Genomic DNA, 115,343 nt, shown 5'->3' with positions numbered 1-115,343 from the left:
GGACGCGCCCGCGGCGGCCCGCCGGCGAAGGGCCGCCCGTGCGGGGCTTCGGGGCTTGTTCCACGTTCTCCTCCAGAATGGGCCGATCGGTAGGTCTCGCTCGCGCCGCCGCTAGACGACGCCGAGCTTCTCCGCGTAGTGGCAGGAGGCTCCGTGGTCGCCCTCCAGCGGGCGTACGGCCGGCTCCTCCTCGACGCAGCGAACGCGCTGCGCGTCCGTGAGGACCTTGAACTTCGGGCACCGGGTGCGGAACCGGCAGCCGGAAGGGGGGTCGGCGGGGCTCGGGAGGTCGCCGTCGAGCAGGATGCGGCGGCGGCGCCGCTCCTTGTCGGGGTCGGGGATCGGCACGGCCGACAGCAGGGCCTGCGTGTACGGGTGCATCGGCGCCCCGTACACCTGGTCGGCCCCGCCGATCTCGGCGATCCTGCCGAGGTACATGACGGCCACGCGGTGGGCGATGTGGCGGACGACGGCGAGGTCGTGGGCCACGAAGAGGTAGGACAGCCCGAGCCGGTCGGCGAGGCCGGCGAGCAGGTTGATCACCCCGGCCTGGATCGACACGTCGAGCGCGGACACCGGCTCGTCCAGGACGATCAGCTTGGGCTCCAGGGCGAGCGCCCGCGCGACGGCGATGCGCTGGCGCTGGCCGCCCGAGAAGTCCTGCGGGTAGCGGGCGGCGTGGGCGGGTTCGAGCCCGACGAGCCTGAGCAGGCGGCGCACCCGGGGGCCGGTGTCGGTGTAGCCGTGGGTGACCAGGGGCTCGCCGACGATGTCGTGAACGGTCATGCGGGGGTCGAGCGAGGCCAGGGGGTCCTGGAAAACGACCTGGAGGTGGCGGCGCACGGCGAGGCGGTCGTGCGGGGTGAGCGCGGCGGTGTCGCGCCCGAACACCACGACCCGGCCCCGCTCGGGCCGGGCGAGCTCCAGGATCTCCATGAGCGCGGTGGTCTTCCCGCAGCCGGACTCCCCCACCAGGCCGAGCGTCTCGCCCTCGCGGATGTCGAAGGAGACGCCGTCGACGGCGTGCACGGTGCCGACGCGGCGCCGGAACACCGCGCCCTTCGTCAGCGGGTGGTGCTTGACCAGCCCGTCCACCTCCAGGACCACGGCGCGCCCCTCACGGGGACGCGGTGGGGGCACACCGGGGTAGGCACCGGCCGCGGCGGTGGGGACGTCCTCGGGCGGGACGGGCCGCGGCTCGCCGATCTCGCCGGAGCGGACGCAGGCGGCGCTGTGACCGGGGGCCACCTCGGCCAGCGGAGGCTCGGCCCGGGCGCACGCGGGGATCGCCATGGGGCAGCGAGGCTCGAAGGGACAGCCCGGCGGCAGCGCGGCGGCCGAGGGGGGGCTGCCGTCGATGGGGACGAGAGGGACGTCCCGGCCCGCGTCCAGGCGGGGCACCGAGCCGAGCAGGCCGATGGTGTAAGGCATGCGCGAGCGGTGGTAGACGTCGCGCACGGTGCCCGCCTCGACCCCGCGCCCGGCGTACATCACCAGCACGCGGTCGGCGATCCCGGCCACGACGCCGAGGTCATGGGTGATCAGGACGATGGCCGCTCCGGTCTCGCGCCGGGCGCTCTTCAGCACTTCCAGGACCTGGGCTTGGATCGTGACGTCGAGGGCGGTGGTCGGCTCGTCGCAGATGATGACGTCGGGGTCGTTGGCGATGGCCATGGCGATCATCGCGCGCTGCCGCATGCCCCCGGAGAACTCGTGCGGGAAGGCCCTGGCCCGCTGCCGCGGGTTCGGGATGCCGACCAGGTCGAGCAGCTCGACCGCGCGCTCGGCCGCGCGCTCCCTGCTCACCCGCTGGTGGACGCGCACGGCCTCCGCGAGCTGGTCGCCCACCCGGTAGACCGGCGTCAGCGCCGACAGCGGGTCCTGGAAGATCATGGACATCGTGTCGCCCCGGACGGCGGCGAGTTCCTTCTCGGGCGCGCCGAGCAGCTCTCTGCCGTGCAGCAGGACCGAGCCGCTGACCTTGGCGTGCCTCGGCAGCAGGCCCATGACGGCCAGCGAGGCGACCGACTTGCCCGCTCCGGACTCCCCGACGACGCCGAGCACCTCGCCCGGCTCGACGGTGTAGCCCACCCCGCGCACCACCGGGACGTCGCCGAAGCGGACCTCCAGGTCGCGGACCTCCAGCACGGGCGCCGTACCCGTCGCCGTGCCCGTCGCCGTGCCCGTCGTCATGCGCTCCCCCTGCCGCCGGGGTCGAGCGCGTCCCGCAGGGAGTCGCCGACGAGGTTGACCGCGAGGATGGTGACGACCAGCCCGCCGGCCGCGAACCAGAACGTCCAGGGCGCGTAGAGGGCCGTCCGGGAGCCGTCGGCGATCAGGCCGCCGAGCGAGACGTCGGGCGGTTGGATGCCGAACCCGAAGTACGACAGCGTCGTCTCGGTGAGGATGGCCGCGCTGACGTTCAGCGTGGCGTCCACGACCAGCAGCGAGGCGAGGTTGGGGATGACGTGCCGGTAGATGATCTTCGCGGGCGGCACGCCCATGAACCGCGCCGCCTTCACGTACTCGCGTTCCTTGATGGCCTTGGTCATACCCCGGACGATCTTGGAAGTGACCATCCACAGGAACAGCGCCAGCATGATCACGAACAGCAGCCACCGGCCGCCGGCAAGCAGCGGCGACATGATCGCGAGGATCAGGAACGCGGGAAGGACCAGCAGCAGGTCCGCCACCCACATGAGCGTGCGGTCCGTCCAGCCGAGGAAGTAGCCGGCGACCGAGCCGACGGCCGCCGCGACGCCGGTGGACACCACCGCCACCAGCAGGCCGACGATCAGCGACTTCTGCGCGCCGCGCATGGTGACGGCGAACACGTCCGAACCGGTCTGCAGCGTGCCGAACCAGTGGGCGGGCGAGGGCGGCTGCATGAACGCCGAGAAGTCCATCTCGGTGTAGGACCACGGGTAGAGCAGCGGCCCGGCGAACGCCAGCAGGAACATCAGCGCCAGCAGCGCGAAGCCGAGGCGTCCCTGGCCGGTGGCGAAGAACCGCCCGGCCACGACGCGCGTCCTCGACGGGACGCGGCCGTGCCCGACGTCGGCCGCGACCTCGGCGAACTCCTCCTCCGGGAGCGTCATCATCTAGCCCACCCTGACCCTCGGATCGAGGACGGCCTGGAGCACGTCGGAGGCCAGCGACGCGGTCAGCACGGCGAGCGCGGCGAAGCAGCTGATCGCCGCGACCATGTTGACGTCGTTGGAGCGGATCGAGGCGACGAGCTCCTCCCCCATGCCGTGCCAGCCGAAGACCGACTCGGTGATCGTGGCGCCCACCAGCAGCGAGCCGAACGTGAACGCGAAATAGGTGACCGCGGGGATCAGCGCGGTGCGCAGCGCGTGCTTGACCAGGGCGGTGCGCCGGCGCAGCCCTTTGGCCATCGCGGTGCGGACGAAGTCGGCGTCCATCACGTCGAGCATCATGTTGCGCTGGTAGCGGCTGTAGACGGCGATCTGCCCGACCGCGAGCGAGAGGGTGGGCAGGGCGAGGTGCTTGACGCGGTCGAGCACGTCCGCGCCGACCCCGCCCTCCAGACCCGGGGTCTCCTCGCCGCTGACCAGGAAGACCTGGACGCCGAGATGGTCGTTCAGCCAGACGGCGGCGATGATCAGCATGTTGGCCAGCACGACGGTGGGGATGGCGAGCACGAGGAACGCGGTGACGGTGGACAGCCGGTCGAACCAGCCGTACTGCCGCACGGCCGCCAGCGCGCCGATCAGCACCCCCGCCACGCCGCCGATGACGAGCCCGAGCAAGATGAGCCGCGCCGTGACCCCGAGGCGCCGACGCAGCTCGGCGTCCACGCGGTCCCCGTTCCACGTCCTGCCGAGGTCGCCGCGCGCGACGTCCCCGGCCCACCGGAGGTAGCGCTGGATCAGCGGCGTGTGGTCGTTGAGGTTGTACAGCGACAACTGGGCGTCGATCACCGCGGCCGGCGGGCGGGGGCTGCGCCCTTCGTAGTTGGAACGCGGGTCCAGGGCTAGGGCGGCCAGGATGTAGGCCAGGCTCGTGGCGACGGCGATCAGCACCGCGTAGTTGACCAACCGGCGGAGCAGGAAACCTGCCATCGCCCCCCTTCCGCCGATCACCGAGTCTGTCCGGATTCGCAACCGTCAGGGCCGCACCTCGCGACCCTGTGTGCCCATCCTGCTACATCTCGTAACCGTGCGGTGACAGGAATGTGGTCAACCGGGCCGGGTGTCGGCTCAGACCGCGTCGAGGACGACCCGCCGGAGCGGATCCGGAAAGCGATCCAGGGGGAAGCGGCGGCTCCTAGCGGTCGGCCAGCTCGTCCACGGCGGCGCGCACGTCGGCGCTGGTGATCGTGGTCAGCTCCTCGGCGCTGGCGTTCCCGCCGCGACCGGCCAGGCGGACATCGCGCCCGAGCGCCGCACGCTCGAACAGCGACCGCGCGAAGCGGCCGTTGCCCAGCTCGTCGATCAGGCCCTCGGCGCAGACCCACGCGAACACGTCGGCGAGGTCGCGCTCGGCGGAGGCGTCGAAGCGGTCTCCGGCGCCCCCGGCCAGCAGGCCCGCGATCTCGGTCAGCTCGGCGGGACTGTAGGACGGGAACGTCACGCGCTGGTTGAACCGGCTGGCGAGGCCGGGGTTGGTGGCGAGGAAGCGCTCCATCTCGGAGGCGTACCCGGCGAGGATGATGACCAGCCGGTCGCGGTCGTCCTCGGCGCGCTTGAGCAGCGTCTGGACGGCCTCGGTGCCGAAGGCGTCCCCGCCCTGGTAACCGCTGTTGACCAGGCTGTAGGCCTCGTCGACGAACAGCACCCCGCCGAGCGCGCGGTCGACCAGCTCGTTGGTCTTGATCGCGGTCGCGCCGAGGTGCTGGCCGACCAGGTCGGCGCGGGACGCTTCGACCACGTCGGGCCGCGAGAGCAGGCCGAGCGCGGCGAAGACGCGGCCGATCACCCGGGCCACGGTGGTCTTGCCCGTGCCGGGCGGGCCCACGAAGACGAAGTGCCGCATCTGCGGCGGCGCGGGCAGGCCCTGCTCCTGGCGCATCCGCGCGATGCGGAGCTGGGCCGCGATGGCGCGGACCTGGCGTTTGACCGGCTCCAGCCCGGCCATGCGGTCGAGGTCGGCCAGGGCCTCCTCCAGGCTCGGGGTGGCCTGGTAGCCGCGGAACCGCGCGGTGATCTCGTTGAACGCCTTGGTCAGGTCCGCCGTGGTGGTGGTGACCAGGTCCTCACGGCTCGGCGCGCCGCCCGCGCCCACCACGCGCACGTCCCTGGCCTGCGCCGCCGCCTCGATGAGGCTGCGCGCGAAGCGGGCGTTGCCGAGCTCGTCGATGAGCCCGCGCCGGTGGACGTCCTCGAACAGGCCGAGCAGGACGCCGGGGGCGTCCGGCGACAGCCGCTCGCCGCGCCGGACGGTCAGGAGCTGGACGATGCGCAGCAGCTCGGGCGGCGAGTACGTCGGGAACTTGATCCGGGTCGAGAAGCGGGACGACAGGCCGGGGTTGGAGGACAGGAAGCCCGCCATCTCCTTCTCGTAGCCGGCCAGGATGATGACGAGCCGGTCGCGGTCGTCCTCGGCGCGCTTGAGCAGGGTCTGCACGGCCTCGGCGCCGAAGCGGTCCGGCTGGCCGTCCCCGGAGTTGATCAGGCCGTACGCCTCGTCGACGAACAGCACGCCGCCGAGGGCCTGGTCGATCAGCTCGTTGGTCTTGATGGCCGTGGCGCCGAGGAACTCGCCGACCAGGTCAGCGCGCTGCGCCTCCACGACGTACGGGGTCTCCAGCAGGCCGAAGGCGTAGAAGATCTTGGCGACCGTGCGGGCGACGGAGGTCTTGCCGGTGCCGGGCGGCCCCACGAAGACGAAGTGGCGCATCGGCTGCTCGGTGGAGTAGCCCGCCTCGGCGCGCAGCCGGGACGCCTCGATGGACGCGGCGATCGAGCGCACCTGCTCTTTGACCGGCTCCAGCCCGATCATGCTCTCCAGCTCGCCGAGAGCCTCCTCGACGGAGATGGGCGGCGGCGTGACGGCCTCGGACGCGCCGGCGCGCTCGGGGGCGCCGTCGCGCGCGCGCTGCCTGACCTGCGCGGGGGCCTGCGCCTGCGCGGCGGCGGCCCGGCGGCGCACCTGGTTCGCCTGCACCAGCCGGTACGCCAGCACGGCCCCCGCCACGCCGTACGCCGCCCACAGCGCGATCCGGGGCGAGAACGTGGCCACGGCGAAGGTCACCATGGCGGCGGCGCCGAGGGCGGCCAGGGTGGTCACCCACGGCGTGACCCACCGGATCAGGTGGGCGAGCCCGCCGGTCAGCACGCCGAGAAGGATGAACAGCGTGGGCAGCGCGGAGTTCGGCTGCACGTAGCCGCCCATCACGACCATCACACACGACCACGCCACCACGACGAGGACGGTCGCGGCGGCGCGGGGAAAGCGCAGGGTCAGTTCGGCGTAGCCCAGGAGTAAGAGAACGGTGACGAACGTCGGGAACGACCAGCCGAGGAGGACCGTCAGGACGGCGGCGCCGATGAGGACGGCAGCGAAGATCGCCCGTCTCGTCCCACGGGAGAGCTGGAAGTAACGTATTCGGACGCGCTCGAACGCGTCACGGGCCGCGGCGCGCCCCGCCGGCCGGGCCCTGTCGGAGTCCCGCATTTTGCCTCCCCGGTCGCCTCCCGGTTATACCGCACCGGGGCCTTCGGCGCGCGTCCCGGGCGTTGTGCCCTTTACCGCGCGCCGCGCGACCATGCGCGCGAGCGGCGGCGGACCGGGAGGCGGGTGAGGCGGTCAGGATCGGCGGGGGGCGGCGCGGGCCTCGTGGCGGCCGGGGTACTCGCCGACCAGGACGTGCTTGGGGGTCACGCGCAGCACGTCCTCGGCGGGGTCGGCGAGGGCGATGCCGCGTATCTCGGCCCAGAACCTCCGTTCGAGGGGGTCGGCGACGAACACGGCCACCCGGGGGTCGCGCTCCGCCGCGGCCCAGGCCTCCTCCGCGGCGATCAGGCGCAGGTCGCCGGACGCGCTGACCGAGGTCACGGCGCCGACGGCGAGGGTGCGCGGCCCCGCGGCGTCGGCGTAGGACAGCACGACCCCGCGGGAATAGGTGAACGCGCGCCGCACCTCGGGGCTGAGACCCACCGACGGGCTGACCTCGCCCGGCAGACGGGGGCCACAGCCCTCGCACGGGATCAGCGAGGCGCGCCATGGTCCGGCGGACCCCCGCCACCAGGCACGCGCGGAGCGCACCGCGACGGCGAGGATCACGACCAGCAGCGCGATCGCCACCGACCACCAGGCCCGCTCGCCGGCCACCGGGTGCGCGCCCAGGGTCGGCGCGCCACCCGCCACCACGAGGGCGACCGAGGCCAGCAGCAGGAACGCCATGGCGGTCGCCAGCGGCCAGTCCGCGCCGAGGACCGCGCGCAGCCGCGTCCGCAGCCCGCCCCGCCTCCACACGTAGAGCATCGCGACGGGGACGAGCACCCCCGCCAGGGCGGCCCGCCGCTCGCCGAGCGCGGGCGGGACGACGGCGAGGGCGGCGACGAGGAACCACAGGCGCGCGGCGACGATCCACAGGGTGACGCCGGTGTCGCGCAGGCCGACCCGCTCGGGCGGGACCGCCGTGAACTCGGCGAGCGCCCGCACGGGCCTGCCCCGCCAGGCCTCGGCGAGCCCGCGGAACAGCAGCACGGCCACCCCGTTGAACAGGACCAGGCCGAAGAGCCCGGCCCAGAAGGCGCCGAGGACGTCGTCCCAGCGCACCAGGGGTGAGGCGGCGGAGACGAGCGGGACGACCTCGCCGGCGAGCGACCAGGCCGGCAGGGTGGCCAGCGCCGCGACGTAGGCGGCCGTCGCCAGCAGGGTGACCGACACGGCCACCGCCAGCCACAGATCGCGGGCGAGCATGCCCGCCACGTACCGCCACACCGTGATCTTCCTGGCCTGCCGCACGGTGACCGCCGCGGCGAGGACGAGCACGGCCGCGCCGGCGACGCGCGCCTCCGTCCGCAGGCCGTACCAGAAGGACAGGACGGCCACGACGGCGAGGGCGATCGCGAGCAGGGGGCGCACCTGGCGCGCCCACAGTTCCAGGGCGCGGCGGGCACGGCCGGTCTCGCGCGGGTCGACCTCCCAGGTCGGGTCGTGGTGGTCGCGGGGACGGTCCCAGCGCAGGAAGGTGAGGCCGAGGTTGATCCGCGCGCCGGGGTGGTCGTCGTCGCGCCGCAGCGCGGCGCGGTAGGCGGCGGCGGCCTGGTCGTGGTCGCCGCGGACCAGGGCGAGGTCGCCGATGAGGACGTGCGGGTCGGGCTGCTCGGGCGCGAAGCGTACGGCCTTCTGGGCCTGTGCCCACGCGTCCCTCCACCGGCCGGGGAGCCGGCGCAGGGCCGAGCCGAGCCTTAGCCGCGCGGCCCAGGAGCCGGGTGCGAGCCGGACGGCGTCCTGAGCCGCGACGACCGCCTCGGAGTCGCGGCCGAGGCGTTCTAGGGCGAGACTCATCAGCCGATGTCCCCATTCGCCGTCGGGATCACGTTCGACCGCCTCGCCGGCGGCCTCCAGTGCCCCCTCCGGCTGGTCGCGTGCCAGCCTTGCCACGGCCACCACACACCATGCCCGGGGATCGGAGCGGTCTCGCGGGGATGGCACCGGAGAGGGATCGGACTCACTGGTGTTCCCCACGCCGTCATGGTCTGTTGCGGATCACCGATTGCCTAGATGCCGGACATATACCTATAGCTCTCTAGAGAGGTCTGGATCGCCCCAGGTTGAACAGGGTTCCCAGGAGCCTCTTGAGACCGGGTGCGCGGCCGCGTCCGCTCCCCGTCCGGGCCGACACGCCAAGATCATCGAATGGGCCCGTTACGGCAACCCGCTGAACGATCGCCGACCGCCGCGACGCTGGTGTCCCGGCGGTCCTCCGCGCCGCCCCGCGAGCGTCTCCTCCGAGTGACGCCCCCGTGCCCTCTCCGTACGGGAAGAAGGGCTCCTCCAGGCATGAGGGGAGGCATACGGGGCAAGTGGCTGTGCAACACGGACAGACCCCTACAGAATGGCTACCGTGAGACGAGCCCTGCAGGATCTCGCTTCGCTGGCCGCCCGGCTGGGCGTCGGCGGGATCTTCTTCGCCAACGGCTGGCACAAGCTCGAGTTCGGGCTGACCGCGACGAGCGATCAGTTCGCGAAGATGGGCGCTCCCGGACCCGGCGTCTGGGCCGCCTCCACCATGCTCATCGAGCTCCTCGGCGGGGCGCTGCTGGTCGCGGGGCTCGCCGTCCCGGCGTGCGGGCTGGTCCTGTTCGCCGAGGCGCTCGCGGTGTTTGTCCTCGTCAGCGGGGACACCGGCCTGCCGCTGACCGGCGGGGACATCAACCTGATCGTCGCGCTCGGAGCGGCCTCGGTGCTGCTGGCGGTCGTCGGCGCCGGGCGCCTGTCCATCGACCACCTCGTCGTCATCCGGCGGCGCGAGGCCGAGGCCGCCGACGAGATGGCCGCCGACGCGGAGGCGGACGACGTCATCTCCTCCTGGCGCGAGCCTGACCGTCCCGCCACGACCGGCACCGGCGCCCGCACGGAGGACGCCGCCTCCCCCGGCACGGGCACGAAGGCCCCGGGGGCGGGCCCGGTGACGTTCCCCAAGGTCAAGGACAAGGTCGGCGACACCACGGCCGCCGGCGATACGACCGGAGCCGGAGGCACGGGAGGCACGACCGGAGGCACAGCCAGGCCGGTCGACTCGGCGCCCCCCGCCACCCCGGCCGACTCCGCCGAGGTCACCGCGCCACGCAAGCCGCCCAGGACCCGCCGTCCGTCCAAGCCCGCCGACACCCCGCGGGACGCGGTGCCCGAGCCGCCGGCGGACGCACCGTCCACGCCCACGACCAGGGGCGACCGTCTCGTCGCCGGTGGCCGCAAGCCAGGGCCGTCCGACACCGAATAGCGCGCATCCCCGGACCTCACCGGGTCACCCGCGCGCGACCGCGCCGACGTTTCTCGCGTCCACCTCGAAGCCGGGGCAGACGGCCACGGCGCGGTCGGCGGACCGCGGGAGGGGGCGAGGGGCGGCGGACCGGGCTTGGGGCACCACGCGAAACCGGCCCGGCGGGTGACCTGACCTCACCCGCCGGACCGGCATCCCTAACAATGTCCGCAACACCACCCATAAGGCAAGCGGCATGACCATAATTTCGCCGGACTGGAACCCGGGACGGCGCCGCGCCGAGAGCGCCGCGAAGTCGGCACGGGCGCCGGCGCAGCGTTCGATGCAGGGTTCGGTGCAGGGTTCGGTGCAGCGTCAGGCGCGAGGTCAGAAGGTCGCCGCGCCCACCCGGTCGACCAGTTCGGAGACACCCTGCTTGCGCGCGCAGTGGGCGCAGCAGTACCAGTGGCCGCTCGCCTCCACGCCATGACCGACGATGCGGACGCCGCAGTTCTCACACGTCGGAGCCATGCCCTGGATGGCGCACTCGAAGCTGTCGTAAGTGTGCACACCGCCCTTGGTGTGGACCTCGAAGCTCATGTCATAGTCGTTGCCGCATACTTCGCACTTCGCCATGATCCCCACCTCTTACTCGTCTCTAGCGAGTTACCCGCGATACACCCCGAATGACTCCGAGTCGGCGAACTCCGTACGCACAATTGGTGATCTAGAAACCAGATTTTGGGTGAACCGGGCGCGCGGGTCGCCGTCCCCCTACGTGCGGTGGCTTCGAGGACGGGGCAGGACGGGCAGACCGCCGAGCTTCACGACCCGGACGAAGGCTTTCCACGCGTCGGGGCTGAAGACCAGGGCCGGGCGGCGGAGGTTCTTGGAGTCGCGCACGGCGACGCTGCCGGACAGGACGAGGGCCACCTCGACACACTCGCCCCCGTCGCTGCCCGACCGGCTGGACTTCCGCCACCGCGCGCCGCTCAGGTCCACTTCTGCCTCACCACTTCTTCGATCATCGAGATGGACAGGTGCTGGGGGTAGGCGTCGGCGCGGATGGCGTCGTAGCCGTTGACCAGGTCGGCGATCATGCTTCTGTCGGAGACGGTGCGCCCCGAGGGCTGCGACTCGACCCGCACGACGTAAGGGTTGCCGCGCATCTCGGCGATGGCGTAGGCGCCGTTCAGCCCCGACAGCGCCTCGGCGCCGTAGGGGACGATCTGGATGGTGACCTTCGGATGGCGCGTCATCGCCAGCAGATGCCCGAGTTGCTCGCGCATGACGGCGGGGCCGCCGACGGGGCGGTGGAGCACCCCCTCGTCGATCAGCGCGGTCACCACAGGCGCGTCGTCGCGCGACAGAACGGCCTGGCGGCGCAGGCGCGCGGCCAGGCGCTGCTCGACCTCCTCCTCAAGCACCCCGGGCAGGCGCGCCAGCACCCGCCGCGCGTACGCCTCGGTCTGCACCATGCCGGGGACGAGCATCGGCGCCCAGAACCGTAACGCCGTCGCCCGCTGCTCCTCGATCGCCCACTCGCGGAAGTGGGCCGGGACGGGGGGCGGCGGCGGCCAGACCTCGGCGTACAGCCGCGTGACCACGCCGTCCAGGCCGAAGACCTCGTCGCACAGCTCGGCGAAACGCTCGGAGGGACGGAACTTCGAGGTCTCGACCATCGCGACGGCGCTGGTGGAGAAGCCGATCTTCCTGGCGAGCTGTTTCTGCGTGAGCCTGGCCGCGAGCCGATGCCGGCGCAGCTCGTAGGCGAAACGAGCGCGCGGCGACTCCGCCGGGTCGATGTCGATCATTCTGGTCATGAGGCTCCCTCGCACACACCTGGCCAGACCTGACTCATCGATGCCAGAACGACGCCGAGGTCATTCCAAAGTCACCCTGTAGTCAATGGAACACCAAGCGTAATGGTAAGACTCGGCGTGCCGGGAGGGAAATCACGATGATCGGGCGCGCCCCCCCGCGAGCCGTTAATGAGAAGACGGCGACCTCCGCGATGAATAGTCTGCTCAAGGACCGGTCACGGAAGGAGACGACGATGACGCGCATCAGGATCGCCCGGCCGCGTACGAGCCGCCGCACGAGCACTCCGGCGCTCCTCGACCTGCGATCTCCGTCGGGACGCCCTCTGCCGTACTGAGGGCGTCCACGATCTTTACAGTAGCCTTACGATCACATCTGTAGACAACTCGGTAACGAAGGCATCACGGCGGGGGGCTCTGATGAGAAGGCTGGCGGCGGTACCCGCTTACGTACCACGGCAAAAGGTGCGCGACATCCGCTCCGCACATCGCCGCAAGCCGTCGCCCGATCCCAAGGTCGTCCATCTGCAGGCGTACACCGGCCGCAACGTGATCCGCTTCCCGCGCACGGGCGGCTCGACGCCCGCCGCCTGACCACCTGAGCCGCGGGCCCGGGAGACTTCGAGGTGACCCGGCGGCAGCGGCCCGCGGCGTCGCTGCCGAGGGGGGTCAGCTTGATCAGGCCGGCCCGCCTGGCACCGGGATCCGGTACGCGCTCGACGTAGCCGCGCTGCTCCAAGTGGGCGACATGCCGGTGACGTGCGGGCTCTCGACCTGCAACTCGTCGGCGATGGCGCCGATCCGCCTCGGCTCCCCCGCCGCGGACCGCCGCCCGACTTCACGATCGGTCACGACCTGGCGGGCGGGGCGCCGGTCCGGCCGCCGCCCGCCGGAGCGCGTCGGAGGTGAACTCCGCCGGGTACGGCGAGCGGGCGAGCGCCTCGTCCGCCGCGATCTCGCCCCTGGTCACGGCCAGGCACAGCGCCGCCACCTGGGCGAGCTCGGCGCGCTGGCGGGCGACGAACGCCGCGTCCACCGGCTCGCCGTGCCCCGGGACCACCGTGCGCGCCCCGGAGGCGAGGATGCGGTCCAGGGCGGACGGCCACGCCCCGGGGAAGGCGTCGCCGAAGGAGGGAGGCGCGCCCTGCTCCACCAGGTCCCCGGCGAACAGCACGCCGCTGTCGGAGACGTCCACCATCAGGTCGTGGCCCGTGTGCCCGGGGCCGGGGTGCGCGAGCCGGACGACGCGGCCGCCGAGGTCGATCTCGGCGACGTCCTCGACCGGCCGGTCCGGCAGGACCACCCGCGCGGCCGCGAGGCGCGCGGCGGCCTCCGGCCTGCCCCGGGCGCGGTAGTACTCCGCCCAGTGCGACCGCTGGGTCTCGGCGTGCCCGGCGAGGTCGGCCCGGCAGCCGGGGTGCGCCCAGACGGGGCAGCCGCCGAACGCCGCCGTGCCGAAGCTGTGGTCGAAGTGCGCGTGCGTCAGCACGACCGACCAGGGAAGGTCGGTGAGCTCGCGCACGGCCGCCGCGAAGCCGGCGCCCTGGACCTCGTCGGCGCCGGTGTCGACGACCAGGCACGCGCGCTCGCCCGCCACCAGGCCGAGCGACAGGTCCAGTTCTTCGTGGCGGCGCACCCAGACGCGGTCCGCGACCTCGGCCCAGCGGCCCACCCGCCCACCTCCCCTGCCCGGCGTCCGCCTCAGTTTAGTGACGGGCCGGGTCCGTCCTTCCGGATCGGCGACGTCGGGAAGCCGGCCGCCGGCGGCCCCACGGCCGCCCCCGGCCTGGGATCAGGCGGCCTCCTCCGGGACGCACACCGTCAGCGCTCCGGGAATGACCTTCGCCTTCAGGCGGGTCGCCGGTTCGCGGTCACCGCCGTCCAGCTCGTACATCAGCGGCGCGCCGAACTCGGCCGTGACCTTCCTGGCCCGGGTGATCCGCACGAACGGCGAGTCCTCCGAACGGCCCGCGGTCATCCGCCCCATCACCCGCGCCCACTGGATCGGGCCCTGGGCGGTGGACACGCCGACCTCCAGCCAGCCGTCGTCGGGCCTGGCGTCGTCGAACGCCTGGATGCCCCCCGTTATCGTGCCGATGTTGCCGAGCAGCAGGCAGCTCCCCTTGCCCTCGAACCACGTCACGCCGTCGACCTTGACCGTCATCGGCACCAGCGGCCCGCCCACGTGGCGCACGGCGGCGCTCACGTACGCCAGCCTGCCCAGCCGCCCCTTGGCCCCGCCGTCGGCGTCGGCGATCATCTCGGCCTCGAAACCGGCCCCGGCCATCACCGCGAAGTGCTCGCCGTTGAGCCGTCCGAGGTCCAGCTTCCTGTGCCGGCCGTGGAAGCCGATGCGCACGGCCTCCTCCAGGTCGATGGGGATGCCCAGGTGGTGCGCGAACAGGTTCGCCGTCCCCGCGGGCAGGATCGCCATCGGCACCCCCGAGCCCGCCATCACGTCCGAGCAGCGCTGGACCATGCCGTCCCCGCCCCACACGAACACCAGCTCGGCGCCCGCCTTGAGTGCCTCGCGCACGCGCTTGGGCGCCTTCTTGCTCTTGGGCACCTCGTACCACAACAACTCGCCGACGTCCTGCTCGGTGACGAGCACGCGCAGCCGATCCAGGCCTGCACCCAAAATCTTCTTCTTGTGAGCGATGACCGCGACCTTAGGTGACATGACCCCCGACTACCCAGGAAATGCGGCTTCACCGTCTCACCGGCACCGCCTCGGGGAAGACCCGCCCGTGGGTCTTCGCCGAGGCATCCGCGCGCGACCACGGAGGCTCCTGAAAGCGGGGAGCCGGTCCATGACCGAACTCCCCGCCACGACTCGCCGCCGCGACGCCCACATGGCGCGCGCCATGGCGGCGTTCAGGACTAGCTGCAGCCGCTGGTGCTGCCGCAGCCCTCGCAGACGTAGCAACTGCCGGCGGGGCGCATCTTCGTGCCGCAGGTCAGGCACAGGGGGGCGTCGGCCGTGCGGCCCTGGTGGCTTTCCAGGGCGTGGGCGGCGCCGTTCTGGCGGGACGGGGCGTGCGTCTCGGGCGCGGCCGTGACGGCGGGCCGTTCTTCGGGCTTCTCCTCGATCGGGGCCGACTGCGCGAGGGCCGCCGTGTCGATGATGACCTCCTGGGGGGCGCCCGGGTCCTCGCCGCGCTGCTGCGCCGCGCGCTCGGCCGCCGAGAAGACCCCGAGGGCCGCACGCTCGCCGTACGGAAGGTGGTCGAGCGCCAGCCGCCGGAAGATGTAGTCGACCACCGAGGCGGCCATGCGGACGTCCGGGTCGTCGGTCATGCCGGCGGGCTCGAACCGCATGTTGACGAACTTGCTGACGAAGGTCTCCAGCGGGACGCCGTGCTGCAGGCCCACCGAGATGGCCACCGAGAAGGCGTCCATGACCCCGGCCAGCGTCGACCCCTGCTTGGACATCTTCAGGAAGACCTCGCCGAGGCCGTCGTCGGGGTACGACGACGCCGTCATGTAGCCCTTGGCGCCGCCCACCGTGAAGCGGGTGGTGGTGCTCGGACGCTGGTTCGGCAGCCGCCGGCGCTTCGGCCTCGGCACCTCGACCACCTGGACGACCGGCTCGGCGGCCTTCGCCTCGGTCTTCTCGTCGGTCTTCTTGGCGATCGACAGCGGCTGGCCGACCTTGCAGTTGTCGCGGTAGACCGCGAGCGCCTTCAGGCCGAGCTTCCAGCCTTCCAGGTAGACCTGCTCGATGTCCTCGATCGTGGCCGACTCGGGCAGGTTGACGGTCTTGGAGATCGCGCCCGAGAGGAACGGCTGGGTGGCCGCCATCATGCGGACGTGGCCCATCGGGGCGATCGCCCGCTCGCCCATGGCGCAGTCGAAGACCTCGTAGTGCTCGTGCTTGAGACCAGGCGCGTCCATGACGTGGCCGTGCTCGGCGATGTAGTGGACGATGGCCTCGACCTGCTCGGACTGGTAGCCGAGCTGCTTGAGGGCGCGCGGGATCGTCTGGTTGACGATCTGCATCGACCCGCCACCGACCAGCTTCTTGAACTTCACCAGCGCCAAATCTGGCTCAATGCCCGTAGTGTCACAATCCATCATCAAACCGATGGTTCCAGTCGGTGCGAGCAATGAGGCTTGTGCGTTTCTATATCCGTTCTTGTCCCCGAGGCGGAGGCACTCCTGCCACTGTTTGGTCGCCTCGGCCAGGATCGGCCGGTCGAGGGCGTCGACGGCGCGCAGGTCGTCGTTGGCGGCGGCGTGCTTGCGCATGACCCGCTTGTGCGGCTCGGCGTTGCGGGCGTAGCCGTCGTACGGGCCCACGATCGCGGCGAGCTCGGCGCTGCGGCGGTAGGACACGCCCGTCATCAGGCTGGTGATCGCCGCGGCCGCGGCACGGCCGCCGTCGGAGTCGTAGGCGTGGCCGGTGGCCATCAGCAGCGCGCCGAGGTTGGCGTAGCCGATGCCGAGCTGGCGGTACGCGCGCGTGGTCTCGGCGATCTTCTGGGTCGGGAAGTCGGCGAAGGTGATCGAGATGTCCATCGCCGTGATGATCAGCTCGGTCAGCTTGACGAAGCCCTCGACGTCGAAGGAGTCGTCCTCGCGCAGGAACTTGAGCAGGTTGATGCTGGCGAGGTTGCAGGAGGAGTTGTCCAGGTGGACGTACTCCGAGCAGGGGTTGGAGGCGGTGATGCGGCCCGTCTCCGGGCAGGTGTGCCAGTCGTTGATGGTGTCGTCGTACTGGATGCCGGGGTCCGCGCACTCCCAGGCGGCCTGGGCCATCTTGCGGAAGAGCGTCTTGGCGTCGACCTGCTCGATGACCTCGCCGCTCAGCCGGGCGCGCAGGCCGAAGCTCTCCCCCGCCTCCACGGCGTGCATGAACTCGTCCGACACCCGCACCGAGTTGTTGGCGTTCTGGTACTGGACGGAGACGATGTCCTTGCCACCGAGGTCCATGTCGAAGCCGGCGTCCCGCAGCGCGCGGACCTTGTCCTCCTCGCGCGCCTTGGTCTCGATGAACTCCTCGATGTCGGGGTGGTCCACGTCGAGGACGACCATCTTGGCAGCCCGGCGGGTGGCCCCGCCCGACTTGATGGTGCCGGCGGAGGCGTCGGCGCCTCGCATGAACGACACCGGCCCGCTGGCGGTGCCCCCGCTCGACAGCAGTTCCTTGCTGGAGCGGATGCGCGACAGGTTGACCCCGGAGCCGGAGCCTCCCTTGAAGATCACGCCCTCTTCCTTGTACCACTCGAGGATGGACTCCATCTGGTCGTCCACCGCGAGGATGAAGCACGCCGACACCTGCTGGGGTGAGGCGGTGCCCACGTTGAACCAGACCGGGGAGTTGAAGCTGAAGATCTGGTGGATCAGCGCGTGCTTCAGCTCGTGGTCGAAGATCTCGGCGTCCTCCTCGGACGCGAAGTAGCCGTTCTCGCGGCCGGTGCGGGTGTAGGCGCCCACCACGCGGTCGACGAGCTGCCTCAGGCTCGTCTCGCGCTGCGGGGTGCCGACCGCGCCGCGGAAGTACTTGGTGGTGACGATGTTGGCGGCGTTGACCGACCAGAAGTCGGGGAACTCGACGCCCCGCTGCTCGAAGTTGATCGAACCGTCCCGCCAGTTGGTCATGACGACGTCGCGGCGCTCCCAGCGCACCTGGTCGTACGGGTGCACGCCGGGTGTGGTGTGGATGCGCTTGGTCTTCAGGCCTTTGGGGGCCCGCTTACCCCCGCGCCCCACTGAGCCACTCACCGTCTCCGTCATGATCTACCCCTTCTTGGGCCCCGTGGAGCCCTAATGTCGGAACACATCCGCGCGCCGGTCGCATCCCCTGGCGCCGGGTCTCGGCGGGTTCCTGGTTTCCTGCGCCTGCGGACCCGCCGGGTGTGTTGGTCGTCTCTGAAGTGTTCAGTCTTGTTCCGCGCCTCGCGCGGCGCGCAGTTGCCCGATCTCTTCCTCGAAGTCGGCGAGCGTCTCGAAGCCCCGGTAGACGGAGGCGAACCGCAGGTAGGCCACCTCGTCCAGCTCACGCAGCGGGCCGAGGATCGCCAGCCCGACCTGGTGGGAGGCGATCTCGGCCGAGCCGGTGGCCCGGATGCTCTCTTCGACGCGCTGACCGAGCTGGGCCAGGGAGTCCTCGCCGACGGGGCGCCCCTGGCAGGCGCGGCGGACGCCCGCGATCACCTTGTCCCGCGAGAACGCCTCGGTCACGCCGCTGCGCTTGCTCACCATCAGCAACACCGTCTCCTGCGTGGTGAACCTGCGCCCGCATTCGGGACACGTGCGGCGCCGCCTGATCGCCGCGCCGTCCTCGGTGGACCGGCTGTCGATCACCCGGGTATCCGGATGGCGACAGAAAGGACAATGCACGTGTCGCCTCCCTTTTCTCGCGTTTCCCACTAGTTATGTGCCGGCGGACCCGCGAAAGAGGAGGCCCGAGGGTCTGCCTCGGGGAAACTCCACCCCAGGTTTCCGTATTCGCCCCACGCTCACGACCCCTTTCCGGATTAACCGGAATAGGCTCGCGCACGCACTGCGGATACCCTCAGTGCGTCGACGGAAACACAACCTATGGGTAACCGACAACGGTGTAACTACTAGATGTTGTGGTCCAACCTAGGAGCGACGCACCATGAACGCAAGTCGGCGGGGCCTCCGGCCGGAAACCGGCCGCCGATCAGGGCCAACGGCCGCGCCCCCGGCGTGTCGCGCCCCGGCTCCGGAGCCACCGGCCCCCGGGAGGCTCCGGACGGACCTCGGACGCCAGATCGCTCACCTGATCGACTTTCCGGCCCCGCGGGCATAAGATCACGAAAGTCGAACACGATATCGATCGAACTCCCGTACGATGTCATGCGTCGGCCGGCCGGGAAGTTCGGAATCTCTCGAACAGTTGTTTGATGACGATCTTCAACGGCGTTATTGTCGCTGTGTGCGACATCGGGAATACGGACGGGGAGCCGGCCGCGCGGGCATGGCGTGACGTGGCGGAGCGTCTCACGGGCGCCCGGCGAGGAGGAGTTGAACATGAGCGAGCAGGAAGAGACCGGCACGGTCGTCACCGACCTTGCGGTGCGCAGGCGTGACTCCCTGGGCCTCACCCCACGGCAACGCAAGATCCTTGAGGTGATCCGCGATTCCGTGCAGCAGCGGGGCTATCCGCCGTCGATGCGCGAGATCGGCGAGGCGGTCCAGCTCACCAGCACGTCCAGCGTGTCCCATCAGCTCACCGCCCTGCAGCGCAAGGGCTACCTCCGCCGTGACCCGCACCGGCCGCGGGCGCTGGAGGTCCGCCTGCCGGGTGAGCCCGCGCTGTGGGTCGACCCGGTGGGCCCCGGTGAGGAGGAGCCGCTGGTGAGCCGTCCCACGGCCGCGTTCGTGCCGCTGGTGGGCCGCATCGCCGCCGGTGGTCCCATCCTCGCCGAGGAGCGCATCGAGGACGTCTTCGCGCTGCCCAAGCAGCTCGTGGGCGAGGGCACGCTGTTCCTGCTCCAGGTCGCCGGTGACTCGATGATCGACGCCGCCATCGCCGACGGCGACTGGGTGGTCGTGCGCCAGCAGCCGGTGGCCGACAACGGCGACATCGTCGCCGCCATGATCGACGGCGAGGCCACCGTCAAGACGTTCAAGCGCAAGGACGGCCACGTCTGGCTGGTGCCCCACAACGCCAACTACGACCCGATCCCGGGCGACGAGGCCACCGTGCTCGGCAAGGTCACGGCGGTCCTTCGCAAGCTCTGACCTCCGCCTTCCGGCACGCTCTGGACCAGGGCCTTCGAGGAGCCGGGACACCGCCTGCCGCCGTGTCCCGGTCCCGGTCCCGGTGACCCGCGCGCTCCCCGGCCGCCGCGCCACGAGCCCGCCTGCGCCTCACCATCGGTGACCGCTCAGGCGGGTTTCGCGCGTTCGGGGGCGACTCCGCCCACCGGGACGCCCGGCCGACGTTCACCCGGCGGGACGTCCACCCGGCCGGGGATGTCCGTCCGGCTCAGGGGACGATGTTGACCAGCTTGGGCGCCCGCACGATGACCTTGCGGGGAGCGCCGGACAGATGGGCCCGCACCTTCTCGGAGCCCAGGGCCAGCTCCTCCAGCTCCTCCGCCGAGATCGAGGGCGAGACCTCCAGGCGGTCCCTCACCTTGCCCGCGACCTGTACGACGCAGGTGACCGACTCCTGCACCAGCAGCGCCGGGTCCGCCACAGGCCAGCCGCCGCGGGCCACCGTGGGGCCGTGCCCCAGGCGCTCCCAGCCCTCCTCGGCGGCGTACGGCGCGACCAGCGAGAGCATGACCGCCAGGGCCTCGGCGGCCTCGCGGACGGCCGGGTCGGCGGCGCCGGGGCCGGAGTCGATGGCCTTGCGCGTCGCGGAGGTCAGCTCCATCATGCGGGCCACGGCCACGTTGAAGCGGTGGGACTCGATCAGGCGGGTGACCTCGTCGATCGTCCTGTGCGTGACCTTGCGCAGCTCCAGGTCGCCGGTGGCGGCGTCCACGCCGGGCGCGGAGGCGGCGCCCGCCTCGGCCATGACGCGGAAGGCCCGGGCCAGGAACTTCTGCGAGGCGGCCGCCGACAGGTCGGCCCAGTCGATGTCGTCCTCCGGGGGGCCGGCGAACACCATGGTCAGGCGGACGGCGTCCACGCCGAAGGTGTCGATCTGCTCGCCCAGGTCTACGCCGTTGCCCAGGGACTTGGACATCGCCTTGCCCTGGTTGATCACCTGGCCCTGGTTCAGCAGGCGCAGGAACGGCTCGGAGAAGTCGACCATGCCCATGTCGTGCAGGACCTTGGTGAAGAACCGCGAGTACAGCAGGTGCAGCACGGCGTGCTCGACGCCGCCGACGTACTGGTCGATCGGCCCCCAGCGCCGCACCGCCTCGACGTCGAACGGGCCGTCCTCGAAGCCCGGCGAGCAGTACCGCAGGAAGTACCACGAGGAGTCGACGAAGGTGTCCATCGTGTCGGTGTCGCGCTGGGCGGGGCCCGCGCACTTGGGGCACTCGACGTTGACCCAGTCGGTCGCGCCGGCCAGGGGTGAGACGCCCTTGGGAGCCAGCGCCTCGCCGCGTAGGTCGGGCAGCGTGACCGGCAGCTGGTCGTCGGGGACGGGGACCTCGCCGCAGTCGGGGCAGTGGATGATCGGGATCGGGGTGCCCCAGAAGCGCTGGCGCGACAGCAGCCAGTCGCGCAGCCGGTAGTTGACGGCCGCGTCGCCGGTGTCGCGCTCGCGCAGGATCTCGATGATGCGGGCGATGGCCTCGGCCTTGGACAGCCCGTCCAGCGGGCCGGAGTTGACCAGGGTGCCCTCGCCGGGGGTCGCGACGCCGGTCTCGCCCGGGTCGGCCAGGCCGGTGTGGACGACGACCTGCACCGGCAGGTCGAACTTCAGCGCGAAGTCCAGGTCGCGCTGGTCGTGGGCGGGCACGGCCATGATCGCGCCGTGGCCGTAGTCGGACAGCACATAGTCGGCGGCCCAGACCGGGATGCGCTCGCCGTTGACCGGGTTGACGGCGTACCGCCCCAGGAAGACGCCGGTCTTCTCCTTGTCGGTGGCCAGGCGCTCGATGTCGCTCAGCTTGGCGACCTCGGCGCGGTAGGCCTCCAGGGCGGGCAGCTGCTCGGGCGCGCAGATCTCCTCGGCCAGCGGTGCGTCGGCGGCGACGACGAAGAACGTGGCGCCGTACAGCGTGTCGGGGCGCGTGGTGTAGACGGTGACGGGCTCGTCGCGGCCCTCGATGCGGAACCGGACGTCGGCGCCCTCGGAGCGGCCGATCCAGTTGCGCTGCATGGTCAGCACGCGCTCCGGCCAGCCGCCCTCCAGCCCGGCCATGTCGTCCAGCAGGCGGTCGGCGTAGTCGGTGATGCGGAAGTACCACTGGGTCAGCTCGCGGCGGACGACCTCGGTGCCGCAACGCTCGCAGCGCCCGGCGACGACCTGCTCGTTGGCCAGCACGGTCTGGTCCTTGGGGCACCAGTTGACCAGGCCGCCCTTGCGGTAGGCCAGGCCGCGCTCGTAGAAACGGATGAACAGCCACTGGTTCCAGCGGTAGTACTCGGGGTCACTGGTGTGCAGGCGGCGCGACCAGTCGAAGGAGATCGCGTACCGCTTGAAGGAGTTGGCCTGGGTCTCGATGTTGGCGTACGTCCACTCGGCGGGGTGGGCGTTGCGCTTGATCGCGGCGTTCTCCGCGGGCAGGCCGAAGGAGTCCCAGCCGATGGGGTGCAGGACGTTGTAGCCGCGCTGGAACCAGTAGCGGGCGACGACGTCGGCCAGGGCGAAGACCTCGCCGTGGCCCATGTGCAGGTCGCCCGAGGGGTAGGGGAACATGTCGAGCAGGTATTTGCGGGGACGCTCGTCGGCGGCGTCCTCACCTGCCCGGTAGGGGTCCAGTTCTTCCCACCGCGACTGCCACTTCGCCTGCAGCGCCTGCGGATCGTACTGCTCGTCACTCACGGCCCATGTCCCTCGGTTGACTCGGCGCGGATGGCTCGACCAATAAAAAACCCCCCGTGTCCACGAGGGGCAGCCGCGGCGACCGGTCTCAGCTCGGTCGCCGCGGCCCGCCAAGAAGCAAGGTCCCGCCACGCATAGCTCAAGGGTAGCGCAGCCGACAATCTGTCTTCCTACCGTTTGCGCGGCACCCCTGCCGGGGCAGGGGGAACCCCGCAGGAAACAGTCACACAGCGGCCTAATGGTGATAGATCCGTTGTGACCTCATATGTCCCTTTAGTTTACCCTTTTCGCCGTGGCGAACTCGTTCGAGCGGGAGCGCGGCCCGCAAATCAGCCAAGAGGGCCTGCCGATGCAGGATCCGCCGACCGATCCGACCGGGCTCCGGCTGCCGGAGGCTTTCTCGCATTCTGCTGCGAAGACCCCTGCTCCACATGAGATCATGCCCAGCACCCCCAATCCGGGCATGATGTCGGGAGGTTCGCCAGCGATGGCTCCTGAGCAGACCAGCCAGCCTACGCACCCCCCGGCGTGGCCCGAGAGCCCTCCCGCGTGGCCCGAGATGCCGCCTCCGCCGCCTCCGCCCGCCCGCTCGGTGTTCGACCCGCCGGGCCCCCGGCCGTACGAGTCCCGCCCGACCGGCCCCCAGGCGTACGAGTCCCGCACCACCGGACCGCAGACGTACGAGCCCCGGTCCGCCGGCCCGCAGGGCTACGAGTCCCGCCCGACCGGTCCGCAGGCGTACGAGTCCCGCTCCACCGGTCCGCAGGCGTACGAGCCGCGCCCGGCCGACCCCCAGGGATACGAGCCCCAGCCCACGGGGCCCCAGGCGTACGAGCCGCCCGGATCCCGGCCGCAGGCCTCGCCCTACGTGCCGCCCGGCACCGAGACCACCATGCACGTCCCGGGTCCGGCCGCGCGGCCGGGGTACGGCGGCCCGCAGGCCCCCGAGCACCCGGCGCCCGGACACCACGCCCCGCAGCAGCCCCCCGGCCGCCGGCCGCAGGGACAGCATCCTCAGGGGCAACACCCCCAAGCGCCGCATCCTCAGGCGCACCGGCAGCGGCCCCCGGCTCCCGCGCACGCGCCCGACGACCCGTACAAGCCGTTCGTCACCGCCGGGCAGATCAGCGGGCCGAAGACCCCGCCGCCCGAGCGCCAGCAGGAGCTGTGGAACACGGTCTTCGGCGACAACTACGACGCCATGGGAGAGGAGTCCGACGGCGGCGAGGGCGGCAGGCGCGTGTGGCTGCTCGCGCTGGTCGCCTCGGTGATCGTCGCCCTGGTCCTGGCCCTGGTGTGGGCGTTCCTCGCCGGCCCGCTCAGCTCGGCCTCCGGCGACGCCGACGCCGCGGCGAACCCGTCGGGGGACGCGGGCAGGACCACGGCCAAGCCGTCGCCCTCGCACGCGCAGGCGAGCACCAAGCCGCAGTCCATCGGCAGGCTTCCGAAGTACCCGGGCGAGGCGTCCCCCCGGGCCGGCGTCCTCACCGACGCGGAGTCGGCCATCACCGTGGCCAGGCTCGGCGGCCCCTGGCGGCTGGACTCGCGCTCCGAGCACATCCGCTCGGCCTACGGCTTCGCGACGCGCCAGTACGTCGCCGCCGGGGCCGACGAGTCGGGCACCCCGGCGTTCGCGCAGGTCATGACCGGCCCGCTGGCGAAGGGGCTTGCGGCCAAGTACTCGGCGTCCGACCCCTCGAACCTGACCCCGGTGATCAGCGCGGTGGCCTTCTCGGCGCGCAACAAGTTGTTCCCCGAGGGCAACAAGGTGGTGAAGACGGCCGAGCAGCGCCTGTCCGTCGGCGGCCGCCCGGCACGCCTGGTCGCCTACCAGGTGCTCGCGGGCGGGGCCAGGACCACGCTGGTGGTGGCCGCGGTGAGCACCGGCGCCGACCTGCCGGCGATCGTCTACATGTCCGTGCCGGACGCCAAGAAGGAACTGCTGCCGGACGTCAACACGGTGTTCTCGTCGATCCGCCCGGTGGCCGCCGACTCGTGAGGCCGGCGGGCGGTCAGCTCAGGCGGTAGCTCATGTGCTTGATGCCGTTGATGAAGTTGGAGAGCAGGTAGTCCGGCTCGCCCGTGGCGCGGATGCCGGGCACGCGCGTGAACAGCTCGCGGAACATCACCGTGACCTCGCGCCGCGCCAGGTGCGCGCCGAGGCAGTAGTGCGGGCCGGGGCCGCCGAACCCGACGTGGGGGTTCGGGCTCCGGGTGATGTCGAAGGCGTCCGGGTCGTCGAACACGGCCTCGTCGCGGTTGGCCGAGTTGTAGAACAGCAGGACCTTGTCCCCCTTGACGTACCGCTGCCCGTTCATCTCGTGGTCGCGGGTCACCGTGCGCCGGAACTGGATCACCGGCGTGGCGTGGCGGACGATCTCCTCGACCGCGCCGGGCAGGCGGGCGTCGAGGTCCCGGAGCAGTAGATCCCGCTGGTCGGGGTGGTCGGTGAACAGTTTCAGGCCGTGCGCGATGGCGTTGCGTGTGGTCTCGCTGCCCGCGACGACGAGCAGGATGAAGAACGAGCCGAGTTCCTGGGCGGTCAGGTGCTCCTCACCGTTGACGAGCATGCTGGTGAGGTCGCCGGTCGGGTGGGCGCGCCGCTCGCGGCCGAGGCCGCGGGCCAGGCTGTTGAGCGCGTGCCCCGAGCGCAGCAGACGGGCGAGTCCCCGGGCGACGTTCAGGCGGCTCATGTCGGGACGGATGCCGGTGTACTCGACGTCGGCGTTGCCGAGGACCACGTTGGTGTGCCGTAACACCATGTCGTGATATTTCGGCGGAATGCCCATCATGTCGCAGATGACCTGGACGGGCAGCCGGGCGGCCACCTGCGGGACGAAATCCCCCCCGCCCTCGGAGATCGCCTGGTCGACGATCTCGCGCGCGGCCCGGGCGACGTCCTCCTCCATCTTCTGGAGGATCCTCGGGGTGAACGCGCGCGAGACGATCCTGCGCAGGCGCGCGTGCCGGGGGTCGTCCATGTTGATCATCGACCCGAAGTACACCGCCAGCCATCTCGGCATGTCGGGGATGCTGTTGGACGTCGGCTCGCTGCTGAAGACGCCCGCGTTGCGGCTGGCCTCGGTCACGTCGGCGTGCCGCACGAGCGCGTAGTAGCCCTTGCCCCCGCCGATGAACGGGACGCGCTGCTCGGGCATGAAGACCGGCCCGTCCAGCTCGCGCAGGCGCCGGAAGGCGTCCTCGCGCTCCCGCCGCGGCCGTCCCCAGAAGGGGATGTCGGACAGGTCGATGTCGACCGCGCCACGCGTCATCGCCACACCTCCGGATCCATGCTTTGGCGCTCGTCCCCGCGCGTCAAGAGGACCGGATCAGATCGGCGGCCTTTTCGGCGATCATGACGGTCGGAGCCTGCGTGTGCCCCCGGTTGAGCGCCGGCATGACCGACACGTCGGCCACGCGCAGCCCCGGCACGCCGATGACCCGCAGCGAGGGGTCGACCACCGCGTCGTCGTCGATGCCCATCTTGCAGGTGCCCGCCGGGTGGTACAGCGTCTCGGCCGCCTCGCGCGCGTACCGGGCGAGCTCCTCGTCGGTCTGCTCGCCCCCGTAGGGCTTCATCGGCCTGCCCGCGTACGGCCGCATCGCCTCGGTCCCGAACAGCGCCCGCGCCCGTTTCAGGCCGGCGACCAGGCGCCGGAGGTCGGCCTCGCCGGTGAGGTAGCACGGGTCGATCACGACGCCTCCGCCGTCGCCCAGCGTGACCCGGCCCCGGCTCTCGGGCCGAAGCAGGATCACGCCGAGGGTGAGGCCGTGCCCGGGCGGCGGGGTGAGCCCGTGGTCCACGAACGGCACGGGCGCGAAGAGCAGCTCGATGTCGGGGGCGGGCTCCTGCGGCGAGGTCCTGAGGAAGGCGACGGCCTCGCCCACATTGGAGGTCAGCGGCCCGCGCCGCCCGAACAGGTAGCGCGCGAGGTTGCCGGGCGACTCGGCCGTGGCGAGGGTGACCGGCACCGGGCACTCCACGACCACGCCGGCGGCCAGGTGGTCCATCAGGTTGCGCCCCACGCCCGGCAGCTCGTGCCGGGGCTCCACCCCCGCCGCCCGCAGCTCGTCCGGATCGCCGATCCCCGAGAGCATCAGCAGCCTCGGCGACCCGATCGCGCCCGCCGTGACGATCACCTCCCGGGCGGCGGTCACGCGCCGGCCCTCGCCGTACTCGACCCCGGTCGCGCGGCCGGTCTCGTCCAGCAGGACGCGGCGGGCCTCGGCGGCGGTGAGCACGGTCAGGTTGGGACGGGACATGGCGGGCCTGAGGTAGGCGTCGGCGGCGCTCCACCTCCGGCCGCGGTCCTGGAGGACGGGCGTCTGGGAGAAGCCCTCGTTGGAGGCTCCGTTCAGCTCGTCCAGCCGGGTCATCCCGGCCTCCTCGCAGGCGCGCAGGAACGCGAGGGTCGTCTCGTTGGGGGCGCGCAGCTCGGAGACCAGCAGCGGCCCCCCGGTGCCGTACACCTCGCCGCGGTTGGAGCCCACGCGCCGCTCGGAGCGCCTGAAATACGGCAGCACCTCGTCGTACGACCAGCCGGGAAGGTTCCAGCCGTCGTAGTCGGCCCGGTGGCCGCGCACCCACATCTGGGCGTTGATGGACGACGACCCGCCGAGCGTCCTGCCCTGCGGCCAGTACAGCTCGCGGCCGAACATCTCCGCCTGCTTGGCGGTGGTGTAGTTCCAGTCGTAGCGGGTCCTGAACAGCTTGGAGAACGCGGCCGGCACCCGGATCTCCATCCGCCGGTCGGCGCCGCCCGCCTCCAGCAGGACCACCCGCACCGCGGGGTCGGCCGAGAGCCGGTTGGCGAGCACACAACCCGCCGCACCCGCGCCGACGATGACGTAGTCGTAGTCCATTGATGTCTCCGGGGATGTAGGGCGGCCTTTCCCGTACTTACGCCGGTTATCGCCCCACGTCCACGCTTGTTACCGATTAGTAGCGCTACTGGCGCCGGGGCTGCCAGGATGTCGCCAACCTCGTGCGGCGTGACCACCTCGGCGTGCCGCCATCCCCGGCGAGGTCACCACTCCACAAAGGGAGAAGCTCATGCTCAACCTGTCGGTCGTCTTGGAGGACAGCGCCCGGGAACGCCCGGACCATACGGCCGTGGTGTTCGGAGACCTGCGCATGCCGTACTCGCTGGTGAACACGCTCGCCAACCAGGTCGCCGCCCTGCTCGCCTCCCGGGGCATCGGCAAGGGCGACAAGGTGGCCCTGGCCTGCCCGAACCTTCCGTACTTCCCGATCGTCTACTTCGGCGTCCTGAAGGCCGGCGCGGCCGTGGTGCCGCTCAACGTACTGCTCCAGACCCAGGAGATCGCCTACCACCTGCGCGACTCGCAGGCCAAGGCACTGTTCTGCTTCGAGGGCGGCCCCGAGCTGCCGCTGGGCGAGCGCGGGCACGCCGCGTTCCGCGAGACCGTCCCGGACGGGCCGCACGCCGACGGCTTCTTCCTGCTGCCCGCCACCCCCCTCGCCACCGACTCGGGCATCGAGGGCGTCCAGACGCTGTGGGCCGCGCTGGACGGCCTGCCGGGCACGTTCGAGACCGTGGCCACCGCGCCGGACGACACGGCGGTGATCCTTTACACCAGCGGCACCACCGGACAGCCCAAGGGCGCCGAGCTGAGCCACCAGAACATGCTGATGAACGCGATCGTGTCCGACGAGATGTTCGAGGACACCGGCGAGGACGTACTGCTGGCGACGCTGCCGCTGTTCCACTCGTTCGGGCAGACCGTCATGATGAACGTCGGCTTCCGCCGGCGGGCCCGCCTGGTGCTGATGCCGCGCTTCGACCCGGCGGGGGCGCTGGCGCTGATGCGCGACGAGCGGGTCACGATGTTCGCCGGGGTCCCCACGATGTACTGGGCCATGCTGACCGCGATCCACGCGGCGGGCGCCGAGGTGCCGTCCACGTTGAGGACGGCGGTGTCGGGAGGGGCGTCGCTGCCGGTCGAGGTGCTCAAGGACTTCGAGAAGACGTTCGGCGTACCGGTCATGGAGGGGTACGGGCTGTCGGAGACCTCGCCGGTGGCGAGCTTCAACCAGCGGGGCAGGCCGACCAAGCCGGGGTCGGTCGGCACGCCAATCTGGGGCGTGGAGATGAGGCTGGTGGACTCCGGCTGGGAGACCGTCGAGGGCGAGGGGCCCGGCGAGATCGCGATCCGCGGCCACAACGTGATGAAGGGGTACCTGAACCGGCCCGAGGCCACCACCGAGGTCGTGCGGGACGGCTGGTTCCGCACCGGCGACATCGCCACCAGGGACGCCGACGGCTACTACTTCATCATCGACCGCGCCAAGGACATGATCATCCGGGGCGGTTTCAACGTGTACCCGCGCGAGCTCGAAGAGGTGCTCATGACGCACGAGGCGGTCTCGCTGGCGGCGGTCGTCGGCGTCCCGCACGCGTCGCTCGGTGAGGAGATCAAGGCGTATGTGATCCTCAAGCCGGGGGCAGTGCTCGCCGAGGAGGCTCTGGTCGAGTGGTGCAAGCAGACCATGGCGGCCTACAAGTACCCGCGGCTGGTGGAGTTCCGCGAGTCCTTCCCGATGACCGCCAGCGGCAAGATCCTCAAGCGCGAACTCCGCTGACCAGCTGGGGACAGCGACCGTCCATGCCGTCGAAGAACTCCCAAAAAGGGGCAAAACTATCGAGGAGCCTCGTCGGGCTCCGGTGCCCACCCAACTGGAGGCGATGGCATGGACGTTCGCGCGCAGATGCTCCGGATCCCGGACCTCGACAGGTTCCCGTCCGTGGACGAGACCCACGCCGAGCTGGACGAGCTCGCCGCGCGCCACCCCGGGCTCGTGAGCGTACGCCGCATCGGCACCTCCCGGCTGGGCGACCCCCTGCGCGTGCTGTCGGTCGGGGAAGGACCCCGTGACGCGGTCATCATCGGCGGCCCGCACCCTAACGAGCCGATCGGCGCGCTCACCGTGGGCCGGCTCGTCAGGCTGTTGTGCGAGGACGCGTCGCTGCGCCGCGAGCTCGGCTACCGCTGGCATCTGATCCCCTGCGCCGACCCGGACGGCGCCCGGCTGAACGAGGGCTGGTACTCCCACCCGGGCGACCGCCGCCGCTACGCCCGGCACTTCTACCGGCCCGCCTGGAAGGACCAGGTGGAGTGGACGTTCCCCATCAGCGGCGAGGAGTACTTCTTCGACCGCAGCATCCCCGAGACGGCCGCCGTGATGCGGCTGATGGACGAGGTGCGCCCGGCGTTCGTCTACTCGCTGCACAACGGCGAGTACACCGGTGCGTACTTCTACATCAACCGCCGCGACCCCGCCCTCGCCGCGCGGCTCGCCGAGCTGGCCGACTGGGAGGGCATCCCCCTGCACCACGGCGAGCCCGAGCTGCCGGGCTCGGTGATGGTCGCGCCCGCCGTCTACATGACGCCCGGAGGCGTGCGCCAGGCGCGGACCTTCGGCATGGGCGGCGGCAGCGCGGACTACGCGGCGAGGTTCGGCGCGCTGCACCTGATCACCGAGGTGCCGTACTGGGCCGACGCGCGCATCTGCGACGCGACGCCCACCGCCACGCCGTACGCGGAGGTCCTGAAGGCCGGGCTCGCCGCGCAGCGCGAGATGATCGACACGCTGGGCCGGGTGATGGAGGCGGTGCGGCGGGACCTGACCGTCCAGTCGCCGTTCCGCCGCTCGGCCGAGGACATGTTCGAGACCTACCGCATGTGCGCCGACGGCTGGGAGGGCCTGGCCGATGGCGACAGGCCCGCCACCGTCGCCGAGCGGTTCGGCAACCGGCAGACGCTGCACATGCGCCGGCTGCGCTTCACCGGCACGGTACGCCGCATGCTGGACGCCGAGGCGGCCGCGGGCAACCTCACCCCCGCCGTGCGCGAGCAGCGCGCCCGCGTCCGCGAGCTGTTCGAGTGCTGGTGCGACGAGGCGGACGCCGACTCCGGTGGCCACCCCATCCCGATCAGGAAGCTGGTCGCCGTCCAGGTCGCCGCCGCGCTGGTCGCCGCCGCGCACGCGCGCGACCTGCCGTCCCCCGGGCACACGCGTGACGCGCCGACCACGGGGGACCGTGCGGGAACGGGTGGGCGGCCGGCTGAGACCGGCCGCCCGTGACCGTCAGGGCCAGTCGAGGGACGGCCGCAGCGGGACGCCCGACTCGCCGTGCTCGCCCAGCTTGACGCCGAGCACCTGGTGGAGCTGTACCTTGTTGCGCTCGAAGCCGACGATGCAGCCGGCCATGTAGAGCCGCCAGACGCGGGCCGTCCCCTGGCCGACCTCCGCGACCGCCTCGTCCCAGTGGTCGTCGAGGTTCGCGCACCACTTCTCGAGGGTCTTGGCGTAGTGCTCCCGCAGGTTCTCCTCGTGCCGGATCTCGAACCCGAGGTCCTCCATCTGGCGGATGAGGTAGCCCACCGACTCCAGCTCGCCGTCGGGGAAGACGTAGCGGTTGATGAAGCCGCCCTTGTTGATCGTCCGCTCCGTACCGGTGGGCCGGGTGATGCAGTGGTTGAGCAGCCGCCCGCCGGGTTTGAGCTTCCCGTAAAGGAAGCCGAAGTAGCCCGGGAGCTGGTCCTTGCCGATGTGCTCGGTGAGCCCGATCGAGCTGACCGCGTCGAAGCCGGTCTCGGTCACGTCGCGGTAGTCCAGGTGGCGGACCTCCGCGAGCTCCGACAGCCCGGCCTCGGCGATGGCCTTCTGCGCCCACTCGGCCTGCTGGCGCGAGAGCGTGACGCCGAGGCCCTTGACGCCGTAGTGCTTGGCCGCGTGCATCACCATGCCGCCCCAGCCGCAGCCGACGTCCAGCAGGCGCATGCCCGGCTTGAGGTCGAGCTTCTTGGCGACCAGGTCGAACTTCGCGTACTGCGCCTCTTCGAGCGAGGAGTCCTGCTCGGGGAACACCGCGCAGGTGTAGGCCATGGACGGCCCGAGCACCCACTCGTAGAACCTGTTGGAGACGTCGTAGTGGTGATGGATCGCCTCGGCGTCGCGCTGCTTGGCGTGGCGGCTGCCGAGCCTGGCCAGCGCGCTGCGGCGCACCTCCTGCGGCGGCAGGGGGACCCGCATCAGCAGCGGCTTCATGCCGAGCGACCGCGCGACGGAGAGCTTCTCCTTCGTCGACATGTCGTTCAGCGTGATGGCCGCCATCTCCGACAGCAGGGTGTACATGTCCCCCTGCACGTCGAGGTGCCCGGCGATGTACGCCCGTGCGAGCCCCATCTCTCCGGGCGACTGCGCGAGGTAGGCCACCGCGATGGGCGACTTCACCTCGATGCGCACGGCGGCGTCCGGCCGCCCGGCCTTGCTGCCGTCGTACGCGGCGAACGCGACGTTCGCCTCAGGCCCGACGATCTTCTCGAAGATCTGGGCGAGTGTCATCGAACCAACCTCCTCAACGCCCCCGTACGCACTTGTCATAGAGGTCGAGCAGCCGTCCCTGCGGGTCATACGCCCGTTTCACCGGCCAGTAGGCGTCCCCGTTGTAGAGACGCCAGAACTCCTCACGGGGGTAGAAAGATGTCGAATACAGGGACTTGTGGCCGCCGAGCTCGTGCACCGAGTTCTCGATGAGCCGGTTGTGGTAACCGTCGAACTGCCCACGCGGCAGCGCCACCATGCCCCAGAACCCGAAGTTCACGTAGAGCTTTCCCGGCTCCAGCGGGTAGATCGGCCACTGGCGGGTCGCCTTGAGCGGGCACATCCAGACGGGCGTCATGCCCACCTTGTCCTGGAAGAACTCCAGGAAGTCCGCACCGCGCTCGACCGGCACCTCGACGTCCTGGATGACCGACTCGTGCACGGGGTTGTCGCGCCACCGGTCGATGCGCGCGGTCACGCCGTACTTCTGGTTCAGCCCGACGAGCTTGCGGTAGACGTCCGAGCGCAGCCAGCGGCGCGGCATCAGCGAGCGGACGAGCGGCTGCTGCACGCCGAACGCGCGCGAGCACCAGAACCAGTCGGTGTCCCAGCGCCAGAGGTAGTCGCGGACGGTCAGCCAGTCGCGGGTGCGGGTGCGGATCGACTGGTAGTAGATGCGCATCCCGGTGTAGTCCGAGGCGTACGGGGCGCGGTCGGCGAACTGCCCGACCGTGATGTACATCTCGCCGGGGTGGAAGTACGTGCCGTCGATGAAGTCGACCGTCTCGCCGTCGTGCTGCCCGCTGTCGCAGATCTCCTGCATGGCGAGCATGCACTTGTCGGCGTCAGAGAACGGGATGTGCGTCAGCCGCACGTAGGGCTTGACGGGCAGCAGCTTGATGCGCAGCCGCAGCGCGTAGCCGAGCGTTCCGTAGCTGTTGGGGAACGCCCGGAACAGGTCGGCGTGCTCGTTGTCCTCGCGGGCGACCACGACGCGGCCGTCGCCGGTGAGGATCTCCAGTTCCTCCACCGACTCGTGCGGCAGGCCGTGGCGGAAGCTGGAGGACTCGATGCCGAGGCCGGTCACCGCCCCGCCCAGGGTGATCGTCTTCAGCTGGGGGACGACGTAGGGCATCAGGCCGGACGGCAGCGTGGCGTCCACCAGGCGCTCGTAGGTCGTCATACCTTGGACCTCGGCGGTCCTGGTCTCGGGGTCTACCTGGATGACCTGGTCCAGGTCGCGTGCCGAGAGTTTCGCCGACGTCCTGCCCGACTCGCGGAAGCGGAACAGATTGGTGGTCGGCTTGGAGAGCCTCGGGGAGGCGCCCTCCGGGAGGGCGGTGAAAGACTCCCTGATCTGCTCCACGGCCCTGCGGTGGGCCGTCATCTGGGCGGTCGTCTTTACCGTGTCATCTGGCATGCCACCACCCCCTGGAAACTAAGTGTTGGAGATCGTCGCTAGCACGGTATCTCCTGAGATAACCACCGACCAGAGTAGACACGTTAAACACGCGCAAACTCAGGGCCCCCCTTCAAAGCGCGGTGGCACAGGGGTTAGCGTCGTCTTTCCAGGTGGACACCGTCCCGGACCGGACTGACTCCACCAAGCGTTCGCTTTTCTTCGCGAGGACGCCCCGGCGTCGCACCCCGAGGAGACGATCATGAGCCGCAACGGAGGCCACGAGGACCCGTCCGGGGAGGCCGGGGGCGGGTGCCCGGGCCCGCTGGCCGGGATCCGCGTGCTGGAACTCGCCGGGCTCGCCCCCGGGCCCTTCGCCGGCATGATGCTGGCCGACCACGGCGCCGAGGTGCTGAGGATCGACCGGGTCTCCGCGGTCGAGGCCGCCGGAGACCGTCCCCGCCCCGACGCGATGGACCGCGGCAAGCTGACGATCGGCCTGGACCTGAAGTCGCCCGGCGGCGTCGCCGCGTTCAGGCGGCTCGCCGCCGGCGCCGACGTCGTCATCGAGGTGTTCCGCCCCGGCGTCGCCGAACGGCTCGGCATCGGGCCGGACGACCTGCGCGCCGTCAACGAGCGGCTCGTCTACGGCCGCATGACCGGCTGGGGCCAGGACGGCCCGCTCGCGCGCACCGCCGGGCACGACATCGACTACATCGCCGTCGCCGGCGTCCTGTCCATGCTCGGCCGGGCCGGGGACAAGCCGACCCCGCCGATCAACATCCTCGGCGACTTCGCGGGCGGCGGCCTGATGCTGGCCTACGGCGTTCTGCTCGCCCTGTTCGAGCGCGAGCGCACCGGCCGCGGGACGGTGGTCGACGCGGCGATGGTGGACGGCGCGGCCCTGCTGTTCGCGATGTTCTCCCAGAGCGCCCAGGCCGGGCTCTGGGGGCCGCGCGGCACCAACCTGCTCGACACCGGCGCCCCCATGTACGACACCTACGCGACCGCGGACGGCGGGTATGTGGCCGTCGGCGCGCTGGAGCCGGCCTTCTACGAGGAACTGCTCGCGAAGACCGGCCTCACGGACCTGCCGAGCCGCGACGACCGCGCCAACTGGCCGCGGATCCGCGAACGGCTCGCGGCCGCGTTCGCCTCGAAGACCCGCGCCGAGTGGGAGCGGATCTTCGAGGGCTCCGACGCGTGCGTCTCCCCCGTCCTGGACGTCGGCGAGGCCGCCCGCCATCCGCACAACGCGGCGCGCGGCACGTACGTCGACGTGGGCGGCGTCGCGCAGCCCGCGCCCGCGCCGCGCCTGCTCGGCGGCGGGCACGACGAGCGCAGCGTCCCGGCCCCCGCCACGCGCCTGCGCGACCTGTCCGCCTGGGGTATCGCCGAGGAGGACGCCAAGGCGCTGCGCGAGGCGGGCGTGCTGGCCTGACCTGTGCCGGCCTGACCCGCCCGACCCGTGCCGACCTGGCCCGTACCGGCCTGACCTGTGCCGGCCTGACCTGTGCCGCCCCGTCGTCCGCTACGCCTGGACGCGGTCCCTGCCCTGCCCCGCCGGGGAGGGCAGGACGGCCAGGTACAGGTCGACCCCCGCCGCGTGGTGGACCTCCAGGTCGGTCGAGAACGCCCGCGCCGGGATCCCGCCGGACTCGGTGTGCCTCCAGACCTGCTGCCACGCCTCGATCAGCGCCTGCGGCATCGGCCCGTGCGCCTCGACCGTCAACGACTGGACGCCCGGCACCCGGACCGCGACCATCCCCTCCGGCAGCCTCGCCGCCGTGCGGATCGCCACCCCCACGATCTGTGTGAACGCGCCCTGGTGATCGCTCTCGTAGTCGGTCAAAACGGCGTACAGATTCTCGTCCACGCGCCCCGGCACGTGGGCGAAGGCCCCCGGCGCTCCCGCCCGCTGCCACAGGCCCGGCAGCAGCGCCCGCGATGGATCGGCCTCCGCCGCGTTGGTGGTGCGCACGGCGTAACCGACGACAAGTACCTCCGGTCGTTCAACGATGAACATAGAGCCTCCACTTTCCAGGGCCACCCCGCCCCCTCCCCTCACCCGATCGCGGTGAGCCGATCGCGCGGTCAATGTATCCGTAGCGGCCGATCGTCGTCTCGATCATCGCGCACAGAGGTGCCGGGAGCGGTCCACCGTCCGCGCATAGAAGGACATATCACGCAACTGAGCTGGGAAATCCCATTGTTTACCATGGATCGCATAGGCTGATCCAACGTGCGATTCCTCAACGATCAGGCTCCGATCTACGACCTGACCTACAGCGACGTTTTCATGGTCCCCTCACGGTCGGCGGTCGGCAGCCGGCTCGCCGTGGACCTGTCCACCGGAGACGGCACGGGCACCACCATCCCGATCGTGGTGGCCAACATGACCGCCGTGGCCGGACGCCGTATGGCCGAGACCATCGCCCGGCGCGGCGGCATCGCCGTCCTGCCCCAGGACATCCCCATCGACGTCGTCGCCGAGGTGATCGACTGGGTGAAGAAGCGCGACCTCGTGCACGACACCCCGATCACGCTCACCGCCCACGAGACCGTGGGCGAGGCCCTGAACCTGCTGCCCAAGCGCGCGCACGGCGCGGTCATCGTCGTCGACTGGGAGAACCGGCCCATCGGCGTCGTCACCGACGCCGACTGCCACGGCGTCGACATGTTCACCCAGCTCTCGCAGGTGATGTCCGGCTCGCCGTTCACCATCCCCACCGGCACCGACCCGCGCGCCGCGTTCGAGCTGCTGCACGACGGACGCCACCGGCTCGCCCCCGTGGTCGACGGCGACGGCCGCCTCGTCGGCGTCCTCACCCGCACCGGCGCCCTGCGCGCCACGCTGTACGAGCCCGCCGTGGACTCCGAGGGACGCCTGCGGATCGCCGCCGCCGTCGGCATCAACGGCGACGTCGCCGCCAAGGCCAAGGAACTGCTCGACGCGGGCGTCGACTGCCTCGTCGTCGACACCGCGCACGGCCACCAGGAGAAGATGCTCTCCGCCCTCGCCGCCGTGCGCGCCCTCGCCCCGGACGTCCCCATCGCCGCGGGCAACGTCGTCACCGCCGCCGGGGTGCGCGACCTCGCCGCGGCCGGCGCCGACATCGTCAAGGTCGGCGTCGGGCCCGGCGCCATGTGCACCACCCGCATGATGACCGGCGTCGGCAGGCCGCAGTTCTCCGCGGTGCTCGAATGCTCGGCCGAGGCCCGCAGGCTCGGCAGGCACGTGTGGGCCGACGGCGGCGTGCGCCACCCGCGCGACGTCGCCCTCGCCCTCGCCGCCGGGGCGTCCAACGTGATGATCGGCTCCTGGTTCGCCGGCACCTACGAGTCTCCCGGCGACACCCACACCGACGCCAACGGACGCCGGTACAAGGAGAACTTCGGCATGGCCTCCGCGCGGGCCGTGCGGCTGCGCACCGCCGAGGACACCCCCTTCGAGCGGGCGCGCAAGGCGCTGTTCGAGGAGGGCATCTCCACCTCGCGGATGTACCTGGACCCGCTGCGGCCGAGCGTCGAGGACCAGATCGACGCGATCGTCGCCGGACTGCGCTCGTCCCTGACCTACGCGGGCGCGACCACACTGGAGGAGTTCCACGAACGGGCCGTGATCGGTATCCAGAGCTCCTCCGGCTACTCCGAAGGCATGCCCCTCCACCAGAGCTGGTAGCCCCCATCCCCCGAGACTGTCATCGACCTCCACGACCTCCATGTCGGAGCGGGTTCCATCGGCGATCGAGGCGCGTTCGAGCGCCGAGGCCGCCTCGCGGGCCGGTGGAACCGGATGGAACAGGCGTCGCCGTTCGCCGGCAGACGGCATACCTCGCCTGGGGCGGGCCTGGACGGTGATCCATTCCTTCGGGAACGCCCGGTGATATCTCGCCTCCGGCGGGTAGCGGGGAACGGCAACGACCCCCTAGCCGCGGAGGCGACCGCTCGCCATGATCCAGACATCACCCGCGCCGACCCCGTCCGTCGCCGTCGACCGGCGACTGCTGGTCAGCTACGACAACTACCCGGCCGCGCAGCGCGCCGTGGACACCCTCTCCGACTCCGGGTACCCGGTACAGAACGTCGCCATCGTCGGCAGCGACCTGCGCCTGGAGGAGACCGTCACCGGACGGCTCACCAACCCGCGCGCGGCCCTGTCCGGCGCGATCAGCGGCGCCGTGTTCGGGCTCGTCGTGGGCCTGTTCCTCGGGCTGTTCACCTCGACGACCGCGTCCTTCTTCGCGCTCGCCCTGTGGGCGCTGCTGTGGGGCGCGGTGATGGGCGCGGCGTTCGGCTTCGCCGGCCACGCCTTCAAGGGCGGCACGCGGGACTTCACCTCGCGCAGCGTGATCGTCGCCGGACGGTACGACGTGCTGGTCCCGTCCGCGGCGCTCCAGGAGGCGCTCGCGGTGCTCGAAGGCGGCCTGCGCCCCGCGGACACGGTGGTCGTTCCCCGCCCTCCGTCCAACGGTCCTCTCCCCAGCCCCTCCGGCACGTCCGCCCCCTCTGCGGAGCCCGCGCCGTTCACCCCGTCCGCGTCATCGGCTCCTTCGACCCCCTCCCCCTCGTCCTCCGTCTCCCGCCCCGGCTCACCGGCGCCCTCGGGGGTCTCTCCCACTCCGCCTCCCACCGCGCCTCCGGCCGCACCCGCGTCGCAGCCGGCCGACCGGGCCGACCGGCCCGACCGCGCCGACCGCCTCGCCGCGGCTTCGTCCACCTCCGCCGACCCCGCATCCTCCGCACCCTCGGGCCCGGCGGCCGTGTCGGCGGCGGTGTCGGCGCCCACGGCCCCCGGCCAGACCATCCTCCCGCCCACCACCAGCCGCGCCGATGCCATGGAAGAGGCCACCGTCGCCCTTCCCATGTCCTCGGTACGCGCCGCGACGGCGTCCCCCTCCACCCCGCCCGACCACGGCCACCGCTCCGGCTCCGGCTCCGAAGGCATGGACGACGCGCCCGCGACTCCGTCCGCCTCGTCCGCTCCGGAGGCGACCCCGGCGGAGTCCTCCGCCACCGCCAGGTCCGAGTCCGCGAAGGTCGCCCCCGCGTTCTCCGCCGTCGATTCATCTGGGAAGGCCCGCGCGACCGGTGAAGACCACCCGGAGCCGGAAGCCGCCTCCACCACGCCCGAGCCGCCGCTGCCCGAGTCGTCCGATCACGCACGGGCGGGCAACGGCTCGCAGGCGTCCCCCAAGCCCTGACGCCGACGCCGCGCGGACCGGACGGGGAGGGGTGGCCCACGCGCCGACGATCACATAATGAGCCCTCGCCGCCCGTCCGGCCTCGTGACCCCGTAGAGTCGTCCGGTCAGCCGGAGACCCGGCCGACGCCCGGTCCGAGCGTGCCCCGGTAAGACTTCGGGGGCGCGCACTCTAATCAAGGAGAACACGTGGCACTCGAGAAGCCCGAGATCGATTTTCCGGAGGGCGACGCGCCGGCGGATCTCGAGATCGTAGACATCACCGTGGGCGACGGCGAGGAGGCCAAGCCCGGGCACATGGTGAACGTGCACTATGTCGGCGTGGCGTTCTCCACGGGCGAGGAGTTCGACGCCTCCTGGAACCGCGGCGACTCGTTCCAGTTCCCGCTCGGAGCCGGACGGGTCATCGCCGGGTGGGACCAGGGTGTCGCGGGGATGCGTGTGGGCGGCCGCCGCCGGCTGACGATCCCGCCCCACCTGGGCTACGGCAACCGTGGCGCGGGCAACGCCATCAAGCCGGGCGAGACGTTGATCTTCGTGGTCGACCTGCTCGGCGTGAGCTGACGGCCCGCTCGCCGCACAGGTGACCGTGGTGGCCCGGCGGCCTCGCGGCCTCCCGCCCCACGCGGGCACGACCTCGACGACCACCTCCCACCACAGGTCACCCCCGGCGGCGAACCCCTACCAGACGTGTGTTCGGCCTTCACCGGGCCGGGAGCTCAGCCAGTCGGCTCTGGTCAGGGCATATTCGACTTCGCCATGTTCCGAGCCTTCGATGGCCTCGGGCCAGTCCCCGTAGAACGTGCGCGCATAGGTCAGGCCGGACTTCTCCATCACCCGTCGGCTGCCGGTGTTGACGGCCATCGTCTGCGCCATCACGCGGCGCACGCCGAGCTCGGTGAAGGCCTTGTGGATCAGAGCACGGGCTCCCTCGGTCGCGAGGCCCCGGCCCCAGGCCCAGGAATGCAGCCGGTATCCCAGCTCGACCTCTCCCGGACCGTCCTGGTCCAGAGGCCGTAGCTCGAACCAGCCGATGAACCGCCCGGTGGACCTCTCCTCTGCCGCCCAGAAGGCGCGGCTCGGAGCCCATTCGTACGCGCGCAGCAACCTGGGCAGGGTCACGTCGCGGACCGTGTCGCGGGAGCACGGCTCGCCTCCGTTGATGAAGCGGGTGACGGCCGGGTCGTTGTCGAGTTCGAAGATAAGGTCCGCGTCGGCCTCGGTGAGCTCACGAAGCACGAGCCGCCCGGTCTCCAGGAAGATCCGCACCCGCCAATTGTTCCCAGGTGACCGCCGCGCCTCCAACCGAATTTCCGCCTCGGCCCCGCCGCGTGGACGCGAGCGACCGCCCCGACCCCCGGCGGCAGCCCCAAGGCCTGCCAGGGCGGCTGATTGTTCGTTCTTGACGGTTTAGGTGCTCTATATGAGTCATATGGGCACCTGCGACGCCATCCCTCGCCCTGAACTGGCACGATGAGGACTGTGCTGCTCATCGACCTCGCGCGCACCTCGTCCGCCGTCGCGGCGGACCCGGCGCGCCTCGCCAAGATCCGACACCTCGCCGAGTTGCTCAGCAGGGTCGGACCGGCCGAGGCCGAGATCGCGGTGGCCTACCTCTCAGGCGAGCTTCCCCAGCGCCAGATCGGCGTCGGATGGCGCAGCCTGCAGGATCTTCCCGAGCCGCGCCAGATCGCCAGCGCCTCCCTGACCGAGGTCGACGACCTGCTCAGCCGCATCAAGGCGCAGACCGGCCCGGGGTCTCAGGCGGCCAGGAAGGAACTGCTGGATCGGCTGTTCCGCTCGGTGACGGCCCAGGAGCAGTCCTTCCTGCTGCGCCTGCTGGGCGGTGAGATGCGCCAGGGCGCGCTCAACGGCGTAATGATCGAGGCGGTCGCCAAGGCGGCGGGAACGCCGTCGGCCGAGGTGCGTCGTGCGCTCACCCTGCGCGGCTGGCTCCCCGCGGTCGGCGCCGCCGCGCTGACGGGCGGCGTGGAGGCCCTGAGGGCGTTCCGTCTGGAGGTCGGGCGTCCCGTCTCTCCCATGCTCGCGCAGAGCGCGCCGAACGTGGCGGCCGCCCTGGCGAAGCTGGGAGGAGGTCCAGCGGCGCTGGAATGGAAGCTGGACGGTGTGCGCGTGCAGGCCCACCGCTCCGGCCGCGACGTCAAGGTGTTCACCCGTACCCTGGACGACATCACCGCGCAGGTTCCCGAACTGGTCGAGGCCGTGCTGGCGCTGCCGGTCGACGACATCGTGCTGGACGGCGAGGTGATCGCCCTTCGCCCGGACGGCCGCCCCGAGCCGTTCCAGGTGACGGCGAGCCGGGTGGCCAGCAGGACCGACACCGAGCGGCTGCGCGGCACCACCCCGCTGAGCGTGTTCTTCTTCGACGCGCTGCGTGTGGGCGGCGAGGACCTTCTCGACCTTCCCGACAGCGAGCGCCACGAGGCGCTGGCCGGTGCCGTCCCCGCCGAGCTGGTCACTCCGCGCCTGGTCACCTCCGATCCCGAGGAGGGCATGGCGTTCTTCGCCGAGGTCCTGCGGCAGGGACACGAGGGCCTCGTGGTGAAGGGGCCCTCCACCCCGTACGCGGCCGGTCGCCGCGGCGCGGGGTGGATCAAGGTGAAACCCCGCCACACCCTCGACCTGGTGGTGCTGGCCGCCGAGTGGGGGCACGGCCGGCGGCAGGGCAAGCTGTCCAACCTGCACCTCGGCGCCCGCGATCCCGAGACGGGCGGTTTCGTGATGCTCGGCAAGACGTTCAAGGGGCTGACCGACGAGCTTCTCGCCTGGCAGACCGAGCGGTTCCTGGCTCTGGCCGACGGGCCTGGCGACGAGTGGGTGGTGCGGCTGCGCCCCGAGATGGTGGTCGAGGTCGCGTTCGACGGTGTCCAGCGCTCACCGCGCTACCCCGGCGGCATGGCCCTGAGGTTCGCCCGCGTCCTGCGCTACCGCCCGGACAAGCGCCCCACCGACGCCGACACGGTCGACTCGGTCCGCCAACTCCTCCTCTGACCCCGGCCTCACCTGCCGCACTCCCCGGCGCCCACCCCTCGACCACTCCCCCCGGTCGCCTGACAGGGCGGGGCACGGCGACATCAGCGCATGATCACTCCTGGTGTGAGCTACGTCACTTTACGTTGGCATGACTTCCCTTTGCAGCAGGTTTATCCCATATGGTGCTCCTCATTACCTTATGGGCGGTTTACGCCCATTTGGTATCTGGGATGGCGGCACGCCCCCGCATCTGGCGTCCCCGCGCCGCTCCGTGCCGGCCGTCCCGCGTCCTTGCCCCCTATCCAGGACAGTGGTTTCCTTGGGTCAGCACCGCGCCCCGACACGTTGGCACGACAAGACACCCTCCGAGCTCGAAACCGGCACCAGGCGGCGCTGGACTTCCGTGGTCGCCGTCACCGCGGTGGTCGCCGCCGCCTCCGCTACCGCCTGGATCGTGGTGGCGCGCGACGGTACGGTCACCGCCGCGGCCGGGATCGGTGACTCCCGGCAGACGACCACGGCCTCCGTCGCCGGGGGCTCGGACGGCTCGCTGCCCGGCGCCTGGCCCTTCGCGGACGCCGCCGGAGAAACGCCGCAGGAAGACGGCGCCACGCCCCCATCGCCGCCGGCTCCGTGGCTTCCGGATCAGGCGGCCAGGCCGAAGCCCTCCCATGACGAGGCGGACGCGGCCCCGCACGCGACCCCGCGGCCCTCTTCGCACCCGGCCGCCACCAGAGACGCCTCGCCGCGGACAGGCGCCACCGGCTCGGCCGCCGCACCGGGCGAAGCCGCGCAGGCATCCTCGTCGGCGGACGCGGACCAGGGCGCGGACCAGCGACAGGCCGCGGACGGCTCCACCACCCAGAAGTCGAAGAAGAAGGCCAAGGAAGCGCAGGCCACCACAAAGGTGCTCGCCTCGGGAAGGTGTGGCGCGTCGTACTACGACGAAGGCCAGATGACCGCCAGCGGCGAGCGGTTCGACCCGGACGCGATGACGGCCGCCCACAAGACCCTGCCCATGGACAGCAGGGTGCGCGTGATCAACCCCCGGAGCGGTAAGTCCGTGACCGTCCGCATCAACGACCGCGGGCCGTACATCGGCGGCCGCTGCCTCGACCTGTCCCGCGCCGCCTTCGACGCCATCGGCAGCCTGAGCGCGGGCACGATGACCGTGAAGTACCAGGTCCTCGCCCGTTGACCCGAGCTCCCCAAGCTCGCAGCGCCCGAACCCGCAGCGCCCGAACCCGCAGCGCCCGAACCCGCAGCCCCGGAACCCACGGCGCCCCCCGAACCCCACGCCATCGGCGGCCTGAGACGCTGACCTGCCGCCGTGCGCTGGTCCGCCGGGGCGCACGGGATACACGGCATCACGAGCGGCCGGGGACGCGGCGGCCCGGGCTACTTGATGAGGCGGAGGGTGAGCGGGTAGGTGAAGCGGCCGTCGCCGAGGGCGGCGGAGCCTCCCACGAGGCCGAGGACGAAGGCCGCGATCCAGATGATCGGGACCAGCACGATGCCGATGACCGTGAACGGCAGCAGGATGGTGGCGCCGAGCACCGTCAGGTGGAAGTTGAGCGCCTCCAGCGCGTGCCGGCGGATGTACGGCGACCCCCGCCCGCCGGTCAGCAGCACGATCAGCGGGCCGACGAAGGAGAGCCCGCAGATCGGCAGAATGTGGGCGGCCGCCGCGCCGAGCCGCTCGCGGCCCGTCGGCGAGGCGGCGTACCCGTGCCCCGGCCAGGACTGCGGCCGGCCCGGCCAGGCCGACGGCATGGGCGGGGCCGACGTGGGCCGCCACGCGTTCAGGTCTCGGACGATCGGCTCGAGGTCGGCGTGGACGCGCGCCGTCATCGCCAGGTGCAGGCGCTCGTCGAACTCGTCCTTGCTGAGACGGCCTTCGGCGTAGGCCGCGGTGACCTGCTCGACCACCCCGTCGCGGTCGTGGTCGGTCACCCGGAGCCGCGGGTGCTGTGCGTCGTGAGGCTGAGACATCGGCCTCCAACCTCCGGGAGCGGGTGTCGCTGGTGGTGTCGCTGCCCCTGCCATTAGAGCCCCGTGTCTTCCGTCGGATCGGGTGGACTTTCTCATCTTTGGACCCGCGCGAACGCGCGTCCATCCGGAACATCCCCGACCCGACCCCGATGTGGCCCGGAGCCCCCCATTGGGCGCCCGCTCCAGGTATACAAGGGATATGAGATGGCGTGATCGCTATGGAATTCGTCGGCTCCGTGGCCGCAAGATCGCAAAGTTCGACCGTGAGGCCAATGACGCCGACATCGAGGCGCTCATCGCCTTCGCGAAGTCCCGGCGAGGGGTCGAGTTCTACGTCGAGCCGGAAACGTTCGCGACCGACACGACCGCGGTCGCCGTCGCGCATGACGGTGAATGGACCCGCCGCAGAGTGGGTTCTCCCGCCGTCATCATCAAGGTGGCCAGAAACCTCGCCCTTCCGGTCTACGACGTTAACCTCACCGGCTATCCCGGCAGAATGAGGGCTTACAACGAGCGCCGCCGGAATAGCACGGCGCAGGACTGACCCGTCCCTTTCCCGGGCACACCCTCTGATCCCGAGCCTTCGTTCATTCCCCTGGCTCACCTTTGCCCCCTCCCACCGTTGCCCCCCGTTCCCATAAGGGATCGCACTCCGCTCCCCCTTCACGTGCACGTACCGCGCTCACCGCTCATGGCGGCCCCCTCGGGCCAGACACCATCACGCCAGAGCAGCACTCCTCGACCGCCGGTTGATGTCAGCCGGTCCCGCCGCACAGATGGGCGCGGCCCTCCTGCCGTCCCGCGGTCCGGTCACCCGGTGCCGGCGACGTCAGGGACGCTCGGCCCCGTGGACGGGTCGGGCGGCGAGCTCGGGAGGGGGGACCTCGGCGCGGAGTTCCTCGTCGAGCAGGCGCAGCATCGGGTGCAGCCAGTCCATGTGGGGCGGCCCCATGCTCGCGTCGAGTTCCTCCGGGCTCGGCATGCGCTCGCGCAGGACTTCGGGGCCGACGAGTTGCCGCAGTCCCTGCGCGAGCAGGCCGGCCATCGAGTAGGACGGGTCGGCGGCCAGGGCGCGGTCGACCGCGATCCCCGCCAGCGCGCAGTCACCGCGCCGCCAGGCCGCCGCCCCGAGCAGCGACGCGACCGGCGGCAGGAAGCGCCTGCCGAGCCTGCGCGTGAGGTCGGCCCAGAGGGCGACGTGCACGTCCTGCGTCGCGTCGTCCATCAACGTCCACGCCTCGTCGCGCACCCGGACGACCGCGAGGTCGAAGCCGAGCCGCGCGGCCTCCAGGTCGGCCGGCGGCCCATGGCCGGGAAACCCGGCGAGGCACCGGCGCACGCGGTCGAGCGCCTCACCGACGAACGCGCGCGGAACCTCCGCGGGATCGCGGGCGGCGAGCAGCCGGGCGCGTATCTCGGCGGCGGTCGCCCGGGTCGCCTCGGCCATCGCCGCGCGGGCGGCTCCCCCGACGGGCGCGACCGCGCGCTCCAGGCTCTCGCGGCCGGGCAGCGCGACCAGCCCGCCCATGGTGGCCTGCGCCGCGACCGGCCCGGCCACCGGGTCGTACGCCCTTCCCTCGGGCGGGCAGCACGCCACCTGCGTGCAGACGTACGACCAGTAGCGCCGCTCGTGCGCGCGCAGGGCCTCGACGACCTCGATGCCGGCGCCTTGGAGCAGCCGCAGCGCCTCGTCCACGGCGGGGGTGACGAGGGCGCCCTCCCCGAACCCGGCCAGGATCGCGTGGGTGACCTGCTCACGGCGGAGAAGCGGCACGAGCCGGTCGAGCGTGCCGGGCGCCGCCGGGAGATCCCACCGGGTGGTGAGGCGGAGCCTGCCCCGGACGCCCCGGCCGGCGAAGGCGATGACGACGAGGCTGTCGGCGGGATGGAAGCCGAGCAGGTAGGGAACCGCGCCCAGGATGTCGTCAGGGGTGGTGAGGAGGATCGGTGTCAGCGTCATGGCGGACACTTTCACGTGCGGGCGCGCGCGCCATCGAGCCGAGCCTCGTTCTGTGGAAAACGAACTGAACCGCATTCGAGGACAAGGGCCGACGGCGGCCGCACAAACGCGCACGAACCGCCAGGCGGCAGGATGGGGCCATGCTGATGCGGATTCACGCCACTGACCTGCCCGGCCGCGTCTGCCCTGGTGACAGCGGCTTCCCGGGATACGACAACGTGCACGTCGGCGTGCAGCGCCGCGACCGCCGGGAGGACATCATGGGCCTTCACCCCGGCGACGCGCCGTCGGCCCTGTGGATAATCGAGTGCGAGGCGCGCGGCGGACCCGCCGGAGTGGACATCCGGGGGCCGCACATCCAGGGCCGCCCCGGAGCGCGGTTCGTCTACCTGGCCTGGGGCGCGGTGGACGGGATCGGCCACTTCACAGGGTTCAGGCGCGCCAAGCTGATGCTCGACGCCGTCGACCCCGAGATCGCCGAAGCCGCCCTGCGTTCCGGCACCCTGCGCGCACGGCTCGGGCTCACCGACGCCAAGGGCCACCCGCTCTGCGCCGCCGTGCGCCCTCCGGCCATCACCTGGTCCGCGGGCTGACCGCGCGGCTCAGGCGTGCGCCGGGCCCTCGACGGGCAGGTGCGGCGTGAGGCGTTCCCTGACCATGATCGTGGCCCCCGCGACGGCGGCGGGCATGGCGACGACCGCTCCGAACGGCACCAGGAAGACGAGGAACAGCAGCACGCCGAAGCCGAGCGCCGGGGCCTTGTCGGCGCGCAGCACGGCGAAGCGCTGACGGCGCGCGAGCCCCCGGCGCTCCATGGCGAGGGCGGTCAGCTCGACGGTGAGGAAGAAGCCCGACACGGCGGCGCCCAGCACCGGCACCACCGTCTGCCCGATCACCGGTACGAAGCCCAGGACGAACAGCGGGATCGTGAACATCAGCACGTATCCGAGGGTGATCACGCTGTCGCGCAGCGAGCGCAGCACCGACCGCCAGAGCGGCAGGTCCCCCACCACCTCGACCCCGCCGAGGTCCTCCTCCACCCGCTCCGACAGCTTCTCGTAGAACGGGTCGCCGATGGCCAGCGTCGCGGCCGTGAACGTGACGACCGACAGGACCAGGCCGAGCGCGAACACGACGAGCCCGAGCAGCACGCGCAGCGTGTCGCGCAGCCCGGGGCTCCATCCGTCGGCGAACGGCGTGGCCCAGGAGGCGAGGTCGCCCGCGTACGTGCCGAGGAGCACGAGCGCGACGACGTACAGGACGAGCGCGAGGAGCGCCGGGATGAGCCCGAAGAACCACTGGCCGGGGTTGCGGGCGACCCAGCCGAGACCTCGGAAGACGTATTTGACGCCGTCGGCGAAGCCGCCTACGCCGCGGCGGACGGGCCGGCCCATGCTGTTCATGCCCGGCAGGCTAGCGTTTTCCGCCCGGTTCGTCGCATGATCAGGAGAGAGATCCCTGTTTCCACAGGGACGTCACCGTGACCCCGAGCTCGGCGAGCAGGCGGCGGACCAGCGGCAAGGAGATGCCCAGCACGTTCCCGTGGTCGCCCTCGATGCCCTCGACGAACCAGCCGCCGAGACCGTCCAGCGTGAACGCGCCCGCCACGCGCAGCGGCTCCCCCGCGGCGACGTAGGCCGCGATCTCCTCGTCGGTCGGCGTGCCGAAGCGCACCACCGTCGAGCCGACCTCGGACGCCTCGGCGCCGCGCGCGACGTCGATCACGCAGTGACCGGTGAGCAGCCTGCCCGTGCGTCCGCGCATCGAGCGCCAGCGCGCGACGGCCTCCTCGGGCGAGCCCGGCTTGCCGTACGCGCGGCCGTCGAGCTCCAGGACCGAATCGCAGCCGATCACCAGGCCTGCCGTGAGGCGCTCGGCGACGACGGAGGCCTTCGCGCGGGCCAGGGCGAGGCACAGCGCGGCCGGGGAGTCGTACGAGGCGGACATCGCCTCCTCGTCGACGTTGCTGACGATCACTTTGGGATCGAGGCCGGCGCTGCGCAGCAACGCGAGCCGCGCGGGGGAGGCGGAGGCGAGGACGATCTCGGTCATGTCTTCCGAGCCTAGGGCACCCGTACCCCGGCGCGCGCCACCGGAGCGGGCGATCAGAGGATGCGCAGGCTGGACACGACGGTGTTGATGTCCGCCCACCGCTTCTTCTGTGCGTCGGGGATCGTGACGAACACCAGCGCGGGCTTGGAACCGGGCACGTCGACCAGCGCGACGGCGGCGGTGGAGACGTGCTTCTCGCCGTCCAGCTTGTACTGCACCCGGTAGCCGAGCAGCCAGCCGTCCCGCTTGCCCGCCTTGATCGGCTGGGACGCCGTCCACGAGATCGTGGACCCGGCGGGGTGGTAGTTGAGGGTCCACCGCGCGGCCAGGAAGGCGGTGTCCTTGAGGGTGTCCTGGATCGCGATCGGCACGGGGCAGGAGGCCAGCAGCGCCCGGTGCCCGGCGCCCTTCGCCGGCGGGAGCGTCCGGCGCGTGGCGAAGGGGGACGACCTGGCGAGCTTCCACTCCTTGGTGAAGCGGGCGAAGGTGATGCCGGACCGCTTGTCCTTCACCCGGCCCTTCGCCGGCGCGCCCCGGCCGGGGAAGTTGGCGAGCTTGCGGTTGGAGGGCAGTGCGGGCAGGCGGGGGTCGGCCTTGGCCGCGGCGAGGGGGCTCATGCCCGCGGTCGACGTGGGCACCGGCGTGGCGCCGTCCCCGGTGACCGAGGCCGATCCCGGCGCCGAACCGGACGCCGACGGCCCGGCCGAGGACGAGGCGGAGACGGACGCCGACACGGGCGCGGAGGACTGCGCCGGAGCCGCGACGGCCGTGACCCCCGCCGAGGCGGAACCCGACGGCTCCGCGGAGGGGGACGGCGTGCCCGGGGTCGAGGAGGACACGGAGGGCGCGGTGGACATGGGGGGCGCGGTCCCGGTACCGGGATCGGCCGGCGTGCCCGCGGCCTTCGCTCCGCCCGGCCCGGCCGCGGTCGGCGTCCCCTTGCCGAGGGTTCCGGTCATGAACAGCACCACGGCCGCGACGGCGACCGCGATCGCGCCGACGCCCGCCACGAGCGCGCGGTAGATGACCCGCATCGGCAGGTCGCCGAGCCGCGAGATCAGGGACCGCTTGGCGGGCGCCTTGGGGGCCGGCTGTGCCGGCGGGTCCTCGATCGTGATCTTCGGGAGGGGCGCGGTTTCCGCGTCCGCCGTCACGTACGTTGGGACGGCCTTGCCGTAGCTCCCACCTACCCCATTTGGCACGATCGGAGCGTACGGCATATAACGTCCGCGCGTTCGGCGTACCGATCACACTTCGGGAACGAGTGCCCCTCTCGAGGGCTTTGCATGCCCTCTGACCTTCGCTTTCACCCTCCGGTCAACGACGGTGGCGCGACTACGCGGAGGGATTGCGGAGCGGCCCCCACCCGGCCGGCCGGTGCCCCCCGGCGCGCAGCCACGGCGCGTCGGCGACGACCGTGCGTGAACCCGGCTCGATCTCCGTGTAACCCGCGTCCCGGACGACGGGCAGCCCGCTGTCGGCCAGCGCCGACCAGCGGCGCGGCCCCGCCGTGCGCACGGCGACCGGCAGGCCGTCCGCGCGCCACGCCTCGCGGGCGGGCTCGTCGGTGCCCCACCAGGCGAGCTGCGCCGCGTGGCCGGCCTGGGCCATGGCCTTGCCCGCCGACATCTCCAGGGAGGGGTTCATCCACAGCACCGCCGCGCCGGGCTCGGGCGGGTCCGGGGGCGCGGTGTCGGTCAGGTCGGTGCCCGAGACCTGCAGCCGCGACAGTTCCTTCGGCCAGCCGTCCAGAGGGACGGGCGGGTGCACGCGCACCTCGGCCGTGCGCACGGTGACGGTGAGGCCGGGCAGCTCCAGCACCCGGCGCCATTCGCCGCCCCTCGCCCGGCGGACGACCTTCCTGATGCCGATGGTCTCCCAGGCGCTCACCGCCTCCGCCCACTCGCCGCTCAGGGCCCGCTCGTCGTTGAGCAGGGTGAGCACGGCCAGCGCGGCGGCCTCCAGGGCGTCGGTGCGCTCGGGCGGGGCGGCGCGCTCGATTCTCACGACGAGGGGGAGGACCCTCTGGTCTGGCGGGTTCACGTCACCAAGGATCTCAGGCCCCCCTGCCACCTCGTCACGGCCGTCCGCTCCCCGGGACGCCCCTGGGTCAGGCTCCCCCGGCGTCCACGGTGGCCGGACGGACGGGCGTCCGGTCCGGCGGAGGCGAGGCGGCGCCGCGCGCGACCCGCAGCGACATGACGGCCGCGAACGCGCAGAGGATTCCGGCCCCGTACCAGGCGGCGTCGTAGTGCCCGAGGTGGTCGCGGGTCACCCCGGCGGCGACCGCGGCGATGGCGGCGCCGACCTGGTGGGAGGCGAACACCCAGCCGAACACCACCGCGCCGTCCGGCCCGTAGATCTTGCGGCACAGCGCGACGGTCGGCGGCACGGTGGCCACCCAGTCCAGCCCGTAGAAGATGATGAAGATCAGCATGCTCGGCTGGGCCGTGGCCGCGAACAGCGAGGGCAGGACCAGCAGGGACGCGCCGCGCAGCGCGTAGTAGGCGCCGAGCAGGACGCGCGAGTCGACCCGGTCGCTCAGCCAGCCCGAGAACACCGTCCCGGCGATGTCGAAGATGCCGATGAGGGCGAGCAGGCCGGCGGCGGTGGTCTCCTGCATGCCGTGGTCGTGGGCGGCGGGGATGAAGTGGGTGCCGACGAGGCCGTTGGTGCTGGCGCCGCAGATGGCGAAGCCGCCCACGAGGTACCAGAACGACCGGGTGCGCGCCGCGGACCTGAGCACGGTCAGCGCCCGCAGCGCCGAGGCCCCGCGCGGGGCGGCGAGGCGCACGGCGCCCGGCTCGGCGCCGAGCGCGGTCAGCCCGACGTCCTCGGGACGGTCGCGCAGCAGGAACCACACCAGCGGGACGACGGCCAGCGCCGCTCCCGACACGATCAGCGCGGCCGTCCGCCAGCCCGGCCCTTCGGCGAGCCAGGCCAGCACCGGCAGGAAGACGAGCTGCCCGGCGGCCCCTCCCGCGGTGAGCACGCCCGTGACCACGCCCCGGTGCCGGACGAACCACCGGTCGGTGACCGTCGCGACGAAGACGAGCGCCATGGAGCCGGTGCCGAGGCCGACCAGCACGCCCCAGCAGGCGACGAGCTGCCAGCTCGTGGTCATGAACACCGTCAGGCCGCTGCCGAGGGCGACGAGCGCGAGCGCGGACGCCACGACGCGGCGCATGCCGAGCCGGTCCATCAGGGCGGCCGCGAAGGGCGCGGTCAGTCCGTACAGGGTGAGGTTGACCGAGACGGCGAGCGAAATGGTCCCCCGCGTCCAGCCGAACTCGTCCTCCAGCGGGGTGATGAGCACACCGGGCGTGGCCCGGAAGCCGGCGGCCCCCACGATCGCGACGAAGGCGACGCCCGCCACGAGCCAGGCCCGGTGGAGTCGTCTCCGCTTCGCGTCCATCGTCAACGTCATGCGGACAATCATGGATTTTCATCCAGTGCCGGACGAGTGGCTTGAAAGCCAATATGTGCAAGAATCCGGCCATGTCTCATCGCATCGTGGTCGTCGCACTCGACGACTTCGCCACCCTCGACCTCGGCATCCCGGGGCAGGTGTTCCGCGTCGCCGAGCAGGACGGCCGGAATCTGTACGAGGTGGTCACCTGCACCCCGGGTGGACGGCCCGTTCGCGGCCCGGCCGGGTACAGCCTGGTCCCCGACCACGACCTGTCGGTCCTCGGCACGGCGGACACCGTCGTGGTGCCCGGCATCCACAGCGGTCCCCCGCTCGCCGACGGCACGATCGACCCCGAGCTGGGCGAGGCGCTGCGCCGGGCCGCCGCGAAGTCCCGCATGATGTCGATCTGCACGGGCGCGTTCGTGCTGGCCGCGGCCGGCCTGCTGGACGGCCGGCCCGCCACGACGCACTGGAGGAACACCACCGTGTTCCGGTCGCTGTTCCCGAAGGTGCGGCTCGACCAGGAGGTGCTGTTCGTCGACGACGGCGACCTGCTGACCTCGGCGGGCGTCGCCGCCGGCATCGACCTGTGCCTGCACGTCATCCGCCGTGACCACGGCAGCGAGGTCGCCAACCGGGCGGCCAGGCGCTGCGTGACGCCGCCCTGGCGCGAGGGGGGCCAGGCGCAGTTCATCGAGCGCCCGCTCCCCGACCCCGGCGGGACGACGACGGCGCCGACCCGTGCATGGATGCTGGAGCGCCTCGCCGAGCCGCTCGCCCTCGCCGCGCAGGCCCGGCACGCCCGTATGAGCGTGCGCACGTACACGCGACGGTTCCGGGAGGAGACGGGCCTCAGCCCGGCGCGATGGCTGGCCCGGCAGCGCGTCGACCACGCGCGCCACCTGCTGGAGACCACCAGCCTGCCGGTGGACCAGGTGGCCGCCCAGGCGGGCTTCGGCACCGCGGTCTCGCTGCGCCAGCACCTGCACGCCACCGTCGGCGTCGCCCCGCTGACCTACCGCCACACCTTCAAGAACTGAGAACGCGGAAGGGCGGCAAGATCGCTTGCCGCCCTTCCGACCCGCTTGTGGAGCTATGGGGATTCGAACCCCAGACCTCCTCCATGCCATGGAGGCGCGCTACCAGCTGCGCCATAGCCCCTCATCGCGCTGCGGGCGATATGCCCGCCCGGCGCCACGCCAGTGTATCGGACAACGGCGGGCGGGCCGAACCCGTTAGGGGGCTCATCCCCGCGCACGGCGGCCGAGCGGCGCCGGGCACGGCGGGCGGTCACGCAGGTGAAGCCGCTTGACTACGAGGAGTGGTCGGTCCGCTCCGGAAAGTACTGGCGTTTGTTAATTTTCCGTTATGAACTACATCTTCAGCAGGCCGCTCACGAGGGCGTGCTCGCGCATCGTCGCGGGACGCGAGCACGCGCTCGTCGGCATAAGCGCGCTCAACGGCTACTTCTCGCAGGCCACCATCACCGAGCTCCTGCGCTGGGCGGTGTCGAGCTTCGCCACTGTCGACGTGCTGCTGCCGGGCAGAGAGTTGGAGAACACCCTGCGCGGGCGCGGTCACGCCGCGGACCGGGTGCGGCGCAAGGCCCGGATGGCCGTCAACAACACGCGCAACCGCGTGTGCCGCGCCCTGGGCGACCTCGCGCCGCGCGTGCGCCCGGTCGGCGTCTTCACCTGGTCGGACCTGACCGCCAACCGCGCGTACATGGCGACGCGCAGGCGCGTGGAGGCGCTGTACGCGACCGACGCGCGCTTCCGCGACGCCTGCCTGGAGGCGGTGGTGCCGGTGATCGCCGGCGACTCGGGCGAGGAGGTGACCCGCGAGCGGGCGGAGATCGCGGTGCCGTTCCTGCTCGGGGAGCTGCCGCTCGTCGTGGACACCCCGGCGATCCTCGGCACCCGGTCGTCGGTCTTCTGCTACCCCCGGCCGATGCCGCTGGTCGCACACCTCTACGGGGGTCACCTGCCCATCTCCCGCGCGCCGGGCCAGGGTTTCCTGGTCACCCGGCTCTCACGCGTTGACACGCGCACTGACCGAACGTAACGATTGGTCACCCCACGTAATCGTGATGCGAGGAGCCGAGAATGCGTCCGAGCCCCCAGGAAGCCAACGCGGGATCCGCCTTCGACACCAGCGACGTCAACCAGGACGGCTTCATAGACAAGCAGGACATGTACCTCGTCGGGCTTCACCTGGCCGACCGCCTGGGGCTTCCCCCGGACGCCCCGGCGCGCGGCCGGCTCCAGGACGCCTACGCCCAGGTGTGGGAGAACGTCGTGGCCGCCGTCGGCACCGATGAGGAGGGGCGCATCTCCCGGGAGCGGTACGTCGAGTACGCCGTCTCGCCCCGTCTGGACAGGACGGCGTTCATCGTGGCGATCGTCTGGCCCATCACCGACGCCCTGTGGGACGCGCTGGACACCGACGGCGACCAGAAGCTCAGCATGCGCGAGTACCTGCACCTGTGGTCGGCCTACGACGTCGGGACCGCGGAGGCGCGGGAGGCGTTCATCCTGCTCGACACCGACGGTGACGGCCACCTGGGCAAGGACGAGTTCGCGCAGGCGATGTACGACTTCTACTTCAGCGAGGACCCCGAGAAGGCGGCGATCCCGATCCTCGGGCGGTCGTCGTGACGGCGGGACGGCGCCCTCCGCGAGCGCCGTCCCGCACATCCCCGTCGCGCCTGGCTCATCGCAGCGAGCCGGCGGTGCGGATCAGCTCGGCCAGCTCGGTCACCATCGGGTCCTCCGTCGCCGCCGCGAGCCGCGAGGCGTGCCCGGCGAGCGTGCCGAGGTCCTCCTCGAACACCCCGCCGTCCACGCGCCTGAGCCGGTCGGCGAACGCCGCCACGACCGCGTCGACCTGGAGCCGCGGCGATGGCCCCTCCCACAACGACCCGGACAGCTCCGAGACGTCCACGGCGCGGCTCGCCTCGGCGGGCTGGCGGCTGTCGGGGTCCTGCCATCGCACGGTCGCCACGGCGAGCTGACCCGACGTTCCCGGACGCAGCCGCACCTCGTACAGCGCGGTGACGGCGTGCCCGGGGCCGACCTCGCCGCCGTCCTTGGAGTCGTCGCGGAAGTCGCCCTCGGCCAGCGCCCGGTTCTCGTACCCCAGCAGCCGGTACGAGGCGACGGTGGCCGGGTTGAACGCGACCTGCGCCTTGGCGTCGCGCGCCCGCAGGTCCAGGGCGGCCGGCAGCCGGTCGACGAACACCTTGCGCGCGTCCTCCCGCGAGCTGACGTAAACGGCGGCGCCGTCCCCGTTGTCGGCGAGCTGCTCCATCAGGGTGTCGCCGTACTCGCGGCCGACGCCGACGCACAGCAGGGTGACCTGGCGCCCGGCGTAATCCTCGACGCGGTCCAGGATGCCCTTCCAGGTGGTGTCGCCGAGGTTGGCCAGCCCGTCGGAGAGCAGGATGACGCGGTTGGTGGCCACCGGCCGGAAGGCGCGGGCCGCCTCCTGGTAGCCGGTGACGAGCCCGGACTCCAGGTTGGTGGAACCTTCCGTCCGCAGGGTGTCGATCGCCTCGTGCAGCCTGCCGCGCTCGCCGGCGGCCGTCATCGGGATGCGCAGCCGCGCCTCGTCGCTGAAGGACACGATCGACACCGAGTCGCTCGGTCCGAGCTGGTCCACGAGTGTGTGCAGTGCGTCGCGGACGAGGTCGAGGCGGCCGGGGTCGGACATCGAGCCGGACACGTCGACGACGAAGGTGAGGTTGGCGGGCCTGCGGGAGGCCGCCTCGGCGGTCCGGGTCTGCAACCCGACCCTGAGCAGCGCCGTGGCGTCGCTCGCTTTGGCTCCGTCGATGTGGACGGCGAAGCCGTCGCCGGACGGCTCGGCGTAGTCCTGGCGGAAGGCGTTGACGAACTCCTCCGGCCGCACCTGGCCGGGGTCGGGCAGGCGTCCGTCCTTGAGCGCGGTGCGGGCGTAGCCGTACGACGCGGTGTCGACGTCGAGGGCGAAGGTGGACAGTTCCCCGGCGGGCCGCTCGGCCGGACGGGTCGCCGAGGCGCTCGGCAGGGGCTCGGCGGAGCCGCTGGGCACGTTGGGCGCGCGCGTGGCCGTCGGCACGGTGGGGAACGAGGTCTGGGCAGGCTGTGACACGCCGGTCGCGGGCGCGCCGGTGGGCGCGGAGCCTCCGCCGCACGCGGAGACGAGCAGGGCGAGCGCCACCAGGGCGCAGATGAGGAAACGTGACTTCATGAAAGCCTCCCTCGGCATCACCCCGTACGACGACCGCCCGGCGGCGCGGCGCCGGAGCCGTCACGCAAGCGAGGACGAACCGTTCCCAGGCTGTGACCCCCGATCCACCCGACGACACAGGACTTTCCGGACGTAACGCACGTAAGCCGCACACCCACTGGACAAGTCCCGGTTTTCCTACAAGATTGATGGGTTATCTGCCCGGTCCGACTCCGAAGGCGGTCACGTGCTCATCCAACCCGATCCCACGTTCTATCCCTCCGCCCGTGAGGCCATGCGCGCCCCGCGCGAGGGGCTGGCGTACGTCGCGCTCCTGGACACCGGGGGCGAGGGCCGGCCCGACGGGCTCGCGACGATCGACCTCGACCCGGAGTCGCCGGGTTACGGCACGGTCGCCGGCGTCCACGACATGCCCGTGCCCGGGGACGAGCTGCATCACTTCGGGTGGAACGTGTGCAGCGCGGCCCTGTGCCCGTACGCCCCGCACCCGCACGTCGAGCGGCGCTACCTGGTCGTCCCCGGCCTGCGCTCCTCGCGCGTCTACATCTTCGACGTCAAGGACGACCCCGCCCGTCCCAAGCTGGTGAAGACGATCGAACCCGAGACGATCTTCGAGCGCACCGGCTACAGCCGCCCCCACACCGTGCACTGCGGCACCGACGCGATCTACGTCAGCGCGCTCGGCGACGTGAACGGCGACGCGCCCGGCGGCGTCTTCATGCTCGACCACGACACCTTCGAGCCGCTCGGCCAGTGGGAGGCCGACCGGGGGCCGCAGCGCCTGCACTACGACTTCTGGTGGCATCTCGGGCACGACACGATGATCAGCAGCGAGTGGGGCACCCCCAACATGATCGAGGCGGGTCCGGACCTCGGCCTGCTGGTCGGCAGGAAGTACGGCCACAAGCTCCACGCCTGGGACCTGCGCAAGCGCACCCACCTGCAGGAGATCGACCTCGGCGACCAGCACCAGATGGCGCTGGAGCTGCGTCCCTCCCACGATCCGACCAAGACCTACGGCTTCGTCAACACGGTGATCAGCGTCGAGGACCTGTCGGCGAACATCTTCACGTGGTACCTGGAGGACGGCGCCTGGAAGGCGAAGAAGACGATCACGATCCCCGCCGAACCCGCCGACCCGGCGCTGCTGCCCGAGCCGCTCAAGCAGTTCGGCGCCGTGCCGCCGCTGGTCAGCGACATCTCCCTCACGCTGGACGATCGCATCCTGCTCGTCTCGGCCTGGGGCACCGGCGAGCTGCTCGCCTTCGACGTGTCCGACCCGCTGAACCCCCGGCAGACTGGCTCGGTGCGCGTCGGCGGCATCGCCGGTCGCGACGCCCACCCCGGCACGCCCGGCACGGCCAGGAACGGCGGGCCGCAGATGGTCGAGGTCAGCCGGGACGGCAGGCGCGCGTACTTCACCAACTCGCTGTACCGCTCCTGGGACGACGTGTTCTACCCCGACGGCATCGCGGGGTGGATGGCCAAGGCCGACATCGGCGAGGACGGCTCGCTCGCGCTGGACCCGGGCTTCCTCGTCGACTTCGCCGCGGACGGCCGCCGCCCCCATCAGGTCAGACTGCAGGGCGGCGACTCCTCCTCCGACTCCTTCTGCTACCCCTGACCGTCGCATGGACCTCACGCAGGTGCTCGTCCTGGCCGGGTTCGGCGCCTTCCACGGCCTGAACCCGGCCATGGGCTGGCTGTTCGCGGTCGCGCTCGGCCTCCAGGAGCGCTCGCGCCGCGCCGTTCTGGCGGCGCTGCCGCCCATCGTGCTCGGGCACGCGGGCTCGGTGCTGGTCACGCTGGCGCTGGTCGCCGCCGTGCGGACGTCCGCGCCGCCGAAGCCGGTGTCCTACGCCGTGGCCGCGCTGGTGTGCGGGTTCGGCGTGTGGAAGCTGCTGCGCAGGCGCCATCCCCGCTGGGTGGGCATGCGCGTGACCGGCCCGCAGCTCGCGGGGTGGTCGTTCCTGATGGCCACCGCGCACGGCGCGGGGCTGATGCTGCTGCCGGTCACGCTGACGGGCCACGATCGGGCCGCGCTCGCGCTGAGCGGCCAGACCCTCGCCTTCGCGGGGGTGCACACCCTGGCGATGCTGACGGTGACGGCCACGCTCGCCGTGGTCGTGTACGAGAAGCTGGGCGTCTCGGTGCTGCGCCGCGCGTGGTTCAACCTCGACCTGGCCTGGGCGGTGGCGCTCATCGGCGCCGGCGCCTTCGCCGCCCTGACCTGAGCGCCCGGCCCGACGCCGTCCGGCTTCGCCCCGGGCCCGGCTCAGCCCTCCAGCGAGGCGACGAACCGGGACATGCCCGCGAGCCAGCGGTCGGTGTCGTCGTACTTGCGGCGGACGTACTCGGCGACCTCGGGATGGGGCAGGATGTAGAAGCGCTCGGCGTCGAGGCCGTCGATCACCGTCCGAGCCACCTGCTCAGGGCTGAGGATCTCACCGGAGGCGACCACCCCGCGGTAGACCAGGCTGTTCTCCGCGCCCTCCCCGAGCAGGCCGGTGCGCACGCCCTGAGGCGCGAGCACGCTCACGCCGATCCCCTTGGCCCGGTAGTGGATGGAGATCCACTCGGCGAAGGCGATCGCGGCCGACTTCGTCACCGCGTACGGCGCGTCGCCGGGGCAGCTGATCAGCCCGGCGGCCGAGCAGGTGTTGAGCAGGTAGCCGCCGCCCCGCTCGACCATCCCCGGGACCACGGCGCGCGCGGCGTACACGTGGGCGAGAAGGTTGACGTCGATGGTCCTGGTCCAGTCCAGGTCGCCGGCGTCCAGGCCGTGGCCCGTGACGACGCCGGCGTTGGAGCAGAACAGGCCGACGGGCCCGAACGCCTCCTCAGCGGCGCGGACCAGCGCCTGGACCTCGGCCTCGACGGACACGTCGGTGCGCACGGCGACCGCACGGTCGCCGATCTCGCTCGCCGCGGCGGCGGCGCCCGCCTCGTCCAGGTCGGCGACGACCACCCCGGCGGCTCCCTCGTCGGCGAACCGCCGGGCCATGGCCCGTCCGATGCCTCCGGCCGCGCCGGTCACGACGACGACCCGGTCTCGTACCCGCATACGCGTTCTCCGTCCCAAACCGACCAGTCGGTATTCCGGACGGTAGGCGTCCGCGGCGTGACCCGTCAAACACGCGCGGCGGGCCGCCGCGAACGGGTCAGAACGTGTTCCTGCGGCAGTTCAGGAAGAGCTGCATCTCGAAGGGATCGGTGTCGCTGGCCGGCACATAGGCCAGGTCCATCTGCTCGCGGACGGAGAAGCCCGCCTCCTGGACGACGGCCCGCAGCGCCGCCCGGCCGTAGCCGGTCATGCGCATCGAGGTGCCGAGGACGCGGACCGGCGCGTCGTCCATGTCCATCTCGACCATGCCGAGGCCGAGCCAGCCTCCCGGCACGAGGATCTCGTGCAGGCGCAGCAGGGACGCCATGATCTCCTCGCGGCGGAGCATCGAGAGCGAGAAGTAGGCGGCCACCGCGTCGAACCGGCCCAGCGTCTCGTCCACTTCCATGACGTCGAGCTGGTGGAGCTCGGCCTCCGGCACGTTCTTGGCGGCGATCGAGAGCATGACGGGCGAGATGTCGATGCCCGTGACCTCGCAGCCGGCCTCGATGAACTGCCGCGCCGTCGGCACGCCCGTGCCGCAGCCGACGTCGAGCACCCGTGCGCCCGGGCGGAGCTTGCGCAGGATCCACTCCGCCGACGCGATCTGACCGCCCTTGTAAGGAAACGCCTCGTCGTACCGGTCGCCGATCCGGTCGAACGCATCGGCCTGCGCCGCCCGATGCGCCGGGCGCGAGCGTCCCACAGTCATTTCGTCCACCCAACGCCGAATGAATATCTGACTCTCCATTAAATAGGGGGATACCACATGGAAAGTCAAGGCAGGTCAGGATTGAGAGTTAACAGTGTAGACAAAGATATAGCGATCTTGCGCTATTTGCCCTGAATTGTCCGCATTTCGCGGTGGCCGCTACCCCCCAAAAAAGACAGGCGGTACGAGTCCGGGCGTCAGCGGCTCCCTGACGGCGACCCCCGGAATCTTACGCCCTTGACCACCTGATAACGTCCCCTCAAAAGCTGTTTGAACACGTTCAACCGGAGGCGGCATGGTCCCCCTGGTCAATGTGGTCATCATGGTGGGAATGCTGGTCGTGGTGCCCGCCGGGCTCCACCTGATCGGCGTCCCGCGGGCGGTCCGCGCCGCGTGGCTCGCGGGCGCCGTGCCGGGCGCGGTGTCGCTCTGGCTGCCCCGCGGGCCCGTCGCGGTCGCGCTCGCCGTCCTGTACGCCCTCGCCACGGCCGCGCCCGCCCTCCACGCGGCCGCGCGGCTGGCGCGGCGCCGTTGCCTCGCCCCCCGCGAGGTGGCGGTCCTGACCGCGCTCGTGACTCCGGCCGTCGCGGGCCTGTCCCTGGTGTGGGAGCGCGCGGGCCACCCGCTGCTGGGGTTCAAGCCCGCCATCCTGGCCCTGACCGTGGCGCACTTCCACTACGCGGGGTTCGCCGCCGCCCTGACGGCCGGTCTGGTGTGCCGGGCCACCGGCGACCGGGTCGCCTCCAAGGCCGCCGCGCTCGCCGTCCCGGGCGGCACCCTGCTGGTCCTCGCCGGTTACTTCATAGGGGACTGGGCAGAGTTGGCGGGAGCGGTAGCGCTGACGGCGGGCATGTGGCTGGTCGGCCTGCTGACATGGACGGACGTCCGGCGCCGTGCTCCGGACCCGCTGACCCGGGGGCTGCTCGCCGTCTCCGCCGCGGTGCTCGCCGCGACGATGGCGCTGGCGCTGAGCTGGGCCCTGGGCGAGGCCACCGGCCTCCCCCACCCGTCGATCGAATGGATGGCCGCCACCCACGGAGTGTGCAACGCCGCCGGATTCGCCCTCTGCGGGCTGGCCGCCTGGCGCAGGCTGCGGCCCCGGCCGCTGTGACCGAGACCTGTGACCGAGAAGAGGAGCTCATGGACCCGAAGCGCTATCTGAACGCCGAGCCCACCTACCCCGAGGTGGGGGCGACCCGCACGGGCGACCTGCCGCCGGGATACCACCACGTGCGGCGCCGCTACCCCGCGGGCGACGCCGCCGGGTTCACCCGCGCCGCCGACGCCCTGATGACCTGGCGTGTGCACGCCGCGCTCGGCCTTTCCCCTCGGGCCACCGCGCCTCGGGCGGCGCCGGGCGAGGTGGTGGTGAACCGCCTCGGCGTCGGCCCGATCGGCCTGCTCGCCCCCTGCCGCGTGATCTGGACGGTGGAGGAGGACCGCCGCGCCGGCTTCGCCTACGGAACGCTCCCCGGCCATCCCGAGAAGGGCGAGGAGTCGTTGCTGCTCGAAGTCGGCGACGACGGGGCGATGACGTTCGCGGTCACCGCCTTCGTCCGGCCCGGACGCTGGTACAGCCGCCTCGGGTGGCCGCTGACCGTTCTCGCCGTCGAGTTCTTCTGCGGGCGCTACGCCGCCGCCCTGCGCCGCTACGCCCGCTGATCGCCCGGCGAGAAGGAGATGGAGATGTAGTCGCTGAGGGGGCGGTAGCCGAGCGCCTGGTAGATGGAGTTCGACGTCGGGTTCGACAGGTCGGTGAACAGCAGGATGACCTCGCCTCCGGCCTCCTGCGCCGCGCGGGTGGCGGCGTGGGTGACCGCCGAGCCGTACCCGCGCCCGCGCAGCCCCGGCGGGGTGTACACCGGCCCGATACGGGACATGCCGCTGATCGGCCGCGAGAAGCCGGCCATCGCGACGGGCCGCCCGCCGTCCTCCCACAGCACGATCTCGCCCTGGTCGATCCGGTGCCTCATCTGGGGCAGCGGGTCGCTGCCGGAGCTGCCCGGCTCGGCCTCGGCGATGAAGGCGCGCATCCAGGCGGCGACCGGCTCGACGTCCGCCTCGCCGGCCGGGCGCGGCGCGCCGGTGGACGACGCCGGGCTCAGCGCTTGGAGCCGATAGAGGCGCTGCCGGGTGCGGTCGACCTCCGTGAGGCCGCTCACCTCGGCGAACACCTCGGCCTGCGGGCAGGGCCCGGACACGGCGGAGATCTCGCGCCCGCGCACGGCGTCGGCCAGCGCCGGCACCGAGTCGACGGGAATGTCGGCGAGCAGCAGCGGGTACGGCGGCGTGTGGACGACGGCCCCGCACACCTCGCCATCGGCGGTCAGCCAGCCGAGCGTGGCGCCGTCGGCCCACAGCCCGGCGCGCATGCGGCCGAGAACGGTCAGCGGGACGGTGTTGCGGGCGGGGTCGGTGCGCAGCCAGTGCTCGACACCATCGGGAAGGCCGTCAACGTGCCCGGTGAAGGTCCACAGCATGCGGGACAGTGTGCCAAGCTCGGTCCGCGCGGGCGAACCCATTTCCCGCGGGGCGCCCAGGGGCTAGAACTCGTCGGCGCCGGACACCTGGATGACGGGGAAGACATGGCGGGAGGCGGCGCAGACGGTCTCCAGGGTGTGGATCGGCGTGCCAGCGGTGTCGAAGCTCGTCCGGAGGATCTGGACGACCCACTCGCCCGGCGCGAGGTCCAGCGTCTCGGCCTCGTTCGCGGCGGGCGGGCGCGCGACCAGTTCCTCCTCGGCGCGGCCGAAGCGGTGGCCGAGCGCCTCGATGCCCGCCTGGAGGCTCGGCCGGACGAAGCCGGGCTCGCACAGCGGCGTGCCGCCGAACAGGTCGAGGCGGAAGTAGCTGGTGGCGACGCGCACGGGGACGTCGTCGGCCAGCAGCAGCTTGCGCCGCGCCAGCACGTCCGTGCCCGGCTCGACGCGCAGGGCGGCGGCTACGCGGTCACCGGCGGGCTCGGGGCCCACGTACAGCATGCGGCGGCTCGCGCGGACGCCCTGCCGCTCGGCCTCGGCCACGAACAGGGACGCGGACGCGCGCACGGCGGGCTCGGTGGGCAGAGAGCGGCGGACGAGCACGCGCGGGGTCCCGTTCCGCTCCACCTGCCGCCCGTGCCTTCCCTGTAAACGGCGATACCGCCCTGGAGGGGGCGGTATCGGGTTGTTCGCGAGGGTGGAGCTATGGGGATTCGAACCCCAGACCTCCTCCATGCCATGGAGGCGCGCTACCAGCTGCGCCATAGCCCCTTGCGATGCGGCCCCAGTCTATCGGAACCTGACCACCGCATGGGCCCGGAGATAGCCAACGCCTCCCCGCACGGGACCGGGCCGGCACGTGAGCCGTGCCGGCCCCTGACGAGGTGGTCGGCCGAGATCAGCCGAGGCGCTCGGGGCGCTCGGGCGCGAGCGGAGGCTCGTCGTCCCAGCGCGGCGTGCCCTGCGGCGAGACCGGCCCGCTGCCGGGCGCAGGAAGCGACGGCTCCGGCGGGTACTCGCGTCCCACCGGCTGCGGCGGCACCGGCTCGCCGTACCCGGCGCCGACGGGCTCCCGGGGGGCGGGCGCGGCGGTTCCCGTCCCGTGCAGCACGTCCCCACCGGGCGCCGTGCGCGCGGCCGCACTGTGGTCGTCGTCGAGGGGCGTGGGCACCTCGCCGCGCCAGCCGCCCGTCTCGTGTCCCTTGGACTCGATGAACATCTTGAAGCGTTCGAGGTCGCCGTGGACGCGCATGCGGACGAGCTGCAGCTTGTCGCCGACCTGCTCGACGATGCCCTCGGGGTCGAACTCCATCTGGAGCATGACCCGGGTGGTGTCGTCGGTGATCCGGTGGAAGGTCACCACACCGGCCTGGCGGGGTTCCTCCAGCGAGCGCCACGCCACCCGCTCGTCTGGGCGCTGCTCGGTGATCTCGGCCTCGAACTCGCGGTGGACGCCCGCGACCTGGACGCTCCACGCGAGGCGGGTGTCGTCGATCTGCTTGACCGACTCGACGCCTTCCATGAACTCGGGGAAGCTTTCGAACTGGGTCCACTGGTTGTAGGCCGTCCGTACGGGCACGGCCACGTCGACCGAGTGCTCGATGGTGCTCATCAGGCTTCCTCCCTTGTTGTGGTTACGGAAACCTGCCCTGCCCCTCATCGCCGCGCCTAATCGGGCCTTCGCGTCCGCACAAGCCAGAACAGGCCCACGAGCGGCAGCACCAGCGGGATGAATCCGTACCCGCTGCCGAAACCCGACCAGACGGTGGCGCGCGGGAAGGCGGCCGAGTCGGCGAGGCTCAGCGTGCCGACGACGAGCACCCCGGCCAGCTCGATCGCGCAGGCCGCGAGCGCCGTACGCCGGGCGCCGCGGGCGAGGGCGACGGTCAGCACGATGTAGACGGCGGCGGCGAACGCCGAGAGCACGTACGCCAGCGGGGCCTGGTCGTAGCGGGTGGCGATCTGCACGGCCGCGCGAGCCCCGGCCGCGAGCGCGAAGACGGCGTACACGGCGACCAGCAGGCGTCCCGGCCCGGTGTTGACCGGCGCGCCGGTCACGGGGCGGTCCCCTGCCAGATCTGCAGCAGCCGCCCGACCATGACCGGGATGGCGAAGCAGGCGACGGCGGCCACCGCCGGACCCCAGCGGGTGCGCTCGCCGAGCGCCCAGAACGCCGCGATCGGCGGGATCACGATGGTGCCCGCCAGATAGCCGATGAACGTGGCCGTCTCGGGCGGGCTCTGGCCGCCGATCACCTTGGCGACGCCGATGCCCGCCTGCGCGAGCAACCCGAGCTCCAGCAGGGCGAGGCCGGCGAGCAGGACGACCCCCATCGCCCGGTTCCTGATGGCGACGATCACGCACACCACCGCCAGCAGCAGCGAGCCGATGATCAGCGCGGTGGCCAGGCCGCCGATCATCGGGCGGCCGGGAGGGTCGGGGCCGCGGGCGCGGGGATCTTCCGGAGCATGGCAGGTAGGTTATCGGCCGCCCGCCTCGGTCTTCCGCGCGAGGAGCCCCCTCCACGGCGCGTCGCCGGGAGGGGGCCGTCGCGGACTCAGGAGCAGGTCACCAGCACGATGGACACCACCGTGCAGCGCACCGTGCCGGAGTCGTTGGCGCTCACCGGGTCCACCGGGGCGGACGCCGTGCGGGTGGCGGTGAAGGTGTAGGGGACGCCGATGGTGAGCAGCCCCACGGGGACGGAGAACGCCCTGGTCACCGAGGCACCCGGAGCCACCTCCCCCGTCGTGCAGGTCACGGTGCCCGAGGCGGTGGCGCAGTCGCCTGACGAGGCGCCGAACCCGGGAGGCAGCGGCGTCGTGACGGTCGCGCTCCGCACCGCGCCCGGCCCGTTGCCGGTGACCCGCACCCTGAACTCGATCTTCGGGACGAGCAGCGCCAGCTTGGGCGTCGCGGTGAGGGTCACGGCGGCGTCGGCCTCGGAGATGATCGTGAGCACCGGCCCGGCGATGATCTCGGTGGCGTAGTTCGACCCGCGCAGCTCGCCCTGGAGGGTCTGCGGGCCCGGGTCGACGCCCTGCGCGGTCGCCAGCGTGAAGGCGACGGTGGCCGAGGCCCCGCCGGAGAGGGCTCCGACCGGCGCCTGGAATCCGATCGGCGTACCGCCACCGTTGGTGACGGTGGTGCACGCGCCGACCGCCCCCGCGCATCCGGTGAGCGTCGCGTACGAGGGGAGCGCCGCGGGCGTGCTGTACACGCGGGCGGTCGCGTTGAGGACCGTGAAGGAGTGGATATTGGTGACCGTCACGGTGACCGTCACCTCGTCGCCCGCGTTGACCTGCGAGGACGATAAGGACAGCGCCACCTCGGGCGGGTCGGCGGATGCGGGGGCGGCAAGGAGCGGGGACATGAGGGTCGCGACGGCCAGTGCCACGACGGCGAGGGGGTGCCGGAGGGATCTCATCGCAGCCTTTCGAGCTCGGAGGACGAACCCTCCGACTATGACCGCTCATATCCCGCATCAGCGTCATATCGCGGTTATTTGGTCACGATTCGTAGTGGCCACATGTGGACACGGCTCCGTCGCCCTCCTCCGCTCGGGGCCGTCGCCTGACTACCGCGCCGGCAGCAGCGTGTAGCCGGGGAAGTTGCCCGGCAGGCGCTCGCCCTCGGGGCCGAGGGTCACGGCCCTGACCAGCAGCTCCCCGCCGACGAACGCACCCTGCCAGGACGCGCCGAGGCCGCCGAACAGCTCCTCGCGGTCGCCGCGCGAGCGGGGCCCGTTGATCCCCACCTTGAAGGCGCGGACGTCGGCGGCCAGCCGCCGGGCCGTCTCCTCCTCGTCGCAGGAGATCGTCGCGACCAGCGCGCCGTTGCTGGCGTTCATCGCGGCCAGGAACTCGGCCTCGGTGTCCACCAGCACCACGGTGTCGACCGGGCCGAACGGCTCGGCGTGGAACAGCGGAGAGGAGGCGGGCGGCGCGAGCAGCGCGACCGGCGCGAAGTACGCGGAGGTGTCCTGGCCGGGCAGGAACGCGCCGTCGTCCAGCGAGCCCCGGTACAGCGGCACGCCTCCCCGCGCGACGGCCTCGCCCACCTGGTCGGCGAGCTCCTTGGCCTTCGTGCCGTTGATCAGCGGCCCGAAGTCCAGCTCGGGCAGCGGGTCGCCCGGGTCTTCCACCGCGAGCGGGTGGCCGAAGCGCACCGCCCGGACGGCGTCCAGGTAGGCGGCCAGGAAGTCGTGGAACAGCGCGCGCTGGACGACGAACCGGGGGTAGGCCGTGCAGCGCTGCTTGCCGTAGTCGAACGTCCTGCGGAGCTGCGCCGACAGCGTCTCCCAGCCGCCGTACTGCCAGACGCCCCAGCAGTTCAGCCCCTCCTGCTCCAGCACGTGCCGCCGGTCCAGCCCGCGCAGCGAGGCGGCGACCTGCCCGCCCGCGCCCCTGCCGCCGACGAAGGACACGCACCCGAGGCCGGGGCCGCGCACGAGCGCCGGGGACAGCTCGCCTCCCCCGCCGCTGACCAGCGTGATCGGCAGGCCCTCGTGGGCGGCCAGCGCGCAGGCCAGCGTGAGACAGGCCAGCCCGCCGTCGGTGGGGGTCTTGGCGATGACCGCGTTGCCCGCCAGCGCCTGCACGAGCATCGCGTGCATGAGCACGCTCATCGGGTAGTTCCAGCTCGCGATGTTGCTCACCGGCCCGTCCAGCGGCGTGCGGCCGGCGATCATGCCGTCGATCTCCGTCACGTACCACCGGACGCCCTCCACGCAGCGGTCGACGTCCGCGCGGGCCGCCTTCCACGGCTTGCCGATCTCCCACACCAGCAGCAGCGCGAGCAGGTCGCGGTGGGCCTCCAGCGCGTCCAGCGCCGCGGTCACCCGGGCCGCGCGCTCCTGCTGCGGCATGTGCCGCCAGCGCCGGTGCTCCTCGACGCTCGCCCGCACCGCGCGGAACGCCGTGGACCGGTCGAGCCGGGGCGGGCCGGGCATGGCGGTGCCGTCGACCGGCGAGAAGGCGGGCGCGGGACGGCCGTCGCGGCGCCAGGCGCCTCCCCACAGGTTGAGCACGCGGTCGTCGTTGAACGCCTCGGGCGCCGCGGCGAGGCAGCGATCGTAGACGTCGGACCAGGCGGTGGCGGGTTTCAGCGCGAGCGGCATGAGCGGCCTCCTCGATCGGGCTCCGGACGGCGGGCTGAAGGGCGTGGTAGCCCGGCGAACTGAACGGGCTCTGACGTTGGCTCGGGGGGCGAACTCGGGAGGGACGGGTGAGCGGGGCGGGCCTGCCAGGGTGGGTGGGGCATGGCAGGCCCGCCGGCTCGGGGACTCCGGGGGACTCCGGCGTCTGGAAAGGGGAAGGGGAGGGGCTTGGACGCCCGGGGAGGCTCGGAGCCCGGGGAGGTCAGTCCGACCAGTCGACGGCGAGCGCCATCCGCGGCAGCGGCTCGAACTCCTTGATCGCGTCGAGCGCGGGGCCCATGGCCGCGTTGGCCTCCCGTTCGACCATGACCTCCACGAGCACGGGCAGCCGCCGCGTCTCGGCCTCGGCGCTCGCCCATTCCAGCGCGCCGCGCAGCTCGCCCGGCACCTCGACCTTGCGCGCCGGGCAGCCGAAGGCCTCCATGACCTTGACGTGGTCGATGCCGCCCTCTCCGTAGTGCAGGTCGACGGCGTAGTTCATGTCGTAGGGGATCTCCGCCTGGCGGATCAGCCCGAGGTACTCGTTGTTGATCATGATGATCACGAACGGGATGCGGTACTGCGCGGCGACCGCGATCTCCTCCATCAGGAACTGGAAGGAGTAGTCGCCGACGACGGCCACGACCTCGCGCTCGGGGTGGGCGCACTTGACGCCGATCGCCGCGGGCACCTCCCAGCCGAGCGGCCCCGCCTGCCCGCAGACGAGGTAACGGCGCGGCAGGTAGGTCTTCTGGAACTGCCCCGACCAGATCTGGTACAGCCCGATCGCGGTGACGAACGTGGTGTCCCTGCCGAAGAACTCGTTGATCTCCCTGAACACCCGGGGCGGCTTGATCGGCACGTCGTCGAAGTCGTCGCGCCGGGGGAGGCCGTCGCGCAGCTCGCCGACGCGCCGCGTCCAGGCCCCCGGCCCGCGGGCGGGGACGACGCGCCGCGCCTGCCCGGCCATCGCGGCGAGCGCGGGCCTGGCGTGGCCGACCACGCCGAGGTCCGGCTCGAAGACGCGGCCGATCTGCGTCGGCTCGATGTCGACGTGGACGAAGCGCCGCCCGCGCCGGTACACCTCCAGGTCGCCGGTGTGCCGGTCGCCGAACCGGGCGCCGACGGCCAGCACCAGGTCGCTCTCCAGGAAGACCGCGTTGCCCCAGCGCGTCTGCGTCTGGATGCCCGCCATGCCCGCGAACAGGGGATGGTCCTCGGGGAACGCGCCCTTGCCCATGAGCGTCACCTGCACCGGCACCTGGAGGTGCTCGGCGAGGGCGCGGAGCTCGCCGGCGGCGTCGGCGATGACGACCCCGCCGCCGGCGAGGATCAGCGGGCGCGCGGCGCCCGCCAGCATGTCGACCGCCGCGCGCACGGCGCCGACCGGCGGCGCGGGCACGTCCACGGGAAAGGGCTCGTCGAGCTCCCTGTCGTACAGGCACGTGCCGCGCTGCACGTCGACGGGAAGGTCGATGAGGACGGGCCCCGGACGTCCGGACCGGGCGATCCGGAACGCCTCGCGGAACACCCACGGGGCCTGGGCGGCCTCCTTGAGCTGGACGGCCCACTTGGTGACCGGCTTGGCGATCTCGACGATGTCCACGGCCTGGAACGACTCCTGGTGGAGCTTGTCCTTCGGCGCCTGCCCGGTGACGCAGACGATCGGGATGGAGTCGGCCATCGCGGTGTAGAGCCCGGTGATCATGTTGGTGCCGGCCGGGCCCGAGGTGCCGATGCTGACGCCGACGTTGCCGGTGACGCGCGCCCAGCCGTCGGCCGCGTGCGTCCCGCCCTCCTCGTGCCGGACGGTGATGTGGCGGATGGAGCTTTTGCGCAGCGCGGCGTACAGCGGCAGGATCGCCGCTCCGGGGATGCCGAAGACGGTGTCGACGCCCTCGGACTCCAGCACCGCGACGACGGCCTCCATGCAGGGGACGCGCTTCATCCGTTCAGCCTCTCGATCACCTTCAGCAGTGCGGAGTGGTCCAGCGATCCGTGCCCCTGGGCCTTGGCGGCCGCCATGAGCTGGGCGACGACGCCGGTGAGGGGCAGCGCGACGCCCGCGCGGCGCGCGGCGGCGATGGCGATCCCCATGTCCTTGTGGTGCAGGTCGATCCTGAAGCCCGGCGCGAACTCCCGCCTGACCATGGAGTGCCGCCGCAGTTCGAGGATGCGCGAGCCCCCGAGGCCGCCCGCGAGCACGTCCAGCCCGCCCGCCGGGTCGACGCCTGACGCCTCCAGCAGCACGATGGCCTCCGCGACCAGCCCGAAGATCCCGCCGACGACGAGCTGGTTGGCCGCCTTGACGGTCTGCCCCGCGCCGGACGGGCCGACGTGCCTGATCGTCGTGCCGAGGACGCTCAGCAGCGGGCGCATCTCGGTGAAGTCCTCCGCCGCACCGCCCGCCATGATGGAGAGCGTCCCGTCCACGGCGCCGCGCTCGCCGCCGCTCACCGGCGCGTCCAGCGGCCTGATGCCCTTGATCGTCGCCGCCTGCGCCACCCGTATGGACGTCTCGGGCTTGACGGTGCTCATGTCCACGTGGAACATGCCCGCCCTGCCGTGTTCGAGCAGCCCGTCGGCGCCGAAGGCGACCTCCTCGACCTGCGGCGAGTCGGGCAGCATGGTGATCACGACGTCCGCGCCCTTCACGGCCTCCGGCACGGACCCGGCCGCCTTGCCCCCGAGCGCGGCGAGCCGCTCCACGGGCCCCGGGCTCACGTCGTACCCGGTGACGTCGAATCCCGCGCGTACCAGGTTGGCCGCCATCGGGGACCCCATGATCCCCAGCCCGATGAACGTCGTCCTCACCGCGCACGCTCCGTCATCGTGTGGTTCTCCTTCAGCCAGGCGAAGTTGTCGATGGCCGGCCCGGCGGGCCGGAACTCCAGGCCGACGTGGCCCGCGTACCCGGAGGCGTCCAGGCGCCGGAAGATCTCGTCGTAGGGCATGACGCCCGAGCCGGGGGCTCCCCGGCCGGGGTCGTCGGCGATCTGCACGTGGCCGAACCGCCCGGCGGCGGAGTCGATCAGCGTGAGCACGTCCTCGCCCATGCGGTGCAGGTGGTAGAGGTCGGCGAGGAAGGCCACGTTGGGCGCGCCGGTCCGGTCGGCGAGCTCCAGCGCCGCCGCCGAGGAGGTGATCGGGTAGTCGGGGTTCTCGTAGGAGTTCAGCGCCTCGACCACGACGGTCGCGCCGGCCCGCGCCGCCGCCGCGGCGGCCACGGACAGGTTGGCCAGGGCCAGGTCACGCTGCGCCTCGTCGCCGAGGCCCGGCACGCGGTTGCCGTACAACGCGTTGAGCGCCCGGCAGCCGAGCGACCCGGCGAAGCCGGCCGCGACGTCCACGTTGGCCAGGAAGCGCGCCTCCCCGTCCGGCCGGGACACCAGGCCACGGTCACCCGCGGCCATGTCGCCCGCGTCGAAGTTCAGCGCGACCAGGCGCACCCCGGCGTCCTGGATGGCCCGGCGCAGCGCGTCCAGCTCGCCGTCGGAGGGGTCCGGGCGGTCGAAGGGCCACCACAGCTCGACGGCGTCGAACCCGGCGTCCGCCGCGGCGGCGGGCCGTGCGAGCAGCGGCAGCTCGGTGAACAGGATGGACAGGTTGACGTCGAACCGTGGCGCGCTCACGACGCGCTCCCGCCCCGCGCCGCCAGGACGTCGCGCATCAGGCGGGCGGTCTCGCTGGGAGTCTTTCCGACGCGCACGCCGACGCTCTCCAGCGCCTCCTTCTTGGCCTGCGCCGTGCCGGCGGACCCGGAGACGATCGCCCCGGCGTGGCCCATGGTCCTGCCCTCGGGCGCGGTGAACCCGGCCACGTAGGCCACCACCGGCTTGGTGACGTGCTCGGCGATGTACGCCGCCGCGCGTTCCTCGGCGTCGCCGCCGATCTCGCCGATGAGCACGATCGCCTCGGTCTCGGGGTCCTCCTCGAAGGCGGCGAGCGCGTCGATGTGCGTCGTGCCGACGACCGGGTCGCCGCCGATCCCCACCGCGGTCGAGAACCCGACGTCGCGCAGCTCGTACATGAGCTGGTAGGTGAGCGTCCCCGACTTGCTGACCAGGCCGATCGGGCCAGCGGCGGTGATGTCGGCGGGAATGATGCCGGCGCTGGACTGGCCGGGGCTGATGAGCCCCGGGCAGTTCGGGCCGACGATACGGGTGGTCGTGGCCTCGGCGCGGGCCACGAACCTGATGGTGTCGTGGACGGGGACGCCCTCGGTGATCACCACGCAGAGCTCGACGGCCGCGTCGATCGCCTCCCGCACCGCGCCGAGCGTGAACCTCGGCGGCACGAACACGACCGAGACGTCCGCTCCGGTCGCGGCCACGGCCTCGGCGACCCCGCCGAAGACCGGGATGCGCCGGTCTCCGAAGTCGACGGCCCTGCCGCCCTTGCCCGGGGTGACCCCGGCCACGATCTCGGTGCCGGCGGCGAGCATGCGCGCGGTGTGCCGGGTGCCCTCCGCGCCGGTCATGCCCTGGACCAGCACCTTGCTGTCCTTGGTCAGGAAGACGGCCATCGTCGCTGCTCCTCCCGGCCGCCCGCACGGCCTGTCCGCTGTGAATGGCACTGTGAATGGCACTGTGAATGGCACTGTGATCGCCGGCCCCCCGTACGGCGGCCGGTCCCGCCGTGCCCGCTCACCTCGCGGCCAGGTCCGCCGCGGCACGCGCGGCGTCGTCCATGGTCGGGACCATGCGCACCATCGGATGCCGCGCCGCGTCGAGGACGGCCCGCCCGGCCTCGGCGTTGTTGCCGTCCAGGCGCACCACGATCGGGTGGCCCACCTCGCCGAGCGTGCCGAGCGCGGTCACGATTCCCTCGGCGACCGCGTCGCAGGCGGTGATGCCGCCGAAGACGTTCACCAGCACCGAGCGCACGTCCGGATCGGACAGGACGATCTCCAGCGCGGCCGCCATGACCTGGGCCGAGGCCCCTCCCCCGATGTCGAGGAAGTTGGCGGGACGGCCCCCGCCCACCTCCGCCACGACGTCCAGCGTGCTCATGACGAGCCCCGCGCCGTTGCCGATGACGCCGACCGAGCCGTCCAGCTTGACGTAGTTCAGCCCGCGCGCCCGGGCCCTGGCCTCCAGCCCGGCCGCGCCCCGGTCCGGCGGCGGGTCGGCGAACGCCGCGTGGTCGTGCCGGAAGGCGGCGTTGTCGTCGAGGGTGACCTTGCCGTCGAGGGCGATCACGCGGCCGTCGGAGGTGCGGGCGAGGGGGTTGACCTCGACCAGCAGCGCGTCCTCCTCCACCATGACCCGCCACAGGCCGGTCAGCACGGCGGCGACCTGCTCGCGGGCGTCCTCGGGCAGCCCCGCCTGGTCGGTGAGCCGCCGGGCGGTCTCGGCGTCCACCCCGGCGGCGGGGTCGACGGGCATCCTGGCCAGGGACTGAGGCCGGGTCGCCGCGACCTCCTCGATGTCCATGCCGCCCTCGGTGGAGACCATGGCGAGGAACGTCCCGGCCGCGCGGTCGACGAGGTAGGCGGCGTAGTACTCCTCGAACGGCACCGTGGCCTTCTCGACCAGGACCGTCCTCGCCGTGTGTCCCTTGATGTCCATGCCGAGCACCCGGCGCGCTTCGGCCTCTGCGGAGGAGGGGCCGGGGGCGGGGCGGATGCCGCCGGCCTTGCCCCGGCCGCCGGTCTTGACCTGGGCCTTGATGACGGCAGGCGCCTTGAGCGCCCGCGCGGCCTGCCGCGCCTCCTCGGGGGTGGAGGCGACCCGGCCGGGCGGGACGGGGACCCCGTGCCGCGCGAAGAGCTCCTTCGCCTGGTACTCGTACAGGTCCATCACGTCTCCTTATGCGGTTCTTCCATACGGTATACCGTATGGAAGAACGACCGTCCAGAGCCTCGACAGGAGGTCATTAACGGGATATTCCATACAGTATGGAGAATCCCTTGCTCGTCCGCGACTGGCGCGGACGCCCCTATCTGGTCGGGCACACCGCCCGCGAGCTGACCGGCCGTCCCCGGTCCTGGATGTTCTGGCTCCCCTGGGCCGCCATGATCGCCATCGCGCCCCTGCAGTACGGGTACGCGGCGGCCACCCCCGTCCTGCTCGGCCGGCACGACGGCTCGGTCCTCGCCGTGCTCCTCCCGCTGACCGTCTGGATCGCCTGCCAGGCCGTCGCCGCCGTCCCCGCGATCCACCTGGTGCGCCGCGGCCGGCTCGGCGTGCGCCCCGCGCTGGCGGCCGGAGCCGTGCTGAGCGCCGCGGCCTTGCTGATGGTGGCCACCGCGACCGGCACCCCGGCCCTCCTCGCCGGCTACTCCCTGGCCGGGGGCGTCGGCGGCGGGCTGGTCTACGGCGTGTGCACCGAGGTCGTCGCGCGCTGGTACCCCGAGCGGCCCGCGCGGTGGGTCGCCTACGCGACCGGGGCCTACGCCTACGGCGCCGCGCCGCTCGCCGTGGTCCTCGGCCTCGCCCCCCACCTGCTGCGCCCGGTCTTCGTCGTCTCCGCGGCCCTCGCGCTGCCGCTCGTCGGCGCGGCCGCCTGGTTCGTCCGGCTGCCTCCCAGGCACTGGTGGCCGCACGGCGTCGACCCCCGGGCGCACGCGCTCGACCGGCTGATCCTGCGCCGGACGCCGCCCGCCGTCCGGCAGTTCTCCATGGGGCAGGCGCTGCGGACCGGCGCGCTGTCCCGGCTCGCGGCGATCCTGGCCTGCGCGGGGGCGGTCTCGCTGTTCGACGTCGTCGCCCTCGCCATGGCGGAGGTCCCCGGGGCGCCGTGGGTCGCGCTCGCCCTCCTGGTCACGCTCAACGGCGCCGGGCGGGCCTGCGCCGTGCTGGCCTCGGAGGTCGCGGGCCGCAGGCGCGTGCTCGGCGGGACGCTGGCCGTGCTCGCCGCGGGCCAGGCGCTGCTGGCTGCCGGCTTCGCGGCGGGGTCGGGGCCGCTCGTCGTCGCCGCGGCGGGGCTCGCGGGCCTCGGCGGCGGCGCGTTCTACCCGCTCGTCGCGAGCCTGGTGCGCGAGTACTTCGGCGAGGAGCACACCGCCGAGATCCACGGCGCCGTCTACAGCGCCAAGGCCGTCGCCGGCGTGCTCGGGACCGGGCTGGCCGCGCTGGCGTGGGCCTCATGGGGCCTTCCGGCGGCGTTCGGGGTGGCGGCCGCGGTCGCCGCGCTGACGGCCGCGGCTGGTTTCGGTCTGCGCGTACCCGGGCGTCCGGTGACGCTGCCGACCCCGGTGTGACGTGACGCACACCCCAGTGTGACCCGGCTCACCCGGGAGATCGTGTTCCAGACTGTATGCTGTAGGCAGTTGACCGAAAACTTCTAGGCGGCCGTGCGGCTCGCGGTCCTCCCATAATTCCCACTGGAGTTGAAGAAATGTCGCGGTCGGATCTGGCGGGCAAAGCAGCCGCACCCAGGATCGCGCGTCCCGTCCCGCTCCGTGAGAGCGTCTTCGAGGCGCTCCTCGAACTGATCATCAACGGCAGCCTCCGCCCCGGCCGGCACCTCGCCGAGAGCGAGCTGGCCGAGATGCTCGGCGTCTCCCGCCAGCCCATCCGCGAGGCGCTCCAGCTGCTCAGCGGCGAAGGCTGGGTCGACCTGCACCCCGGACACGGCGCCTTCGTGCACGCGCCCACCGCCGAGGAGGCCGACCAGCTCCTCGCCGTCCGATCCCTCCTGGAGACCGAGGCCGCCCGCCTCGCGGCCCGCAACCGCACCGACGAAGGCGTGGCCAGGCTGCGCGCCCTGTGCTCGCGCGGCCTGGCCGCCGTCGAGGCCGACGACGTCGACGACGCGGTGGCGATCAATTCCGATCTGCACGCGACGGTCATGGAGCTGTCCGGCAACACCGTGCTCGGCGACCTGGCCGCCCAGGTCTCCCGCCGGGTGCGCTGGTACCACACCCCCGTGGCCCGCCAGCGCGGCCGCGCCTCCTGGGAGGAGCACACCGCGCTGATCGACGCCATCGCCGCCGGTGACGCCGACCGCGCCGGCGAGATCATGAAGAACCACACCGAGCAGACCCGCCACCTCTACCTGAACCAACTCGGCGAGGAGGAAGCCCCGCAGCCGCTGCCGAGCCGCCGCAGGAAGAGGCGGGCGCCCGCCCCTTTCGGCGGCTGAGGACCGCTCACGGGCGGGGTTTTGACGTGGAAGTTACTCAGGGACCGCTCCGGCGAAACAATCCGGGACGACTTTAAGGGGGAAGGTACACAGCCCCGGGGGTGGGGCACACATGGCGGCGCGCCGGCCGCCGGGGAGAGGGAGCCTCCCCAGTCGGCAGGCGCGCCGCCGGTCCTTCATCGACGGACAGATGACTTTTCCAGTCGGTTCACACGAACCTGACGCCCTCCGGGATCGACCGCGAACCCGCTCGCGAGACCGCTCTCGCCGGTGGCGTCCGCGGGGTCAGCCAGAGGCCCCCTCGGACGCCGGGGTCAGGGTCGATCCCGAGGGCGCGGTGGCGGCCCTGTGGCGCGGACGCCCGGGCTGGCGCAGGAACAGCGACAGCACGCCGGCCGCGAGGCTGGTGCCTCCCGCGAGGAAGAACGCGCCGCCGTACCCCCACGCGCCCACCACCACGGCGCCCATACCCGACCCGAGCAGGCCGCTGACCAGCTTGGACGAGTAGACGAGGCCGTAGTTCGTCGCGTTGTTGTTCTCCCCGAAGTAGTCCGCCGTCATCGCCGCGAACAGCGGGAAGATCGCGCCGCCGCCGAAGCCGGAGATCATCGAGGAGAGCAGGAACAGCGGCATGTTGCCGAGCGACCCCGACCACAGCACCGCGAACTGCGCGAGGCCGAGGATCACGCAGACGATGGTGAGCGTCTGACGCCGTCCGACCAGGTCGGAGATCCAGCCGATGACGCCGCGCCCGGTGCCGTTCACGATCGCCTTGAGGCTCATCGCGAGGGCGACGATCCCGCCGGCGAAGCCCATCTCCTTGCCGAAGGGCACCTGGAAGGCGATGCCGAAGATGTTCACGCCCGCCGTGAAGAGCAGGCACACCCACATCAGCGGGAGCATGCCGGTCTTGATGGCCTCCTTCGGCTTGTACTGGCGCACCGCGGGCGGGTTCTTCAGCAGCGTCCGCGCGTTGGCGTCGACCTTCAGCGGGTCGACGTGCGCGGGCCACCAGTTCTTCGGCGGGTCCTTGAAGAACAGCCCGGCCACCAGCACGGCGACCAGCACGTACACGCCGACCAGGTCGAGCACCGACTGGTAGTTGTTCTCGTGCATGTACGTCGTGAATATGAAGACGAACGGGACCGACCCGTAGGCGAACCCGCCGTTGACGAAACCCGTCTTGCCGCCGCGCCGCTCGGGGTACCACTTGGCGACCATGTTGATGCAGGTCGCGTAGACGACGCCCGCGCCGGCGCCGCCGAAGAAGCCGAACCCGAGGTAGGCCCAGAAGATGTTCGGCGCGTGGCTGAGCGCCAGATATCCGAGGAAGGCGCCCGCCGCGCCCGTGAGCATCGCGGCCCGCGCCGACAGCTTGCCGCTCTCGCGGAGGTAGCCGGCGGGGAAGGCCACGGCGGCCTGGAAGAAGACCCAGACGCTCAGCAGCCAGAAGATGTTGGTGGCGGACCACCCGTGCGCGTCGTGCAGCGTCTCCTCGGCGGACCCGAAGGCGTACTCCGAGACGCTGATGCCCATCATGCCGATCCATGGCAGCAGGACCATGAGCCAGCGCGGCCGACCCATGATGTCCCGGGGGCTCTCGCCTATCCGGTACACCCGGCCATTGCTGTCGGTGATCTCACGATAACTCGGTGCTACAGTGGTCATCGAAAATCGCTTTCGTAGGCGTTGACCAGTGCTCCCCTGTTCCCCGACGTGCTTGTGCCTTGTCGTGCTTGTGCCTTGCTGTGCCAGTGCCTTGCTGTGCCGGTGCCTGGGCGCCGCCGTTGCCGACGTGTCGGCGACGCCCCGTCCGCCGTGCCGGCGGGCCGTGCGTTTTCTGGTCGATCAGGGCGTGGACATACGGCCTCCTCTCCCTCGCCGCGCGTTCGCGGCGGGGGTCAGGTACGCGGGCCGGTCCGCGCGTGACGCCGTCATGGAGGTCCGGGCGGTGGACCGCCAAAAGGTCCACCGCCACGGCTCCGGCGCCGCGCGAACCGGCCGTGCCCGGCGAACGGGCCGGTCTGTGCGGCCGGTCGTGACGACCGGCCGAGGCGCTCAGCCGAGCAGGCCCGCCGCCCTGGCCCAGCGGTACTTCGCCCCGAGGACGGCCACGGGCTTCTCGGTCGTGTACGGGTAGGCGACGATGCCGTGGTCGAACAGGTAGTCGCAGGCCGCCTCGACCTCGGTGTCGCCCGCGAGCGACGCGACCACCGGCTTGTCGTTGCCCTTCGCCCGCTCCTCGGCCACCACCTCGGAGATGAGCTTCGCGAACACCATCGGCGGGGTCACGATCGTGTGCCAGTAGCCGAGCACCAGCGCGTGGATCCTCGGATCCGACAGGCCGAGCCTGACCGTGTTGGCGTACGTGCTCGGGGGCTCGCCGCCGGTGATGTCGATCGGGTTGCCCGCGGCCCCGAACGGCGGGATGAACGCGCGGAACGCCTCGTCCAGGTCGGGCGGGATCTCCATGAGGGACAGCCCGTTGTCGACGCAGGCGTCCGAGAGGAGCACACCCGAGCCGCCGGCGCCGGTGATGATGACGACGTTCTCGCCCTTGGGGGCCGGCAGGACGGGCAGGGCGCGGGCGTACTCCAGCATGTCGTTCAGCCCCGGCGCCCGCACCACCCCGGCCTGGCGCAGGATGTCGTCGTACACCTTGTCGTCGCCGGCCAGCGCGCCGGTGTGCGAGCCCGCCGCCCGGGCTCCCATCGCGGTGCGCCCGGCCTTGAGCACGATGACCGGCTTGGTGCGGGAGACCCGCTTGGCGACCTCGACGAAGCCGCGGCCGTCCTTCAGGTCCTCCATGTGCATGGCCACGCAGTTGGTGTTGTCGTCCTGCTCGAAGAACGTGAGCAGGTCGTCCTCGTCGATGTCGGCCTTGTTGCCCACGCCGACGATCGCCGAGACGCCCATCTTGCTGGTGCGGCTGAAGCCCAGGATGGCCATGCCGATGCCGCCGCTCTGCGAGCTGAGCGCGACGCCGCCCTTCACGTCGTACGGCGTGCAGAACGTCGCGCACAGGTGCTCGGGGGTGTAGTAGTAGCCGTAGATGTTCGGGCCGAGCAGCCGCACGCCGTGACGGCGGGCGATCTCGACGATCTCGTCCTGGCCCTCGTGGTTGCCCGTCTCCGCGAACCCGGACGGAATCATGATCGCGCCCGCGACGCCCTTGCTCCCCGCGTCCTCCAGCGCGCCGGCGACGAGCTTGGCGGGGATCGCGAACACGGCGACGTCCACGTCGTAGGGCACGTCGGAGACGCGGGCGTACGCGGGCAGGCCCATGATCTCCGTGGCCTTGGGGTTGATCGGGAAGACCCGGCCCTGGTAGCCGCCGTCGATGAGGTTGCGCATCACCGAGTTGCCGATCTTGCCGGCCTCGGCCGACGCGCCGATCACGGCCACCGACCTGGGCTTGAAGATGCGGTTCATCGAGGCGAGGATCCGCTCGCGCGACAACCGCTCGGCGGGCTTCACCGGCTCGGGGTCGAGCAGGATGCGCACGTCCGCCGCCGTCGCCCCGGACGCGGTCGCGAACACCGGGTTGAGGTCGACCTCGGAGATCTCCGGGAAGTCGGCCACGAGCGCGCCGACCCGCTCGATCATGCCGGCGAGCGCCTCACGGTCCACGCCCTCCGCGCCGCGCACGCCGCGCAGGACCTCGGCCGACTTGATGTCGTCGAGCATCCCGAGCGCGTCCCCGCGCGAGAGCGGCGCCAGCCGGAAGGTCACGTCCTTGAGCACCTCGACCAGCACGCCGCCGAGGCCGAAGGCCACGACCTTGCCGAACGTCGGGTCGGTGACCGCGCCGATGATGACCTCGTGGCCGCCGTCCAGCATGCGCTGCACCTGCACGCCGTCGATCGCCGCGTCCGGGTCGTACGCGCTCGCCGACGCGAGGATGCGGTCGAAGCCGCCGCGCACCTCCTCGGCCGTGTGGAGCCCGACGATGACGCCGCCGGCCTCGGTCTTGTGCAGGATGTCCGGCGACACGATCTTCATCACGACGGGGAACCCGATGTCCCCCGCGATGGCCACGGCCTCGTCCGCCGTGGTGGCCAGGCCCTCGCCCGGGGTGGCGATGCCGTACGCCTCGCAGATCTTCCTGCCCTCGGGAGCCGTCAGCGCCGTCCGGCCCTCCGCGCGGGCCTTCTCCAGCACCTCGCGCACGCCGTCCGCCTCGGCGGTCATCAGATCACTCCGTTTCTTCGCAGCTCGGCCACGTCACCGGCAGACAGCCCGAGACCGGCGTACACCTCTTCGTTGTGCTCGCCCAGCAGGGGCGGGGTGGTGACGGTCACCGGGGAGTCCGAGAGCTGGAGGGGGCTGCCGACCGTCGTGAAGCCGCCGCGCTCGGGGTGCTCGACGTCGATGATCACGCCTTGGCCGCGCAGCGTCTCGTCCTCGATGAGCTCCTTGGTCGACAGGATCGGCCCGCAGGGGATGTTCTCGGCGTTGAGCGCGTCGAGCACCGCCCACTTGCCGTGCAGGCTCGTCCACTCCTCGATGAGCTGGAACATCTTGTCCAGCTTGGACAGACGCGCCTCCGGCGTGGCCCACTCGGGGTCGTCGGCCAGCTCGGGGCGTCCGATGATGCGCGCGATCGGCCGCCAGCCCGGCGGCTGCACGATCACGTAGATGTAGTCGTTCGGCCCGCCGGGGGCGCACTTCACCGCCCAGCCCGGCTGCCCGCCGCCGGAGGCGTTGCCCGAGCGCGGGACCTCGTCGCCGAACGTGCGGTTGGGGTACTCGGCGAGGGGGCCGTGCGCCAGGCGCTGCTGGTCGCGCAGCTTGACGCGGCACAGGTTCAGCACGGCGTGCTGCATGGCCACCTGCACCCGCTGTCCCCTGCCGGTCTGCTCGCGCTGGTAGAGCGCGGCGAGGATGCCGGCGACGGCGTGCACGCCGGTGCCCGAGTCGCCGATCTGCGCGCCGGTGGCGAGCGGCGGGCCGTCCTCGAAGCCGGTGGTGCTCATCGAGCCGCCCATGGCCTGGGCGACGACCTCGTAGGCCTTGTACCCGGCGTACCTGCCCGGGCCGAAGCCCTTGATCGACGCGTACACCAGGCGCGGGTTGAGCTCCTTGAGCCGGTCCCACGTGAACCCCATGCGGTCGACGGCGCCGGGGCCGAAGTTCTCCACCAGCACGTCGGCCTCGCGTACCAGGGCGGTGAAGATCTCCTTGCCGCGCTCGCTCTTCATGTTCAGCGTGATGCTGCGCTTGTTGCAGTTGAGCATCGTGAAGTACAGGCTGTCGACGCCTGGAATGTCGCGAAGCTGCTGGCGGGTGATGTCCCCGGACGGGGACTCCAGCTTGACGACGTCGGCGCCGAGCCATCCGAGCATCTGCGTGCACGAGGGCCCGGACTGGACGTGGGTCATGTCGAGGACGCGGACGCCTTCGAGTGCTCTGCTCATCGCCTTCCCTACTTGTACATCGTCTGGTTCATGGTCCCGGGGGCGTACACGTCCGGGTCGATCCACACGTTGATCAGCGACGGCCTGCCGGACGCGCGGGCGCGCTCCATCGCGGGACGGATGTCCGCCGGGTCGCGGACCTCCTCGCCGTGGCCGCCGAGCATGCGGGCGAACTCGTCGTACCTGACGTCGCCGAGGGTGTTGCCGACCCGCGCCCTGGCCTCGCCGTACTTGGCGGCCTGGCCGTAGCGGATCTGGTTCATCGAGGAGTTGTTGCCGACCACGCCGATGAACGGCAGGTCGAAGCGGACCATCGTCTCGAAGTCCCACCCGGTGAGGCTCAGCGCGCCGTCACCGAACAGACAGACGATCTCCTTGTCGGGCCGGGCGTACTTGGCGGCCATCGCGAACGCCACGCCGACGCCGAGCGTGCCGAGCGGGCCGGGGTCCATCCAGTGGCCGGGCGACTTCGGCTGCACCACCTGGCCGGAGAAGGTGACGATGTCGCCGCCGTCGCCGATGTAGATCGAGTCCTCGGTGAGGAACTCGTTGATCTCGTGGACGAGCCGGTACGGGTCGATGGGCGTCGCGTCGGAGAGCTGGCGGGACAGGCGCTTCTCGAACGCCTTGGTCTCGACCTCGCGCAGTTCCTCCATCCACCTCTTGCGGCGGGCGCTGCCGTTGTCCTCGCGCCCGGTCGCCGCCGCAGCTGCCGCCGAGAGCACGAGCCCGGCGTCCCCGACGATGCCGAGGTCGATGTCGCGGTTCTTGCCCACCGTGCGGTAGTCGAGGTCGATCTGCACCACGGTCGCGTCGGCCGAGAGCCGTTTGCCGTAGCCCATGCGGAAGTCGAACGGCGTGCCGACGATGATGATCAGGTCGGCGTTGCTGAACGCGTACCGGCGGGAGAGCTGGTAGTGGTGCGGGTCGCCGGGCGGCAGCGTGCCGCGGCCCGAGCCGTTCATGTACGCGGGGATGTTGAGCGCGCGGACGAACTCCACGGCGTCGCCCGTGGCCCGGCAGGTCCACACCTGGCTGCCCAGCAGGACGCAGGGCTTCTCGGAGTGGGCGATCAGGTCGCCGAGCCGCTCGATCGCGGCCGGGTCGCCGGCCTGGCGCGTGGAGGCGCGGTAGTGCCCGGCCTTGGGGATGCGCGCCCGCTCCAGCGGGACGGTGGCGTCGAGCACGTCGCGCGGGATCTCCAGGAACGACGGCCCCGGCGCGCCGCTGTGGCATTCGCGGAACGCCATCGATACCAGGTCGGCCACCCGCTCGGTCGAGGGCACGGTGGCGGCGAACTTGGTGATCGGCGTCATCAGGTCGACGTGCGGGAGGTCCTGCAGCGAGCCCATCTTGTGCTGGCTCAGCGCTCCCTGGCCGCCGATGAGCAGCATGGGGCTCTCGGCCCGCAGCGCGTTGGCGACCCCGGTGACGGCGTCGGTGGTGCCGGGACCCGCGGTGACGACGGCGCATCCGGGCTTGCCGGTGATCCGGGCGTACCCGTCCGCGGCGTGCGCGGCCACCTGCTCGTGGCGCACGTCGATGACGTCGATGCCCTCGTCCACGCAGCCGTCGTAGATGTCGATGATGTGACCGCCGCACAGCGTGAAGATCACATCGACGCCCTCGGCCTTGAGGGCCTTGGCCACGAGGTGGCCGCCCGAGATGCGGTCGGGGGCCGGCTCGGCGGGCGGGGTTGCTGACTCGGACATCTGCAGCCGTCCTCTCAAAGTGCATACTGCATACCGTATGAAGCCATCGTTATCCCGCATGTCACCTGTTGTCCAGACCCATTCGATGCGCTGCGATACGGGATCCCTCGGCCACGTCCACGGTTCCGGGCGAGGCTTGACCGCAAATTTTCCATACTGTATACCGAATGCAATCGTCGGCGTGAGGACGGAGCCCCTTCGTGAAGGTCGCAGTTGTTGGCGCGGGCGCCATCGGCGCGTATGTAGGCGCCGCCCTGCACAGGGCGGGCGTCGAGACCCATCTCATCGCCCGTGGAGCCCATCTGGCCGCCATGCGCGCGTCCGGCGTACGCGTGCTCAGCCCCCGAGGTGACTTCACCGGTCACCCGAACGCCACCGGCGACCCGGCGGAGGTCGGGCCGGTGGACTACGTCTTCCTCGGCCTCAAGGCCAACGCGTACGCGGCGGCCGGGCCCATGATCCGCCCGCTACTGCACGAGACCACCGCCATCGTGGCCGCCCAGAACGGCATCCCGTGGTGGTACTTCCACGGCTTACCCGGCCCCTACGAGGGCTACCGCATCGAGAGCGTCGACCCCGGGGGCAGCGTCACCAACGCGCTGCCGCTGCGCCGCGCGATCGGCTGCGTGGTCTACGCCGCCACCGAGATCGAGGCGCCCGGCGTCGTCCGGCACCTGGAGGGCACCCGCTTCTCGATCGGCGAACCGGATCGGACGATCTCCGCCCGGTGCACGGCCTTCGGCGAGGCCATGGTCGCTGGCGGCCTCAAGTGCCCGGTCGAGGCCGACCTGCGCAAGGACATCTGGATCAAACTCATGGGCAACATCGCGTTCAACCCGATCAGCGCGCTGTCCCGGGCCACGATGGCGGGCATCTGCCGCCACTCGCGGGCACGCGAGCTGGTCGTCGCCATGATGCGCGAGACGCTGGAGGTCGCCCGCCGCGTCGGCTGCGAGCCCGAGATCTCCATCGAACGCCGCCTCGCCGGCGCCGAGAAGGCCGGCGAGCACAAGACCTCGACCCTCCAGGACCTGGAGAAGGGCAAGCCCCTGGAGCTGGACGTACTGCTGGCGGCCGTGGTCGAGCTGGCGGACCTGACCGGCGCCGACGTCCCCACCCTGCGCTCGATCCACGCGGTGACGGACCTGCTCGACCAGCAGGCCCGCCGCGTCCCCGTCCCCGCCCCCTGACCCCGTACGACTCCCGGCCGCGCGGTGTCCCCGCCGCGCGGCCGGGCGCCACGGGGCTTCTACTCGCTGAGGACGTACTCGTCCACGAACTCGTTGGCGAACTTGCCCGCCGGGTCCAGGTCGCGGGCCAGCTTCCGGAAGTCCGGCAGCCGCTCGTACCGGGTGCGCAGCGTCTCGGCCGGCACGGTGAACAGCTTCCCCCAGTGCGGCCGGGGCTCGAAGGGCGCCAACTGCTCCTCCACCAGGCCGATCACGGGCAGCACCGCCTCCACGTCCGCGACCCAGGTGAAGTGGAAGGCGGCCGAGTCGCGCCCGTAGCAGGGGCTGAGCCACTGGTCGTCAGCGGCGATCGTCCGGATCTCGGTGATCTGCAGCACGGGGGCGATGCGGTCGCGCACGGCCGCGAGCGCGTGCAGCGCCCCGACCGCGTGCCGGCGGTCCACCATCCACTCCGACTGCAGTTCCTCACCGGCGCTCGGGGTGAAGTCGGCCCGGAAGTGCGGCAGGCGCTCGTGCCAGGGGCCCGGGACGCCCATCTGCTCGGTGCAGTGCACCGGCGACATGCCCGGGATGGGATGCCGGGGGCCGTCCGCCAGTGTTGCGCCCAGCAGGGCGGGGACATTGCCGCGCGTCCCCTCCGCCGGGGACCCGAACAGGCCGGGGGCCGCGGGCGGGGCGTCGCCGCCGACACGCTCCTTCACCCAGATCTGGTGGAGGTACGGGCCGCGCCATCTCGTGAACAGGCCCACGCTGTAGGCCGCGGAGAGCAGGTCGTCGAAGTGGTCGTCCAGGGCCTCGAACCGCATCGTCCCCTCATAGACGCGCTGGCGTACCTCGTAGGTCGGCTCGACGTCCAGCGTCATGCCCACCACGACCCCGAGCGCGCCGAGGCCCACCACCGCGCCCGCGAACCGCTCGTCGCCACGGTCGATGGTGATGAGATCGCCGTCCGCGGTGACCAGCTCGATCTCCGACACGGCGGTGGCGAGGTTCCTGTTGGCCACCCCGGAGCCGTGCGTCGCCGTCGCGCAGGACCCGGCGACCGAGATGTGCGGCAGCGACGCCAGGTTGTGCAGGGCGTATCCCATGTCGTGCAGGCGGGGGCCGAGCTCGGTGTACCGGACGCTTCCGGTGACCCGCACTCCCGTCCCGTCCTCGTCGATCTCGATGCCCATCGGCAACCCGTCCAGTGAGACCAGCACCCCGGGCGTGTCGGCGATGCGGGTGAACGAGTGCCCGCTTCCCAGGACCCGCACCTTGCCGCTGCGCGCCACCAGAGCCCGCAGTTCCTCCAGGGACGACGGCCGCTCGACGCGCTCCGCGCGGAATGCGACGTTACCCGCCCAGTTCGTGATTTTTTCTGACAAGGCACGACCTTTCCCGGGGTGAAGTAAGGCAACGCTAGTGCACCCCGCCCTCTCTCCCGGCAGAGCCCTCAGAACCGGACGGCGGCGGACGCCGTTCTCATCGTCGACGGCGTTTCGCGCGTCGCCCCTAGATCAACGAGTACGGGGATTTCCGCATCTGGCTGGAGGTGGTTCAGCCGCCCGCGCGTCTTCCGGCCGACCGGCCAGGGAGAGGACACAGACGGGGAGCAAGGGCGATCGCTGCGTCCGGCGCGAACGGGGATGGTGACGCGAGCAGACCGGCCCGCACGTAGCTCGTGTGGAGCTATGGGGATTCGAACCCCAGACCTCCTCCATGCCATGGAGGCGCGCTACCAACTGCGCTATAGCCCCTTGTCACCGCTCTGGGTGTTCCCGTCGCGGCGCTCGGAGAGCATATAGCGACACCCGGCCATTCACCTAATCGACACATCCCGCCTCGCCGGCCGGTTCCCGGAGGGTCGGATGGCCGGCCTCCGGTCGTCGGCGCGGCGCTGAGCACCCCGCACTACTTTGGCTCGCCGCCCCCCGACAGCGAGAACCACATCGCCGTCCCGCTGACCGCGTTGCACGTGCGAGCGAAGGAATAACCGGCATCCGATCGCGACTTGGCATAGGCATGACCGCCACATTCGACCCGCGCGCGCTGCTCGCGGAAAGCAGGCTCGGTGTCCTCGCGACGATCAAGAGCGACGGCCGCCCGCAACTTTCCCCGGTACTGCCCTTCTACGACCCGGAGGCCGAAGTCATCTACGTCTCGATGGTCGAAGGACGAGCCAAGACGGCGAACCTGCGCCGGGATCCCCGGGCCACGCTGGAGGTCACCAGCCCCGACGGCGGGGCGTGGGCCACCGCGGAGGGCACCGCGACGCTCACCGGGCCGGGGACGGATCCCCATGGTCCCGAGGTCGAGGCCCTGGTGGACTACTACCGCCGCGCCGCCGGCGAGCACCCGGACTGGGATGAGTACCGGGCCGCCATGGTGTCCGACCGCAGGGTGCTCATGGCGATGACGGTCGAGCACGTGTACGGCCAGAAGATCCGCTGAGCGTCACGACACGGGTCGCGCTCGCGACGGCGCCATAAGGGGAATTCGCCCAGTTCGCCACGATTCCAGTGGTGCCGGGCCCAGCAAAGCGCAACCCTCACCTACCGCACGCCAACGACCGGTCGGCAGGGTGCCCGGCGGAATGGCGCTCTGTTCAGAAGTTTGCCTGCGATTCGTCCGCCAGGATGCGTTCCAGGGTGCGTCGGCCCATCCGGCTCATGGCCGGGTTGGTCTCGAGGTAGTACCAGACGAGCCCCATCGCCTGGACGAAGGCCCACGCTTTGCCTCGCTCCCATTCGAGGCCGTCGCACCCGAGGTCCAGGCGGAGCACCTGCCGCGGCCCGGCTTCGAGCAGATGCCAGGCACTCACAAGGTCTAGGGCAGGGTCGGCCGGTCCGAAGCCGCCGACGTCGAGAATCCCGGCCAGCCGGCCGGCGGACACGAGCACGTTGCCGGGGATGAGATCACTGTGGGTCATCACGTCGGCTGCTTCCCGCGGCAGTTCTCGAAGGTCTGTCCACGCTCGGCGAAGCCGGCGAACGTCCAGAAGTTCTTCGCTGCGCGTGAAACACGTTTCCATCCACGCGTCGTGAGATGGAAGGTCGCCTCCACGACCTTTGCCGGCGAACGTACGGCCACGCGTGTCGATGGCACGCAGGTCGTTGAGGAGATCAGCCATGTCGTGGGCGAATGCGACTGATTCGCCCGGGTCCTCGTCGGTGGCCACGACGCCGGGCAGCCATGTCTGCACCGACCACGGAAGCGGGTATCCCGCTCCCGGTTCACCGAGCGCGACCGGCTCGGGCGTGGGAAACCGCGTGCGACCTACCAGCTCGCGGGCCGCCTCCGCTTCGGACTCCAGCCATCGCCGTGTCGTGTCGACGTTTCCGGCCTGGAGAGGGAACCGAGCCGTGAAGCGGTCGCCGATGCGGAAGATGGCGTTGACCGTCCCATGCGCGGCGATGCTCGTGATCGGCATGCTCCGCCACTCGGGGTACTGCTCGTCCACCAACGCGCGCACCGTCTCGGGTGTCACCGTCAACTGGTCGGCGTGCATCTTCACGCCGGGATCGTCGCGCGCCCATGCTTTCCGCCGCAACGTGTTTTCGGCTCTGCGGCGAGCACCTCGGGCGGGTTTGCGATGCAATGCTCCGGCGCAAAGCGGATCACCCATTCCTCAACGGCAGCCGGTTCTGGGGTCAACACGAGTAAAGGCCGACGTTCTCCGTCAGCTCGTTGCTCGTCCAAGGCTCCCTCACGGCGGCGAGGCCTGTGGGGACGGCGGAATAGGAGAAGTGAGGGCGGGGCCCGGCGCGGGTGATGCCGCGCCGGGTAGGCGTCCCGGGAGGAATCAGGTGGCGGCAGGGGCGGATTCGGGTTTGTCGTCGCTGTTGACCGGCTCGGGCAGGGTGCCGGCGTTGTGTTCGAGGAGGCGCCAGCCCTTGCGGCCCTCCTGGACCACCGACCAGGAGCAGTTGGCGAGGCCGCCCAGGATCGGCCACAGTTCCTCGGGGAGGCCGAGCAGCCGCGAGAGACCAAGGCGGATCGCCGCTCCGTGGGAGGCGATCACCATCAGGCCGCCCTCCTCCATCTGCGCGACCCAGCGCTTGGTGGCGGCCACGACGCGGTCGGCGACCTCCGTCACCGCCTCGCCGCCGGGGGCCTCCCATTCGGCGTACTGGACGGGCCATCCCGCGGCGATCTCGGCGCGCGTCAGGCCCTCCCACTCGCCGCCGCCTCGCTCGCGCAGGTCCTTGTCGACCTTGACGTCGAGCCCGACGATGCCGCCGAGCGCGGCGGCCGTGTCGTGGGCGCGGCGCAGGTGGGACGAGACGATCAGGGACGGGCGCAGCGAGGCGAGCAACGACGCGGCACGTTCGGCCTGCGCGATGCCCGTCTCGTCCAGGGGTATGTCGGTATGGCCCTGGAAGCGCTGCTCGACGTTCCAGAGCGTCTGGCCATGGCGCCAGAAGACGATGCGGCGGCCTCCGCCCCGCCCGTCACTCACCTGCGGTCCCGCGCGCCCGCTGAGCTCGGACCCGCGTGACGGAGTCCGGGAGCGAGATGGCGGGGCAGTCCTTCCACAGGCGCTCGAGCGCGTAGAAGGTGCGGTCCTCCTCATGCTGGACGTGGACCACGATGTCGAGGTAGTCCAGCAGCACCCAGCGGCCCTCGCGCTCGCCTTCCCTGCGGACCGGCTTGGCGTGGGCCTCGATCCGCAGGCGCTCCTCGATCTCGTCGACGATGGCGCGCACCTGGCGGTCGTTGGAGGCGGAGCAGAGCAGGAAGGCGTCGGTGATGACGAGCTGCTCGCTCACGTCATAGGCGATGATGTCGTCGGCCAGCTTCTCGGCCGCGGCCTCTGCGGCCAGCGCCACAAGCTGGAGCGATCTTTCCGATGCGGTCACGATGTGGATTGTTCCTCCTGTGCGGCGTACAAGGTCCCGCCCTTCCTATTATCAGGATGCCCGGTACAGTCCCCGCTTGTTGATGTACTGAACAATCCCGTCGGGAACCAGATACCAGATCGGCTCCCCCGCGGCCACGCGCTGGCGGCATTCCGAGGACGAGATCGCGAGCGCCGGTATCTCGATGAGGCTGACCTTTCCCTTCGGGAGACCAGGGTCGTGAAGCACATGCCCCGGTCGGGTACAGCCTACGAAATGGGCGATGGTGAAGAGCTCATCTACGTCGCGCCAGCTCAAGATCTGCGCCAGCGCGTCGGCGCCCGTGATGAAGTACAACTCGACGTCCGGGCCGTACATTCCGGCGATCTCGCGCAGGGTGTCGATCGTGAAGGTCGGCCCCGGGCGGTCCGCGTCCACCCGGCTGACCGAGAAGCGCGGGTTGGACGCGGTGGCGATGACCGTCATCAGGTAACGGTCCTCGACGGCGGACACCGCCTGGTCCGCCTTCTGCCACGGCTGGCCGGTAGGGACGAACACCACCTCGTCGAGATGGAAGTGGTGGGCGACCTCGCTCGCGGCGACCAGGTGGCCGTGATGGATGGGGTCGAACGTCCCGCCCATGATGCCGAGTCGCCTGATGGGAGCCCCGTTTCTCATGCGAGGGACACTAACGCGCCGCGCGGGGCGCGTCGGCGCCCACCCCCCGCGCAGGACGGCCCGCCCCGGTCCGCCCGCGTGATCCCGAGCGGGTGTCCGGGCTTGCGGCGCGCGCGAAAGCGTTTTGCATCGCCGCGCACGGGCAGTCGCCCGGACGTAGCATGCCGACCATGACCACCACCACCCCGGATCGCAACCGTGTACAGCTGCCCGGCATCAGCTCCCGGGCGTACGAACATCCAGCTGACCGGTCGGCTCTTGTCGCGATGCGTTCCCTGTCCGGCTTCGACTCGGTGCTCAAGCGCATGTCGGGCCTGTTCAGCGAGCGTCGCCTGCGGCTGATGTTCCTCGCGTCGTCGGTGCGCGCGAGCGAGACCCAGTTCCGCGCCCTGTACGACATGGGACGCGACAGCGCCTACCTCCTCGACCTCCACCGGATCCCGGAGATCTACGTCCAGCAGGACCCGAGACCGAACGCCATGGCCGTCGGCTTCGACGACCCGTTCATCGTCATCAACACCGGCCTCCTGGACCTCATGGACGAGGAGGAACTGCGCTTCGTCGTCGGGCACGAGACCTCGCACATCCTGTCGGGGCACGCCGTCTACGGCACGATGCTGGCGATCCTCACCCGTCTCGCCACCCGCGTGGCGTGGATCCCGCTCGGCTACATCGGGCTGCGCGTCATCGTCACCGCCCTCGAGGAATGGCACCGCAAGGCCGAGCTCTCCGCCGACCGTGGCGGCCTGCTCTGCGGCCAGGACCCCGAGGCGGCCATGCGGGCGCTGATGAAGCTCGCCGGCGGCTCGCGCCTGCACGAGATGAACATCGAGGCCTTCCTCGACCAGGCCCGCGAGTACGACACCGCCGGTGACGTGCGCGACGGCCTGCTGAAGGTCCTCAACCTGCTCGGCAGCACCCACCCGTTCGCGGTGATGCGCGTGGCCGAGCTGGACCGCTGGCGGCGGGGCGGCGAGTACGAGGCCATCCTGGCCGGCAACTACCCGCGCCGCGAGGACGACGCCAACGCCAGCATCTCCGAGGAGGTCAAGGCGGCCGCGCGCTCGTACCGCGAGTCGTGGGCGCAGTCCCAGGACCCGTTCATCGGCGTGCTGCGCGACGTCGCCGAGGGCGCCGTCAACGCCGGTGAGCGCATCTTCAACCGGTTCGCCCGCAGGGACAACTGAGCGGGCCCGTGGTTCCCGGCCGGGCCCGGCGGCACGCCCCTGAGCGGCGCCGCCGGTCCTGAGGCACGGCCTGGCCGGGTTCACAGGGCGTGCCGGTTCACAGGGCGTGCGGGATCACCCACGCCAGGACGCGGACGGCGGCCGCGCACAACGCGACGAACCCTCCGAGGACGGACAGCGCGCGCAGGCCCTCCCTGCGCAGGTCGGGCACGTGGCCGCCGATGCGCTCGACCTCCCGGCCGACGATTCCACCGCAGACCACGCCGAACACCACCCCCGCCACCGTCATCGGGCCGGCCGACGTCCACCATCCTTCGTCGATGTGCCCTCCGGCGGTCACCCAGAACGCCGAGGCGGCGATGGCGGAGGCGGGCAGGCCGGGCCAGACGGCCGCGGTGAGCGCCGCCCCGGCCAGGGCGACCGGGAACGTCACCAGCCGCACGGTGCCCCGGACGCGTGGCGACCTGCGCCTCCTGACCAGCCAGTGCCCTCCCCACCACGCGCGGGCCAGCACGCAGAACGACGCCGTGATCACGAACGTCGCCAGCGGCCAGATCACCGAGGCCACGACGCAGGGGACGGCGACCATGGCGAGCACGACCAGGACGGCGCTGCCCGGCGGCGAGGACCCCGCCGAGGGCGCGGACGGGGCCGCCTCGGCGCCGAGCACCGACCGGCGTACGCCTTCCTTGGCCTTCTCTTTGACGTTCTCCTTCACGTTCGCGGCGGTTCGCCGGGCCCTCTCCCCCGGTCCGGCGCGCGTGCCGGCCGCCTCGCCGCGCCGCCCGCGCTCGGCGGAGGCCGGGGGGCGGGGAGGACGGCGGCCCGGGACGGCGGGCTTCTTGCGGGCCCCGGACGGCGTGTCGGCCGCCGCGTCCTCGCGGGTGGGCGAATCGTCCGCGCGAGCGCCCGCCGGGTCCTCAGGACGCGGACGGGCGGCGTCGGCGCGCGTCCGCGCGGGACCCGCCTCCGCGCGGGTCTTGGCGGGAGCGGCGTCGGCACGCGTCTTGGCGGGAGCGGCGTCGGCACGCGTCTTGGCGGGGGCCGCGTCGGCCCGCAGCCGTCCGGCGACGGGGACGGGGGGCGTGGCGGGCGCCGTGGCGCGGGCCAGGCGGGACAGCCGGTCGGCGAGCAGCGCGGCCGTGGGCCGCTTGTCGGGCTCGCGGTTCAGCGCCGCCCTCACCAGCGGCAGCAGCGAGCCGGGCACCCCGGCTAGGTCGGCGCGCCCGTTCAGCACGGCGTACATCTGCGCCTCGACCGTGCCGCGGCCGAACGTCGGGCGCCCGGTGGCCGCGAACGCGACCGTGGCGGCCCACGAGTGGACGTCCGAGGGCTCGCCGACGGACTCCTCGGCGAACACCTCCGGCGCGCTGTAGCCGGGCGTGCCGAGGAACGTGCCGGTCATCGTGAGCCGGGTCGCGTCCGACACCTGCGCGATGCCGAAGTCGATCAGCACGGGACCGTCCGGGCCGAGCACCACGTTGGCCGGCTTCACGTCGCGGTGGATGACCCCGGAGGCGTGGATGATCGCGATCGCGGTGGCGAGCCCCCGGGCGAGGTCGACCAGCTGCGAGCCCGACAGGGGGCCGCCGCGCCGGACCGCGTCCAGGAGGGTCTCGCCCTCGATGTGCTCCATGACGAGGTAGGGACGCTCGCCGGACAGGTCGCAGTCCAGGACCCGTGCCACGTACGGGCTCTCGACCCGCCGCAGCGCCCGCACCTCGCGGTCCAGCCTTAATCGCGCCTCGGGATCGTCTCCGATGGGGTCGCGAAGGATCTTGACGGCGACCTTCGCCCCGCGCTTGCTGACGGCGAGATAGACCTCGCCCATGCCACCGCGGCCGAGGCGCTCGACCATGGAGTACGGACCGACTCTGCCGAGCCCGCCCACTCGCCGTTGACCCATAGGGAACGCCACCATAGCGCCGATCCGCCGGTAATCAACGGCGGCGCGCCGGACGTCATGCCGCGGTTTTGTCCGGAAACGTCGGGACACGTAGCCCATCCCGCTCGTACCGAGTCGGCCCGGGGGGCTACCGGGAGCGGGGCGACTCCTCGAAAAGGCTGTCCAGGCGGACGCTGGGGCTCGCGGACAGGGACTTCCTGCCCCTGCGCCGCCAGTTCACGTGCCCGCGGCGCTCCAGCCACAGCATCAGCCGATCCGCCGCCACGACCACCGCGACGGCGTACCCGAGGGCGAAGAAGAGTCCCATGAGGAACCAGTCAAGCGCCCCGGGACGCCGGACACGAGGAGCGACACGCCGATTACTCGACGTCACCCGCGATCACGGTGCCGGTGGAGGTGCGCAGGTGACCCTCGCCGATGTAGACCCACTTGGTCGAGGTCAGCTCGGGAAGCCCCATCGGCCCGCGGGCGTGGAGTTTCTGCGTGGAGATGCCGATCTCGGCCCCGAACCCGAACTCGCCCCCGTCGGTGAACCGGGTCGAGGCGTTCACCGCCACCGCGGCCGAGTCGACCAGGGAGACGAACCTCCGGGCCGCCCGCTGGGAGCGGGTGACGATCGCGTCGGTGTGCGCCGAGCCGTACCGCCGGATGTGGGCGACGGCGTCCTCCAGCGAGTCCACGACGGCGGCGGCGATGTCCAGCGAGAGGTACTCGTCCCGGTAGTCCTGGTCGCCTGCCGGCACGACGTGGTCGCCGTACGCCGCGACGCGCTCGTCCCCGTGCACGGTCACCCCCTCGGCGGCGAGCCGGGCCAGGGCGGCCGGGACGAACGCGTCGGCGACCGCGGCGTGCACCAGGAACGTCTCGGCCGCGTTGCACACCGACGGCCGCTGGACCTTCGCGTTGACCAGGATCTCCAGGGCCAGGTCCAGGTCGGCGTCGGCGTCGACGTAGACGTGGCAGTTGCCGACGCCCGTCTCGATCACCGGGACCGTGGACTCCTCGACCACCGTGTTGATCAGCGACGCGCCGCCGCGCGGGATCAGTACGTCGACCAGCCCGCGGGCGCGCATGAGGTGCTTGACCGACTCGCGGGTGGCCCCCGGCACGAGCTGGACGGCGTCGGCGGGCACCTCGGTTCCCCGCAGCGCGTCCCGCATGACCTCGACCAGGACCGTGTTGGAGCGGTAGGCGCTGGAGGAGCCGCGCAGCAGCACCGCGTTGCCGCTCTTGAGGCACAGCGCGGCGGCGTCGACCGTGACGTTGGGCCGGCCCTCGTAGATGATGCCGACGACGCCGAGCGGCACGCGGATCTGGCGCAGCTCCAGCCCGTTCGGCAGCGTGCTCCCCCGGACGACCTCGCCGACCGGGTCGGGCAGGTCGGCGACCTCGCGGACGGCGACGGCGATCGACTCGACGCGCTTCTCGTCCAGCCGCAGCCGGTCGATCATCGTCTCGGCGGTGCCGGACGCGCGCGCGGCCTCGATGTCGAGCGCGTTGGCCTCGACGATCTCCTTGGCGCGGGCCACGAGGGCGTCGGCGACCGCCCGCAGCGCGGCGTCCTTGGGAGCGCGCGGCAGCGGCGCCAGCTCGGCGGCGGCCTCCCTGGCGGCGTGGGCGACCCTGGTGAAGTCTTCGGCCTCAGACATGCCTGGCGCTCCTGCTCTCGGTGATGGGGTCGAGTATGACGATGTCGTCGCGGTGGATCAGCTCGCGTTCGTACTCCGGGCCGAGGCTCGCGGCCAGCTCGCGCGTGGACCGGCCGAGCAGCTCGGGGATCTCCGCCGCGTCGAAGTTCACCAGGCCCCGGGCCACGGGCGTGCCGTGCGGGCTGTACAGGTCGACGGGGTCGCCCGCGGTGAAATCGCCCTCCACCAGCGTCACCCCGGCCGGCAGCAGGGACTTGCGGCGGCTCACCACGGCCTCGACGGCCCCGGCGTCCAGATGCAGGCGGCCCCGGCCGGTGGTGGCGTGGGCCAGCCACAGCAGGCGGGTGCCCGGGTGGCGGCCGTCCGGCTGGAAGAACGTGCCGACGTCCGCCCCGGCCACGGCCTGGGCGGCGTGGGCGGCCGCGGTGAGGACGACCGGGACCCCCGCGCCGGTGGCGATGCGCGCGGCCTCCACCTTGGTGATCATGCCGCCGGTGCCGACCCGCCCCGACCGGCCGAGCTCGACGCCCTCCAGGTCCTCCGGCCCCCGCACCAGGGGGATGCGCCGGGCTCCCGGCTGGCGCGGGTCGCCGTCGTACAGGGCGTCCACGTCCGACAGCAGCACCAGCGCGTCGGCGTGGATCAGGTGCGCCACCAGGGCGGCCAGGCGGTCGTTGTCCCCGAAGCGGATCTCGTCGGTGGCCACCGTGTCGTTCTCGTTCACCACCGGGACGATGCCGAGCTCCAGCAGCCGCGCCAGCGTACGCTGGGCGTTGCGGTGGTGGGAGCGGCGCATCATGTCGTCGGCCGTGAGCAGGACCTGGCCGACGCGCAGGCCGTAGCGGGCGAAGGACGAGGTGTACCGGGCGACCAGCACGCCCTGGCCGACCGAGGCGGCGGCCTGCTGGGTCGCCAGGTCACGCGGACGGGCGCCCAGCCCGAGCGGGCCGAGGCCTGCGGCGATGGCGCCCGAGGAGACCAGGACGAGCTGCGTGCCGGTGCGCGCCCGGGCGGCCAGCACGTCCACCAGGGCGTCCACCCGGTCGACGTTGATCGTGCCCTCGGGGGTCGTCAGCGACGAAGAACCGATCTTGACGACCAGACGTGCCGCGGCGGCGACCCGCTCCCGACCCGCGTTCTCCACGTTCACACCTTTCCTACCGCTGCCCTGCCGCGACCCGCTCACCGGTGCGGCCTCGCCTCGCCCCCGGCCGGCCGCCGGAGGCCGTCTACACGATGCGGTTGTCCGACCCGCGCGGGCCCTGGTGGGCCGCCGCGGCGTCCAGGGTGGGCTGCCAGTCGAAGACGTAGCCGCCCTCCATCGGGCCGATCACGACCTCGGCGCCCTCGGTGGCCCCGGCCTCGGCCAGCGCCTTCTCGATGCCGAGCCGCTCCAGCCGGTCGGCGAGGTAGCCCACGGCCTCGTCGTTGGCGAAGTCGGTCTGGCGGATCCACCGCTCGGGCTTCTCGCCGGTGACCTGGAAGGTGTGCTCGTCGACCCGCCGGACCTCGAACCCGGCGTCGCCGTACTGCTTGGGCCGGATGACCAGCCGCGTCGGCTCCTCGACGGGCTTGGCGGCGCGGTGGGCGGCGACCATCTCGGCCATGGCGAACGAGAGCTCGCGCAGGCCGTCGTGGGTGGCCGCGGAGATCGTGAAGACCCGCAGGCCGCGCTCCTCCAGCATCGGCCGCACCATCTCGGCCAGCTCGCGGGCGTCCGGCACGTCGCTCTTGTTCAGCACCGCCAGGCGCGGGCGATCGTCCAGCTCGCCGTACGCGGCCAGCTCGCCCTCGATCACCTCGAAGTCGGTCAGCGGGTCGCGGCCCGGCTCGATCGTCGCGCAGTCGAGCACGTGGACGATCGTCGAGCACCGCTCGACGTGGCGCAGGAACTCGTGGCCGAGCCCGCGGCCCTGCGAGGCGCCCGGGATCAGGCCCGGGACGTCGGCGACGGTGAACACCGTCTCGCCCGCGGTGACGACGCCGAGGTTGGGCACCAGCGTGGTGAACGGGTAGTCGGCGATCTTGGGCCGGGCGGCGCTCAGCGCGGCGATCAGCGAGGACTTGCCCGCGTTCGGGTACCCCACGAGCGCGACGTCGGCGACGGTCTTCAGCTCCAGGACGACCTCGCGCTCGTCGCCGTTCTCACCGAGCAGCGCGAAACCCGGCGCCTTGCGCCTGGTCGAGGCCAGCGCGGCGTTGCCGAGCCCGCCGAAGCCGCCCTGGGCCACGACGTACCGCGTGCCGGCGCCGACCAGGTCGACCAGCACCTCGCCGGTCTTGGCGTCCTTCACCACCGTGCCGTTGGGGATCTTCAGCACGACGTCCTCGCCGGTGGCGCCGTCCCGGTTGGAGCCCATGCCCTGCTTGCCGTTGCCGGCCTTGCGGTGGGGGCGGTGGTGGTAGTCGAGCAGGGTGGAGGTGCTGGCGTCGACCTCGAGGATCACATCGCCCCCGCGCCCGCCGTTGCCGCCGTCGGGGCCGCCCAGCGGCTTGAACTTCTCGCGGTGGATCGACGCGCAGCCGTTGCCCCCGTCACCTGCCTTGACGTACAGGACCACCTGGTCCACGAACTCGGCCACCGTCATCTCCCTCTCATCGGCGTGTCCTCGCGGCCCCACGCCGCCGCTCCGCCGCGCTCGGCGGGCGCCCCCTCGTGACGTCGCACTGATATGCGCGCCCTCACGACGATGAGGCGGATCGAAAGGTCGATCCGCCTCATCAACGCGACTACCGGTCCCCGTCGCCGCGCCTCACGCGCGGCCTGCGGGGACCGTCGTTCCCTGTCGTTCCCGGTAGGCGGATCTACTCCGCGGCCGGGACGATGCTCACGGCGCGGCGTCCGCGCTTGTTGCCGAACTGCACGTGGCCCGCGATGAGCGCGAACAGCGTGTCGTCGCCGCCACGGCCGACGTTGTCACCCGGGTGGAAGTGGGTGCCGCGCTGGCGGACGATGATCTCGCCGGCGTTGACGAGCTGGCCACCGAAACGCTTGACGCCGAGCCGCTGGGCGTTGGAGTCACGGCCGTTCCGGGTGGACGAGGCGCCCTTCTTGTGTGCCATGGTTCGCTACCACTACTTCCCGGGGTTGATGGCGGTCACCTTCACCTGGGTGTACCGCTGGCGGTGCCCCTGGCGCTTCTTGTAACCGGTCTTGTTCTTGTACTTGAGGATGCGGATCTTGGGGCCCTTGGTCTCACCGAGAATCTCGGCGGTCACCTCGAACTTGCCAAGCGTGGCAGCGTCTGTGGTGACATCGCCGTCGTTGACGACGAGCACCGGCGACAGCGACACCGTGGAGCCGACCTCACCGGCGACCTTGTCCACCTCGAGGACGTCACCGACGGAGACCTTCTGCTGCCTGCCGCCGCAACGAACGATCGCGTACACCGCGGAACCCTTCTCCTGGCTGATTGCTTCGCTGAACGCTGCGCCGCTTGCATCCAGCTCCCGTCGATAACACGACCGGCGAACCGAGTAGGCGCGCGTAGCTGGGCGCGCCACTGGACGCACCGATTGACCAGGATACCGGATCGTAGGTGTCTTGGTCGAACCGGACGGTCCGCCGGGTCGCCGGCCTACTCGGCCGGCCCTGCTGGTCTGGTGACCTTGCGTGAGCGGCGACGCCCCCGCGCGGACGGCTGGGAACCGCCCTCGTCGGAGCCGCCGAGCGCGTCCGTCACGCTGTCACGGCCACCCTCGCCGTTGGCGGCCACCGCGACGCCGCCATCCTTGAGGATCTTGTCGGCGTCGGCCTTGGCCTTGTCCAGCTTCTCGGCCACGGCCTTCTCGACCGCCATCTTGCCCTGCGTGCCCCGCGGCTCGGGCTTGGCCTCGACCGGCTCGGTCGAGACGATCAGCCCGCGCCCGTTGCAGCAGTCGCACGGCGTGGAGAACGCCTCCAGCAGACCCTGTCCGACCCGCTTGCGGGTCATCTGCACCAGCCCCAGGGACGTCACCTCGGCCACCTGGTGCTTGGTGCGGTCGCGCGCCAGGCACTCCAGCATGCGCCGCAGCACCAGGTCGCGGTTGCTCTCCAGCACCATGTCGATGAAGTCGATGACGATGATGCCGCCGATGTCCCGCAGCCTGAGCTGGCGGACGATCTCCTCGGCCGCCTCCAGGTTGTTCTTGGTGACGGTCTCTTCGAGGTTGCCGCCCTGCCCGGTGAACTTACCGGTGTTGACGTCGACGACCGTCATCGCCTCGGTGCGGTCGATCACCAGGGAGCCGCCGCTCGGCAGCCACACCTTGCGCTCCATCGCCTTGGAGATCTGTTCGTCGATGCGGTAGGCGGCGAAGACGTCGCCCTGCTCCCACTTGGTCAGGCGGTCGACCAGGTGCGGCGCGACGTACCGGACGTACTCGTCGACCGTGCCCCACGCGTCGTCGCCCGCGACCACCAGCGAGGAGAAGTCCTCGTTGAAGACGTCGCGGACCACGCGGATGGTGAGGTCGGGCTCGGAGTACAGCAGCTCGGGCGGGCTCGCCGACTTGGCCTTGCGCTGGATGTTCTCCCACTGCGCGGACAGGCGGGCGACGTCCCGGTTCAGCTCGTCCTCGGACGCGCCCTCGGCGGCCGTCCTGACGATCACGCCGGCGTTCTCCGGCATGACCTTCTTCAGGATGGTCTTGAGCCGGGTGCGCTCCTTGTCGGGGAGCTTGCGGCTGATGCCGGTCATCGAGCCGTCCGGCACGTACACCAGGTAGCGGCCCGGCAGGCTGATCTGGCTGGTCAGACGAGCGCCCTTGTGGCCCATCGGGTCCTTGGTGACCTGGACGAGCACCGACTGGCCCGACTTCAGCGCCACCTCGATGCGCTTGGGCTGGCCCTCCAGGCCGGCGGTGTCGAAGTTGACCTCGCCGGCGTACAGGACGGCGTTGCGGCCCTTGCCGACGTCGATGAACGCGGCCTCCATCGACGGCAGGACGTTCTGGACCTTGCCCAGGTACACGTTGCCGACGTAGGACTGGCTGGCCTCGCGGTCGACGTAGTGCTCGACCAGCACGCCGTCCTCCAGCACCGCGATCTGGGTGCGCCCGCCCTGGCGGCGGACGACCATGACACGCTCGACGGACTCGCGACGCGCCAGGAACTCCGACTCGGTGATCACCGGCGGGCGGCGGCGGCCCTGCTCGCGTCCCTCGCGGCGGCGCTGCTTCTTGGCCTCCAGGCGGGTGGAGCCGCGGAAGCCCTGCACCTCGTCCACCGAGGTGGGACGGCCCGCGCGGGGCGCGCGGATGCGCACCACCGTGTTCGGCGGGTCGTCGGGGGTCGTCTCGGCTTCGTCCCCGCCCCTGCGGCGACGGCGGCGGCGACGGCGCGAGGACGAACCGCCGTCCTCGTCGTCGTCCTGGTCGGCGTCCTTGTCGCGGGAGCCGCGCGACGCCTCGGCCTCGGAGTGCTGCTCGGCCTGCTCGGCCGCCGCGGGACGTGCCTCGTCGTCGAGGTCGTCGCCGTCCTCGCCCTCGTCGTGCTCGCCGCGCGCCTTGCCGCGGCCTCGGCCGCCCCTGCGGCGGCGACGGCGGCGGCTGCCGGCGTCGTCGTCCTCGTTGTCGTCCTCGTCGGAGGCGGTCTCGGTGGAGTCCTCGGCCTCTTCGGGCTGCTCGTCGGCGGGCTCGGGACGCTGCTGCGGCGGCAGCACGACGGGCGGGACGGCGGCGCGGGGCTCGGGCGCCTGGAAGATCGGCTGGAACACCGCGGCGGGCGCCTGGAAGGTGACGGTGGGGGCCGCGAGGCGCGCGTCGGCCATCGCGCTCAGGCCGAACGGGTCGGCGAACAGCGGCGTCTGGGCCTGGGGCTCCTCGGCGTCCTGGATCGGCTCCTCGGCGATGTCCTCGCCGACGGGCTCGTCGTCCAGCGGCTCGTCGACGGGCATCGACTCGGCGATCGCCGCGGCGACCTCGGCCTTGGCGGCCTTCTCGACCTTCTCGATGCTCGATCGTTCCGCCTGGACCTCGGGCGACTCGGGCAGGACCGGCGCGTCGGCGGCCTTGCGCGTGCGCCGGCGCCGTGTCGGCGCGACGACCTCCTCGACGGCCTGGACGGCCTCGGCGACGCCCGCGACCGGCTCGGACTCGACCGGCGGGACCACCCCGGCCGGGGCTCCGGCGTCGGGGACGACCGGTTCGGGGTGGGCTACGACCTCGGCGGCCTTTCTGGTGGTACGGGTGCGTGTGCGCTTCACGGGCGCGGCGGGCGCCTCGGCGATCTCGGCACCGGCGATCTCGGAACCGCCCGCGACCTCGGCGGCCTCGGCATCGGCGGCCTGCTTGGCCGCCTTGGCCCGGGACGCCCTGACGGGCTTGGCGGGCGCCTCGGCGTCACCGGCCTCCTTGACCACCGTGCGCCGGGCGCGGGTGCGCTTCACGGGCACCTCGGACCCGGCTTCGGCCGACACGACCGCCGCGCCGGCGGGCTCGGACGCGACGACCGCGTCCGCGTGGGCCGGTACCTCGGGCTCCGCGGCGTCCGTGGGCCGCGGAGCGGTCACCTGACCGGCAGGAAGCTCCGGTTCCTCCGGTGGCGGGCCCGCCGGGCGGCTCGCCGCGCGGCGGCGCCGTACCGCCTTCGTTTCTTGCTGTGCTGTTATATCCCCGTCAGGGCCGAAGGCCCCGACAACGGGCTCGTTGTCGAGCATGCGGGCGTTCTCCCGTCAGCTCCCGGGCACGTCGTGCGCGCCGCGCGGGAGCTCTCGTCTCTCGCTGTACGTCAGGCCGCGGGGCCCGGCGCCAAGTCCTATTTGTGGTCACCGACGTGCCGCACAGCCGGTCCCGGCTCGCCGCCGCGAGTGTCGCGGTCCAGGTCGAGCGGGTCGGCCGTTGCACCGGTGCGCGCGTCGAGCGGACCCTGCGCCAGCCTGGTCACCGTGGGGGGTGACGGCGGCGCGAAGGCGGCCACTAGACGCAGACCCGTGAGCACGTCGTCCGGTCGGACGGCGGGCGTAACGTGCCGTACAACCATACGAAGTATCGCACATGGCGGGCCGGGGTCCCGGTCCGCCGTTTCTTCCGTTCCTTCGCGAGCCGTCCGCGCGGCTGTGCCGTCGGGGTCCTCGGCCGTCAGCATGATGACGGCCTCGCGCGCGTCGAAGCGGCGCGGGCCCTTCTTCGTCAGGCGCTCGACCTCCACGCGCTCGGCCGCCATGAACCGCTCGGCCGCGTCCCTGGCCTCGGCCGGGTCCGCGCCGGGCAGGCGTACGTCCCAGACCGAGCCCTGCAGCCGGTCGGCCAGACTGCCGCCGCTCGCCTCCACGACGTCCAGGACGTCGAGGCCGGTCGGCAGCGACGAGTCGAGCTCGGCGCGAAGACGGTCCGGCTCGCAGGCCGTGACGACGCCGATCTCCAGATATTCGGCTTCGCTGGCCACCCCGGTGGGGGCGGCTCCCGCGTAAGAGATCTTCGGATGGGGGGTGAATCCCGCGCTGAAGCCGACCGGGATGCCGGCCCTGCGCACCGCTCGTTCGATGGCGCGCGAGATGTCTCGATGGCTGGTGAACCGCAGGCGGCCACGCTTGGCGTAGCGCACGCGAAGGCGCTGCACCACGGGCGCGGGCGGGGGCCCATCAGGAACGGGGTTCTTCAGCTAAGTCATCCTTCCCATGTCTGTGTCGCGTCCAAGGCCGTCTTCCCAGGATATGGGCCCGGTGGCCCGCCCTGTCGCGGCTCGTACGGCTCTCATACCGCTAGAGGCTAGACCACCATGACCCCGCGGCGTACCCGGTGACCTCTATGGTGCAACGGTTACGGCCCGTATTTGCTTCCATCCAGCGGGTCAGACGACCGTCAGCGGGAGCAGTTTCCTGCCGGTCGGGCCGATCTGGATCTCGGTGCCCATGGTCGGGCAGACGCCGCAGTCGTAGCAGGGAGTCCACCGGCAGTCCTCGACCTCGGTCTCGGTGACGGCGTCCTGCCAGTCCTGCCAGAGCCACTCGCGGTCGAGACCGGCGTCCAGGTGGTCCCACGGGAGCACCTCGACCTCGTCGCGCTCGCGAGTGGTGTACCAGGCGACGTCGACGGGGTGGCCGTCGAACGCGCGCTCGGCGCCGGACATCCAGCGGTCGAAGGAGAAGTGCTCGCTCCAGCCGTCGAACCGGCCGCCGGCCTCCCAGACGGCCCTGATCACCGCGCCGACCCGCCGGTCGCCACGCGACAGCAGGCCCTCGACGATCGACGGCTGCCCGTCGTGGTAGCGGTAGCCGATGGCCTTTCCGTACTCCTTGTCGGAGCGCAGCGCGTCCCTGAGCTTCCTCAGCCGGTTGTCGACCGTCTCGTGGTCGCACTGGGCGGCCCACTGGAACGGGGTGTGCGGCTTGGGGACGAAACCGCCGATGGAGACCGTGCAGCGGATGTCACGGGAACCTGTGGCCTCGCGCCCGGCCTTGATGACCTTCTTGGCGAGATCGGCGATGCCGAGCACGTCCTCGTCGGTCTCGGTGGGCAGGCCGCACATGAAGTACAGCTTCACCTGCCGCCACCCCTGGCTGTAGGCCGTGGTGACGGTGCGGATCAGGTCTTCCTCGGTGACCATCTTGTTGATCACCTTGCGCATGCGCTCGGACCCGCCTTCGGGCGCGAACGTCAGGCCGGAGCGGCGGCCGTTGCGCGAGAACTCGTTGGCCAGGTCGATGTTGAACGCGTCGACCCGGGTCGAGGGCAGGGACAGGCCCGTGTTCGTGCCCTCGTACCGGTCCGCCAGGCCCTTGGCGACCTCGGCGATCTCGGAGTGGTCGGCGCTGGACAGCGAGAGCAGGCCGACCTCGTTGAAGCCGGACTCCTTCAGGCCGACCTCGACCATGTCGCCGATCGTCGTGATCGACCGCTCGCGGACCGGACGCGTGATCATGCCGGCCTGGCAGAACCGGCAGCCGCGCGTGCAGCCGCGGAAGATCTCGACGCTGAAGCGCTCGTGGACCGTCTCGGCCAGCGGCACCAGCGGCTTCTTGGGATAGGGCCACTCGTCCAGGTCCATGACGGTGTGCTTCTGCACCCGCCACGGGACGCCCGAGCGGTTCGGGGCGACCCGCTTGATGCGGCCGTCCGGGTGGTACTCGACGTCGTAGAACTTCGGCACGTACACGCCACCGGTCGAGGCCAGGCGCATGAGCAGCTCGTCGCGGCCGCCGGGGCGGCCCTCGGCCTTCCACTCGCGGACGACCTCGGAGATCGCGATGGAGATCTGCTCGCCGTCCCCGAGAACCGCGGCGTCGAGGAAGTCGGCGATCGGCTCGGGGTTGAACGCGGCGTGCCCGCCCGCCAGGACGATCGGGTCGTCCTCGCCGCGGTCGGCGGCGACCAGCGGGATGCCGGCCAGGTCGAGCGCGGTGAGCAGGTTCGTGTAGCCGAGCTCGGTGGAGAACGACACGCCCAGCACGTCGAACGCGCGCACCGGCCGGTGAGCGTCGACCGTGAACTGCGGCACGCCGTGCTCGCGCATGAGCGCCTCGAGATCGGGCCAGACCGCGTAGGTGCGCTCGGCCAGCGTCTCGGGCAGCTCGTTGAGGATCTCGTAGAGAATTTGAACGCCCTGGTTGGGAAGGCCCACCTCGTAGGCGTCGGGGTACATCAGCGCCCAGCGGACGGTCGCCTCGTCCCAGTCCTTGACGGTCGAATTCAGCTCACCCCCCACATACTGGATCGGCTTCTGCACGCTCGGCAGAAGCGGTTCCAGGAGAGGAAACAGCGATTCGACAGACATGTGTCCAAGGGTAGTTGCTGCCTGCTCGGGCTCGCGCCAGCACGTCCGGGGACGGTCAGAACGCCCGCTCGCGGATGTGGACGGCCTGGAGCAGCCCAAGGGCGATCATGTTGGCGAACGTCGCCGTCCCTCCGTAGGAGACGAAGGGCAGCGGCACGCCGGTGATCGGCATGATGCCGATCGTCATGCCGACGTTGATGAACGTCTGGAAGGCGAACCAGCAGACGATGCCGCCCACCACCAGCGCGCCGAAGCGGTCGTCGCACTGGCGGGCGATGCGCAGCCCGCGCAGCAGCACCACGCCGAGCAGCGCCACGACGGTGATCGAGCCGAGGAAGCCGAACTCCTCCCCCACCACGGTGAAGATGAAGTCGGTGTGCTGCTCGGGGACGAACCGGCCGGTGGTCTGCCCCCCGTGGAACAGTCCTTTGCCGAACAGCTCGCCCGAGCCGATCGCGATCAGCGCCTGGGTGCTGTTGTACCCGGCGCCGCGCGGGTCGTTGGCCGGGTCGATGAACGCCGTGAACCGGGCGACCTGGTACGGCTTGAGCAGGCCGAACAGCCACACGGCCGCGGCCCCGGCCAGGGCGAGCGCGCCCAGCCCGACGATGTACCGCTTGCGCAGCCCCGCGAAGATCATGGACGAGGCGGTGATCACGACGAGCACCATCGTGGTGCCGAAGTCGGGCTGGAGCATGACCAGGCCCATGGCGATGGCCGCGGCCGTCATCGCCAGCAGCAGGTCCAGCGGACGCGGACGGTCGGTGCCGGGCGCGGGCTCGGCCAGCAGCGCGCTCAGCATGAGGATCAACGCGGGCTTGGCCAGCTCCGACGGCTGCACGGCGAAGCCGCCCCCGAGCAGGATCCACGAGTGGGAGCCGTTGATGGTGGACCCGAGCGGGGTGATGACCGCGAGCAGCCCGAGCAGGGACACGCCGTACACAGCCGGTGCGTAGATGCGCAGGGTTCGCTGGTCGGCGAGGGCCGCGATGCCGCACAGCACCCACCCGATGACCAGGTTGAGCACGTGCTTCTTGACCATGCCGGTCGGCGCGCCCGCCGCCCACGTGCGCGTCGAGGACCACACCAGCAGCGTGCCGATGACCGACAGCGCCATGACGGCGACGAGCAGCACCCCGTCGACCCGCCACACCGCCGACTGCGCTCCCATGGCCCGCTGGACCAGGGAGCGGCTGCGCGGCACGAGCGCCTGGTTCACTGCACCACCGTCCCGTCGCTCCTGATCTTCGGCAGCCGCTCGACCGGCTTGCCCCCGGGCAGGGCCGCCTGGCCCTTGATGCCGTAGATGCCCTCCCAGATCTCCCGCGCCGCCGGGGCCGCGGCCATGGCGCCCTGACCGCCCTGCGAGACCGTGACGACCACCACGAAGCGGGGATCGGCCGCCGGCGCGAAGGAGGCGAACCAGGAGGTGTCCTCCTTGCCGTACACCTCGGCGGTACCCGTCTTGCCGCCGATCTTCACCACATTCATCGGGAACCCGCTGAAGGCCCCGGCGGCCGTGCCGTCGGACGTCACCTCGCTCAGCGCGGCGCGGATGTAGTCACGGGTGCCCTTGTCGATGGGGAGCCGGCCGGTCACCGGCGCCTTGATCTCCTCCACGTGGGTGCCGTCGGGCCGGGCGATCGCCTTGCCGATGCGCGGGCTGCGCAGCTTGCCGTCCCCCACCAGGGCGGCGTAGGCGGCGGCGAGCTGCAGCGGCGTCACCAGCACGTCACCCTGGCCGATCGACAGGTTGGCGGCCTCGGCGGCCTTCCACTCCATGCCCTCCACGCAGTTCTCGTGGGCGAGCCTCTTGAGGTAGGCGGCGCGGCTCGGGTTCTTCTTCTCGACCTCGGGATAGCCGTTCTTGGCCCGCAGGCAGCTGAAGTGGTGCGTGGCGTCCCACATCTTCTTCTTCCAGGCGCGGCCGGGGATGCGCCCGGGGACCTCGCCCGGAAGGTCGATACCGGTCTTCCTGCCGAACCCGAACGCCTTCGCGGTGCTGGTCATCGGCTCCTTGGGACGGGCCACGGGCTTCAGGCCGCCGTCCCGCTGCCACATCTCGTACGCCGCCTTGTAGAAGATCGTGTCGCAGGACTTCACCAGGGCCGTGTGAAGATCGAGCGTGCCGAGGCCGATGCCGTGGAAGTTGTGGAACGCCGTGCCCGCGACGTCGTAGACCCCGGGGCAGTCGTACTTGCCGTGCAGCGGGTAGCCGTCCCTGACCATCGCCGAGACCGAGGAGACCTTGAACGTCGAGCCGGGCGCGTATTGGCCGTGGGTCGCCCGGGAGATCAGCGGCAGGCCCGCCTTCTCCGACAGCAGCCTTTGGTAGTCCTTCTCGGAGATGCCCCCCGCCCAGACGGACGGGTCGTAGGTGGGCATGCTGCCGATCGCGATGACCCCGCCCGTCGTGACGTCCAGGACGACCGCGGCGGCGCCGTCCGCCTTGGGGGCGTTCTTCATGGCGGTCGCCAATGCCTTGTCCACGACCTTCTGCACGTTGGCGTCCATGTTCGTGATCAGGATGTCGCCGGGCACCGGCGCGGTCTGCCGCTCGATGCCGAGCACCTTGCCCATGCGGTCCACCTGGACCCTGCGCAGGCCGGGCGAGCCGCGCAGCGCCTCGTCGTAGACGTACTCCAGGCCGTCCCTGCCGACCAGGTCGACACCGGAGAAGTTCGCCTTGAGCTTGGAGCGCTTCTTCAGCTCCTCCTCGGTGACCGGCTGCAGATAGCCGAGGGTCTGCGACGCGCCCGAGCCGAGCGGGTAGTCGCGCACAGCCTGCACCTCGGCGGTCACCCCGGGGAAGTCCTCCTGGCGCTCCAGGATCTGCAGGGCCTGCCGGGTCGAGACGTCGTCGTCGATGGGGATCTGCGAGTACAGCGACCCCGGCCAGCAGGGACGGGTCACGTGCGGGCCGCAGGGACGGATGCGCTCGCGCAGCTCCTTCGCCGTGCGGCCGAGCACCGCCGCGAGGCGCTTGAGCACGCCCGCCCCGCCGTCCGGCATGCGCTCCAGCTCGGCGCGGTCCACCGACACCACCAGCGAGGCGCGGTTACGCACCAGGGGACGCCCGGAGGCGTCGTAGATCTGCCCCCGGACGGCCGGGACGATCACGTCGCGCGTGCGGGTCTCGGTCGCCGCCGCCACGAACTGCGACCCGCGCACGACCTGCACCTGCCACAACCTCACCGTCAGCACGGCGAGCAGCATCAGGACGAGGAACTGGAGCACCACCAGCCTGGCACGGACCCGGATCACACGTGCCTCCGAACCGGATAGGCGCCGGTCGGGACGGCCTCGCGCCTGCGGCGACGCCCGGAGAACCGCGAGACCACCCAGAACACCAGGGCCGCCATCGCCAGGTTGTACATGACCAGGGACGGCCACAGGGCGAGCAGCGACCGCCAGTCCGCCCGGGGATCGCCGAGCAGCCCGCCGACCCCGGCCGTCAGCAGCGGCGCGAGCATCACCGCGACGATCACCGTGACCGCCGGCGCGCCCGGCGCCCGCTCGGCGGCGCGGCCGACGGTGTACCCCAGCAGGCAGAACACCAGCGCGTACTGGCCCATGACGTGGGCGGAGGGCGGCAGCAGGTCGGTGGCCAGCCCCGCGGCGAAGCCGGTGGCGGCCCCGGCGACCGGGCCGCGCGCCAGGGCGAACATCACCACGCCGAGCAGCACCAGGTCAGGGGCGCCGCCCCCGGGCAGGGGGAGGCGGTTCACGATCGTCACCTGCACGATCATGATGAGGCCCGCGAGCAGCACCGCCGTGATCCCTCGGAGCACCGCCTCAAGTCCTTCCGCCGGCTCGGTCCTGCCTGTGCCCGCCCGTACGCCCGTCCCGCTTGTCATGCGCCCGCGGATGCGCGGGCCTGCGCGGGCCCGCGTGCGGGCGCCGAGCCGGAGCCCGCTGGTGGCGCGCGTGCGCACGGGCCGCGCCCGGCCGCTGGGCCTCCTCGCCCTGCTCGTCGCGCTGGCGCCGTTTCCGCTCGCGACGGCCCTCCTCACGCGCCGTGGCGGACGGCGACGGCGAGACGGACGGCCCCGAGGACGGCTCGCGGGACGGCGGCGCCGACGGAGGCGCGGACGGGGCGGGCGCGCGGACGTGGTTCCTGGGCGGCGGCGGCAGCATCGCGTCTCGGGGGTCGCGCTGCGGGGCCTTCACGACCACCCCGACGACGTCCAGCGACGCGAAGTCGACGAACGGCTTGGCGTACGCCACCCGGGTCAGCTCGCCCGGGGTGGGCTCCACGCGCTCGATCACGCCGACCGGCACCCCCGGCGCGTACGGCACCCCGTGCTCGGACCCGAAGCTGACGATGCGGCGGCCCACGGCCAGCGGGCCCGCCGAGTCGAGCAGCCGCAAACGGATGAGACGGCTCTCGGCCGCCCGGCCGAGCCCCGTGACCACGCCGACCTCGTTGCCGCCCTCCAGGCGCGCCCCCGCCGTCGAGGCCGGGTCGGTCAGCAGGACCACCGTGGAGGTGCCGGGGCCGGTGTGGACGACCCGGCCCACCAGGCCGTCGCCGTTCAGGACGGTCATCTCCGACCTCACGCCGTCGCCCGAGCCGGCGTCGATCTCGACGGCCTCCTCGAACCCGGGGACGCCGCGCCTGGCGATCACCTGGGCGGCCACCACGCGGTACCCGCCGAGGCCCGACAGGCCCAGCATCTTGGTGAGCTCCGCCGAGCGCTGCCGGTCGAGGGTCTGGGCGGTGAGCTCCTGCCGCAGCCGCGAGTTCTCCGCCCTGACCGCCGCGATCTGCCGCTTGTACTCACCGGCGGAGGCGAAGGTGTCGACGAAGTCGCCCACGGGCCGCACCACGCTCGTCCCGGCCTCCTCCGCCGCGCCGAACAGCGACGCGGCGGCGCCGCGCACCGGCTCGAACAGCGAATCGTCGCGCTGCCGGTGGTCGATCGTGATCAGGACGAGCGCCGCGGCCAGCAGCAGGCCAAGGATCAACCGCGCGCGGCGGGTATCCCTCATCAGTGTCTCGGCTCCATCGGTCTCTGGGTCGGCGTCTCGGGTGGGCGTCTGGGTCAGTGTCTGGGTTCGGGCACCAGCACCTGTTGCAGGACCTCGAACTCCTCGACGCACTTGCCCGAGCCGAGCGCCACCGAGTCGAGGGCGTTCTCGACGAGGTGGATCGGCATGCCGGTCTCGTCGCGCAGGCGGTCGTCCATGCCCTTCAGCAGCGCGCCGCCGCCGGTGAGGGCGACGCCGCGGTCCATCAGGTCGCCGGAGAGCTCCGGCGGGCACTTGTCCAGAGTGGACTTGACCGCGTCGATGATCGACTTGAGCGGCTCCTCGGTGGCCTTGCGGATCTCGTCGGCCGACACCACGATCGTCTTGGGCAGCCCGGTGACCAGGTCGCGGCCGCGGATCTCGGCGTGGCAGTCGTCGCCCATCGGGCAGGCCGAGCCGATCGCGATCTTGATCTCCTCGGCGGTGCGCTCCCCGAGCATCAGGGAGTACTCCTTCTTGGCGAACGCGATGATGGCCTGGTCCAGCTCGTCGCCGCCCACGCGGATCGACTGGCTCGTCACGATTCCGCCCATCGAGATGATCGCCACCTCGGTCGTGCCGCCGCCGATGTCGACGACCATGTTGCCGGTGGGCTCGTGGACGGGCAGCCGGGCGCCGATCGCCGCCGCCATCGGCTCCTCGATGATGTACACCCGGCGCGCTCCGGCCTGGTAGCCGGCCTCCTTGACCGCGCGCTGCTCGACGCCGGTGATCCCGCTCGGGACGGCGACGATGATGCGCGGCTTGGCGAAGTGACTGCGTTTGTGCACCCGTTGGATGAAATAGCGGAGCATGCGCTCCGTCACGTCGAAGTCGGCGATCACGCCGTCCTTCAGCGGGCGTATCGCCACGATGTTCCCGGGCGTCCGGCCAATCATCCTCTTGGCCTCGATGCCCACTGCCACGATCTTGCCGGTGGTCGTGTTGATCGCCACCACCGACGGCTCGTTGAGCACGATGCCGCGCCCGCGCACGTACACCAACGTGTTGGCCGTGCCCAGGTCGACGGCCATGTCACGGCCGAGGAATGCCAGCTTGCTGCCCATGGGGAAGGAAACCTTCCTACAGGTGTTCGCGAGAGATTACGATTCGCATTCGAATCGTAACGTGACGTACCCACTCCTGAAGGCAACGAGCCGCCCGGCTCGGGAAAATCTTGTCGCACTCGTCGGCCGCCACCCTGCCGACCTGCGGAAACCCCCCGCACGACCTGTCTGGCCGCGCTGCGTCACGGCGGGCGCGCGCCCGCCCCTGACGGCTCGGAAAGCCCGCCTCGTCCCCGCAGGCAGGGGTCACCCGCGGACGCACGACGGGCCCCGGCGCACACCACGCGCCGGGGCCCGTCTCACCCCGGCCCTCACCGGGGCCGGGCCACGTTCATCGCTCAGAAACGGTCGGGGAAGAAAAGCTTGACCTCGCGCGCGGCGGACTCGGGCGAGTCGGAGCCGTGCACGACGTTCTCGCCGATCTCCAGGGCGTGGTCGCCGCGGATCGTGCCGGGCGCGGACTTCACCGGGTCGGTGGCGCCCGCGAGCGCCCGGAACGCCTCGACCGCGCGCGGGCCCTCCAGGACCAGCGCCACGATCGGCCCGGAGGTGATGAACTCGACGAGCTCGCCGAAGAAGGGCTTCTCCGCGTGCTCGGCGTAGTGCGCCTTGGCCGTTTCGACGTCGAGCGTGCGAAGGTCCATGGCCACGACCTTGAGGCCCTTGCGCTCCACGCGGGCGATCACGTCCCCGATGAGGCCGCGACGGACACCGTCGGGCTTGATCAGGACAAGCGTGCGCTCGGACACGGGAATCTCCTTCGTTGTGAACGCCGGGCGCCATCGCGGGACGGCCGACGAGAGGGGAAGCGTGTGCGCAGCTTACCGGGCGCCGGCACCGTCCCCGTTCCCGTCCGCCCCGGCCCCTGCCTCGGGCGACCGGGTGGGGGCGGGCACCACCGGGATCATCACCGTCCCCGGATCCGGACCGTCGTCCGCCCCCGACACGACCCCCTCGGCCACCGGCTGCGGTTCCTCCGCGACATCCCGCGCGTCGTCATCAGGCGAAACGGGCGCGACGGGAGGAAGGGCGTCCATGGCGCGCTCGGCGGTACGGGTCGCCAGCACGGCGCCCAGCACCAGGATGATGACGACGGCGAAGCCCGCGACCAGCGCCCACACGTGCAGCGCCCCGACGAACCCGTCCACCATCGCCTCCGAGGTCACCTGCCCCGACATGCTGACGGCGCGCAGCCGGTCCACCTGGACGCCCGTCCCGAGCAGGAAGCCACTGAGGACCGCAGGGAAGCACAGGGACAGGCCGAACAGCGCGCCGGACAGGCTCACGCCCCGGAGGGCCGAGACGACCGCCACGGCCGCACCACCCGCCATCAGCGTGAACGGCACGACGAGCGGCATGCCCGAGGCCGTGGGCGCCAGCAGCCGGATCGCGCACAACCCGACCACCATGGTCACCAGGCCCGCGCCCACCAGCTTGGGGAGCTGCGCCTCGCCCAGCCTGCCCACGGCCGACGCGGCTACGAACGTCAGCAGCGCCGCCAGCCCGAACGGGACCCACAGGCCCGACAGCCCCGGACCGCCGAGGCCGCCCAGTTCGACGTAGGTGAGCTGAGCGGAGGTCGGAAGGACGACCAGGCCGACCGCGATCATCACCAGCGCGACCACCCGCCCGCCGGCCCCGTCCACCCGGCCGGCGAACGCCGCCGCCAACAGCGCCACCACCGCGGCCGCCGCCACGACGACGATCAGGCCGGGCGGCCATCCGAACGTGGTGCCGAAGGCCAGGACCGCGATGCCCGCCGAAGGCCCCACGGTGCACGCCAGACCCCTGACCCCGCCGGACACGGAGACCTGCGCCCCGCCGTCCCCGTCGGCCGCTTCCAGACCGGGCGAGCCCTCCGGCGCGTCCTGCTCCGCACGCCGAGCCTCGCCGTGCCGGGTGAGGCGGGTGACCGTGAAGTACGCCGCCGCCAGGACCAGCGCGACCCCCGTCAGCAGCGGGTAGGGCTGGAGCGTCACCCGCCACGACGTCACCTGGTCGAGCGGCCACAGCGCCAGTGCCTGCGCGGCCAGGAACGCCACCGCCAGGGAAGCCGCCCAGATCGGCATCAGCACGCCCCGGGCCGCGCCCGGACGTTCCCGGCACGCGGCGAACGTCGCCGGGACGAGCACGCCGGCCGCGACGCCGTGCAGAACGCGCAGAACCCCGACGGCGACCGTGGAGCCGGCGAAACCGCCCGCGACGTCGGCCACGGCGAGCAGCGCCAGCCCCGCGACCAGGACCGGCGCGGGCGCGAACCGCCCGAGGGCCGCCGCCGTGAGCGGCACCGCGCAGAGCATGACCGGCAGGGCGAGCCCATGGGCACGTAAGATGCCGACCCCGGCGATGTCCGGCGGCAGCAGGGCGGACACCACCGAGATGGTGTTCGGTATGGCCACGATCGCCAGAGGAAGGGCGAGCGCGGTGAGAAGCCCGACGACCACGTCGAGCAGCAGGGGAAGACGATTGACCCGGCCGAGGACCGTGAGGCCCGTGGCTTGGATTGGGGGGACGGCCATACCGGCCGACTTTAGCGCTAAGTCACGCCCTCGACACGCCGAGCGACCAAGATTGCCGTGATCCACAGTGCGGCGAATATCACACCGAGGAAGAACATCAGCGGGACGAGGAAGCCGGTCGCGATGGCCAGTACCTGCACTACGCTGCCCGCGATGTAGGCGAAGGGCCGCTTCAGCAGCCCGGCGACCACGACGCACACCACCGCGAGCCCGACGCCCACCGTGACGGCCACGGCCGGGGCGACCTTGTTGATCACGATGGCGACGGGCGTCACCAGCGCGAGGACGATCGCCTCCATGCCCAGCACGCTCGCGCCAAGACGCCGCATCCCGGGAGTGACGGTGAAGCCGCGCCGCGCGCGGGAGTCCGGCTGTTCCCCGGTCATCTGTCGGCCTTCAGCAGAATGCGGGCATCGCCCACGGTCACGACGGAACCGGTGATCAGCACACCGGAGCCGAACTCGTCGCCCTGGTCGGCGAGCTCCAGCGCCATGTCGATGGCGTCGTCCAGCCGCTCGGCCACGTGGACCCGCTCGGCGCCGAACAAGCCCTCTGCCCGTGCCGCCAGCTCGCCCGCCTCCATGGAGCGCGGCGAGGAGTTCCGCGTCACCACGAGCTCCTCGACGATCGGCTCCAGCAGTTCGAGGATCGTGTCCACGTCCTTGTCCCCCATGACCGCGACGACCGCGACCAGCCGGGTGAACCCGAAGGCCTCGCTGATCGCGTCGACGGTCGCCTCCATGCCCCCGGGATTGTGCGCCGCGTCCACGATCACCGTCGGCGACCGGCGCAGCACCTCCAGCCGTCCCGGGCTGGACACCTCGGCGAACGCCTGCCGCACAAGGTCGACGCCGAGCGGCTCGTCACCGGCCGTCAGCGCCTCGACCGCGGCAAGCGCGAGCGCGGCGTTACCGGCCTGGTGGGCGCCGTACAACGGCAGGAAGACATCCTCGTACACGCCCTTGAGCCCCTGGAGCTGGAGCAGTTGCCCGCCCATGGCCAGCTCGCGGTGCAGGACGCCGAACTCCAGCCCCTCGCGCGCCACGGTGGCGCCGGCCTCCGCCGCCCGCCTCACCAGGACCTCGGCGGCCGGGAGGGGCTGCTGGGCCAGCACGGCCGTCGCCCCGGGCTTGATGATGCCGGCCTTCTCGCCCGCGATCGTCTCGACGTCCGGGCCCAGGTACTCGGTGTGGTCCAGCGAGATCGGCGTGATCACCGCGACCGTGCCGTCCGCGACGTTGGTGGCGTCCCATGTGCCGCCCATGCCGGTCTCGATCACGGCGACGTCGACCGGCGCGTCCGCGAACGCGGCGTACGCCATGGCCGTGAGCACCTCGAAGAAACTGAGCCGACCCACCTTGCCGTCGACGAGCTCAAGGTACGGCTCCAGCTCGCGGTAGACCTCGACGAAGCGCTCCTCCGACAACGGAACGCCGTCGACGCAGATGCGCTCGCGCATCTGCGAGAACTCGGGGCTGGTGTACCGGCCGGTCCGCAGGTTCCTGGCGCGCAGGAGCGCGTCGATCATGCGGGCCGTGCTCGACTTGCCGTTGGTGCCGGCGATGTGGACCACCGGGTACATCTTCTGCGGATGCCCGAGGATGTCGGCCAGACCCGCGATGCGATCCAGCGTCGGATCGATTTCCCACTCAACGCCGCGCCCGCGGATCGCGGCTTCGACGACGCGGATCTCCTGCCCTGACATCACCTCGCCAGCTTAGCCGTGCCCACCACCGCTACCGCCGACCCCCACCGCCCCGCCGATCAACGAACACGTGACGCCACCGGCACGGCCGATCGCGGTCGATCCGACACGATCCAGCCATGAAGGCGGCAATACAATCATTCCGTGAGCTCGGACGACGTTTTCTTCGCCGAATGGCGGTCCCGCGGCCGCGAAGAGCGCCGCAGTCTCCCCCGAGCCCGCCATCTGCTCGACCTGCTGGACTGCCCCGAGGCCGGCGCTCCCGTCCTCACCGTCGTCGGCTCCAAGGGCAAAGGCACCGCGGCGACGTACGCCTCCGCCTACTTCGCCGCGTCCGGTCTCAAGGTCGTCTCCGTCACGAGCCCCGCGCTCCGGGCCAACCGCGAACGCATCAGGGTGGACGGCGCGGCCGTCTCGGACGCCAAGCTGAGGGGCATCGCCGCGCAGATCTCCAAGGGCCTGCGCCGCATGCCGGACCGCGAGACCATTCCCGGGTACCTCTCGCCCGCCGGGCTGTTCACCATCGCCGGCGTCATGCACGCACGCGAGGTGGGCGCCGATGTCATCGTGCTCGAAGCCGGCATGGGCGGCGGATCCGACGAGGTGTCGCTGTTCCCCGCGCACACGGTCGCGATGACCGAGATCTTCGCCGAACACCTCGGAGTCCTCGGCGACACCCCCGCGGAGATCGCCCGCGAAAAGGCCGCGGTCACGTCCAAGCGAACCCGCGCCGTCCTCTCCCTACCGCAGCAGCCATCCGTCCAGGACGCGATCAACGCGGTCGTCCATGCCCGCGCCCACCTCAAGGTGGAAACCCTGGCCACCGGCCCCGGCACACGTCCACCGACCGTCTCTTCGACGCTGGACACCGGCTCTGGGACCCTGCTCCCGATCGACCCGCCGACGGTGGCTACCTGGTCTGCTACAGCACCGCCCCCGAGCATCCTCCCTCCGTCCTACGGCCGCTGGAACGCCGAGCTGGGCTGCGCGGCCGCCGCCCGGACACTGTCACTGCTGGGCAAGGACCAGCCCGGCCCACAGAGGCTGCACGACGTGCTCGCGTCAGTACGGCTGCCCGGACGCCTGTCCTTCCACACCCTGCCCGAGAGCGGGACCGAGCTGTGCGTCGATTCCGCCATCAACAGAGCGGGCGTCGCCACGGCCCTGGCGATGGTCCGCGAACGCTGGCCCGACATCGATCACGTCCTGCTGTGCCTCCCCGACCACAAGGACGTCCAGGGCGTCGTGACCGAACTAGACGGCCTCCCGGTGACCTTCGTACGCCTTGCCCTCCCCCACCTCCGCTTCAACAGCCCCCTCCCCGCAGGCTGGACGGTCATCGACGAAGAGGCCCTCACCCGCCCCCTTCTCACCGAAGCCGGACAACACATCCTGGCCCTGGGAACCGTCTACTTCACCGGCAAAGTCCTGAACGCCATCAACGCCCCCACCGAACAACTGTTCACCCCTTGACCCCCCAGCCCACCGCCATACCTGGCACGGCGCCGTCGTTCCCCGCTCCCCCTTGTCGTTCCGTTCCCGTCGTCCAGTTCGCCTCCAATGGCGCCAACGCGGCGGAACTGGGATCGGCGAAGTCAGCGCCCCCGATACGGTGGCCCAGCCCCGTATCGGCCGCCCCCCCTCCCCGTCGTACGCCCGTCTCGACGAGTCTCCGCCGTATGGCTCGTCTCCGATGGCGCCGGCGCGGCGGGACGCGGGTCGGCGAAGCTTCCCGTCGTACGGCCCGTCTCAAGTCTCCGTGGTACGGCCTGTCTCGACGAGTCTCCGCGGTATGGCTCGTCTCCATTGGCGCCGGCGCGGCGGGACGCGGGTCGGCGAACCCGGCGCCTGATACGGCGGCCCACCGGCAACCACCCGCCACCCGCAGGTCTTCCTCGCCCGGCCGCCGGCCGGGCCCCGGACACGCAAAAGCCGGGCCCCGGAAAGGGGACACCCCCCTCCAGAACCCGGCCAACACCAAAACCCAGCCCGAACCACGACCCGGAAACAAAAGACCGGGGCGGCCCATCCGGCAACACCCCGAAACACGGGCACACGACACACACAACCACAGCCAACAGCGGACGCCGACACACGGCACACCGGCAACACGGGGGGCGCCGGGGACCGTGGTTGGTCTGAACTACCCCGGAAACGTAGGAAGGCCACCCGGCAGCCCGGGTGGCCTTCCTGCGTCATACAAAGATTGTCCGGCGGTGTCCTACTCTCCCACACCGTCCCCGGTGCAGTACCATCGGCGCTGGAAAGCTTAACTTCCGGGTTCGGAATGTAACCGGGTGTTTCCCTTCCGCTAAAACCGCCGTAACCCCTCGAGCGACAAACCCGGCGCACCAACCCAGAGACACCGGAAAACACCGGCCTCTGCTGGTAGTGCGGGTCTCAGGTCTGCTGTCTCTGAGATCACACAGTGGACGCGAGCATGCTCTGTGGTCAAGTCCTCGGCCTATTAGTACCGGTCAGCTCCACACCTTACGATGCTTCCACACCCGGCCTATCAACCCAGTCATCACCTG

At 71.8% G+C, this 115,343-nt stretch carries 98 protein-coding genes, 3 tRNA genes and 2 rRNA genes (1 of these 103 running past the window's edge); 27 read left to right on the top strand and 76 right to left on the bottom strand.

Going from position 1 to position 115,343, the window contains the following annotated elements; genetic code table 11:
* From DQ384_RS32375 to DQ384_RS32350, 6 genes are all read right to left on the bottom strand, one after another.
* On the bottom strand, positions 1-64 hold the beginning of the coding sequence (locus DQ384_RS32375) for an ABC transporter family substrate-binding protein (RefSeq protein ID WP_245966934.1). 1,703 nt of this gene lie to the left of the window's left edge; 64 of the gene's 1,767 nt are visible here — the first part of the coding sequence; it begins with the start codon at positions 62-64; the stop codon falls past the left edge of the window.
* Positions 65-111: 47 nt separating this feature from the next.
* Complete coding sequence (locus DQ384_RS32370; protein WP_114032675.1) at positions 112-2,193, bottom strand: dipeptide ABC transporter ATP-binding protein; 2,082 nt, start codon at positions 2,191-2,193, stop codon at positions 112-114.
* Entirely contained in the window at positions 2,190-3,098 is a 909-nt protein-coding gene (locus DQ384_RS32365; RefSeq protein WP_114032721.1) for an ABC transporter permease, read from the bottom strand. Before DQ384_RS32365 ends, DQ384_RS32370 begins: the two co-directional genes overlap by 4 nt.
* A 3-nt stretch (positions 3,099-3,101) precedes the next feature.
* Positions 3,102-4,085, bottom strand: coding sequence for an ABC transporter permease (locus DQ384_RS32360; RefSeq protein WP_114032674.1), 984 nt, complete (start codon positions 4,083-4,085; stop codon positions 3,102-3,104).
* Between the two features lie 205 nt (positions 4,086-4,290).
* The gene (locus DQ384_RS32355; protein WP_114032673.1) at positions 4,291-6,639 is read right to left on the bottom strand and encodes an AAA family ATPase; all 2,349 of its coding nucleotides are present in this window, start codon (positions 6,637-6,639) and stop codon (positions 4,291-4,293) included.
* A 132-nt stretch (positions 6,640-6,771) separates the two neighbouring features.
* Positions 6,772-8,577 carry a CHAT domain-containing protein gene (locus DQ384_RS32350; RefSeq protein ID WP_147268969.1) on the bottom strand — a complete coding sequence of 602 codons (1,806 nt, stop codon included), beginning with the start codon at positions 8,575-8,577 and terminating at the stop codon, positions 6,772-6,774.
* 463 nt (positions 8,578-9,040) lie between these two features.
* On the opposite strand from DQ384_RS32350, the gene DQ384_RS32345 reads away from it, so the two are divergent.
* Complete coding sequence (locus DQ384_RS32345) at positions 9,041-9,919, top strand: DoxX family protein (protein WP_181871542.1); 879 nt, start codon at positions 9,041-9,043, stop codon at positions 9,917-9,919.
* Between the two features lie 366 nt (positions 9,920-10,285).
* Here DQ384_RS32345 and DQ384_RS32340 read toward each other — a convergent pair whose 3' ends face one another.
* The 3 genes from DQ384_RS32340 to DQ384_RS32330 form a co-directional block, all read right to left on the bottom strand.
* Positions 10,286-10,534 carry a hypothetical protein gene (locus DQ384_RS32340; RefSeq protein ID WP_114032720.1) on the bottom strand — a complete coding sequence of 83 codons (249 nt, stop codon included), beginning with the start codon at positions 10,532-10,534 and terminating at the stop codon, positions 10,286-10,288.
* Positions 10,535-10,672: 138 nt separating this feature from the next.
* Positions 10,673-10,900, bottom strand: a complete 228-nt coding sequence (locus DQ384_RS32335) for a DUF397 domain-containing protein (protein WP_114032670.1) — start codon at positions 10,898-10,900, stop codon at positions 10,673-10,675.
* On the bottom strand, positions 10,891-11,721 hold the full coding sequence (locus DQ384_RS32330; protein ID WP_114032669.1) for a helix-turn-helix domain-containing protein: 831 nt from the start codon (positions 11,719-11,721) through the stop codon (positions 10,891-10,893). Before DQ384_RS32330 ends, DQ384_RS32335 begins: the two co-directional genes overlap by 10 nt.
* A 462-nt stretch (positions 11,722-12,183) precedes the next feature.
* On the opposite strand from DQ384_RS32330, the gene DQ384_RS43825 reads away from it, so the two are divergent.
* A complete protein-coding gene (locus DQ384_RS43825) occupies positions 12,184-12,312 on the top strand; it encodes a hypothetical protein (protein WP_281274150.1) in 129 nt (42 codons plus the stop codon).
* Positions 12,313-12,396: 84 nt separating this feature from the next.
* Here DQ384_RS43825 and DQ384_RS41710 read toward each other — a convergent pair whose 3' ends face one another.
* The 5 genes from DQ384_RS41710 to nrdR all read right to left on the bottom strand — a co-directional run bounded on the left by DQ384_RS41710 (position 12,397) and on the right by nrdR (position 18,060).
* Positions 12,397-12,570, bottom strand: coding sequence for a hypothetical protein (locus DQ384_RS41710; RefSeq protein ID WP_181871541.1), 174 nt, complete (start codon positions 12,568-12,570; stop codon positions 12,397-12,399).
* Positions 12,557-13,390 carry an MBL fold metallo-hydrolase gene (locus tag DQ384_RS32320; protein ID WP_114032667.1) on the bottom strand — a complete coding sequence of 278 codons (834 nt, stop codon included), beginning with the start codon at positions 13,388-13,390 and terminating at the stop codon, positions 12,557-12,559. The genes DQ384_RS41710 and DQ384_RS32320 overlap by 14 nt, the downstream gene beginning before the upstream one ends.
* Before the next feature lie 120 nt (positions 13,391-13,510).
* Positions 13,511-14,398 carry a diacylglycerol/lipid kinase family protein gene (locus DQ384_RS32315; RefSeq protein WP_114032666.1) on the bottom strand — a complete coding sequence of 296 codons (888 nt, stop codon included), beginning with the start codon at positions 14,396-14,398 and terminating at the stop codon, positions 13,511-13,513.
* 200 nt (positions 14,399-14,598) lie between these two features.
* Complete coding sequence (locus DQ384_RS32310; RefSeq protein WP_114032665.1) at positions 14,599-17,454, bottom strand: vitamin B12-dependent ribonucleotide reductase; 2,856 nt, start codon at positions 17,452-17,454, stop codon at positions 14,599-14,601.
* A gap of 144 nt (positions 17,455-17,598) precedes the next feature.
* Positions 17,599-18,060 carry a transcriptional regulator NrdR gene (nrdR, locus tag DQ384_RS32305; RefSeq protein ID WP_114032664.1) on the bottom strand — a complete coding sequence of 154 codons (462 nt, stop codon included), beginning with the start codon at positions 18,058-18,060 and terminating at the stop codon, positions 17,599-17,601.
* Between the two features lie 657 nt (positions 18,061-18,717).
* Between nrdR and lexA the strand changes: the two genes are divergently transcribed.
* Positions 18,718-19,431 carry a transcriptional repressor LexA gene (gene lexA, locus DQ384_RS32300; RefSeq protein ID WP_114032663.1) on the top strand — a complete coding sequence of 238 codons (714 nt, stop codon included), beginning with the start codon at positions 18,718-18,720 and terminating at the stop codon, positions 19,429-19,431.
* A gap of 247 nt (positions 19,432-19,678) precedes the next feature.
* On the opposite strand, the gene leuS is transcribed toward lexA, so the two are convergent.
* Positions 19,679-22,141 (bottom strand): leucine--tRNA ligase, encoded by a 2,463-nt coding sequence (gene leuS / locus DQ384_RS32295; protein ID WP_114032662.1) that lies wholly within the window; start codon positions 22,139-22,141, stop codon positions 19,679-19,681.
* A 487-nt stretch (positions 22,142-22,628) separates the two neighbouring features.
* On the opposite strand from leuS, the gene DQ384_RS32290 reads away from it, so the two are divergent.
* Positions 22,629-24,140, top strand: coding sequence for a hypothetical protein (locus DQ384_RS32290; RefSeq protein ID WP_147268968.1), 1,512 nt, complete (start codon positions 22,629-22,631; stop codon positions 24,138-24,140).
* A gap of 13 nt (positions 24,141-24,153) precedes the next feature.
* On the opposite strand, the gene DQ384_RS32285 is transcribed toward DQ384_RS32290, so the two are convergent.
* Positions 24,154-25,413: a cytochrome P450 gene (locus tag DQ384_RS32285; protein WP_114032719.1), complete on the bottom strand. Its 1,260-nt coding sequence runs from the start codon at positions 25,411-25,413 to the stop codon at positions 24,154-24,156.
* Positions 25,414-25,456: 43 nt separating this feature from the next.
* The gene (locus DQ384_RS32280) at positions 25,457-27,004 is read right to left on the bottom strand and encodes a GMC family oxidoreductase (RefSeq protein WP_114032660.1); all 1,548 of its coding nucleotides are present in this window, start codon (positions 27,002-27,004) and stop codon (positions 25,457-25,459) included.
* A 190-nt stretch (positions 27,005-27,194) separates the two neighbouring features.
* Between DQ384_RS32280 and DQ384_RS32275 the strand changes: the two genes are divergently transcribed.
* Positions 27,195-28,745 (top strand): long-chain-fatty-acid--CoA ligase, encoded by a 1,551-nt coding sequence (locus tag DQ384_RS32275; RefSeq protein WP_114032659.1) that lies wholly within the window; start codon positions 27,195-27,197, stop codon positions 28,743-28,745.
* 108 nt (positions 28,746-28,853) lie between these two features.
* Positions 28,854-30,248: a M14 family zinc carboxypeptidase gene (locus DQ384_RS32270; protein WP_114032658.1), complete on the top strand. Its 1,395-nt coding sequence runs from the start codon at positions 28,854-28,856 to the stop codon at positions 30,246-30,248.
* A 3-nt stretch (positions 30,249-30,251) separates the two neighbouring features.
* On the opposite strand, the gene DQ384_RS32265 is transcribed toward DQ384_RS32270, so the two are convergent.
* Both DQ384_RS32265 and DQ384_RS32260 read right to left on the bottom strand, forming a co-directional pair.
* Positions 30,252-31,511, bottom strand: a complete 1,260-nt coding sequence (locus DQ384_RS32265) for an SAM-dependent methyltransferase (RefSeq protein WP_114032657.1) — start codon at positions 31,509-31,511, stop codon at positions 30,252-30,254.
* A 13-nt stretch (positions 31,512-31,524) separates the two neighbouring features.
* Complete coding sequence (locus DQ384_RS32260) at positions 31,525-32,910, bottom strand: FAD-binding oxidoreductase (protein ID WP_114032656.1); 1,386 nt, start codon at positions 32,908-32,910, stop codon at positions 31,525-31,527.
* A gap of 241 nt (positions 32,911-33,151) precedes the next feature.
* Here DQ384_RS32260 and DQ384_RS32255 point away from each other — a divergent pair, with 241 nt between their 5' ends.
* Positions 33,152-34,330 carry a CaiB/BaiF CoA transferase family protein gene (locus tag DQ384_RS32255; RefSeq protein WP_114032655.1) on the top strand — a complete coding sequence of 393 codons (1,179 nt, stop codon included), beginning with the start codon at positions 33,152-33,154 and terminating at the stop codon, positions 34,328-34,330.
* A 90-nt stretch (positions 34,331-34,420) separates the two neighbouring features.
* On the opposite strand, the gene DQ384_RS32250 is transcribed toward DQ384_RS32255, so the two are convergent.
* Positions 34,421-34,915: a GyrI-like domain-containing protein gene (locus DQ384_RS32250; RefSeq protein ID WP_114032654.1), complete on the bottom strand. Its 495-nt coding sequence runs from the start codon at positions 34,913-34,915 to the stop codon at positions 34,421-34,423.
* A 216-nt stretch (positions 34,916-35,131) separates the two neighbouring features.
* Between DQ384_RS32250 and DQ384_RS32245 the strand changes: the two genes are divergently transcribed.
* The 3 genes from DQ384_RS32245 to DQ384_RS32235 all read left to right on the top strand — a co-directional run bounded on the left by DQ384_RS32245 (position 35,132) and on the right by DQ384_RS32235 (position 38,656).
* Positions 35,132-36,571, top strand: coding sequence for a GuaB1 family IMP dehydrogenase-related protein (locus DQ384_RS32245; protein ID WP_114032653.1), 1,440 nt, complete (start codon positions 35,132-35,134; stop codon positions 36,569-36,571).
* Positions 36,572-36,842: 271 nt separating this feature from the next.
* Positions 36,843-38,093 carry a YflT domain-containing protein gene (locus tag DQ384_RS41705; RefSeq protein WP_181871540.1) on the top strand — a complete coding sequence of 417 codons (1,251 nt, stop codon included), beginning with the start codon at positions 36,843-36,845 and terminating at the stop codon, positions 38,091-38,093.
* 188 nt (positions 38,094-38,281) lie between these two features.
* Positions 38,282-38,656: an FKBP-type peptidyl-prolyl cis-trans isomerase gene (locus DQ384_RS32235; RefSeq protein WP_114032652.1), complete on the top strand. Its 375-nt coding sequence runs from the start codon at positions 38,282-38,284 to the stop codon at positions 38,654-38,656.
* A gap of 117 nt (positions 38,657-38,773) precedes the next feature.
* Here the strand turns inward: DQ384_RS32235 and DQ384_RS32230 are convergent, their stop codons facing one another.
* Positions 38,774-39,361 carry a GNAT family N-acetyltransferase gene (locus DQ384_RS32230; protein WP_114032651.1) on the bottom strand — a complete coding sequence of 196 codons (588 nt, stop codon included), beginning with the start codon at positions 39,359-39,361 and terminating at the stop codon, positions 38,774-38,776.
* A 204-nt stretch (positions 39,362-39,565) separates the two neighbouring features.
* On the opposite strand from DQ384_RS32230, the gene DQ384_RS32225 reads away from it, so the two are divergent.
* Together DQ384_RS32225 and DQ384_RS43820 are read left to right on the top strand one after the other, a co-directional pair.
* The gene (locus DQ384_RS32225) at positions 39,566-41,104 is read left to right on the top strand and encodes an ATP-dependent DNA ligase (protein WP_245966933.1); all 1,539 of its coding nucleotides are present in this window, start codon (positions 39,566-39,568) and stop codon (positions 41,102-41,104) included.
* A 301-nt stretch (positions 41,105-41,405) separates the two neighbouring features.
* A complete protein-coding gene (locus tag DQ384_RS43820; RefSeq protein WP_281274148.1) occupies positions 41,406-42,284 on the top strand; it encodes a septal ring lytic transglycosylase RlpA family protein in 879 nt (292 codons plus the stop codon).
* Between the two features lie 200 nt (positions 42,285-42,484).
* Here the strand turns inward: DQ384_RS43820 and DQ384_RS32215 are convergent, their stop codons facing one another.
* On the bottom strand, positions 42,485-43,078 hold the full coding sequence (locus DQ384_RS32215) for a DUF1707 and DUF4870 domain-containing protein (protein WP_114032649.1): 594 nt from the start codon (positions 43,076-43,078) through the stop codon (positions 42,485-42,487).
* Positions 43,079-43,277: 199 nt separating this feature from the next.
* On the opposite strand from DQ384_RS32215, the gene DQ384_RS32210 reads away from it, so the two are divergent.
* Positions 43,278-43,622 (top strand): hypothetical protein, encoded by a 345-nt coding sequence (locus DQ384_RS32210; protein ID WP_114032648.1) that lies wholly within the window; start codon positions 43,278-43,280, stop codon positions 43,620-43,622.
* A gap of 285 nt (positions 43,623-43,907) precedes the next feature.
* Here the strand turns inward: DQ384_RS32210 and DQ384_RS32205 are convergent, their stop codons facing one another.
* Positions 43,908-45,038, bottom strand: coding sequence for a DUF4192 domain-containing protein (locus tag DQ384_RS32205; protein ID WP_245966932.1), 1,131 nt, complete (start codon positions 45,036-45,038; stop codon positions 43,908-43,910).
* A gap of 140 nt (positions 45,039-45,178) precedes the next feature.
* Between DQ384_RS32205 and DQ384_RS32200 the strand changes: the two genes are divergently transcribed.
* Entirely contained in the window at positions 45,179-45,631 is a 453-nt protein-coding gene (locus DQ384_RS32200; protein WP_114032647.1) for a DUF5990 family protein, read from the top strand.
* Between the two features lie 9 nt (positions 45,632-45,640).
* Here DQ384_RS32200 and DQ384_RS32195 read toward each other — a convergent pair whose 3' ends face one another.
* From DQ384_RS32195 to DQ384_RS32170, 5 genes are all read right to left on the bottom strand, one after another.
* Entirely contained in the window at positions 45,641-46,441 is an 801-nt protein-coding gene (locus tag DQ384_RS32195; RefSeq protein ID WP_245966931.1) for an EI24 domain-containing protein, read from the bottom strand.
* Positions 46,442-46,481: 40 nt separating this feature from the next.
* Positions 46,482-47,090 (bottom strand): Maf family protein, encoded by a 609-nt coding sequence (locus DQ384_RS32190; protein ID WP_114032646.1) that lies wholly within the window; start codon positions 47,088-47,090, stop codon positions 46,482-46,484.
* 53 nt (positions 47,091-47,143) lie between these two features.
* Positions 47,144-48,292, bottom strand: coding sequence for a hypothetical protein (locus DQ384_RS40590; RefSeq protein ID WP_147268967.1), 1,149 nt, complete (start codon positions 48,290-48,292; stop codon positions 47,144-47,146).
* A 133-nt stretch (positions 48,293-48,425) separates the two neighbouring features.
* The gene (locus DQ384_RS32175) at positions 48,426-49,133 is read right to left on the bottom strand and encodes a peptidyl-tRNA hydrolase (RefSeq protein ID WP_220183252.1); all 708 of its coding nucleotides are present in this window, start codon (positions 49,131-49,133) and stop codon (positions 48,426-48,428) included.
* 67 nt (positions 49,134-49,200) lie between these two features.
* Positions 49,201-50,517, bottom strand: a complete 1,317-nt coding sequence (locus DQ384_RS32170) for an MFS transporter (protein WP_114032642.1) — start codon at positions 50,515-50,517, stop codon at positions 49,201-49,203.
* A 71-nt stretch (positions 50,518-50,588) separates the two neighbouring features.
* Here DQ384_RS32170 and DQ384_RS32165 point away from each other — a divergent pair, with 71 nt between their 5' ends.
* Positions 50,589-51,542 (top strand): GlxA family transcriptional regulator, encoded by a 954-nt coding sequence (locus DQ384_RS32165; protein WP_245966930.1) that lies wholly within the window; start codon positions 50,589-50,591, stop codon positions 51,540-51,542.
* A 48-nt stretch (positions 51,543-51,590) separates the two neighbouring features.
* On the opposite strand, the gene DQ384_RS32160 is transcribed toward DQ384_RS32165, so the two are convergent.
* Positions 51,591-51,663: transfer RNA gene (locus tag DQ384_RS32160), tRNA-Ala, on the bottom strand.
* A gap of 207 nt (positions 51,664-51,870) precedes the next feature.
* Here DQ384_RS32160 and DQ384_RS32155 point away from each other — a divergent pair.
* Together DQ384_RS32155 and DQ384_RS32150 are read left to right on the top strand one after the other, a co-directional pair.
* A complete protein-coding gene (locus DQ384_RS32155; RefSeq protein WP_114032640.1) occupies positions 51,871-52,566 on the top strand; it encodes a tRNA-dependent cyclodipeptide synthase in 696 nt (231 codons plus the stop codon).
* A 41-nt stretch (positions 52,567-52,607) separates the two neighbouring features.
* Positions 52,608-53,159, top strand: a complete 552-nt coding sequence (locus DQ384_RS32150) for an EF-hand domain-containing protein (RefSeq protein ID WP_114032639.1) — start codon at positions 52,608-52,610, stop codon at positions 53,157-53,159.
* A 55-nt stretch (positions 53,160-53,214) separates the two neighbouring features.
* Here the strand turns inward: DQ384_RS32150 and DQ384_RS32145 are convergent, their stop codons facing one another.
* Positions 53,215-54,732 (bottom strand): vWA domain-containing protein, encoded by a 1,518-nt coding sequence (locus DQ384_RS32145; RefSeq protein ID WP_114032638.1) that lies wholly within the window; start codon positions 54,730-54,732, stop codon positions 53,215-53,217.
* Between the two features lie 226 nt (positions 54,733-54,958).
* On the opposite strand from DQ384_RS32145, the gene DQ384_RS32140 reads away from it, so the two are divergent.
* Positions 54,959-56,356, top strand: coding sequence for a selenium-binding protein SBP56-related protein (locus tag DQ384_RS32140; protein WP_114032637.1), 1,398 nt, complete (start codon positions 54,959-54,961; stop codon positions 56,354-56,356).
* A 7-nt stretch (positions 56,357-56,363) separates the two neighbouring features.
* On the top strand, positions 56,364-56,966 hold the full coding sequence (locus DQ384_RS32135) for a hypothetical protein (RefSeq protein WP_114032636.1): 603 nt from the start codon (positions 56,364-56,366) through the stop codon (positions 56,964-56,966).
* Between the two features lie 41 nt (positions 56,967-57,007).
* Here the strand turns inward: DQ384_RS32135 and DQ384_RS32130 are convergent, their stop codons facing one another.
* Both DQ384_RS32130 and DQ384_RS32125 read right to left on the bottom strand, forming a co-directional pair.
* Positions 57,008-57,796 carry an SDR family oxidoreductase gene (locus DQ384_RS32130; protein ID WP_114032635.1) on the bottom strand — a complete coding sequence of 263 codons (789 nt, stop codon included), beginning with the start codon at positions 57,794-57,796 and terminating at the stop codon, positions 57,008-57,010.
* A 97-nt stretch (positions 57,797-57,893) separates the two neighbouring features.
* The gene (locus tag DQ384_RS32125) at positions 57,894-58,547 is read right to left on the bottom strand and encodes a class I SAM-dependent DNA methyltransferase (protein ID WP_114032634.1); all 654 of its coding nucleotides are present in this window, start codon (positions 58,545-58,547) and stop codon (positions 57,894-57,896) included.
* A 295-nt stretch (positions 58,548-58,842) separates the two neighbouring features.
* Between DQ384_RS32125 and DQ384_RS32120 the strand changes: the two genes are divergently transcribed.
* Together DQ384_RS32120 and DQ384_RS32115 are read left to right on the top strand one after the other, a co-directional pair.
* On the top strand, positions 58,843-59,658 hold the full coding sequence (locus DQ384_RS32120) for a YndJ family protein (protein ID WP_114032633.1): 816 nt from the start codon (positions 58,843-58,845) through the stop codon (positions 59,656-59,658).
* A gap of 29 nt (positions 59,659-59,687) precedes the next feature.
* Entirely contained in the window at positions 59,688-60,209 is a 522-nt protein-coding gene (locus DQ384_RS32115) for a DUF1990 domain-containing protein (protein WP_114032632.1), read from the top strand.
* Here the strand turns inward: DQ384_RS32115 and DQ384_RS32110 are convergent.
* The 13 genes from DQ384_RS32110 to sucC form a co-directional block, all read right to left on the bottom strand.
* Entirely contained in the window at positions 60,197-61,027 is an 831-nt protein-coding gene (locus DQ384_RS32110) for a GNAT family N-acetyltransferase (RefSeq protein WP_114032715.1), read from the bottom strand. The two genes, DQ384_RS32115 and DQ384_RS32110, sit on opposite strands and share 13 nt — an antisense overlap.
* A 63-nt stretch (positions 61,028-61,090) precedes the next feature.
* On the bottom strand, positions 61,091-61,654 hold the full coding sequence (locus DQ384_RS32105) for a GntR family transcriptional regulator (protein ID WP_245966929.1): 564 nt from the start codon (positions 61,652-61,654) through the stop codon (positions 61,091-61,093).
* Positions 61,655-61,725: 71 nt separating this feature from the next.
* Positions 61,726-61,798, bottom strand: a tRNA-Ala gene (locus DQ384_RS32100).
* Positions 61,799-61,925: 127 nt separating this feature from the next.
* Entirely contained in the window at positions 61,926-62,639 is a 714-nt protein-coding gene (locus tag DQ384_RS32095; protein WP_114032630.1) for an SRPBCC family protein, read from the bottom strand.
* Between the two features lie 56 nt (positions 62,640-62,695).
* A complete protein-coding gene (locus tag DQ384_RS32090; protein ID WP_114032629.1) occupies positions 62,696-63,085 on the bottom strand; it encodes a hypothetical protein in 390 nt (129 codons plus the stop codon).
* On the bottom strand, positions 63,082-63,447 hold the full coding sequence (locus DQ384_RS32085; RefSeq protein WP_114032628.1) for a hypothetical protein: 366 nt from the start codon (positions 63,445-63,447) through the stop codon (positions 63,082-63,084). Before DQ384_RS32085 ends, DQ384_RS32090 begins: the two co-directional genes overlap by 4 nt.
* A 137-nt stretch (positions 63,448-63,584) precedes the next feature.
* Positions 63,585-64,454, bottom strand: a complete 870-nt coding sequence (locus DQ384_RS32080) for a DUF11 domain-containing protein (protein WP_114032627.1) — start codon at positions 64,452-64,454, stop codon at positions 63,585-63,587.
* Positions 64,455-64,604: 150 nt separating this feature from the next.
* Positions 64,605-66,146 carry an aldehyde dehydrogenase family protein gene (locus DQ384_RS32075; protein WP_114032626.1) on the bottom strand — a complete coding sequence of 514 codons (1,542 nt, stop codon included), beginning with the start codon at positions 66,144-66,146 and terminating at the stop codon, positions 64,605-64,607.
* A 241-nt stretch (positions 66,147-66,387) separates the two neighbouring features.
* Positions 66,388-68,112: a glyoxylate carboligase gene (gcl, locus tag DQ384_RS32070; RefSeq protein ID WP_114032625.1), complete on the bottom strand. Its 1,725-nt coding sequence runs from the start codon at positions 68,110-68,112 to the stop codon at positions 66,388-66,390.
* A complete protein-coding gene (locus DQ384_RS32065; protein ID WP_114032624.1) occupies positions 68,109-68,978 on the bottom strand; it encodes a 2-hydroxy-3-oxopropionate reductase in 870 nt (289 codons plus the stop codon). Before DQ384_RS32065 ends, gcl begins: the two co-directional genes overlap by 4 nt.
* The gene (locus DQ384_RS32060; protein ID WP_114032623.1) at positions 68,975-69,796 is read right to left on the bottom strand and encodes a hydroxypyruvate isomerase family protein; all 822 of its coding nucleotides are present in this window, start codon (positions 69,794-69,796) and stop codon (positions 68,975-68,977) included. Before DQ384_RS32060 ends, DQ384_RS32065 begins: the two co-directional genes overlap by 4 nt.
* Positions 69,793-70,689 (bottom strand): succinate--CoA ligase subunit alpha, encoded by an 897-nt coding sequence (sucD, locus tag DQ384_RS32055; protein WP_114032622.1) that lies wholly within the window; start codon positions 70,687-70,689, stop codon positions 69,793-69,795. Before sucD ends, DQ384_RS32060 begins: the two co-directional genes overlap by 4 nt.
* Before the next feature lie 121 nt (positions 70,690-70,810).
* Positions 70,811-71,965 (bottom strand): ADP-forming succinate--CoA ligase subunit beta, encoded by a 1,155-nt coding sequence (gene sucC / locus DQ384_RS32050; RefSeq protein WP_114032621.1) that lies wholly within the window; start codon positions 71,963-71,965, stop codon positions 70,811-70,813.
* Between the two features lie 98 nt (positions 71,966-72,063).
* Between sucC and DQ384_RS32045 the strand changes: the two genes are divergently transcribed.
* Together DQ384_RS32045 and DQ384_RS32040 are read left to right on the top strand one after the other, a co-directional pair.
* Complete coding sequence (locus DQ384_RS32045) at positions 72,064-73,368, top strand: MFS transporter (protein ID WP_114032620.1); 1,305 nt, start codon at positions 72,064-72,066, stop codon at positions 73,366-73,368.
* A 137-nt stretch (positions 73,369-73,505) separates the two neighbouring features.
* Entirely contained in the window at positions 73,506-74,252 is a 747-nt protein-coding gene (locus DQ384_RS32040) for a GntR family transcriptional regulator (protein WP_114032619.1), read from the top strand.
* Positions 74,253-74,537: 285 nt separating this feature from the next.
* Here the strand turns inward: DQ384_RS32040 and DQ384_RS32035 are convergent, their stop codons facing one another.
* The 4 genes from DQ384_RS32035 to DQ384_RS32020 form a co-directional block, all read right to left on the bottom strand.
* Positions 74,538-75,920, bottom strand: a complete 1,383-nt coding sequence (locus DQ384_RS32035; RefSeq protein WP_114032618.1) for an OFA family MFS transporter — start codon at positions 75,918-75,920, stop codon at positions 74,538-74,540.
* Positions 75,921-76,310: 390 nt separating this feature from the next.
* Positions 76,311-78,443, bottom strand: a complete 2,133-nt coding sequence (locus tag DQ384_RS32030; protein WP_114032617.1) for an acetate--CoA ligase family protein — start codon at positions 78,441-78,443, stop codon at positions 76,311-76,313.
* Positions 78,443-79,669, bottom strand: coding sequence for a formyl-CoA transferase (frc, locus tag DQ384_RS32025; RefSeq protein ID WP_114032616.1), 1,227 nt, complete (start codon positions 79,667-79,669; stop codon positions 78,443-78,445). The genes DQ384_RS32030 and frc overlap by 1 nt, the downstream gene beginning before the upstream one ends.
* Positions 79,670-79,677: 8 nt before the next feature.
* Positions 79,678-81,381: a thiamine pyrophosphate-binding protein gene (locus tag DQ384_RS32020; RefSeq protein ID WP_114032615.1), complete on the bottom strand. Its 1,704-nt coding sequence runs from the start codon at positions 81,379-81,381 to the stop codon at positions 79,678-79,680.
* A 200-nt stretch (positions 81,382-81,581) separates the two neighbouring features.
* Between DQ384_RS32020 and DQ384_RS32015 the strand changes: the two genes are divergently transcribed.
* Positions 81,582-82,571, top strand: coding sequence for a 2-dehydropantoate 2-reductase (locus DQ384_RS32015; protein ID WP_114032614.1), 990 nt, complete (start codon positions 81,582-81,584; stop codon positions 82,569-82,571).
* Positions 82,572-82,630: 59 nt separating this feature from the next.
* Here DQ384_RS32015 and DQ384_RS32010 read toward each other — a convergent pair whose 3' ends face one another.
* Both DQ384_RS32010 and DQ384_RS32005 read right to left on the bottom strand, forming a co-directional pair.
* Positions 82,631-83,938, bottom strand: coding sequence for a D-arabinono-1,4-lactone oxidase (locus DQ384_RS32010; RefSeq protein ID WP_114032613.1), 1,308 nt, complete (start codon positions 83,936-83,938; stop codon positions 82,631-82,633).
* Positions 83,939-84,237: 299 nt separating this feature from the next.
* Positions 84,238-84,310: transfer RNA gene (locus DQ384_RS32005), tRNA-Ala, on the bottom strand.
* A 265-nt stretch (positions 84,311-84,575) separates the two neighbouring features.
* Between DQ384_RS32005 and DQ384_RS32000 the strand changes: the two genes are divergently transcribed.
* Entirely contained in the window at positions 84,576-85,004 is a 429-nt protein-coding gene (locus DQ384_RS32000; protein WP_114032612.1) for a PPOX class F420-dependent oxidoreductase, read from the top strand.
* Positions 85,005-85,158: 154 nt separating this feature from the next.
* On the opposite strand, the gene DQ384_RS31995 is transcribed toward DQ384_RS32000, so the two are convergent.
* The 4 genes from DQ384_RS31995 to nadD form a co-directional block, all read right to left on the bottom strand.
* Positions 85,159-86,061, bottom strand: a complete 903-nt coding sequence (locus tag DQ384_RS31995) for an aminoglycoside phosphotransferase family protein (protein ID WP_114032714.1) — start codon at positions 86,059-86,061, stop codon at positions 85,159-85,161.
* Between the two features lie 294 nt (positions 86,062-86,355).
* Positions 86,356-87,012, bottom strand: a complete 657-nt coding sequence (locus tag DQ384_RS31990) for a histidine phosphatase family protein (protein WP_181871548.1) — start codon at positions 87,010-87,012, stop codon at positions 86,356-86,358.
* Entirely contained in the window at positions 87,005-87,412 is a 408-nt protein-coding gene (rsfS, locus tag DQ384_RS31985) for a ribosome silencing factor (RefSeq protein ID WP_114032610.1), read from the bottom strand. The genes DQ384_RS31990 and rsfS overlap by 8 nt, the downstream gene beginning before the upstream one ends.
* Positions 87,413-87,463: 51 nt before the next feature.
* A complete protein-coding gene (nadD, locus tag DQ384_RS31980; RefSeq protein WP_114032609.1) occupies positions 87,464-88,069 on the bottom strand; it encodes a nicotinate-nucleotide adenylyltransferase in 606 nt (201 codons plus the stop codon).
* 170 nt (positions 88,070-88,239) lie between these two features.
* On the opposite strand from nadD, the gene DQ384_RS31975 reads away from it, so the two are divergent.
* Positions 88,240-89,256, top strand: coding sequence for a M48 family metallopeptidase (locus tag DQ384_RS31975; RefSeq protein ID WP_114032713.1), 1,017 nt, complete (start codon positions 88,240-88,242; stop codon positions 89,254-89,256).
* Between the two features lie 97 nt (positions 89,257-89,353).
* On the opposite strand, the gene DQ384_RS31970 is transcribed toward DQ384_RS31975, so the two are convergent.
* The 19 genes from DQ384_RS31970 to DQ384_RS31880 all read right to left on the bottom strand — a co-directional run bounded on the left by DQ384_RS31970 (position 89,354) and on the right by DQ384_RS31880 (position 112,809).
* A complete protein-coding gene (locus DQ384_RS31970; protein ID WP_114032608.1) occupies positions 89,354-91,162 on the bottom strand; it encodes a serine/threonine protein kinase in 1,809 nt (602 codons plus the stop codon).
* A 127-nt stretch (positions 91,163-91,289) separates the two neighbouring features.
* On the bottom strand, positions 91,290-91,469 hold the full coding sequence (locus DQ384_RS31965) for a hypothetical protein (RefSeq protein ID WP_114032607.1): 180 nt from the start codon (positions 91,467-91,469) through the stop codon (positions 91,290-91,292).
* A 52-nt stretch (positions 91,470-91,521) separates the two neighbouring features.
* Complete coding sequence (locus tag DQ384_RS31960; RefSeq protein WP_114032606.1) at positions 91,522-92,811, bottom strand: glutamate-5-semialdehyde dehydrogenase; 1,290 nt, start codon at positions 92,809-92,811, stop codon at positions 91,522-91,524.
* Entirely contained in the window at positions 92,804-93,955 is a 1,152-nt protein-coding gene (gene proB / locus DQ384_RS31955; RefSeq protein WP_220183250.1) for a glutamate 5-kinase, read from the bottom strand. Before proB ends, DQ384_RS31960 begins: the two co-directional genes overlap by 8 nt.
* A gap of 85 nt (positions 93,956-94,040) precedes the next feature.
* On the bottom strand, positions 94,041-95,393 hold the full coding sequence (obgE, locus tag DQ384_RS31950) for a GTPase ObgE (RefSeq protein WP_114032712.1): 1,353 nt from the start codon (positions 95,391-95,393) through the stop codon (positions 94,041-94,043).
* 223 nt (positions 95,394-95,616) lie between these two features.
* Positions 95,617-95,874, bottom strand: coding sequence for a 50S ribosomal protein L27 (gene rpmA, locus DQ384_RS31945; RefSeq protein WP_114032604.1), 258 nt, complete (start codon positions 95,872-95,874; stop codon positions 95,617-95,619).
* A 12-nt stretch (positions 95,875-95,886) separates the two neighbouring features.
* Positions 95,887-96,201, bottom strand: a complete 315-nt coding sequence (gene rplU / locus DQ384_RS31940) for a 50S ribosomal protein L21 (RefSeq protein WP_114032603.1) — start codon at positions 96,199-96,201, stop codon at positions 95,887-95,889.
* Positions 96,202-96,389: 188 nt separating this feature from the next.
* Entirely contained in the window at positions 96,390-99,305 is a 2,916-nt protein-coding gene (locus tag DQ384_RS31935; RefSeq protein WP_342769472.1) for an Rne/Rng family ribonuclease, read from the bottom strand.
* 245 nt (positions 99,306-99,550) lie between these two features.
* Positions 99,551-100,357 (bottom strand): TIGR03936 family radical SAM-associated protein, encoded by an 807-nt coding sequence (locus DQ384_RS31930; RefSeq protein WP_245966928.1) that lies wholly within the window; start codon positions 100,355-100,357, stop codon positions 99,551-99,553.
* Between the two features lie 228 nt (positions 100,358-100,585).
* Positions 100,586-102,508 (bottom strand): TIGR03960 family B12-binding radical SAM protein, encoded by a 1,923-nt coding sequence (locus DQ384_RS31925; protein WP_114032601.1) that lies wholly within the window; start codon positions 102,506-102,508, stop codon positions 100,586-100,588.
* Between the two features lie 55 nt (positions 102,509-102,563).
* Positions 102,564-103,727 carry a rod shape-determining protein RodA gene (gene rodA / locus DQ384_RS31920; RefSeq protein WP_245966927.1) on the bottom strand — a complete coding sequence of 388 codons (1,164 nt, stop codon included), beginning with the start codon at positions 103,725-103,727 and terminating at the stop codon, positions 102,564-102,566.
* Positions 103,724-105,772, bottom strand: a complete 2,049-nt coding sequence (gene mrdA, locus DQ384_RS31915; RefSeq protein ID WP_114032600.1) for a penicillin-binding protein 2 — start codon at positions 105,770-105,772, stop codon at positions 103,724-103,726. Before mrdA ends, rodA begins: the two co-directional genes overlap by 4 nt.
* A complete protein-coding gene (mreD, locus tag DQ384_RS31910; RefSeq protein ID WP_245966926.1) occupies positions 105,769-106,299 on the bottom strand; it encodes a rod shape-determining protein MreD in 531 nt (176 codons plus the stop codon). The genes mrdA and mreD overlap by 4 nt, the downstream gene beginning before the upstream one ends.
* Positions 106,300-106,303: 4 nt before the next feature.
* A complete protein-coding gene (gene mreC / locus DQ384_RS31905) occupies positions 106,304-107,500 on the bottom strand; it encodes a rod shape-determining protein MreC (RefSeq protein ID WP_114032599.1) in 1,197 nt (398 codons plus the stop codon).
* Positions 107,501-107,553: 53 nt separating this feature from the next.
* The gene (locus DQ384_RS31900; RefSeq protein ID WP_114032598.1) at positions 107,554-108,585 is read right to left on the bottom strand and encodes a rod shape-determining protein; all 1,032 of its coding nucleotides are present in this window, start codon (positions 108,583-108,585) and stop codon (positions 107,554-107,556) included.
* Positions 108,586-108,923: 338 nt separating this feature from the next.
* Positions 108,924-109,334: a nucleoside-diphosphate kinase gene (ndk, locus tag DQ384_RS31895; RefSeq protein ID WP_114032597.1), complete on the bottom strand. Its 411-nt coding sequence runs from the start codon at positions 109,332-109,334 to the stop codon at positions 108,924-108,926.
* Between the two features lie 72 nt (positions 109,335-109,406).
* Positions 109,407-111,104, bottom strand: coding sequence for a hypothetical protein (locus DQ384_RS31890; protein ID WP_114032596.1), 1,698 nt, complete (start codon positions 111,102-111,104; stop codon positions 109,407-109,409).
* 17 nt (positions 111,105-111,121) lie between these two features.
* Entirely contained in the window at positions 111,122-111,490 is a 369-nt protein-coding gene (locus tag DQ384_RS31885) for a DUF4233 domain-containing protein (RefSeq protein ID WP_114032595.1), read from the bottom strand.
* Positions 111,487-112,809 (bottom strand): bifunctional folylpolyglutamate synthase/dihydrofolate synthase, encoded by a 1,323-nt coding sequence (locus DQ384_RS31880; protein WP_114032594.1) that lies wholly within the window; start codon positions 112,807-112,809, stop codon positions 111,487-111,489. The genes DQ384_RS31885 and DQ384_RS31880 overlap by 4 nt, the downstream gene beginning before the upstream one ends.
* Positions 112,810-112,953: 144 nt before the next feature.
* On the opposite strand from DQ384_RS31880, the gene DQ384_RS31875 reads away from it, so the two are divergent.
* Complete coding sequence (locus tag DQ384_RS31875; protein WP_114032593.1) at positions 112,954-114,282, top strand: folylpolyglutamate synthase/dihydrofolate synthase family protein; 1,329 nt, start codon at positions 112,954-112,956, stop codon at positions 114,280-114,282.
* A gap of 735 nt (positions 114,283-115,017) precedes the next feature.
* Here the strand turns inward: DQ384_RS31875 and rrf are convergent.
* Positions 115,018-115,134: ribosomal RNA gene (rrf, locus tag DQ384_RS31870) — 5S ribosomal RNA — on the bottom strand.
* 122 nt (positions 115,135-115,256) lie between these two features.
* Positions 115,257-115,343: ribosomal RNA gene (locus DQ384_RS31865) — 23S ribosomal RNA — on the bottom strand; the annotation flags it as partial.

The sequence above is a fragment of the Sphaerisporangium album genome (assembly GCF_003323745.1).
In the GTDB taxonomy this organism is placed as follows: Bacteria; Actinomycetota; Actinomycetes; order Streptosporangiales; family Streptosporangiaceae; genus Sphaerisporangium; species Sphaerisporangium album.
This window is presented reverse-complemented; position numbering and strand designations above follow the sequence as displayed.

Coding starts and splice junctions, on each gene's coding strand:
- DQ384_RS32340 (WP_114032720.1), bottom strand. CDS start 10,534: ATGGCGAAGTGCGAAGTATGCGGCAACGACTATGACATGAGCTTCGAG.
- DQ384_RS32020 (WP_114032615.1), bottom strand. CDS start 81,381: ATGTCCGAGTCAGCAACCCCGCCCGCCGAGCCGGCCCCCGACCGCATC.
- DQ384_RS32275 (WP_114032659.1), top strand. CDS start 27,195: ATGCTCAACCTGTCGGTCGTCTTGGAGGACAGCGCCCGGGAACGCCCG.
- DQ384_RS32200 (WP_114032647.1), top strand. CDS start 45,179: ATGCTGATGCGGATTCACGCCACTGACCTGCCCGGCCGCGTCTGCCCT.
- mreC (WP_114032599.1), bottom strand. CDS start 107,500: ATGAGGGATACCCGCCGCGCGCGGTTGATCCTTGGCCTGCTGCTGGCC.
- DQ384_RS32370 (WP_114032675.1), bottom strand. CDS start 2,193: ATGACGACGGGCACGGCGACGGGCACGGCGACGGGTACGGCGCCCGTG.
- sucC (WP_114032621.1), bottom strand. CDS start 71,965: ATGGACCTGTACGAGTACCAGGCGAAGGAGCTCTTCGCGCGGCACGGG.
- DQ384_RS32260 (WP_114032656.1), bottom strand. CDS start 32,910: ATGCCAGATGACACGGTAAAGACGACCGCCCAGATGACGGCCCACCGC.
- DQ384_RS32215 (WP_114032649.1), bottom strand. CDS start 43,078: ATGTCTCAGCCTCACGACGCACAGCACCCGCGGCTCCGGGTGACCGAC.
- DQ384_RS31965 (WP_114032607.1), bottom strand. CDS start 91,469: ATGGGACTCTTCTTCGCCCTCGGGTACGCCGTCGCGGTGGTCGTGGCG.
- DQ384_RS32130 (WP_114032635.1), bottom strand. CDS start 57,796: ATGCGGGTACGAGACCGGGTCGTCGTCGTGACCGGCGCGGCCGGAGGC.
- DQ384_RS32155 (WP_114032640.1), top strand. CDS start 51,871: ATGAACTACATCTTCAGCAGGCCGCTCACGAGGGCGTGCTCGCGCATC.
- sucD (WP_114032622.1), bottom strand. CDS start 70,689: ATGGCCGTCTTCCTGACCAAGGACAGCAAGGTGCTGGTCCAGGGCATG.
- DQ384_RS32095 (WP_114032630.1), bottom strand. CDS start 62,639: ATGAGCACCATCGAGCACTCGGTCGACGTGGCCGTGCCCGTACGGACG.
- DQ384_RS31960 (WP_114032606.1), bottom strand. CDS start 92,811: ATGTCTGAGGCCGAAGACTTCACCAGGGTCGCCCACGCCGCCAGGGAG.
- DQ384_RS32330 (WP_114032669.1), bottom strand. CDS start 11,721: ATGACCAGAATGATCGACATCGACCCGGCGGAGTCGCCGCGCGCTCGT.
- DQ384_RS32030 (WP_114032617.1), bottom strand. CDS start 78,443: ATGACCGCCGAGGCGGACGGCGTGCGCGAGGTGCTGGAGAAGGCCCGC.
- DQ384_RS32120 (WP_114032633.1), top strand. CDS start 58,843: ATGGTCCCCCTGGTCAATGTGGTCATCATGGTGGGAATGCTGGTCGTG.
- DQ384_RS31970 (WP_114032608.1), bottom strand. CDS start 91,162: ATGGGTCAACGGCGAGTGGGCGGGCTCGGCAGAGTCGGTCCGTACTCC.
- DQ384_RS32355 (WP_114032673.1), bottom strand. CDS start 6,639: ATGCGGGACTCCGACAGGGCCCGGCCGGCGGGGCGCGCCGCGGCCCGT.
- DQ384_RS32150 (WP_114032639.1), top strand. CDS start 52,608: ATGCGTCCGAGCCCCCAGGAAGCCAACGCGGGATCCGCCTTCGACACC.
- DQ384_RS31880 (WP_114032594.1), bottom strand. CDS start 112,809: ATGTCAGGGCAGGAGATCCGCGTCGTCGAAGCCGCGATCCGCGGGCGC.
- DQ384_RS32265 (WP_114032657.1), bottom strand. CDS start 31,511: ATGACACTCGCCCAGATCTTCGAGAAGATCGTCGGGCCTGAGGCGAAC.
- DQ384_RS32040 (WP_114032619.1), top strand. CDS start 73,506: ATGTCGCGGTCGGATCTGGCGGGCAAAGCAGCCGCACCCAGGATCGCG.
- DQ384_RS32085 (WP_114032628.1), bottom strand. CDS start 63,447: ATGATCGGCGGCCTGGCCACCGCGCTGATCATCGGCTCGCTGCTGCTG.
- DQ384_RS41705 (WP_181871540.1), top strand. CDS start 36,843: ATGATCCAGACATCACCCGCGCCGACCCCGTCCGTCGCCGTCGACCGG.
- DQ384_RS31995 (WP_114032714.1), bottom strand. CDS start 86,061: ATGCACGCCGACCAGTTGACGGTGACACCCGAGACGGTGCGCGCGTTG.
- DQ384_RS32290 (WP_147268968.1), top strand. CDS start 22,629: ATGGCTCCTGAGCAGACCAGCCAGCCTACGCACCCCCCGGCGTGGCCC.
- DQ384_RS32110 (WP_114032715.1), bottom strand. CDS start 61,027: ATGCTGTGGACCTTCACCGGGCACGTTGACGGCCTTCCCGATGGTGTC.
- DQ384_RS32170 (WP_114032642.1), bottom strand. CDS start 50,517: ATGACGTTGACGATGGACGCGAAGCGGAGACGACTCCACCGGGCCTGG.
- DQ384_RS32365 (WP_114032721.1), bottom strand. CDS start 3,098: ATGACGCTCCCGGAGGAGGAGTTCGCCGAGGTCGCGGCCGACGTCGGG.
- DQ384_RS32205 (WP_245966932.1), bottom strand. CDS start 45,038: ATGACGCTGACACCGATCCTCCTCACCACCCCTGACGACATCCTGGGC.
- DQ384_RS32165 (WP_245966930.1), top strand. CDS start 50,589: ATGTCTCATCGCATCGTGGTCGTCGCACTCGACGACTTCGCCACCCTC.
- DQ384_RS31890 (WP_114032596.1), bottom strand. CDS start 111,104: ATGGCCGTCCCCCCAATCCAAGCCACGGGCCTCACGGTCCTCGGCCGG.
- gcl (WP_114032625.1), bottom strand. CDS start 68,112: ATGAAGCGCGTCCCCTGCATGGAGGCCGTCGTCGCGGTGCTGGAGTCC.
- DQ384_RS32210 (WP_114032648.1), top strand. CDS start 43,278: ATGAGATGGCGTGATCGCTATGGAATTCGTCGGCTCCGTGGCCGCAAG.
- frc (WP_114032616.1), bottom strand. CDS start 79,669: ATGAGCAGAGCACTCGAAGGCGTCCGCGTCCTCGACATGACCCACGTC.
- DQ384_RS32195 (WP_245966931.1), bottom strand. CDS start 46,441: ATGAACAGCATGGGCCGGCCCGTCCGCCGCGGCGTAGGCGGCTTCGCC.
- DQ384_RS32310 (WP_114032665.1), bottom strand. CDS start 17,454: ATGACGGAGACGGTGAGTGGCTCAGTGGGGCGCGGGGGTAAGCGGGCC.
- DQ384_RS32280 (WP_114032660.1), bottom strand. CDS start 27,004: ATGGACTACGACTACGTCATCGTCGGCGCGGGTGCGGCGGGTTGTGTG.
- DQ384_RS32145 (WP_114032638.1), bottom strand. CDS start 54,732: ATGAAGTCACGTTTCCTCATCTGCGCCCTGGTGGCGCTCGCCCTGCTC.
- DQ384_RS32125 (WP_114032634.1), bottom strand. CDS start 58,547: ATGACTGTGGGACGCTCGCGCCCGGCGCATCGGGCGGCGCAGGCCGAT.
- DQ384_RS31885 (WP_114032595.1), bottom strand. CDS start 111,490: ATGACCGGGGAACAGCCGGACTCCCGCGCGCGGCGCGGCTTCACCGTC.
- DQ384_RS32360 (WP_114032674.1), bottom strand. CDS start 4,085: ATGGCAGGTTTCCTGCTCCGCCGGTTGGTCAACTACGCGGTGCTGATC.
- DQ384_RS32285 (WP_114032719.1), bottom strand. CDS start 25,413: ATGACGCGTGGCGCGGTCGACATCGACCTGTCCGACATCCCCTTCTGG.
- nadD (WP_114032609.1), bottom strand. CDS start 88,069: ATGAGAAACGGGGCTCCCATCAGGCGACTCGGCATCATGGGCGGGACG.
- rpmA (WP_114032604.1), bottom strand. CDS start 95,874: ATGGCACACAAGAAGGGCGCCTCGTCCACCCGGAACGGCCGTGACTCC.
- DQ384_RS32080 (WP_114032627.1), bottom strand. CDS start 64,454: ATGAGATCCCTCCGGCACCCCCTCGCCGTCGTGGCACTGGCCGTCGCG.
- DQ384_RS32075 (WP_114032626.1), bottom strand. CDS start 66,146: ATGCCGCTCGCGCTGAAACCCGCCACCGCCTGGTCCGACGTCTACGAT.
- DQ384_RS31925 (WP_114032601.1), bottom strand. CDS start 102,508: ATGTCTGTCGAATCGCTGTTTCCTCTCCTGGAACCGCTTCTGCCGAGC.
- DQ384_RS32045 (WP_114032620.1), top strand. CDS start 72,064: ATGGAGAATCCCTTGCTCGTCCGCGACTGGCGCGGACGCCCCTATCTG.
- DQ384_RS31975 (WP_114032713.1), top strand. CDS start 88,240: ATGACCACCACCACCCCGGATCGCAACCGTGTACAGCTGCCCGGCATC.
- DQ384_RS32255 (WP_114032655.1), top strand. CDS start 33,152: ATGAGCCGCAACGGAGGCCACGAGGACCCGTCCGGGGAGGCCGGGGGC.
- DQ384_RS32035 (WP_114032618.1), bottom strand. CDS start 75,920: ATGACCACTGTAGCACCGAGTTATCGTGAGATCACCGACAGCAATGGC.
- lexA (WP_114032663.1), top strand. CDS start 18,718: ATGAGCGAGCAGGAAGAGACCGGCACGGTCGTCACCGACCTTGCGGTG.
- DQ384_RS32315 (WP_114032666.1), bottom strand. CDS start 14,398: ATGTCACCTAAGGTCGCGGTCATCGCTCACAAGAAGAAGATTTTGGGT.
- DQ384_RS31900 (WP_114032598.1), bottom strand. CDS start 108,585: ATGGGCAGCAAGCTGGCATTCCTCGGCCGTGACATGGCCGTCGACCTG.
- DQ384_RS32225 (WP_245966933.1), top strand. CDS start 39,566: ATGAGGACTGTGCTGCTCATCGACCTCGCGCGCACCTCGTCCGCCGTC.
- DQ384_RS32250 (WP_114032654.1), bottom strand. CDS start 34,915: ATGTTCATCGTTGAACGACCGGAGGTACTTGTCGTCGGTTACGCCGTG.
- DQ384_RS32190 (WP_114032646.1), bottom strand. CDS start 47,090: ATGACCGAGATCGTCCTCGCCTCCGCCTCCCCCGCGCGGCTCGCGTTG.
- DQ384_RS32270 (WP_114032658.1), top strand. CDS start 28,854: ATGGACGTTCGCGCGCAGATGCTCCGGATCCCGGACCTCGACAGGTTC.
- DQ384_RS32115 (WP_114032632.1), top strand. CDS start 59,688: ATGGACCCGAAGCGCTATCTGAACGCCGAGCCCACCTACCCCGAGGTG.
- DQ384_RS32000 (WP_114032612.1), top strand. CDS start 84,576: ATGACCGCCACATTCGACCCGCGCGCGCTGCTCGCGGAAAGCAGGCTC.
- DQ384_RS32135 (WP_114032636.1), top strand. CDS start 56,364: ATGGACCTCACGCAGGTGCTCGTCCTGGCCGGGTTCGGCGCCTTCCAC.